A 113,412-nucleotide genomic window follows, 5' to 3' on the forward strand; every position below is an offset into this window, starting at 1 on the left:
GGGCACTGCCGATGGACCGTACGATCACACGACGGTGTTCCGGCCATTCGGTGACACAGCTCACGCCCTCCGCGCATGCACGGATTCGCGATTTCCCGCGTCTATCCGGATGCCGGGCCCCAGCCACAGTCCGGCAACCGATCGCCGCAAGGGAGCGAGCCTTGATCACCATCATCGAGCAGGCCGTGCAGGCCCGTCTGGTCGCCGCAGCGCCGAAGGTCGAGACCGTCCCCGTCACCTTCCATTACGACCGCTCGGATCCCTTCGCCGTCCGCATGGCCTTCCCCGCTCCGGCGACCCTCGAAGGCATCGAGGTGTCGTGGACCTTCGCGCGCGAACTGCTGGAGGCGGGCCTGGACCGTCCCTGTGGCCACGGCGACGTGCGGGTGCGGCCGTACGGATCGGGCCGGACCGTGGTGGAGTTCCACGCTCCGGAGGGTGTCGCCATCGTCCTGATGGCCGCCGCCGAGCTGCGCAGCTTCCTGGAGCGGGCCGCGACCGTGGTCCCGCCGGGGCTGGAACACCTGTACCTGGACGTGGACCACAGCCTGGCCGAGCTGATGCGCGACTCCTGTTGAGGTCCGCTGTCGACACGGACCGTTCGGCGCCGGCCCGGCGAAAACCAATTGCGGGCGGCTGAGGCCCCCCGTAGCTTCGTAGACGCCCCATCGCCGCCGAAACGGAGCAGGACATTGCTCGTCTGAGGTCCGAGACACCGACCCCCCAAGCCCTTCGTCAGGAGCGCTCGTCGTCGGCTGTCTCCCCGCGTTGCACTGCACCATTCACGCAACCTGGAGGCCTCCATGAGCCATGCCCCTACGTTCGTCACGTGTTCCGCCCTGTCCTTCGACTGGCCCGACGGGACCCCCGTCTTCGACGGGCTCCAGCTCGCCGTCGGCCCCGGCCGCACCGGCCTGATCGGTCTCAACGGCTCGGGCAAGTCCACCCTGCTCAAACTGATCGCGGGTGAACTGACCGCGGGCGACGGCCAGATCGCCGTCGCCGGTACGGTCGGCCACCTCCCCCAGGGGGTCACCCTCGACACCACGCTGCGCGTGGACGAGGCACTCGGAATCGCCGCGGTCCGCACCGCCCTGCACGCCATCGAGGCGGGCGAGGCCACCGCGTCCAACTTCGCCGCGGTCGGCGACGACTGGGACGTGGAGGAGCGGGCGACCGCCACCCTCGACCAGCTGGGGCTGGGCCGGATCGGCCTCGACCGCACGGTCGGCGAACTGTCCGGCGGCGAGTCCGTGCTGCTGCGGCTGGCGGCCCTGCTGATCGCGCGGCCGGACGTCCTGCTGCTCGACGAACCCACCAACAACCTCGACCTGCGGGCCCGACGCCGGCTCTACGCCGCCGTCGACTCCTGGACCGGCGTCCTGGTCCTGGTCAGCCACGACCGGGAACTGCTGGACCGGGTGGACCAGATCGCCGAACTGCGCGAGGGCGAGGTCCGCTGGTACGGCGGGAACTTCAGCGCCTACGAGGAGGTGCTGGCCGCCGAGCAGGAGACCGCCGAGCGGCTGGTCCGGGTCGCCGAGGCCGACGTACAGCGCCAGAAGCGCGAACTGTCCGACGCGCACGTCAAGTTGGCCCGACGCAAGCGGTACGGCCAGAAGATGAACGACACCAAGCGCGAGCCCAAGATCGTGATGGGCGAGCGGAAGCGACAGGCCCAGGTGTCGGCGGGCAAGCACCGCATCATGCACACCGAGAAGCTCGCGCAGGCGCGCGAACGGCTCGACCAGGCGGTGGAGGCGGTGCGCGACGACGACGAGATCCGCATCGAGCTGCCCGCCACCCTGGTTCCACCCGGGCGCGGCGTGCTGACCCTGCGCGGCCTGCACCTGGCGCACGCGGGCTCACCGGCCGTCCCCGACGCGTGGGAACTGCGCGGGCCGGAGCGGATCGCCCTGGTCGGACGCAACGGTTCGGGCAAGACCACCTTGCTGCGCACGGTGGCCGGGCTGGTCCCGCCGGTGGCCGGGGAGGCGGTGGCGCACGTACCGGTGCGCTTCCTGCCGCAGCGGCTCGACGTCCTCGACGACGGGTTGTCGGTGGTGGCGAACGTGGCCCGGTTCGCGCCGCAGGCGACGAACAACGGGATCCGGGCGCGGCTCGCGCACTTCCTCTTCCGCGGCGCCCGGGCCGACCGGCTCGCGGGAACCCTGTCGGGCGGCGAGCGCTTCCGGGCGGCGCTCGCGGCGCTGCTCCTGGCGGAACCGGCTCCGCAGCTACTGATGCTGGACGAGCCGACGAACAACCTGGACCTGGCGAGCGTACGGCAGTTGACGGAGGCGTTGGATTCGTACGAGGGGGCGCTCATCGTGGCCAGTCACGACGTGCCGTTCCTGGAATCGATCGGCATCACCCGCTGGCTGCTGCTCGACGACGAACTGCGCCCGACCACGGCGCAGGAGGTCCGCGAGTCCATGTGGCAGGACTGATCAGCACCCGGTGGGACCGGGCGGGGCCGACCCGCTCCACCCGTCGACGCGCCCGGCGCTCCCCCCTCACGGGGCGGGGCGCCGGGCGCCCGTCGTCGTAGCGCCGAGCCTTCCGAGGGAGTCCTCCGGCGCCGACAGGTCGCCGCGTGTGACACTTGCACTACTGAACGTAGCGTAGTAGGTGCACAGTGCCACTAGTCGTACGACCGCCTACCGCTTTCTCAGGGCATTCCAGGAGAGGGGAACCGCGCCATGCCACCGAGGAGCACGCCGACCGCCCGGCAGCAGCGCCTGGGCGCCGAGCTGCGCAGACTCCGCGAGCGGTCGGGCACGACCGTGCAACAGGCCGCGGCGCTGCTGGGGGTCGACCGCACCCGCATCCCCAACATCGAGTCCGGCCGGCTCGGCATCACCGCGGAGCGGGTCCGCACGCTGGCCCACCACTACGCCTGCCCCGACGTCGCGCTCGTGGACCTGCTCGCGGGGATGACCCGGGAGCGCGACAAGGGGTGGTGGGAGGAGCATCGCGCCCTGCTACCGCCGGGGTTGCTCGACATCTGCGAACTGGAGCACCACAGCGTCGAGTTGCACACGGCCGTGACCGCGCACATACCCGGCCTGTTGCAGACCGAGGCCCACGCGCGGGCGGTCTTCGAAACCGCCGACCCGCCGCTCCCGGCGGCCGAGGTGCGGGCCCGGCTGGCGCTGCGCATGGGCCGGCGGGAGATCTTCGCGCGCGAGCGGCCCCCGACCTACGAAGCGGTGGTGCACGAGGCGGCGCTGCGCATGCGGTTCGGCGGGCCGGGGGCGGCCCGGGCGCAACTGGAGCACATCCTGGCAGAGTCGGAGCGCGAGCGCACGACGGTCCGGGTGATCCCCTTCACCGCGGGCGGCCTGCCCGGCGCGGGCCAGTCGTTCACCTACGCGGCGGCGACGATGAGCCAGCTGGACACCGTGCAGCTCGACAGCGCGCACGGGTCGGCGCTCCTTGACTCGCAGGGGGAGCTGTCGCGCTACCGGGGGCTGCTGGAGCGGCTCCGGGGCCTGTCACTGACCGCGACCGCATCCCGCGATGCCATCCGCGCGATCGCGCGGGACCTGTGAGGCCCGCGCGGAAGCGGTGAACCCGCCGCGCGCGGGACCCGTGTGCGCACCGAAGGGACACCACAGGGCGCCACGCACACCACGAAGCACACGGACGAGACGATGCACCACGGACACCGGAAGAAGGACGACATGAGCGCGATGACCACCGCGGCCACCGCAGCCCCCGCCACCGCCCCCGCCCCCGCCATCGACTGGGACCGGGCCTTCTGCAGCGAGGGCGCGAACTGCTTCCGCTTCGGCCTGGACGCCGACGGCAGGGCCTACATCGGCACGACCGGCTCCGCCGCCTACGTCTCGGACTCGACGGAAGCGCTCCGCGCGCTGATCACGGCGGTCAAGGGCGGCGCCGCGGATCACCTTCTGGTGTGACTTTGCGCGTCCCCGCGCCGCCTAGAACTGCATACATAACCGGACGTAACCAGGCACCCCCAGGGGTGGGGCTTGGTTCCTCTTGATGCCGCGCTTAACCTACGGGTTCGTAGGCTACGGAACCGTAGGTATTCGCTTTGTCCCCAGGAGCACCCGTGACGATCACCTCTCCCCACCTCGGCAGCTCGGAGGCGTGGACCGACGCCAAGCTGCTGTTCGCGCTGGAAGAGGTGGTGGAGAAAGAGCTCAACCGTCACCTGAAGGTGACGAAGGACTGGATGCCGCACGAGTACGTTCCGTGGAGCGACGGGCGCAATTTCCCGGGGTTCTTCGAGGACGGCGAGGAGTGGGCGGTCGGCCAGTCCAAGGTCACCGACATCGGCCGCACGGCGCTGGTGGTCAACCTCCTCACCGAGGACAACCTCCCCAGCTACCACCACGAGATCGCTTCCCTCTTCGGCCGCAACGGCGCCTGGGGCACCTGGGTGCACCGCTGGACCGCTGAGGAGGGGCGCCACGGCATCGTGATGCGCGACTACCTGCTCGCGTCCCGCGCGGTGGACCCGGACAAGCTCGAAGAGTTCCGGATGATGCACATGGCGGAGGGCTTCGAGTCCGACAACCGGCACTCCATGCTGCACTCGGTGGCGTACGTCGCCTTCCAGGAGCTGGCCACCCGCATCTCGCACCGCAACACCGGCCACCAGTCGGGCGACCCGGTCTGCGACCGGATGCTCGCCCGCATCGCGGCCGACGAGAACCTGCACATGATCTTCTACCGCAACCTGCTCGGCGCCGCCTTCGAGCTGGCCCCGGACCTGACGATGCAGGCCGTGCGCGACGTGGTCGTCGACTTCCGGATGCCGGGACACGGCATGCCGGGCTTCGAGCGGGCCGCGGCGCAGATGGCCATCGGCGGCATCTACAACATGCGCATCCACCACGACGACGTGCTGAGCCCGGTGCTCCGCTTCCTCAAGGTCATGGACATCGACGGCCTCGGCCCCGACGGCCAGAAGGCCCAGGACGAGCTGGGCATGTACATGGCCGGCCTGGACTCCGAGGCCCGCAAGTTCGACGAGCGCCTCGCCGCCCGCGCGGCGCGCATCGCGGCCCGCAAGGCCTGATCGCGAGCGGTCGGGGCCCCGCCCCGCGCCGTGTGAAGCGTGAAGTGTGACGGCGGTCCCCCGGTAGAGCCCCGCTCTACCGGGGGACCGCCGCGTTCGTGAGCGACGCGGCCGGGCCGACGCGTCAACCGCGCGGGCGCAGGGCGTGGCGTTCGCCCTCCGAGAGACCGCCCCAGACACCGAAGCGCTCGTCGTTGGCCAGGGCGTACTCCAGGCAGGCGACCCGTCCCTCGCAGGCTCCGCACAGGCGCTTCGCGTCCCGCAGGGAGGACCCGGGCTCCGGGAAGAAGAAGCCGGGGCCCGTCTGCGCGCAGAGTGCCAGTTCGTACCAGGAGACGTCCGTCGTCGCCGTCGCCGTGCGTTCGCTCGTGTTCATCGACATGCGGCGATACTCACCGCGCCGGATGTACGTCCGATCAACGACCGATCAACAGGGCGGCACGGCGTCGTTGATCACCCCGGACGGCGACCCGGTCGGCGCCCCCGATCGAGGCACCTCAGTCCTCGGCCCTCAGCCCGCAACCCTCAGTCCTCAGCCCTCAGTCCTCGTGCCGGGCGCGGCTCGGTTGGACCCGCTTCGGTTCGCCCGGCATCTTCGGGTGGTCCGGGGGGTAGGGCATGTCGCCCATGCCGCGCTCGTGCTCGTCGCGGTCCGCCAGGGCCAGGACCGCTTCCAGGCCGAAGGCGTGGTCGTCCATGTCCGCGTGGACGTCGCCCAGCTCGGCGAAGCGCTTCGGCATCGTCACGATGTCGAAGTCCCGCGGCTCGGCCGCGTCCACCTCGTCCCAGCGCAGGGGCGCGGAGACCGGGGCGTGGGGGCGGGGCCGGACGGAGTAGGCCGAGGCGATGGTGCGGTCGCGCGCGGTCTGGTTGTAGTCGACGAAGATCCGCTCGCCCCGTTCCTCCTTCCACCAGGCCGTGGTGACCTTCCCGGGCATCCGGCGCTCCAGCTCCCGGCCCAGCGCGATCGCGCAGCGCCGGACCTCGGCGAAGGTCCAGCGGGGCTCGATCGGCACGAAGACGTGCAGGCCCCGGCCCCCCGAAGTCTTGGGCCAGCCGCGCAGGCCCAGCTCTTCCAGCAGCGCGCGCAGCTCGTGGGCCACCGCCACCGCGTGGTGGTAGTCCGTCCCCGGTTGCGGATCGAGGTCGATGCGCAGCTCGTCGGGACGGTCGGTGTCCGCGCGTCGCACCGGCCACGGGTGGAAGGTCAGGCAGCCGAGGTTCGCCGCCCAGAGCACGGCGGCCGGCTCGGTCGGGCAGATCTCGTCGGCCGTCCGCCCGCTGGGGAAGGCGATGTGGGCGGTCGGGATCCACTCGGGCAGGTTCTTCGGCGCGCGCTTCTGGAAGAAGGACTCGCCGTCCACCCCGTCCGGGAACCGCTCCAGGGTCGTCGGCCGGTCGCGCAGCGCGCGCGTGATGCCCTCCGCCACGGCCAGGTAGTACTGGGCGACGTCCAGCTTGGTCAGGCCTCGCTCGGGAAAGTAGACCTTGTCCGGGCTCGACAGCCGTACGGCCCGCCCGCCCGCTTCCAACTCGATCGCCTTGCCCGCAGCACCCATGTGCGCCACGGTAGGCGGGCCCGGCACACCTCGCATACCGGGCGCGGCGGGACGTAGCGCCGCAGAATCGTAGGGACGGGTCGTCCAGAAGGTCAGGACGACCGAGAAGACCAGGTGGAGGTGGCGTGGACCTGCCCGTGATGCCCCCGGTGAAACCGATGCTCGCGAAGTCCGTGCCCGAGATTCCCCCGGGCATGCAGTACGAGGCGAAGTGGGACGGCTTCCGCGCCATCGTCCACCGGGACGGCGACGAGATCGAGATCGGCAGCCGCACCGGCAAGTCCCTGACCCGCTACTTCCCCGAACTGGTCACGGCGTTCCGGGAGGAGCTGCCCCCGCGCTGCGTCGTGGACGGGGAGATCGTCATCGTTCACGGCGGGCGGCTGGATTTCGACCGCCTGACCGAACGCATCCATCCCGCGGCGTCCCGCGTCACCCTCCTGGCCGGTACCACCCCGGCCAGCTTCATCGCCTTCGACCTGCTCGCGCTCGGCGACGAGGCCCTCCTCGACACCCCGCTCGCCGACCGGCGCACCGCACTCGCCCGCTCCCTGTCCACGGCCCGTCCCCCCGTTCATCTGGCGCCCGCGACCACCGACCCCGCGCTCGCGCGGGAGTGGTTCGAGCGGTTCGAGGGCGCCGGGCTCGACGGGGTGATCGCGAAACCGCTCGATCTGCCCTACCGGCCCGATGCCCGCCTCATGTTCAAGATCAAGCACGAGCGTACGGCCGACACCGTCGTCGCGGGTTTCCGTTTCCACAAGAGCGGTCCGATCATCGGATCGCTCCTGCTCGGCCTCCACGACGAGCACGGCGCGCTCCAACACGTGGGCGTCTGCGCCGCCTTCCCCATGAAGCGCCGCGCCGAAATGGTGGAGGAGCTGGCCCCCCTGCGCATGCCCAGCCCCGAGGGCCACCCGTGGGCGGCCTGGGCCGAAGAATCCGCTCACGAGAGCGCCCGCCTGCCGGGCGCCCAGAGCCGCTGGACCGGCAAGAAGGACCTCTCCTGGGTACCGCTGCGCCCGGAACTCGTCCTGGAGGTCGCGTACGACACCCTCTCCTACACCGCGACCCAGGCCCCCCGATTCAGGCACACGGCCCGGTTCCGCCGGTGGCGCCCGGACCGTACCGCCGAATCGTGCACCTACGAGCAACTCGAAGAACCCGAGTACAACTTGGGCGACATCCTCCCCTCGTGACCTCCCACGCCCCGGCCGCCCGCACGTCACCACGGGGCGGGTTTATGCGAAGACGCGCATAGTCCCGCCCACGCATGGACGACGCCCCGCTCCCCTCCGTACGGTCATGACCATCAGGCTCAACCGGGGGCCTGGCACCGAGGGGGCTTCACATGGCGCGTGAGGAACTGACCCGCGTGACCGGAACCGACAACGGCGACTGTAAGGACCCGTGCGGAGATGAGGACTGCCCGAACGTCTACGTGACTGCCAGCGGCTCGATCGTGGTCCAGGGCGACGTGTCCACCGCATTCCAGCCCCCGGCCGGGGAAGGACTCGTGGAGATCCCCGAAGCAGTACTCAGGGAGGCTGTACGTGCACTTGGATGGTGAAGAGTGGAAGCAACAGTTCGCCGACATCAAGGTCGAGGCTTGGCGACTGGAGACCCTGCCCCAATACCTCGTGCCGCATGAGGAGGAAGATTTCGCAGCGTTCGTAGCGGGACGTCCTACGGCTCCCTACCTGTCATCCGCATACACGGAGCGCGTTTCGAGACAGCGGGCGGAAGGCAAGCACAACGGCCGGGTACACATCGTGCGACAGCCGTTGAGCGCTTACCTACGGTTCGAATTCAGCAGGTACTACGACGTCCACGTTCAGGCAGGGGATGACATCCGCATCTTGGATGTCACCGACCGGGAAAACCCTCTTGCGGATGCCCCCGACTTCTGGATGTTCGACCGTTCCAAAGTGGTTCTCATGAACTACGAAACGGACGGCAGGCAGATCAACCGCGAACTGTACGAAGGCGACGCTGCACCATTTATCGAGTACCAACGGATTGCGCTGGCCGAATCCGTGCCGTTCAGGGAGTACGTCACCGGTGGCCATAGAGCCTGATCAGCTCGACCAGTCGGGCCTGGAGCTGGCGGCGCTCCTCAGAAGGCTACGCAGACAAGCCGGGCTCTCAGGGGCCCGGCTTGGTGCGCGTTGCAACATGTCCCAGTCCAAGATCAGCCGCATCGAGGGCAACAAGCTCCGTCCATCCCTGGTGGATGTCGAGCAGCTCCTCCGGGGGCTCGAAGCCTCATCCGCTGTTACGGCCGAGATCATGGCCGTGGCTCGGATAGCTCAGACCGAGTGGCAGGATCGAAGGGGGCTGCACCGGAAGGGCATGGACAAGAAGCAGCTGGAGCTGGCCGGGCTGGAGTCGGTGACGACAGAGTTCCGGTACTTCCTGCTTTCCATGGCTACGGGACTTCTCGCCACTCCGGAATACATCCGGGAAAGCATCGCCCATGCTCCGCCCACCCAACAGGCCAAAGCCGTCGCGATGAAGCTGGAGCGCCAAACCGTCCTGCTCAACCGCGCCAAACGGTTCACGTTCCTCCTCACGGAACAAGCCGTACGGTATCCCCTGATCCCCCCGGACGCTCTGGCCATGCAGATCGACCGTCTTTCCTCACTCGCCCGACAGGCGAATATCCGGATTGGCCTGCTACCCACGCGGGTCAAGTACAGCAACACGCCGTTGAGTACGTTCACGGTCTACGACGACCGGCTGGCTACCATCGAGACGGACCTCGGTGCGGCAGTCTTCCGTGACCCGAAGGACGTACAGGCGCTTCTCGAAAGATTTACCAGCTACGAGGAGCACGCCGAATTCGGGGACAGCGCACAGGAACTGTTGTCGGAGTGGGCTCGGCACTGCCGCCAATGATCTTTAGTCGACGACGCGAATAATTTTGGATCGCACCCTCTCGCGCTGGAATCATTCATCACGTCCGGATGATGCGGCGAAGGGTGCGTCATGGTTCCAAGCAAAACAGGCAGCGCAAGCGAACCCGGTACGCGGATGTGGGAGTACGAGACCTTCGTACCGCCGGTTGAGACGTGCTCGGAATGCGCGTGCCTGATCGCCCCGCTCGATCGCTGCCAGCGCGGGACGTACGAAAGGCGATCCGGCCCCCCGGTGGTCATCTACCGGCACATCGATTGCTCGGACCCGGATCTCGCGAAGATGCGCGTGGCAGGCAAGCGGAGGCCAGAGTGAAGCAGCGTTTCACGTTCGCCGCTCACCGGATCATCCGTGACCCCGGTACGGCACCTGTCGTGGCGGCCGAGTGCGTCACGGACGGATGCGGTTGGGCCAGCGGCCCGGACCAGGACGTGGCCGCCGTGGACCGCCTCTGCATGAAGCACACGGGCCGCAACCCGACACACAAGTGGTTCGCGCGCGAAGTCACCGACATCGCGCGGGTGGATCGGGTGACCGAGTGAACCCCCCACCCCCTGGCCCCCGGGGCGCGCCTCGGCTCCGAGCGGTAGCGCGCGACGTAGCTTGTGGGCCATGACACGGACTCAGGGGACCGGGCGCCGGCCGGGCGTGGCTCTGGCGGTGGCGGTGGCGCTCGTGGCGCTGGCGAGCGCACCCGGGGCGCTCGCGGCGCCGGCGCCGGACGCCTCCGCACGGCCGGGCGCCTTCACCTTCGCCTTCGTCGCGAACCTCCACTCCGACACGGTCTCGGTGATCGACACGCGTACCGACACGGTCGTGGACAGCGTTCGCGTGGGTGCCGGGCCCGACAGCGTGGCCGTGACTCCCGACGGCGCGCACGTCTACGTCACGAACTCCGCGGCGGACACCGTGTCCGTGATCGAGACCCGCACCAGGACGGTCGTCGACACCATCGCCGTGGGAGGGGAGCCCAGCAGGGTCACGATCTCACCGGACGGAGGGCGCGCGTACGTGGCCAACGTGAGGTCGGACGACGTCTCGGTGATCAGCACCCGAACGCGGAAGGTCACGGACACCGTCAAGGTGGGGGACTCGCCCCTGGGCCTGGCCGTACTCCCGGACGGCTCCCGCCTCTACGTCGCCAACGCCGCTTCGGACGACGTCTCGGTGGTCCGGACCGACACCAACACGGTCGTGGGCACGGTCCCCGTGGGCAACGGTCCCACCGCACTGGCCCTCACCCCGGACGGCCGCGAGCTCTACGTCTCGGACCTGACCTCGGCCGACGTGTCGGTGATCGAGACCTGCGGCAACACGGTCACGGCCCGCGTCCCGGTCGGAGTGCAGCCCGCCGGCATCGGCGCCGGCCCCGACGGACGCCACGTCTACGTGGCCAACATCGGGTCGAGCAGCGTGTCGGTGATCAGCACCCGTACCCATCGCGTCACGGACACCATCGAGGTGGGCGTCGGCCCCAACGGACTCGCCGTCGGCCCCGACGGCTCCCACCTCTACGTCAGCGAATTCGAAGCGGACACGGTGTCGGTCATCGACACGGCGGCCGCGCGGGTCACCGCCACGGTGCCCGTCGGCGACGGGCCGACCGGCGTCGCGGTCACGCCGCGCAAGCGCGGTCCGGGAACCACGGGACGGTGATCCTCCAGCGCTGCCGGTCCTCGGTGTCGCCGTGATCAACGAGCCCTTGTGAGCTTCTCCCACTCCTCGCGGTCCGGGCCGGCCGTGCCCGGTGCGTAGTCGGGGCGCTGCGCCAACCACCGCGCGACCCGGGCCCGGATCTCCGGATCGGCGTAGGCCCGCTCCGGCGGGTCGACCAGGTGCCGCACCCGCGCCCGGGCCCGCATCACCTCCGGGTCGTCCAGGGCGCAGTCGAACAGCGCGGCCGTCTCACGGGCCGTACCGGTGCGGCCGGCCCGGGCCGCGAACCGCTCCCCCACCGCAGTGTCCGCCACCACCTGGAAGTCGAACCACGGCTTGAGCGTGCGCACCGCCCACGCGTGGTGCTCGGCGGCGAAACGTGCCGACCCCGGGTCGCGGTGCGCCGTACGGGCCACGCGCAGCGCGGCCCACAGCGCGAGCGAGGTGCCCTGCGCCAGGGTCGGGTTGGTGTGGGTGATCGCGTCCCCGATCGGCACGATCCCGCTGACCACCGGTCCCCGTTCGTCGACCAGGGCGCTCCACCGGTTGTCCAGGCCCGCCGTGGCCATGACCTCGGACAGCGGTTCGGCGCCCAGCTCCAGCCAGGCCGCACCGGGCGGGAAGGCCCGCGCCACGGCCTCGAAGACGGCCGGATCCCGCAGCGCGCCGCGGGTCTCGTCCTGCGTGTGGACGAAGAGGGTCACCGCGAACGCCCCGTTGTCGGCCGGGAAGACGGCGCATCCGGCGAAGGGGCCGCCGGTCACCGCCCACGGGCGGCGCGGGCCCTCCGGGCGCCCCTCAGGCAGGCGGTACCAGCGGCAGAAGTAGGCGATCCCCGTGCGGTGGCGCTCCACGACCGCCGGCCGGCAGCCGGCCAGCGCGAGCCAGCGTTCGACGCCGCCGCGCCGCCCGCCCGCGTCCACGACGAGGTCACCCGCGTACTCCCCCAGCGCCGTCTCCACCCCCGTCACCCGTACGCAGTCCCCAGCCACCCCAGCCGCCCCAGCGGTCGCAGCCGTACCGGCCCCGGCCCCCGCTCTCGCCGCGCGCTCCGTCAGCAGCCCGGTGACCGGCTCGCCGTACCGCGTGACCACCCCGGACTCGCCGCGCAGCGCGGTGACCAGGGCGCTCTCCAGCACGATGCGCCGGGCCTGGAGCATGACGAGGTCCTCGTCCCCGGGCCGGGCGGGCGGGCGTTCGTCGAACCAGTCCAGTTCGTGCCGCTCCCGGGCGCCGAGGCGGAGCATCTCCCGGTACACGTCCGGCAGTACGTCGCGCAGCAGCGTGCGCGCCGCCCCGAGCAGGACGTGGGGCTGCGTCGCCTGCGGTACGGAGGGGCGCCGCCAGCCGAAGAAGTCCCGGTCCAGGGCGGTTCCCGGGGCCCGGCTGTCGCGCTCGAACAGCTCGGCCGTGTGCCCGTGCCGCGCCGCGAGCAACGCGGTGGCCAACCCTCCGACACCGCCGCCGATGACCAACACATGTGCCATTGCGTCCCCCAGAGCCGAAGGTGCGGTGCGAGCGGTACGACGATCAGATCGCCTCCAGAGCCTGTGCGGGCCAGGCTCGGGCGAAACCCGCACAAATGAGCGAGCGCCTGGTGGGAGGAGGCGTACCGGGACCCACCGGACGCCGTCACCTCACCCGGTGGCCACTCCCGTCGCCGACGCCCCGGCCCCCGCCGCCCGGACCTCCGCCCCCGTCAGATCCGCGTTGATCTCCATCCCCGCGCGCACCCCCTGCGCGGCCGCGGCGATCACGGTGTCCGTCGGCGAGGTCACGTTGCCCGCCACCCATACCCCCGGGAGCGCCGTCGCCCCGCCCGGCCCCGCCTCGACCGCGGTGCCGAGGTCGTGACCGTCGCGCTCCTGCCGTACGGCCGTGATCCCCAGGCTGCTCAACACTCCCGAACGGGCCGTGAACCGCGGGGCCACGACCAGCGCCTCGCACGCGACGGCCGCCCCGCCCGCCAGGGTCACGCCCGCCAGTCGGTCCTCCCCGGTCAGCGCGAGCCCCCGGACCTCCCCCTCCACCACCGCGACGCCCCGCGCGGCCAGCGCCGCCCGGTCGTCCTCCGGCACCCGCCAGGTGTGCGCCAGCAGGGTGACCCGCGGGGTCCACTGCCGCCACAGGTGTGCCTGGTGCACCGCGAGCGGACCGGTGGCCAGGACCGCGAGCGGGCGGTCCCGCCACTCCCAGCCGTCGCAGTACGGACAGTGCAGTACGTCGCGGCCCCAGCGGGCGGCGAGGCCCGGCACCTCGGGCAGCTCGTCGCGCAGACCGGTGGCCACCAGGAGCCGCGCGGCGCGGACCGTGGAACCGTCGCCGAGGCGCACCAGGAAGCCGCCGCCGGGCAACCGGTCGGCGGCGATGGCCGTACCGGGAACGATCCGGGCGCCGTAGCCGATCGCCTCCGCCCGCCCCCGGGCCAGCAGCTCCGCCGGGGGTACGCCGTCGTGGCCGAGATATCCGTGCACGTGGGCGGCCGGGGCGTTGCGGGGGCTGCCCGAGTCGATCACCAGGACCGAGCGTCGGGCGCGGGACAGGGTCACCGCCGCGCCCAGCCCCGCGGCCCCACCCCCCACGACCACGACCTCCACGTCCGCCTCCGCCTCCACCTCGGCCCCGTCCACACCCACACCCGCACCCGCACCCGCACCCGCACCCGCACTCACACCGTTCGTCCTCATGCGGCGAGGATGCGCGCCCGGAATCCCGCTTGACAAATGGTGTTGCCGAACCGGCAAATGGGATCATGGTTGCCGCCGAGAACGACGCGTCCGCGGGGTCCGACGAAGAGGACCTCGCCCGGGTGCTCACCACCGTGGGACCGCGCCTGCGCACCCTGCGGCAGGAGCGCGGGACCACCCTCGCCCAGCTCAGCGAGGCCACCGGCATCTCCCTCTCCACGCTCTCCCGGCTGGAGTCCGGACGCCGCCGGCCCACCCTGGAACTGCTGCTCCCGCTGGCCAAGGCCCACCGCGTCGCGCTCGACGAGCTGGTCGGCGCCCCGGACACCGGGGACCCGCGGGTCCGGCCGCGCCCCTTCGTCCGGCACGGGACGACGTACATCCCGCTGACCAGGAACTTCGGCGGAGTACACGCCTTCAAGCAGATCCTCCCGCCCGCCACCGAGCCGGTCGGCAACCCGCGGCTGGGCGTGCACGAGGGCTACGAGTGGCTGTACGTCCTGTCCGGACGGCTGCGCCTGGTGCTCGGCGACCACGACCTGGTGCTCGGCCCCGGGGAGGCCGCCGAGTTCGACACCCGCACCCCGCACGCCTTCTTCAACGCGGTCGCGCAACCCACCGAGTACCTGAGCCTGTTCGGTCCGCAGGGCGAGCGCATCCACGTACGCGCCAGGCCCACCACGCGGGACAAGAACGCACCATGACCGCGGCGCGTAGGGCGCCACCCCGACGCCACCCCGACGCCTCTCCGACGCCTCTCCGACGCCACCCCGACGTCCCGCCGACGGCGGGTCAGGTCGAGCACGGCCGCGCGCCCGCCCGCTACGACCGCACCGCCACCCGCGGCGCGAAGTTGCCCTCGCTCAGGTCCTCCGCCAGCAGCCGCTTCGCGATCGCGTCGGCCGCCACCCGCAGTTCGGCGCTGCGCGGCCGGCCGCGGTCGCGCTCCAGCTGGTCGCCGAGCCAGTCGGCCCAGGCGGCGGAGATCACCCCGGCCTCGCGCGCACCGGCCGGGGTGTGCGAGAAGAAGCTGCCCTCCCGCGTCAGGTAGCCCTCCGCGACCATCCGGTCGAAGACGGGCACCAGCACCTCCGCGGGCAGCGAGCGGCGGGAGGCGATCAGGCCGAGGCTGGCGTAGCCGACCGTGCGGGTCAGCAGATCCACCTGCATGACGGCCCACGCGCCCGCCATGTCGAGCCGGGTGTCGGAGGCGCTGACGATGCCCCGCGCCTGCTCCGGGCCCATGGTCCGGACGATCCTGCCCACCGCCAGTTCCAGCAGTTTGGCCGAATCCCCGGAGGCCGTCGCCGGCGAGGCGAAGCCGTCGCCCATGTCGGTCGAGCCGGCCTTGGCGGTGTCGCGCAGCGCGACCTGCTTGAGGAAGAGCGCGACGACGAAGCCCACCGCCGCGACCGGCACCGTCCACAGGAAGACGGTCTGCAACGCGTCCGTGTACGCGGAGATCACCGGGGTGGCCGCGGCCGTCGGCAGTCCGTGCACGCCCTTCGGGTTCCCCGCCTGGGCGGCGATCTGTGCCGGGTCGCCGCCCGTGGCCTTGGCCGCCTCGGCCACGGCCGAGGTCAGGGCGGGCCCGAGGCTGTTGGCGTAGATGGTGCCGAAGACCGCGGTGCCGAAGGCGCTGCCCAGGGTCCGGAAGAAGGTGACCCCCGAGGTGGCGGTACCGAGGTCGGCGTAGTCCACGGTGTTCTGCACGGCGATGGTCAGGACCTGCATCGACAGGCCGATCCCGACGCCGAGCACGAACATGTACAGCGATTCCAGCGCGACGCCGGTCCCCGGGCCCATTCGCGAGAGCAGGTAGAGCCCGATGCCCATGACCAGGGAACCCACGATGGGGAAGATCCGGTACCGCCCGGTCTTGCTGGTGACGTTGCCGCTGAAGACGGAGGCGATCAACAGGCCGAAGACCAGCGGCAGGGTCCGCACGCCCGAGATCGTGGCCGAATCCCCGTCCACGTACTGGAGGTAGGTCGGCAGGAAGGTCATCGCGCCGAGCATCGCGAAGCCGACGACGAAGCTCAGTACGGAGCACACGGTGAAGACCGGGTTGCGGAACAGCCGCATGGGCAGCATCGGTTCGGCCGCGCGGGTCTCGGCCAGGCAGAACAGGGCGAGTGCGAGCACCCCGCCCACGAAGAGACCGATGATGGCCGGCGAACTCCAGGCGTACTCGTTGCCGCCCCAACTCGTGCCCAGGATCAGCGCGCTGGAGCCGATCGCGACGAGGGCGATGCCGAGGTAGTCGATCGCCGGCCGCGCGCCCGACCGTACCGAGGGGATCGTCCGGGCCGCGGCCAGCACCACCAGGACCGCGATCGGCACATTGACGTAGAAGGCCCAGCGCCAGCTCAGGTGGTCGGTGAACAGCCCGCCCAGCAGGGGCCCGATGACCGTCGCGACGCCGAACACGGCGCCGATCGCGCCCTGGTACTTGCCCCGCTCGCGCAGCGGCACCACATCGGCGATCAGTGCCATGGAGGTGACCATCAGGCCGCCCGCACCGATGCCCTGCACGCCCCGCCACACGATGAGCAGGAGCATGTTGCTCGCCAGCCCGCAGAGGAACGAGCCGGTGATGAAGACGACCGCGGAGATCTGGAAGATGACCTTGCGCCCGAAGAGGTCGCCGAACTTGCCCACCAGCACCGTGGCGACGGTCTCCGCGAGGAGGTACGAGGTCACCACCCAGGACATGTGGTCGCCGCCGCCGAGATCCGCCACGATCGTGGGCAGGGCGGTGCCCACGATCGTCTGGTCGAGGGCTGCCAGCAGCACGCCGAGCATGATCGTGCCGAAGATGACGTTGCGCCGGCGCCGGTCGAGCACGGGCGGCGCGGCGACTATCGCGGGAGCTGTGGTCACATCTCGCACTCTCACAGCGCCGCCGCCCGGCCGCATGCGGCGCTCGGCCGAACGGGTCACCCCGCGGACCCGGGCGCCGGCCCCCGAAAGGGACCGGCGCAGGGGACCGGCGCGGGGGATCAGCGCAGGTAGGACAGGCCCGGATGGTCCTGCACGTAGCCGTCCAGCAGGCGCCGGGCCACCGCCACCGAGTCCACCAGCGGGTGCAGCGCGAAGGCCTTGACCGCGTCCCGGCGCGAGCCGCTGGCCGAGGCCGCCAGCACCTCCCGCTCGACGCCCTTGACCGCGGTCACCAGACCGACCGCGTGATAGGGCAGCGGATCGACGGCCACCGGATGCGCACCGTTGGCGTCGACCAGGCAGGGCACCTCGATGACGGCCTGCGGGTCGAGCACCGACAGGGTGGTGCGGTTGCGGACGTTGAGGATCAGCGTGGCGCGCTCGTCCCGGGCGATGGCCCGCATCAGCGCGAGCGCGACCTTCTCGTACCCGCCGGACTCCAGGTCGCTCTCCTCGCGGTCGCCGGCGCCCGCCGCGTCGCGGTTCTCGGCCATGTAGGTGGCCTCGCGCTCGGCCCGGGTGCGGTCCCACGCGGCGAGCGCCGCGCCGGGCCGCTGACCGGGGCGCTCTGCCTCGGCGTAGAAGGCCCGCTGCTGGTCGCGCAGGAAGGCGCCGCGGGTCTGCCGGGCCTCCTGGTAGGCGCGGACCGTCTCGCGGTTGAAGTAGTAGTAGTGCAGGTACTCGTTCGGGATCGCGCCGAGCGAGCGCAGCCACTCGGCGCCGAAGAGCCGCCCCTCCTCGAAGGACTCCAGGGCGGCGGTGTCGGCCAGCAGCCGGGGCAGTTCGTCGCGGCCGCCGATGTGCAGGCCGCGGACCCAGCCCAGGTGGTTGAGGCCGACGTAGTCGATCCAGGCCTCTTCGGGGCGGGCGCCGAGGAGCCGGGCGATCCGGCGCCCGAGGCCCACCGGGGAGTCGCAGATCCCGATGACCCGGTCGCCCAGCTCCTCGGCCATCGCCTCGGTGACGAGCCCGGCCGGATTGGTGAAGTTGATGACCCAGGCCCCGGGTGCGCTACGGGCCACCCGGCGGGCGATCTCCCGCGCCACCGGCACCGTGCGCAGGCCGTACGCGATCCCGCCCGCGCCGACGGTCTCCTGGCCCAGCACTCCCTCGGCCAGCGCGACCCGCTCGTCCGTGGCGCGCCCGTCCAGGCCGCCGACGCGGATGGCGGAGAAGACGAAGTCGGCCCCGCGCAGGGCCTCGTCGAGGTCCTTGGTCGCGATCACTTCCGGCGCGTCGGACACCCCCGCGGCGGCGGCCTGGTCCGCGAGCACCCGGGCCATGGCGGCGAGGCGGCCGGGATCGGCGTCGTAGAGCGTCACGCGGGTCACCCGGCCCTCGGCGTGGTCGCCGAGCAGGGCCCCGTACACCAGCGGTACCCGGAAACCGCCCCCACCGAGGATCGTCAGCCGCACGCCCAACCGCCCTTCGCCCGCGCGGCGTCGCCCGCCGCGCTCCGGGCCCGGGCTCCGAGGAGCGCTCCGAGCCCGTACCAGCCGTCCCGTGCCACGCATCGTGACACGGCTCCCGCGCCACGCGTGCGTGCCACGTTCGGTGACACGGACGGCGGCGGGTGCGGCGCGGCCTTCCGTGCCACGTTCCGTGGCACCAGTGTCACCCGGTCGGTCAGTCGAGCGGCGACGGCACGGCGCGCAGTCGCGCCGAGGTCTGCGGCGGACGACCGGCCGCTACCGGCGCGGGTCCGATCGGTACGCCCTGCGGCGCCGACAGGATCAGCGTGACCCGGGTCAGTCCCATCGCGTCCAACATTCGGCCGGATTCCGCCACCATCCGGCAGCGTGCCACGCCCCACCGCGGGTCGGGGTGGCGCACGGAACGCACCGCTCCGTCGCGCTCGGCCGCATCGGCCCCGTAGGTGCTGAGCCAGTGCGGGACGCCGTAGCGGTAGGCGGCCTCCATGAACGGGTCGCGGGCCACCTCCTGGCGGATGCTGCGCAGCCCCTCGTCGTCGGGGTCGGCGGCCAGGCTGGTCGCGAACTGCGCGAGCAGCGGTACGCACCAGCCCGGTTCGTGGTCCTCCAGCACGGCCGCGGCGTCCGGGTGGAACAGCACGAAGCGCAGGAAGTTGTCGTCGGGCAGTGCTGTGGGATGTGGGCGAACGGCCTGGAACAGCTGGTCGAAGGCCGAGTTCGTGAGCGCCACGTCCCAGCGGTGGTCGACCAGGAAGCTCGGGTAGGGCACCGCCTCCATGAGCGCGGCGTAGTCCCGCAGGTAGTCCCGCTGTGCCGGGTCGGCGGGCAGCCGGTTCTCCTCGGCGGCGCGCCAGGTCGGCGGCGGATCGCGGTCCACCATGACGCGGAAGAGCCAGAAGCACTGGCGCTCGCTCATCTCCAGCGCTTCGGCGAGGGCGAGCAGCTTGCGGTCCGTCCACTCCTTGACCAGGCCGCGTTCCCAATTCCCGTACGCACGGACGCTGATGCGCAGACGGGCGGCCATGTCCTCCTGGCTGAGGTTCAGCTCTTCGCGCCGCTGGCGCAAAATCTCCTTGCGTCGCTCCGACCGCACCGCGCCACGGACGGGCTCTTCACCCGTCAGGCGCCCCTCACCGGCTCGGGCGAGGCCATCGGACGGGCCCACCGCTGCGAGATGTGGCACCGAGAGCTCCCCCTTCCTCACGGTCTGGATCTTCATTTCCGTGTGGCGATCCTGCTACCGACTTCATTCGAGTGTCAACTATTGTGGCAATTCCAGCCTCGTGACGGCTCATTCACGCCACAGCTGTGGCAAGTTCTAGCCCTTCGATGGGAGAAGGGTTAGCCTCCAGGAGCCGACCATGTGCCCGAACCGACCTTCGCGCGATCTAGGAGAACCACTGGTGACAGACGGCTTCCCGGCTCCCGTCGCGGTGGCCAACGTGCCCTTGGCAGCCACCGTAACGCGCGTCGCCGAACTCGCGGGCAAGCTAGGACGCGACCAGAGCGAGGTCTTCGACCTCCGGCGCCTCTCGGAGGCCTCCGGGGTTCCGGCCGACGTGGTCAAGAACCTGCTGGAGGGCCGCCCCACCGGCGAACCCGACCTGCAGACCCGCTTCCTGCAACGCCTGGACCTGCTGCGACGCACCCGCGTCAAGCCCAACGGACGCCGCTACACGCAGCAGGAGATCGCGGACGGCGCGGCCATGTCGCGCCAACAGGCCGGCGCCCTGATCAACGGCGACCGCCGGCCCACGATGGAGCACTGTGACGCGATCCAGCGCTTCTTCGGGGTGCACGCGGGCTTCCTGGCCGCCCACGACGCCGACGCCCTGACCGACGCACTGCTGCGCACCGAGCAGCAGTTGCTCCAGGACTTCGCGGCGCGGGAGCGACAGCTCGCCTCCGCGCAGGCTTCAACGGGCGATCCGCTGGCAAGACTCCTCCAGGACCACGGTGTCCGGGGCATCGCCTGGCGCGCCGCCCAACTGCCCAGTGACAAACACCGGGACAAAGTGACGGAATGGCTGGACCTGCTCCTCGAAAGCGTCAAACCGACCCAATCATGACCCAGTCGAAAAGCTGGGTCTGACCCTTGAGTCCTGATCCGGATCCGCGCCGACGGGGAGAACGGTGAGCATAGGCAGAGAGCAGCGGCGGCTGTGCGGAGAGCTGGTGGCGGCCATCCGGCTGGCCGCCCCGGTGCAACCCGTGGACCTCTACACCACCCTGTGCAAGGGCATGAGCAAACACCGCGGGCGTCCGGTGGAGTTCCGCATGGCCTCGTTCCCCCCGGGGACGGCCAGCGGCCTGTGGCTGGACATGGAGGACCGTGACCTCGTCGTCGTGGAGGAACGCACCGCCCCGGACCACCAACTGGTGATCCTCGGCCACGAGCTGTGGCACATGAAGGCGGGCCACTGCAGCCACCACGTGGACGGCGCGGCCGTGGCCGCCCGACTGCTGTCCGAGGAGGCCGACCTGAGCGAAACGGTCCGCCGGGTCGCCGCGCGCACCCGCGCCGACGTCCAGGAGGAGACGGAGGCGGAGACCTTCGGCCTGCTGCTCGGCAGCAAGTGCCGTCCATGGCTCTCGGCCTCCCTGGGGCCGGGACCGACCCAACGCGACGAGCTGGCGGGACGCATCGAGGCGTCCCTCGGCTACCGAGGACCCCGAGGCTGAGAACGTGCTGAACCCTGGGCTGCGGCCACTGACATGGCTGAGAGCGGGCTGAACGAGTGAAGGGCCTGGACTTCTACATTCCGGCCGGCGTGCTGGTGATCGCCTTCACCTGCAAGCTGCCGGGCCTGATCCGGCACTGGCGCGATCCCCTGGTACGGGCCGTCAGCGTGCTCCTGCTCGTCGCCAGTTCGGTGTTCTTCTTCGCCGCGCCGCCCACGATCGCCGAAGTCAACCGGATCACCGGCATACCCAACTTCTCCGCGCCGCTGGTCTACTGCATCCTCACCGCCTTCAGCGCGTCCTGCCTGCTGCTGCTGATCAACTGGCGGGGCGGCCCCGACGACCGTGCGCGCACCCTCTCCCGGTGGTGCGTGGGCTCGTACAGCGCCGTGATCCTGTCGCAGTTCTCCCTGTTCGCCATCGGTGGCGCCCCGGTGGAACGGCTGCGGGACTTCGACACGTACTACGCGAACACGCCCTACATCCGCGAGATGATCCTCATCTACCTCGTGGCGCACACCGTGGCCGCCGTCGTGATGACCGTGCTGTGCCGGCGCTGGTCCCTGCACGTGCGCGGTTCGCTGCGCTCGGGGCTGATCCTCATGGTCTGCGGGTTCATGCTCAACCTGGTCTTCGACGCGGCGAAGTTCGCCGCCGTGACGGCCCGCTGGGCCGGCCAGGACCTGGACGTGCTCAGCACCACCGTGGCCCCGCCCGTCGCCTCCTTCTCCGCCCTCCTGATCGGGACGGGCTTCGTGCTGCCGCTGGTCGTGCAGCGGCTGTCGGCCTTCTGGCAGACCTGGGCGACGTACCACCGGCTCGGACCGCTGTGGCGCGAACTGCACGCGGTCGTCCCGCACGGTTCGCGCGCCGTGCGGATCTCGTGGTGGTCGCCGGCCGACCTGCGCGTCACCCAGCGGGTGGCCGACATCCACGACGGGATCCTCCACCTCGATCCCTACTTCGACCACGACCTGCGCGACCGCGCCCGGACCACCGCCCTCGCGGCGGGCGCGGGGACCGCCCAAGCCGATGCCACGGCCGAGGCGGTGATGGTCGCCGCCGCCGTCCGGGCGCGCGCGGCCGATCCGGAGGAGAAGGTCATCGGTTCGGCGGACGCCTACACCTCGCCGACCGCACAGGGCCCGCGCGATCTCGAACGCATCTCGCGCGCCCTGCGTTCCCCCGCAGTAGCACGGACCCGCCGGCACGCGGCCAGCACGGAAAGCAGTCACCCATGAGCGAGACCACCAGCGGCGACCGATCCTGCGGTCCGAGACGGATACCGGCGCCGCGCACCGCGGCCGAGACCCCCGCCCGGGGTGCGGCGATCGGTGGCCCGGCGGCCGGTGGCGCGGCGACCTGTCACACGGAGGTCGGTGACGGGGCGGTCGCCGGGAGCGGTACCCCGACCACGCGGCGGGAGGCCGTCGTGATCGGTGGCGGTCTGGCCGGAATGCTCGCCGCCGCGGCGCTCGCACCGTACGCCGACCGGGTCACCGTCATCGAGCGCGACGTCCTGCCCGCCACCGCCGCGGCCCGCGCCTTCCTCCCCCAGGCCCAGCACGCGCACCTGCTCTGGTCGGGCGGCGCCGAGGCGATCGAGGGCCTGCTGCCCGGCTTCTCCGAGCGGCTGCTCGCGGCGGGCGCGCACCGGATCCCGCTCACCTCGGGCATGGTGGCCCTCTCCCCCGGCGGCTGGTACCGCCGCTGGCGGCCCACCCACTACCTGTTCGCCGCGAGCCGGGACCTGGTCGACTGGGCCGTGCGCGAGCAGGTCGCCGCGCTGGCCAACGTCCGCGTGGTCGAGGACACCCGGGTGCTGGGGCTGACCGGCGACGCCGGGCGGGTCACGGGGCTGCGGATCACCACCGCGGAGGGCGGCGAGGAGCGCCTCGCGGCCGCCCTCGTCGTGGACGCGAGCGGCCGCGGCACCCGTACCCCGCAGTGGCTGCGCGAACTGGGCGTGCCGCCGGTGCGCGAGGAGCTGGTGGACTCGGGCCTGGTGTACGCGAGCCGCCTCTACCAGGCGCCGCCCGGTACCGAGAAGAACTTCCCCGTGGTCAACATCCAGTCCGTGGCGCACGATCCGCGGCCCGGCAAGACGGCGGTCATCATCCCCGTCGAGGGCGGCCGGTGGCTGGTCACCCTCTCCGGCACCCGGGGCGGCCAACCGACCGCGGACGCCGCCGCCTTCGAGGCCTTCGCCCGCTCCGCGCGCCATCCGGTCGTCGCGGAACTGATCCAGTACGCCGAGCCGTTGTCCGAGGTGGCCACCTTCGGCCACACCGCCAACCGGCGCCGCTACTACGAGAAGTCCCGGGTCTGGCCCGAGGGGTACGTCGTCCTCGGCGACGCCGTGGCCTCCTACAACCCGGTGTACGGCCACGGGATGTCGGTGGCGGCCCAGGGTGCGCGGGCGCTGCGCCGGTCGTTGGTGGAGGGCGGCGGGCTGCGTGCGGCCGGGCTGTCCCGGCGGACCCAGCGGGCGGTGGCCGCGCCGGTCTCGGTGGCCTGGGACCTGGCGACCGGACAGGACATCTTCTATCCGGACGCCGTCGGCAAGCGCCCGGGCGCGGCCGACAAGCTGCTCTCGCGCTACGTGGGCCGCCTGGTGCGGACCGCCACCGCCGACTTCGTGGTGGCGACCGCGCTCACCGAGGTGATGACGCTGTCGGCGCCGATCACCACGCTGGTGCGGCCCCGGGTGCTGCTGCACGCGCTGCGCGGGCCGCGGATGCCCCAGCTCACCGGCCCGCCGCTGACGGAACGGGAGCTGGGCTTCACCCGGCGGACGGACCGGGCCGAGCGGCCCGGGGCGGATCGCGCCGGGCCGGTGGAGCCGATGGAGCCGGCCGGAACCTGACGGTCGGCCCGGCCCGTCCCGGCCCCGCTCGGCTCGGTCACTTGCCGAGGGCGAACGCCAGCGAGGGGAACAGGTCCTGGAACGGGGCCGCCGAATCGATTCCCTCCCGGCCGTAGGGGGCGTCGAAGCTCCACACCATGAACAGCAGGAAGACGATCAGCCCGCTGAAGAGGCCGGCCAGCAGCAGTTCCCGGCCGGAGCGGCGGATCTGCAGGGTGAAGATCAGCCCGATGGTGACGAGGCCGCCGGCGAGCAGCCCGAACCAGATCACGCCCGGCAGGGTGGCGCCCGAACTCTGGGTGCGCGAGTGGCGGGCGTCGTCCGCGCTGGCGATCTGGTCCAGCAGCGGCTGGTAGGCCTGCGCCTGGAGTTCGTTCGCCGGGCTCTGGTGGGTGACGTCGCTGCGCAGGGCGCCCAGCAGGGTGGCGCCCTGCGGGGAGGAGTTCGCGCCGGAGGTCAGCAGCGGCCAGTCCACGTTGACGGTGTGCGTGACGTACGCGTCCACCTCGCCGCGGATCCGGTCGCGCACCGGCGCCGGGTAGACGTCGGCGCGCTGGGTCACCTCGTACAAGGACTGGGCCTCGCGGCGCACGGTGTCCTCGGCGGCGCCGCGCGCCTCCCAGACGCCCGCGATGGCGAGGCCGAGCACGATCGCGTAGACCACCCCGACCATCATCGTCATGTACTCGATGACGTCGGGGGTTTCGCTGGTGTCCTCGTCGGCGGCGACGCGGCGGTGCCGCAATGCGGTGCAGGCGAGGACGAGCGCGCAGACGAGCGCCATCGCGATGGCCAGGACCAGCCATTCGGACATGCGGGATCTCCCGTGGTGTGGATCGGTCGGTGGTTCGGGCGTGCGCGGGAGCCGGGTGCCGGCTCGGCGGCGCGGTTCGGCGGTGCGGTTCGGGCGGTGCGGTTCGGGCGGTGCGGCTGAGGAGCCACCGCTCGGGCGGCGCCGCTCAGGCGGTACCGCTGCGGCCGCTGCGCCCGCGCGGGCGCAGCGCGGCGGCCGCGAGGACGGCCGGGGTCGTGACGACGACCAGGAGCATCATGGTGGACATCCCACCGGCGGCCCGTCGTTGGAGGGCCACCGGACGGTAGCGGCGCACGTGGAACCCGGCCGTCGGCAGCGCCGCGGCCCGGGCGGCGGGCGCGGGAGCGGGAGCGGGCGCCGCGGGGCCCGGTGCGACCGGCGGTGGCTCCGGCCGCGCCGCCACGGTCGCGGGCCGGGGCACGGCGGCCCGGCCCGGGGTGACGGCCGGCTCCGGCGCGGGCCGGGCCGGGTGCCGGACGGTCGGCCCGGCGGGACCCGGCAGGGCCCCTGGGACGACGGCCGCCCGGGAAGGTCGGACCGTGGGCGCCGGCGGGGCCGCGGGCTCGTGCCGGGCGGGAACGCACAGGTCCACCCGGGCGCCCCCGGGCGGCACGTCCACGTGTCCCTGGAGCGGACAGCAGGCGACCACCAACCCGGCCCCGGCGAAGTACTGCCAAGCGGTCACCGCGCTGCCTCCCTGTCATGAGTGCTCTCGGCTGAAGAAACGATTTCGGGACGGCTTCGATACGCGGTGGATCAGTCAAGATCGCCACCGCAGGGTCGACTTCCGGCCATCCGGGCCGCGAGGCCGGACACCGGGCCGGACGCGGGGCCCGGCCGGGCCCCGCCCCCTTCACCCGCCCGGCCCATTCCGCCACGGCACCCCACCCGCCCCCGGCCCATCATCGAGGGAGCAGAACCGCAGCTCAGCGGGGATCAGAGGGACGGTGCCGGGTGGAAGCGAGCAGTCGGGAAGACCTCGGAGCGCGGGTCGATGCGCTGATGGACGGCTTGGTGGCCGATCTGGAACGGCTGGCGGCGATCCCGTCGATCGCCTTCCCCGGCTACCCGCCGGAACCGGTCGAGGAGGCGCACGACCTGATCGTCTCGCTGCTGCGGGACGCGGGCGTGACGAACGTGGAGCGCATCGACCTGCCCGACACCGCCCCGGTGATCTACGCCGAGATCCCGCCCCCCGACCCGGACGCCCCCACCGTGCTGCTCTACGGGCACTACGACGTCCAACCCGCCGGCGCCCCGGGCCTGTGGCTGTCCCCGCCCTTCGAACCGACCCCGGTCCCCGGCGGCCTGCGGGCGCGCGGCATCGCCGACGACAAGTCGAACGTGATCGCGCACCTGGGCATGCTGCGGGCCTACGGGGGCCGGCCGCCCGTCGGGATCAAGATGGTGATCGAGGGCCAGGAGGAGTACGGCAGCGCCTTCGACGACTACCCGCCCACCGACCCCGGCCGGTTCGCCTGCGACGCGATGGTGATCGCGGACCTCGGCAACCTGCGGCCCGGCACGCCCACCCTGACCACCGGGCTGCGCGGCGCCTGCGAGGTCACCGTGGAGGTCCGCACCCTCGCCGAGCCCCGGCACAGCGGGGAGTTCGGCGGCGCCGCCCCCGACGCGCTGCTGGTCCTGCTGCGGGCCCTGGGCACGCTGCACGACGACGCGGGTGACGTGGCCGTGCGCGGCCTGCGGCGGGACCCGTGGGACGGGACGACCTACACCGAGGAGGAGTTCCGGGACCTCGCCTCCGTCCGGGGCGACCTGCCGCTGATCGGTACGGGCTCGCTGGGCGAGCGGCTGTGGAGCGGACCCGCGATCACCGTGATCGGTCTGGACGCCCCGAGCGTGGACCACGCGGCCTCGGCCGTGGTCCCCTACGCCCGGGCCAAGCTGAACCTCCGCTTCCACCCGCACCAGGACCCGTTGGAGGCACGGGCCGCGCTGGTGTCGCACCTGCGCGCGCAGCGCCCCTTCGGCATCCCCCTCACCGTCAGCCCCGGCGACACCGGCCCCGGTTACGAGGCGCGCACCGGCGGCCCCGCCTACCGGGCGGCGCTGACCGCGCTGAAGGAGGCCTGGGGCGCGGAGGCCTCGTACGTCGCCACCGGCGGCTCGATCCCCCTGGTCAACGGCCTGGCCAAGGCGGCCCCCGGGGCCGAGGTGCTGCTCTTCGGCGCGCAGGACAGCATGTGCAACCTGCACGCGCCCAATGAGCGCGTGCTCTTCTCGGAGCTGCGCAACACCGTGGTCGCGATGGTCGCGTTCCTGCGCGAGTACGCCGCGGACCACCGCGCGGGAGGCGCCCGGTGAGCGCCGCGAGCCCGGCCCCCACCCCCGCCGAGCCCGAGTTGGAGCCCGGGGCCGGCGGCGAACCGCCGCCCGCGCGGAAGTTCGCCTTCCCCAGCGCGCTGACCATCCTGGCCCTGGTCACGGTCGCGATCTGGCTGCTGGCCTTCCTCATCCCCTCCGGCCAGTACGACCGCAACGACAGCGGCGCCCCGGTCGCCGGCACCTACCACCGGGTCCCCGGCACGCAGAGCTTCGTCGACCGACTGAACGACCTCTTCCTCGCCCCGGTCAACGGCCTCTACGGCCTCCAGGACACCACCACCGGCCAGGTCGGCCCGAGCCTGACGGGTGCGCTCTACGGCAGTGCGGGCGTCTTCCTCTTCGTCCTGGCGATCGGCGCCTTCATCACGGTGGTCTTCGCGACCGGCGCCCTCGACCGGGGCATCTCCCGCCTGGCCCACCGGCTGCGGGACCGCGGCGCGCTGCTGATCGCCGCCGTGATGGTGGTCTTCGCCGTGCTCGGCACGGTGGAGGGCTTCGCGGAGGAGACCCTCGGCTTCTACGGCCTGCTGGTGCCGATGATGCTGGCCCTCGGCTACGACCGCCTCGTGGCCGTCGGCGCCTCGATCCTGGGCGCGGGCATCGGCGTCCTGTGCTCCACGGTCAACCCGTTCGCGACCGGCGTGGCCTCCTCGGCCGCCGACATCTCCTTGGGCGACGGGATCGTGCTGCGGTTCCTGATGTGGATCGTGCTGACGACGGTGACGGTCCTCTACGTCATCCGCTACGCGAAGCGGGTCCAGAAGGACCCGACCAAGTCCCTGTGCGGCTTCCTGCCCGGGGACCAGGAGCAGAAGGCGACCGGCGACGAGGTGGCGGAGCCGGAGCTGACCCGGCTGCACAAGACGGTGCTGGTGCTGTTGGTCCTGGTCTTCGCCTTCATGATCTTCTCGGTGGTGCCCTGGTCGAGCGCGCTCACCGGCAAGGCGGACGCGACCCAGTACGGCTGGGAGCTGGACTGGTCCTTCCCGCAGCTCTCGGCGCTGTTCCTGTGCGCGGCCGTGCTGGTGGGCCTGGTGGCGCGGATGGGCGAGGCCAAGCTCAGCTCCACGATCATCCAGGGTGCCGCCGACTTCATCTCGCCCGCCCTGGTCATCATGCTGGCGCGCGGGGTCACCGTCATCATGAACAACTCGAAGATCACCGACACCGTGCTGCACTCCATCGAGGGCGTGGTCAAGGGCACCTCGTCCGGGGTCTTCGCGGTGATCGTCTTCCTGGTGAACCTGCCGCTGGCCTTCCTGATCCCGTCCACCTCGGGCCACGCCACGCTCGCCATGCCGATCCTGGCCCCGCTCGCCGACTTCGCGGGGGTCTCCCGCGCGGTGGTGGTGACGGCCTGGCAGTCGGCCAGCGGCTGGATGAACCTGTGGGTCCCGACCACCGCGGTGACCATCGGCGGCGTGGCCCTGGCGAAGGTCGGCTACGACAAGTACCTGCGGTTCGTGTGGCCGCTGCTGGCGATCCTCTTCGTCCTGATCTGCGGCTTCGTGGCACTGGGCGCGGCCCTGTAGTACCGCGGGCGGGCCCGGGCGCCGGCGCACGCGAAGGGGCGCGGCCACCGTGCGGTGGCCGCGCCCCTTCGTGTCGTGCGGGTCGTGCGGGTCGTGCTACGGGCCTCAGGCCGCGGCGTCGCTGCCGCCGAAGCGCTCGCGGTAGGACTCCAGGTCCTCTTCCGTGATCTTCGCGAAGAGCACCGGCGGCACGGTGAACGGGGTGCCCGCGGGGACCGCGTCCAGCGACTTCGCCTGCTCCGGGGTCACCCAGGTCGCCGTGTCGTCGGCCAGCTGGAAGGCGGAGCGCATGGCGCGCGTCGAGGCGGGGATGAAGGGCTCGGAGACCACCGAGTACAGGTGGATGAGGTTCATCGCGGTGCGCAGGGTGAGCGCCGCGCCGTCCAGGTCGGTCTTGACCTCCAGCCAGGGGGCCTTCTCGTCGAGGTAGGCGTTGCCCGCCGACCACAGGGCGCGCAGCGCGGCCGCGGCCTTGCGGTACTGGAGCGCCTCCATGTGGCCCTCGTACTCGGCCAGCAGTTCGGCGATCTGCTCGCCGAGGCGGGCCTCCGCCTCGCCGGCGGCGCTGCCCGCGGGGACCTCGTCGCCGAACTTCTTGCGCGAGAAGGTCAGCACTCGGTTGACGAAGTTGCCGAGGGTGCCGCCGAGGTCCTTGTTGACGGTGGAGGCGAAGTGCTCCCACGTGAAGGACGAGTCGTCGGACTCGGGGGCGTTGGCGATGAGGAAGTAGCGCCAGTAGTCGGCGGGCAGGATCTCCAGCGCCTGGTCGGTGAAGACGCCGCGCTTCTGCGAGGTGGAGAACTTGCCGCCGTAGTAGGTCAGCCAGTTGAAGGCCTTGACGTAGTCGACCATCTTCCACGGCTCGCGGACGCCCAGCTCGGTGGCGGGGAACATCACGGTGTGGAAGGGGACGTTGTCCTTGGCCATGAACTGCGTGTAGCGCACGTCCTCGGCCTGGTACCACCACGACTTGTAGTCGCGGTTCGCCGGGTCGGCGTCCGCCCACTCCTTGGTCGCGGCGATGTACTCGATGGGGGCGTCGAACCAGACGTAGAAGACCTTGCCGTCGGCGGCCAGCTCCGGCCAGGTGTCGGCCGGGACCGGCACGCCCCAGTCGAGGTCACGGGTGATCGCGCGGTCGTGCAGGCCCTCGGTCAGCCACTTGCGGGCGATGGAGGAGGCCAGCTGCGGCCACTCCTCCTCGTGCTCGGCGACCCAGGCCTCGACTTCGCCCTGGAGCTTGGACTGGAGCAGGAAGAGGTGCTTGGTCTCGCGGACCTCCAGCTCGGTGGAACCGGAGATGGCCGAGCGCGGCTCGATCAGGTCCGTGGGGTCCAGGACGCGGGTGCAGTTCTCGCACTGGTCGCCGCGGGCCTTGTCGTAGCCGCAGTGCGGGCAGGTGCCCTCGACGTAGCGGTCCGGCAGGAAGCGGTCGTCGACCGGCGAGAAGATCTGCCGGATCGCGCGCTCCTCGATGAAGCCGTTCTCCTGGAGCCGGCGCGCGAAGTGCTGGGTGATCTCGCGGTTCTGCTCCGAGGAGCTGCGGCCGAAGTAGTCGAAGGACAGCTCGAAGCCGTCGTAGATCGCCTTCTGCGCGTCGTGCGCCTGCGCGCAGAACTCGGCGACCGAGAGTCCGGCGGCCTTGGCGGCCAGCTCGGCGGGGGTGCCGTGTTCGTCGGTGGCGCAGATGTAGAGGACCTCGTGGCCGCGCTGGCGCAGGTACCGGGAGTACACGTCCGCCGGAAGCATCGACCCGACCATGTTGCCCAGGTGCTTGATCCCGTTGATGTAGGGAAGCGCGCTGGTGATCAGGTGTCGAGACATCCTCGGATGCTCCATTTCATACGTGCGGCGTGTGAAGGATCGTGAAGGGGCTCATCGTATCGAACCGACGAAACGCCACGTGCCGCATTTTCAGGGGGTGGGCCTTACACGAAAGCGAGGGCTGTGACCTCTGCGTCACCGCCCTCGCGCTCGCGGTCATGCTACAGGAGCGCTGATCACGCCCCGGCCGGCCAGGGACCGGCCACCGGCTCACCGGGGAGGGGGTCGGGCCGCGCGACCGGAGCCGCGCGGCAGCGGAATTCCGGTCAGTCGCGGCCGCCGCCGGCGCCGTCGAGGGCCGTGATGCGGGCGCCGCTCGCGAGGCGGGCGGTCAGGGTCACCGGCGCTCCCTCCGGGCCGGCGGGGGCGGTGAGGCTGCGGCCGGCCACCTCCGCGCGGACCGCGCCGGTGGCCGTGATGGCCGCCACCTCCCGACTGCCGGCGGCCAGTTCGTACCAGTGTCCGGCGGCCGTCTTCCACCGGGTGCCGACCAGAAGGTGCTGGCCGAAGCGGCCGCAGGCGGCGGTGGAGCGGGCCCGGGCCACGTCCTGCGCCGGGCCCGCGGGCGGCCGCAGCCGGACGAGCACGTCGCCGGGCCCGGCCCAGCCGGAGGCGCGGGTGCAGGACCAGACGGCCCGGCCGCCGCCTTCGGGCAGCTCGGACGCGGCGAAGTCCCAGACGTTGACGGCCCGCACCGCGCCCCCGCGCAGCTCCCGCAGCCCGCAGGCGAGCGGCGCCCACGCGGCGCGGGCCGCGGGACCGGTCGCCTCCCTGGGCTGGCGCGCGGGCACGGCGTTCGGCCCGTCCGGCAGGGGCGTGTAGGTCAGGTGTACGGGGGCCAGCGCGCCGAGGTCGGCGAGCACGAAGGAGTGCTTCTCGACGATGCGGGTGGACGAGGTCAGTGCGAGGACGGGCCAGCTCGCGCAGGCCCCTGCGAGCCCGGGCGCCGCCGCGGCGGCGGTGACCCCGTCGGCGGCCACGGCCAGCGGCTGCCCGGGGTCCGCCGGCCGCAGCAGGTCCAAGGTGGCGGCCGTGGCGATCCAGGGGGCCAGCAGGTAGCGGACCCGGCCGCCCGCCCGGCTCACCGCGAGGGCGCCCGCGGTGGTCACCCCGGCCTCGTCGGTCCGGGCGAAGTCGAGCGCCCGCTCCCGCGGCCCGCCGGCGGCTTCGCCGTAGCGCACCACCCGGTCGGCGTCGAGCAGGAGCACCACCGCCCTGCCCTCGACGTCCCCGGCGTAGAGCAGTTGCGGCGGCCGCCCCGGCGGGTCCGTCGGGGTCCCGGGCGCGGCGCTCACCGGTACCTGCGCGGACCTGCTCGCCCAGGCCCCCAGCGCCCGCGCGAGCAGGGCCCGGTCCCCCGCCCGCGCGCCGCGGGCGGGCCAGGCGGTGAAGTCGACCCGGGCGGTGTCGGACCAGGCGGCGGCCGGGATCCGTACCAGTCGGTCCGGGTCGAGCGCCCCGGCCGCCACGGCTCCGGCGGCGGGCCGCACGTCCGGCCCGGGCGGCGCCCCGTCGGCCACCGCGACCCCGGCGACCAGGGCCAGTACGGCCGCGGCCGCCCATCCGACCCGCACCCGGCGGCGTCGGCGCAGCAGGTCGGTGGGCCGGGTGTTGACCACGCAGGCGTCGAACTCCGTGGACCGCAAAAGCGTTTCGCCGACGGGCAGGGCGAGGGCAAGGCGCACGCTCTCCGCCGGATCCGTCACTCCCGCGGCGGCCAGCACCCGGACCGTCCCCGCCTCGGCGAGCCCGTCCAGCCGGTGCAGCACGAAGGCCGCGCGGACCGCCGCGGGCACCCCGCCGAGCAGCCGGGCCGTCTCGTCGATCCCGCCCGCCGGGGGCCAGAGCCTGAGCCCCCACACGAAGGGGGGCGCGGGTGGCCATCCCCACCGGGCCAGGGCCGTTCCGGGCCGGCCGCCGGGGGCCAGCGCGGCCCGCAGCACGCGGGCCCGCACCTCTCCGAGCGGCCCGCCGGGGCCGTCGGACGCGCGCGGGCCGTCGGGGTCGCCGGGGTCGGGCGGCGGCCCCGGTCCGTCGGACGCGCCCCCCGGACGCCCCAGCTCGTCACCGGCGCGCGCCCGGGGCAACCCCCGCTGCACCGCCCGGTGCGCGCGCAGCACCCGGGCGTGCCGCCCGAGGCCGTCGGGGAGCGTCAGGTAGGCGAGCCGTACCAGGTGGGGGTACTGCTCGACGAGGACCGCCTCGGCTGCTTCGACGGCGGTGGAGCCGAATCGCTGTGATGTGCCCACGGTCAGACAAACGAGTGAATCTTGGGATGGTCACACGTCGCGCCCGCGGCCCTACGGGCCGGTTGCCGGCGCCCCGCGGGAGAGCGCCCCGGAAGGCGCCCCGGAGCCGCCGGTCGGGCGCCGACCGGCCCCGACCACGGGAAACGTTCGTCGGCATATGCGGAACCGACAGTTCGTCTCCGCGCCGATCGAAGTCGATCACGAATCGCTCCGCATCGGACGGGCCGTCAACAGCTTTCCCCCGCTTCGCACGCGGCCTTCTCCCGGCCGCGCGAACGCTGGCAGGGTGGGGGCGAGCACCTCCAGTGCCACGAGGGGGAGAGGTGGAGCGGTGAGCGATGGCGGTCCGGAGGAATCCGGTGGGGCGGTGGGTCTGCCCAGCCGACGGCAGCGGCCGGCGACGCCGATGAGCCAGTGGGACACGCGGGCGCGCCTGTCGTACTGGGCCTTCCACACCGACCGGCGGCCCTCCTACATGAGATTCGCGTACCTCCAGCTGGGCTCCGACGCGGACGCGGAGAACGTCGTCGACGCCACCTTCGACGCGATCATGAACGAGTGGCTCCGGATGCTCCACATGGACCGGCTGGAGGCGTACGCCTGGACCGTCCTCAAACACCGCATCGTCGACCAACAGGGCAAGCGCGACCGGCGGCCGCGGCCCATGGACATCAGCGCCTTCGAGGCCGCGCTCAAGGACGCCGCCGTCGATCCGTACGACGTGCTGACCGACAGCATCCAGTTCTACTCGGCGGTCTCCCGGCTGGCCGAACGACAGCGCGACGCCGTCCTGCTGCGCTACGGACTGCACTGCACCACCGGCGAGGCCGCCCACGTGATGGGCGTCGAGGAAGCCACCGTCCGCTCCCACCTCACCCAGGCGCGCCGCAGGCTCACCCGGCTCCTCGGCGGAGAGGACGGCGCGCCATGAGCCACCACGGCGAGCACGCGGACCCCGCCGAACTCCCGGGTCCCGCCGAACTCCCGGCCCGCGCCGACCGGGCGGACCGCGGGGTCGGCGACCGCGGCGGCCCCGGCCGCCCCCTGGAGCACTTCCTGGCCCGGGCCCGGGTCCCGGACCGCTATCCGCACTACGACCTCGGCGCCGCCGAGACCCGGCTGCTGCTGCGGGCCCGGGCCGCGGCCCGGGCCGCCGACGCCCGCGCCCGCCCGGGGCCGCCCGGCTGGAGCGATCCCGCGCGGGAGCGGCCCGTGGAGGCCGAACAGGCCCGGCGCGACCTCAAGGCGGTCTGCCTGGCCGTGGTCTGCGGGCCCGGAGCCGCCGCCCGGCTGGGCGAGTTCATCGCGACCCGGCACGGCGACCCGCCCGGAGCCCTGGTCTTCGGCTGCCTGCTGCACCTCGCCGGGCTGCGGGACGGCGCCCGCTTCTGGTGGCAGTTCGCGGCCGGTTCCGGCGCCGCGCACACCGGATCCGCCGCCTACTGCCTCTTCCTCGACCACTCCCGGCGCGGCGAACACCAGGACGCCCGGGTCTGGGCGGCCGAGCTCGCCCGCTCCGGCTACCTGCCCGGGGGGCCGCGCGACCTGCGGGAGATCCGACTCTGCGCGCAGGCCCGGGTGCTGCGCCACGTCGACCAGTTCGAGGACGTCGACCTGGGCCCGGTGCCGCTGCCCCGCCCCGGCCTGCCCGAGGTGCTGCCCGCCTTCCTGCCCACGGCCCCGGCCCGGGAGCCGGACCCGGCTGCCGGGTCCGAACCGCAGTCGTCCCCCCGGGCCCGGGCGGACGGCGACCCCGCTCCCCCGCCCCTTCCCCTGCCGCTTCCGGTACGCCGCCCCGCACCGCCCCCGCCGCTGCCACCGGCCGCTCGGCGCCGCGGGCCGGACCCCGCGGACCCGGACGCCACCGGTGCGCTGGCGCAGGCACGGCGCGCGCTGGCCGTCGTGGGCGTCCTCGAACGACACCCGCTCGGTGTCGACGCCGCCCGGATCGGGCGGGAGGCGGGGCTGGTCGCCGCGGAACTCGGCCCGGTGCTGGCCATGCTGTGCGAGGAGGGGTACGCGTGGCGCCCCGCGGCGGGCGTCTACGGGCGTGGCCCCGCGCTCGACCGGCTCGGCGCCCCCGGCGGGCACGGGCTCGCCGCCCAGCTCCAGCACACCCTGGCGCTGGCCCGGGACAGCGCGGGCGCCGCCTTCTACTTGAGCCGCTACGCCGAGGGCGAGGTCCGCATCACGCAGATGGCCGAGGGGCCCGGCACCCCGCCCGTCGACGAATGGGTCGACTTCCGCGCGGCGGCCCACGCCAGCGCGGTCGGCAAGTGCCTGCTCACCCAACTCGACCGGGACGGTCGGGCCGACCACGTGGCGCGCCACCGTCCCACCCGGCTCACCGCGCGGACCATCACCGACAGCCGGGTGCTCTTCCACGCCCTGGACGCGCTGGCCCCGGGAGAGCCGGTCTTCGACCTCAGCGAGTACGCCCCCGGCGTGGTCTGTTCGGCGGTCGCGCTCGCGACCGGCGGCGCGGCGAGCAGTCTGGCCCTGTCCCTGCCCGCGGGGCACGCCCACCGGCTGGGCGCCGCCACCGCCACCCTGCGCCGCAAGGCGGTACCGGTGTTGCTCGCGCTGCTCCTGTCCGGCGCGATCCCCCCGGACGGTGCGGCCGTGCGGATCGACCCGGATTCGCCCGCACGGACCCTGCGCCACCTGCGCAGCGTCTTCCGCACCCCGCACACGCGCGCCACCGCCTCGCCGGGGCCCCACCTGGTCAGCGATCCGGCCACCGCGGCGGCCTACCTCTTCGACGCGAGCCCCCGGCCGCGGGGCTGCGGCGGCCCCGCCCTCGCGCTCCCCCGCACCTTCGCGCCCCTGCCACCGCTGGGGCCGGGCGGTGACCTCGTCGTCCTGCACACCTGACCGGGTCCGCCGGCCGCCCCGGGTAGGGTGTCGGATTGTGGCTGACCGTCGAACATCGATCATGGAGGGTGCCGCGCGGGTGATCGCCCGACGCGGTGTGCGCGGGCTGCGCGTGGAGGAACTCGCCGCCGAGGCGAGCGTGTCCACCGCGTTGATCTACTACCACTTCAAGGACCGCGCCGGAATCCTGCGCGCGACGCTGGAGTTCATCAACGACCGCGCGGGCCGCTACACGACGGAGCGCTCGCCCGACCTCCCCCCGCTCGACGCCCGCGGCGAGCTGGAGCAGACGCTCCTGCTCGAACTCCAGGACGCGCCCGACGTCCGGGAGAACAGCACGGCCTGGGGCGAACTGCGGGCGTGCGCCGTCTTCGACCCCGACCTGCGGGACGATCTCGCCCGGGCGACCCGGGTGTGGGTGCGCGAGGTCGCCGAACTGGTCGGCCAGGTCCACCCGATGGCCTCCGAGGCGGCCCTGTCCGGCGCCGCCGAGCGGCTGACGGCCCTGGTGGAAGGGCTGAGTTCGCGCTGGCTCAGCGGAAGCCTCCCGCTGCCGCACGCCCGCGACCTGATGTCCTCGGCCATCACCGCCGAACTGGACCGCCTGGGCTAGGGCGTGCCGGGCCCTCTCGTGGGGCCCGTCGCGGGGCTCAGGCCGCCGCCGGGCGGGGGAGGCGGAAGAGCACGTTCGGGCGCAGCGGGCCTTCGGGCGCGTCGGGGTCGTCGAAGTCGTCGGCCGGGTCGCGGGTCATGCCGATCCTGCGCATCACCGCCTGGGAACGGAGGTTGGTGGCCGTCGTCACGGCGAGCACCTCGGGAAGCTCCAGCGCGTCGAAGGCGTGGGCCAGTACGGTCAGCGCGGCCTCGGTGGCATAGCCGTGGCCCCAGGCCGACCGGGCGAGGCGCCAGCCGATCTCCACTCCGCCGAACGGCAACCCCTCGTCCACCCCGTCCAGGCCGGCGAAGCCGATGAACTCGCCCGTTGCCCGGACCTCGACGGCCCACCAGCCGTAGCCGCGCCGCTCGAAGCCGGCCTCGAAACGCGCCACGGAGGCGTCGCTCCCCTCCCGGGTGAGGACCTCGCCCAGGTACTCGCGGACCGCGGGATCGGCGTTCATCGCCGCCCACGGTTCCAGGTCGGTGTCGCGCCAGCGGCGCAGGATGAGGCGTTCGGTGTGCAGTGCGTCCATGCCGCCCATCCCATGCGATCCCCCGCTCCGGGACAAACCCTTTCTTCGGGTGCTCCCCGCCCGGCCTGCCGCACGCCCGTGACGCCGGCACGGCCGCCCGGCCGAGCCACTGGTCGTCGATCGCCCCTGGCAGCGGCCTGCCTCGCGCACTCGGCTACTCTGCCGTAGCCGCGCGCCCGGGGGGTGCCGCCGGGGAGAGGCGATCATGGAGCACGACAGCGCGGTCAGGACATCCACGGGGCGAGCGTGCCCCGCGTGCGGGCAGCCGCTCGACGCATCCGACGAGCGGTTCACCGTGTGGTGCGCCGCCTGCGACTGGAACGTGGACCCGGCCGTCCCGGACCCCGAGCCCGGCCGGATCGCCGCGGTGCGCCGGCGGTTGGCGCGCCGGCACGGCGAGGAACTCGCCGCCACCATGTCCGGCGGCGACCCCGGTCCGGCGCGCGGCGACGCGGCGTCGCTGCTCGCCCTGGGGATCGCGCTGCTGGTGCACGGCCTGACCCTGATGCTGGCGGTCGCGGGGGTGCTGCTGATCGCCCTGGGGTGGGAGACCGTGGTCCAGCCGGTCGCGGGCGTCGTCCTGCTGGTGGTGGCCTTCGTGCTGCGGCCGCGGTTCGGCCGACTGCCCCGGCACGGGCCGGCGCTCCGCCGGGCCGACGCGCCCCGGCTGTTCGAGCTGATCGACGAGGTGGCCGGGGTCACGGGTACGACCGGGGTGCACGCCGTGGTGATCGACGGCGCCTTCAACGCCGCGGTGACCTCGTACGGGCCGCGCCAGCGCCGCGTGCTGATCCTGGGGCTCGGGCTGTGGGAAGTACTCGCACCGCAGGAGCGCGTCGCCCTGCTCGGCCACGAACTGGGGCACTTCGCGGGCGGCGACGTCCGGCACGGCCTGGCCATCGGACAGGCGCTGCGCACCCTGGTCCTCTGGCTGGACACGCTGGCCCCCAGCCGGGCGCACTCGGTGTGGGACAGCCTGTTCAACGTCGTGACGTACCTCCCGCGGTGCGCGGCGTACGGCCTGCTCCTCCTGCTGGACCGGTTGACGCTGCGCGCCGCGCAGCGCGCCGAGTACCGGGCGGACCTGGGTGCGGCGCGGGCCGGTTCGACGGCGGGCGCGGTGGGGCTGATGGAACGGCTGCTCGTCGCGGGGTCGGTCGAGGACGCGCTGCGCCGGGAGCGGGTGAACGCCCAGATGAAGGGGGGCGCCGCCGGGCGGGAGGTCCGGGAGGCGACCGAGCGGGAACTCTGGGAGCGGATCGCCGTCCACGCGTCCTCCGTACCGGCCCGTGAGTACGAGCGGCTGCTCCGGGTCGCCGCACGGCGCGGGCACGGCGTCGACGACACGCATCCGCCGACGCACCTGCGGCGCCACTGCCTGGCGCTCGGCGATCCGCTCCCGGCGCGGGTGGACTACGACGACGCGCGGGCCGCCGCGGTGGCCGCGGAGCTCGCTCCGGCGCGCGCGGTGGTGGCGCGCCTGATCGTCCGCGGCGACGCGTACTGACCCGACGGTCCGCCGGGCGCCCGGCCTCGTCCCGGGCCCACGCCTAGGCGGACAGTTCGTGTTCGATCGCGTCCGTCAGGAGCTGCCGGGCGTGGTCCAGCGGCAGCGAACCGCTGAGCCAGCGGACGCTGAGGCCCTCCAGGAGCGCGGTGAGCCGCTCCGCCGCGGCCGCGTGCGCGGGCGCCGTGCCCAGGGGGCGGGCGTGGGCCAGTAGGTCCGCGATCTCGTGGACCCAGGTGTGCGTGGCCTTGGCGACGTCCTCGCGCAGCTCGGGGTCGAAGACGGCGCTGGCCCGCAGCTCCCCCCAGGCCGTGCTGTTCTCGCGCACCTCGGGGGTGTCCTGGAGCTCCAGGAGCAGGACCTGCGTCAGCTCCGTACGGGGATCCTCCGGGTCCTGCCCGGGATCGCGCTCGGCGGTGTAGCGGTCGGCGCGGTCGCTGATGAACTCCAGGGTCCGGCGGAGGATCCCCGCGCGATCGGTGAAGTGGTAGTAGATCAGCGAGGTGGACACGCCGGCTTCGGCGGCCAACTCTCCCACGCGCAGCCCGCGCACGCCGCGTCGCGCGATCACTCGCGTGGCGGCCCTGAGTATCTCTGTTCGACGGTCTGACACGAGGGATCACTCTACCCGTGGCCGGATCCATAACTCCTTGGCCAGAAGCATTGACTGAATTTTCAGTTCGGAGGAGGATGCGGGACACATCACCGTTACGTTCTTCCCCACCCTCCCTTCCGCTTCCGGCTGACTGAATATTCAAACAGGAGAGATCATGACGCGTTTCCGGATGCCTGCCGAGTGGACCCCGCATGAGCGCTGCCTGATGGCTTGGCCCACCCGGCAGGATCTGTGGGGTGCGGTCTTCGACACCGTCAAGTACGAATACGCCCAGGTCGCGACCGCTATTGCCGCCTTCGAGCCGGTCACCATGGTGGCCCTGCCCGGCAGCGGGGCCGAGGCCCGGGAGCTCTGCGGCGCAGGAGTGGACGTGATCGAGCTCCCCCTGGACGACTCCTGGTTCCGCGATTCCGGGCCGGTCTTCGTGCTCGGGCCCGCCGGGGAGCGGGCTGGCGTCGACTTCCGCTTCAACGCCTGGGGCGGCAAGCACCACCCGTACGACACCGATGACAAGATCTCCGCGGCCCTGCTGGACCACCTCGGCGTGGAGCGCGTCGACTCGCGGATGATCCTCGAAGGCGGCTCCATCACCGTGGACGGCGAAGGAACGCTGATCACCACCGAGCAGTGCCTGCTCCACCCGAACCGCAATCCGGGGATGAGCAAGCAGGAGATCGAAGCGGAGCTGATCGCCCGCCTCGGCGTCACCAAGGTCATCTGGCTGCCGTACGGCGGGCTGCTGGACACCGAGACCGACGGCCACGTGGACGGCGTCTGCGCCTTCGTCGCCCCCGGCAAGGTGCTGGTCCAGCTCCCGGACGACCCCACCCACCCCGACTACGAGCGGATGCGCGCGAACCGCGCCGTGCTGGAGACCGCCACCGATGCCGCGGGCCGCAGGCTGGAGATCCTGGACCTGCCGCAGAGCGCCTTCGTCCAGGTGGACGGCAAGGAGACCGAGGTCGGCTACCTGAACTTCTACATCGCCAACGGCGGCGTGGTGGTCCCCGTCGCCGGCCTGCCCGGGGACGAGGACGCGCTCGCCGTCATCGCCGCCGCCCTGCCCGGCCGCAAGGTGGTCGGCGTCCGCACGCGGGTGATCGCCTACGGCGGCGGTGGTGTCCACTGCATCACTCAGCAGGTACCGTCGGCGGTCCCCCTCCCCGCCTGACCTGCTCCTCCCTCCCCCGCGTCCGGGCCCGCACGCCTGCGGCCCGCAGCGCGCCCAACCGTCGGCCCAGCCGCCACCTCCCCCGTTGAGCATGGAAGAGAGAGCACCGATGTCCCGGTCCCGACCCCTGCCCCGGTCCAGCGCCCGCAGGTTCCCGCGCAGCCGCTCCGCGCTCCCCATCGCGGCGCTCGCCGCGCTCGCCCTCGTCACCGCCTGTTCGGGTCCGCCGAAGAACGGCGGCGCCGCGGCGGCCGCCCCGTACAAGCTCTCCGCCGGCACGCCGGCCGCCGCCGGACCGCTGGACTCCTTCACCTGGGCCGTGTACGCCGAGCCGCCCACGCTGGACTACATCTCGGCCTTCGACTACCCGCAGAACACGATCCTGTCGAACGTCTGCGAGAGCCTGATGCGGTGGACCCCGCAGCTCACCACGGCCCCGGGGCTGGCCGAGAAGGCCACCAACCCCGATCCGAAGACCTGGGTGTACGACCTGCGCGCCGGGGTGCACTTCCACGACGGCGGGGTGATGAGCGCCGACGACGTCGTGTTCAGCCTCGGCCGTCAGATGAACCCGGACAACGGCGCGGCCTGGAACAGCGAGTTCGTCAACGTCGAGAGCGTGACCAAGACCGGTCCGCTCCAGGTGACGGTCAAGCTCAAGCAGCCCGACGCCATGTTCCCGCAGTACATGGCCACCGCCGCCGGCGTCGTGGCCTCCCGCGCCGGGGTGGAGAAGGCGGGCAAGGACTACGGCACCTCCGGCAGCCTGGACTGCACCGGCCCCTTCAAGCTGGGCACCTGGAACAAGGGCCAGTCGATCGAGCTCCAGCGCTTCGACGGCTACTGGGGCACCAAGGCCAAGTCGGCCAAGGCCGTCTTCACCTTCCTCACCGACCCGTCCGCCCGGACGAACGCGCTGCTGAACGGCGAGGCGGACGGCGGCTACCTGATCCCCACCGAGAGCTACGACCGACTGAGCAAGAGCGGGGCCGGGACGCTCTACTTCGGCGAGGGCCTCAGCACGGTCAACGTCAACATGACCAACATGAAGGGAGCGCTCGGCGACGTCCGCGTCCGGCGCGCGCTCTCCCTGGCCCTGGACCGCCCCGGCTTCGTCAAGGCGGGCCTCGGCGGCGCGGGCACCCCCACCTCCTCGCTCACCACCAAGGCCGTCTGGGCCGCGGCCCCCGAGAAGGTCCGCGACTCCGCCTTCGCCGGCCTCCCCTCGCCCGACCAGAACGTCGAGGCCGCGAAGCGGCTGATCGAGGAGGCGGGCGCCACCGGCAAGACGGTGGTCATGGCCACGAGCTCGATCGGGCAGGACGTCTCGCTGCTGGCGACCGCGGTCCAGGACGCGGGCACCCGGATCGGGCTGAAGGTCCAGCTCAAGACGATCGCCCCGAACGCCTTCACCGCGCTGTTCACCGACCCCGCGGCGCGCGAGGGCATCGACATGTTCCCCGAGACGTACTACGACTCCGTCACCGACCCGATGGACCTGCTGAGCAACTTCCAGACCGGGGCCTACCAGAACTACGCGGGCTACAGCGACCCGGCCTACGACGCCCTCGTCGACAAGGCCAAGTCCCTCTACGACCCGGCCGAGCGCATGACGACCGCCGCCGAGCTGCAGAAGAAGGCGGCCGACCAGCTGCTGTGGATCCCCGTCGCCGAGTGGCCCACCGCGGTCTTCCTCAACAAGCGGATCACCGGGGCGCCGACCACCATCTCCTACCTCTACTACCCGTGGGCGGCCGACGTCGGGGCGGCCGCGCGATGAGCTTCCTCAGATTCGCCGCACGACGGCTGGCCGAAATGGCGGCCACGCTGCTCTGCGCCTCCTTCGTGATCTTCGGCGCCATGTACCTGGCACCGGGCAACCCGGCCAGCTTCCTGCTGGGCGGTCGCTCGGCCTCCCCGGAGACGCTGAAGGCGATCAACGCGCAGTACCACCTGGACGACCCGTTCGCCGAGCAGTACGTCCGCTGGCTCGGCCAGGTGCTGCACGGCGACTTCGGCCGCTCGATCACCTACCGCACGGACGTGTCCCGACTGCTGGCCGACCGGCTGCCCAACACCCTGCTGCTGATCTCCATGGCACTGGTGCTCGTCGTGGTCCTCGGGCTGCTGCTCGGCTGGATCGGCGCGGTGCGCGGCGGTGGCGCCGACGCGACGATCCTGGTCACGACCACCTTCGCCATCGGCACCCCGTCGTTCGTCGCGGCGGTCCTGCTCCAGGGCCTGTTCGCGGTGAAGCTGCACTGGTTCCCCACCGGAGGCAGCGGCGACGGCCCGCTCGACATGCTCTGGCACCTGACGCTGCCCGCGATCGCGCTCGCCCTCTACCTGATCGGCATGCTCGCCCGCGTCACCCGCGCCTCGATGCTCGACGTGCTCGGGCAGGAGCACGTCACGGTCGCCCGCAGCCGCGGCGTGTCCGAGGGGCAGGTCATCCGGCGGCACGTGTTCCGCAACGCCCTGGGCACCGTGCTCACCACCGGCGGGCTCATCGTCTCCACCCTGCTCGTCTGCACCGTCCTGGTGGAGACGGCGTTCAGCGTGGGCGGCATCGGCCAGCTCCTCGAACTCTCCACCACCACCAAGGACTTCCCCACCGTGCAGGCCATCTCCCTCATCATGGTCGGGCTGTTCATGACGGTGAACCTCCTCGTCGACCTGATCCACCCGCTGGTCGATCCCCGGGTCTCCCTCGGTCCCGGGAGGTCCGCCGCATGACCACCACCTTGATCCGCCGCCCGGGCCTGGCCCGGATCCGGACCAGCCGGGCCCCGCTCTCCCTGCTCTGCCTGGGCTTCGTCGCCGTCGTCGTCTGCCTCGCGGTGCTCGCCCCCTGGATCGCCCCGTACGACCCCAACGCCGTCGACCTGGGCAACGCCCTCGCCGGCCCCTCCGCCGACCACCTCCTCGGGGTGGACGCGTCCGGTCGCGACACCTTCTCGCGGCTGGTGCTGGGGGCCCGTACCTCGCTCCTCGGACCGCTCGGGGTGGTCTTCTTCTCCACCGTCGTGGGCGTCGCCATCGGTACGGCCGCCGCCTGGCGCGGGGGCTGGCTGGACTCCGTCCTGTCCCGCAGCACCGAGCTGGTCTTCGCCTTCCCGGGCATGCTGCTGGCCATCCTGATCGTCTCGGTCTACGGCGAGGGGCTGCTCGCCCCCGTCATCGCCCTGGCCATCGCCTACCTCCCCTACGTCAGCCGGCTCACCCGTTCCCTCGTGCTCGCGGAACGCACCCGGCCGTACGTGGAGGCCTATCAGGTGCAGGGCCACTCGGGGCTCCAGATCTGTCTGCGCCACGTCGTCCCCGCCGTCGCGCCGGTGGTCCTCGCGCAGTCGACGGTCAACTTCGGCTACGCCCTCATCGACCTCGCCGGCCTCTCCTTCCTGGGACTGGGCGTGCCCGCCCTCACCCCCGACTGGGGCCGCATGGTCTTCGACGGCAACCCGGCCATCCAGTCCGGCTACCCGCTCTCCGCGATCATCCCCTGCGTGACCATCGTGCTGACGGTGGTCGCCTTCAACGTCGTCGGCGAGCGCTGGGCCGACAAGGTCGCCAGGAGGGACCGATGAACACCCTCGACATCCAGGGGCTGCGGCTGCACCTGCCGAACACCGCGAGGCCGGTGCTCGACGGCGTCGACCTGACCGTGGGCGTACGCGAGACCGTGGCCCTGGTCGGCGAGTCCGGCTCCGGCAAGACGCTCACCTCGCGCAGCGTGCTGCGGCTGCTGCCCCCGGGCGCCCGCACGGAAGGGTCCGTGCGCGTCGTCGGCGACGACGTCCTCACGATGTCCTCCGGCAGGCTGCGCGCCCTGCGCACCAGCACGGTGGCGATGATCTTCCAGGACCCGCGGGCCGCCATCAACCCGATGCGCCGCGTCGGCGACTTCCTGACCGAGAGCCTGCGGCTCACCGCCAGGATGCCCAAGCGGGCCGCCGAGGAGCGGGCGGTCACGATGCTGGACGCCGTCGGCCTCACGGCCGACCTGATGCGCAAGTACCCCGGCCAACTCTCCGGCGGCATGCTGCAACGGGTCATGATCGCGGCCGCTCTGATGGGCGACCCGGCGCTGATCCTCGCCGACGAACCGACCACCGCCCTCGACGTCACCTCCCAGGCCGAAGTCGTCTCGCTCCTGGGCGACCTGCGCGAACGCTTCGGGACGGGGCTGCTCTTCGTCACCCACGACCTCGGGCTCGCCGCCGCGATCAGCGACCGGGTCTACGTGATGTACGCGGGCCGGATCGTGGAGACCGGACCCGCGGAGGCACTGTTCGCCTCGCCCCGCCACCCGTACACGGCGGCGCTGCTCGACTCCACCCCGCGCCTGGACGCACCGCAGGGGCGGCTCGCCGCCATCGAGGGCCGGCCGCCCGGTCTGCGCGAGGAGCTGACCGGTTGCCCCTTCGCCGCGCGCTGCGCGTACGCCACCGAGGTGTGCACCGAGCGGGCGCCGGCCCTGCTGCCGGTCGCCGGTGAGCCGGACCGCGGCACGTCCTGCCACCACAGCGAGCAGCTCGCGGGAAAGGTCGGTCATGGCTGAGACGGTGGTGGAGGTGGTGACGGCGGCGCAGGGCGCCGCGGCACCCGACCCGAAAGGAGAGCCGCCGATGAGCGGGAACACCGACGGACACGTCCTGGAGGTCGTGGACCTGCGCCGGGCCTACGGGGGCGTGCAGGCCGTGGACGACGTGTCGTTCACCCTGGCCGCGGGCCGGTCGCTGGGCATCGTCGGGGAATCGGGGTCGGGCAAGACGACGACCGCCCGGATCGTCGTGGGCCTGGAGCGTGCGGACGGCGGGCGCGTGCTGATCAACGGCCGGGACCGCGGCGGCCACCGGCGCGGCGCGGCCGCCCGGCTGGCCCGGGCCCGCGAGGTGCAGATGGTCTTCCAGGACCCCTTCCTCTCCCTCGATCCGCGCACCACCGTGGGCGGTGCGCTCCGCGAGACCCTGCGGTTGCACTTCCCCGGTACGGACCACGCACGGCGGATCGCCGAACTGTTGGAGCAGGTCGGCCTCGGCGCGCGGGAGGCGGACGCGTTGCCCCGGCAGCTGTCCGGTGGACAGCGCCAACGGGTGGCCATCGCCCGGGCGCTGGCCGTCGAACCGGCCGTCCTCGTCCTCGACGAGGCGGTGGCCGCGCTGGACGTGTCGGTGCAGGCGCAGATCCTCAACCTGCTCTTCGACATCCGCGCGGAGACCGGGATCGGGTACCTGTTCATCACGCACGACCTGGGCGTGGTGCGCTGCGTGACCGACGACGTCATCGTGATGCGTCGCGGCCGGATCGTCGAGGCGGGTCCGACGGCGCAGGTGCTCGCCGACCCCCAGCACCCCTACACGCGGCTGCTGTTGGAGTCCGTCCCCCGGCCCGGCTGGGATCCGCGGCGGATCGCGGCGGCCCGGCGCGCCTTGTGAGGGGCGCGCGCTAAGGAGGGCGGCGTTCGGGGGGCTTGGTCGTGGGCTGGGTCGTGGGCTCGGTCGTGGGGCTGCCGTCAGGGGCGCAGGGCCACCGCGGTCAGGCCGTCGACCAGTGCCCGTACGGCCGCCTCGGCCTCGACCCGGGAGTCCAGTGACTGGATCGCGGCCAGGCCGTCGGCCGCGGCGGCGAGCGCCGTGCCGAGCGGAACCGGGTCGACGCCGCCGCCGTGCTCCTCGGAGAGCACCCGGAACAGTCGGACGAAGCAGTCCCGCCACCGCTGGTACTCGGCGTCCAGGGCGACCCGGACCCGCTCGTCGTTCAGCGCGAACCAGTGGAGCGCGGAGTGCAGCCGGGAGAGGTCCGGGCCCTCCGGCCGGTTCAACCGTACGACGACCCGCTCGGCGCGCTCGGCGAAGGAGCCGGGGGCGTCGACCGCGAGCTCCATCGGGGTGATCCACTCGCCCCGGATGTCTTCGACGACCGCGACGATCAGGTCGGTGCGGTCGTGGAAGTGGTAGTGGCACATCCCGTGCGAGATCCCGCAGAGCGCGGCGACGTTGCGGGTGCTGAAGCGTGCGAACCCCTCGCCCGCGAGGAGGGTCCGGGCCGCGGCGATCAGTTTCGCGCGGGTCTGCGCGCCCTTCGCCGAGGTGCGGGACCTGCTGGTCTTCGCGTCGGCCGGGCGGGGTTCGGGCGTACCGGGGTGATCGTCCTGAGCTGCTGCTGCCACGCGGTCACTGTAACGACTGCGGGTGCGCGGCACGGGTTTGGCGATCAACTGGGGCCGTGATCCTCGCCGTTTCCGGCCGGGATGCTCCTCTTCATCATGGTTCGTCATGCACGTATCCAAAATTATTGACCGAGCGCTCGGTCAGTAATACGTTCCCGCCCATCGGCGGAGCGCGATCCGCCCAGGCTGACCGGAGGTCAGAAATGAACGACCACGCTGGAACGCAGGAAGGGCCCGGGGCGACCCGGGGAACCTCCCGTCGGACGCTGGACCGCAGGGGCTTCCTGACCGCGGCCGGCCTCACGGCCGCCGGGGCCGCGCTGGCCGCGGTCGGCGGGGAGGCCTTCGCGGCCGTCCGTCCCGCACTCCGGGGCAACGCCGTCGCGGGAGCCTCCGCCGCCGGGGGCTTCGCCGTCCCGATCGACACCGTCCGGCACACCCGGACCTGGATGGCCTGGCCCGACAGCTCGGCCATCTGGGGCCGTTCGCTCTCCGGCGTCCAGGCGAACATCGCACTGATCGCCAAGACCGTCGCGAAGTACGAGCCCGTGATCATGTGCGCCAACTCCGCCTCCGCCGCGAAGGCCCGCAGCGCCTGCGGATCGGCCGTCACCGTGATCACCACGATCCCCGTCGACGACTGCTGGATGCGCGACAGCGGTCCGGTGTTCCGCACCAACGGCGCGGGCGGCCTCGACGCGGTGGGCCTGAACTTCAACGGCTGGGGCAACCAGCAGACCCACGCCAAGGACGCCCTCGTCGCCGGTCGGATCGCGGCCTACGTCGGAGCCTCCTTCAGCACGGCCGCCTTCATCGGCGAGGGCGGCGCGGTCGAGACCGACGGCGCGGGCACGCTCATGGCCACGCGCAGCAGCATCATCAACCCGGACCGCAATCCGAACCTCTCCCAGGCCCAGATCGAGGCGGCCATGTGCAGCGCCTTCGGCGCCTCGAAGGTCGTCTGGTTCAAGGGGGTGCTCGGCCGGGACATCACCGACGACCACGTCGACGCCACTTCGCGCTTCCTCGCGGAGGGGGCCGGGCTGGTCCAGATGCCGTTGGCGAGCGACACCGACGCCTGGTCGAACGACGCGCGCCAGCAGTACCAGATCCTCTCCTCCACCACCAACGCCCAGGGCCACCCGGTCGCGGTCACCAAGCTCCAGGGCCCCGACTACAACAAGATCCGGTCCACCAACCCCGACTTCGTGGGCGCCTACGCCAACTACTACGTGTGCAACGGCGCCGTCATAGCGCCCCAGTTCGGCGACAGCGGCGCGGACGCCGCGGCCAAGACCACCCTCCAGCGCGCCTTCCCCGGCCGGGTCGTCGAGCAGCTGAACATCGACAGCCTCGGCGGGGGCGGCGGCGGGATCCACTGCGTCACCCAGCAGCAGCCCGTCCCGTAACCCTCCCCCCCTCCTCCCCCTCCTGCCTTCTCCCCTCCTCCCCCTCCTCCCTTCTCTTGCGAAGGCCCCCCGGCGAACCGTCGGGGGGCCTTCGCGCGTGTCACTCCGGATCGTTCCGGAGGCTCGTCCCGCGCTCCCGCCACTACCTTGTCGACGGCGTCCGCCAGAGAGACCAGCCCGGAGCCCGGGGAGCAGCGATGCAGCCGAACGCCACCGCCACCGCCGTCGCAACCGCCGTCGCCGGAAGCCGGCCGCCCGCCTCCGACCGTGCCCCCGCCCCCGCGCTGGTGGCCCTGGAGCGCGAGGTGCTCCGGCGGGTGGGTTGCGGGCTGCGGGACGACGAGATCGCCGCCGCCCTCGCCATCCCCGAGCACGCCGTGGCCGGGCACCTGGCGCGGATCCTGGTCAAGTGCGGGCTGCGCGACCGGGCCGCCGCCATCGTCCACGCCTTCGACCGCGGCCTGGTCCTTCCCGGCCTCGGTCCCCGTACCCGGACGGTCGGCGCGGCGGCACGGGGAGCACGGCCGGGCGGCGCCCGGGCGGTCGGACCGAGGGTGCGGATCTGCGTACTCGGCCCCTTGCAGGCCTGGCACGACGGACGGCCGCTGGACCTGGGACACCTGCGCCAACAAGCCGTGCTGGCGGCGCTGGCCCTGTGCGCCGGGCGGACCCTGAGCCAGCGGGAACTGCGCGACGGCGTCTGGGGGACGGAGCCGCCGGTCACGAACGTGGTGCCGGTGTACGTCTACCGGCTGCGCAAGACCCTGCGCCTCGGGGGCGACCCCCCGGGCCGGGAGGACCTCGACGGCCCCGACGGCCCGGACCCGGTCATCGCGCACGACCGGGGCGGCTACCGGCTGGTCCCGGGCGCGGTCGACGTGGACGTCGTCCGCATGGAGGAACTGGTCGCGGAGGTCGAGGCGGCGGACCGTGCGGGCGAACCGGCCGAGGCGGTACGCCTGTGCTCCCGGGCGCTGGACCTCTTCCGCGGCGAGCCCCTGGCCGGCCTGCCCGGGCCGCTCGCTGAGCTGGAGCGGCTGCGGCTCACCGAGCGCCGGATCGCGCTCGCGCAGCGCAAGTCGCAGTGGCAGCAGCGGCTGGGCCGGCACTCCGAGGCCATCGCCGAGCTGTTCGCCCTGTCCGCGGCGCATCCGCTCGACGAACCGGTGGCCGCGATGCTGATGCGCGCGCTGTACCGCACCGGCCGACGGGCCGATGCGGTGACCGCGTTCGACCGCACCCGCCGCCGGCTGGCCGAGGACCTCGGAGTTCCGCCGAGCCGGATGCTGCGGCGGACCTACGAGTCGATCCTGCGCGGGGACGAGGTCGCCCTCGCCCCCACCAGGTCCCTGCGCTGAACGGTCGGGCGCCGAACGGTCAGGCGGCGAAGGCCCGTTCCAGCCTGGGGATCAGGTCCCGCAGGTCCTGCTCCCAACAGCCCGCGTTGTGGCCGCCGTTGCACTGGGTGCCCCACGCGGAACCGTCGCCGTAGTCGACGTAGTAGTAGGGAATGCCCCGGGCGTCCAGGGCCTCCTTGGCGTGCTTGGCCGCGCCCTCGACCCAGAACTCCAGATCGCCGGGCGAACCGCCGCCGTTGCCGACGTAGATGGAGACCCCGACTCCGGCGAGCCTGTCCATGTGCTGGCCGGGATCGACCTCGTTGAACCGCCAGTCGGCGTTGAAGATGGGGTAGGGCGAGCCGAAAGCGGCGTCACTGTCGACACCGGGCTCGTAGGCGACGAGGGAGGCGACGACGGCCAACCGCAGGTCCATGGACTTCACCGACAGGTCGATGTCACCCGACAGGGAAGCGGTCTGGGCGAACAGGTCGGGCCGGACCTGGGCGTAGTGCAGGGCCCCGAACCCGCCCATGGAGACGCCCGCGACGGCGCGCGACTTCTTGGCGGCGATGGTGCGCAGGTTCGCGTCGATGAAGGGGATCACCTGCTTGAGGTGGAAGTTCTCCCAGTTCTGAGCACCGGCCGCGGTCCGCTGGTTGAGCCAGTTGGCGTACCAACCGCGGGCACCGCCGTCCGGGATGACGGTGATCATCTCGTTCGAGGTGGTCAGCGCCGGATAGTTCTGCTGGATCGGGTCGTCGGGCGAACCGTGCAGGAAGTACAGCACCGGGTAGCGCTTGGCCGGGGCGTCGTAGTAACCGCTCGGCAGGATGATCTTGATGTGGTGCTTGCCCGAGACCTCGGGCGTGGTCACGGTGATGTAGAAGTTGGTGGCGCCGCCGACCGTGGTGTCGACCTGGGTCAGGCCGAAGCCGTCCGTCATCCTCGGCGGCTCGGCGCCGTCGGCGGCCTGCGCCGTTCCCGCCGGCACCGCCCATCCCACCACCGCGACCATCAGGGCCACCCACAGGCGCCATCGGATCGATGTCCTCGTCACAGCACGCTCCTTCGTGAGATCGTTCGTGTTCAGTTCAGGACCTTGATCTCCAGCTCCGGCGAGGCCGCGATGTCGTCCTCGGTGAAGCGTTCGGTCACCCACCGGCCCGCCGAGAAGAGCTTGGTCTGGTCCGCGTAGTGCGGTGAGTTCGGGTTGGCCGACTGTGAGTACGCCAGTACCGAGGACGCCCGCGGCGGCCCGTCGGCGGTGAAGCTCACCTGCTGGATGAAGCTGGACCCGAAGGTGATGTCGAGCTTTCCGTCGACCCGGCCGGGGGTGACCACGTTCAGCACGCCCACCTCCGATATCGAGCCGTGGATCGGGATCGACTCGCCGTTGCGGGTGATCTTCTGGACGTCCGACAGCGGCGCGTTCAGCGCAATTCCCGCATTGCGCAGCGCGAGGACCGCGCGACCGAAGGCGTCACGGACGGCGGAGCTTCCGGAATCGAGCGAATTCGGCGTGTGCACCGGGTCCTTGGGGTCGAAGGGGACCCGCCACGGCAGCTTCTCGATCGACTGGCCGTTCAGCAGAAACGCCCAGTAGTTCTCGAACAGCCACGAACCCCGGCTGCCCGCCGTGAAGTCGTGGTCCTTCCAGGCCGCCAGGATCGGACACGCCTCGCTGACGTTGACGAGGTTGCCGTCCACCAGGACGAGCCCGAAGGGGAGACCCTGGCACATCCGCACCGTGGCGTCGAGGGCCAGGTCGGCCGCCCTGCTGTTGTCGGCGAAGAGCAGCTGCCGCATGTTCTCCGGCGTGAAGCCCCTGCCGGGCAGGCCGTCGGTGCCGTTGATCCGGTTCTGCGCGGTCAGGATCAGCTCCTGGGTGCGCAGCGAACGCGGCGCCGCCGTGTCGCCCATCACCCGGGGGAAGGCCAGCGGTTGCTCCGGATTGGCCAGCCAGGCGCTGTCGTTGGCGTTGCCCACGAAGTCGGACCGGATCAGGCGCGGCTGCTTGTGCGGGTCCAGCAGCCCCGGCGCCACCGCGTTCGGGTCGTCGGGCCAGGCGCAGGCGCCGCGCTTGCCGTCGAAGATCGAGACGGGCGGTACGTTCGGCAGCCGTAGCACCTGGTTGAACAGGAGCTTCCCGGTCTCGGTGAGGCACGACTGCGCGTGCGCGTCGGTGATGTTCGGGGTGGCCTGGATGTCCGCGTAGAGCGCCTTGCCCTTGCGGTCGGCGGCGACGGTGTTGAAGAAGGGGACGCCCTCGGTGGTCTCCAGCGTGTTCACCACCTCGCCCACGTCCTTGGCCTGGTCGAGGTGGAACCAGGTGTTCAGCGCCCGCAGGTTGCCCATGTTCGCGTCGCGCACCGCGTGCGCGCTGACCACCCAGGGCAGCGGGGTGCCCAGGATGGAGGTGGTGATCGGGCCGTACCGGGTGGACCACAGGGTCCTGGTGACCTTGCCGAGGGAGCCGTCCGCCTTCAGCACGTCGACGCCGACCTGCTGCGAGGTCATCGACTGCCAGGCGCCGTCGACCAGGTACTTCGTCGGGTTGAACGGGTCGACCTGTACGTCGAACAGCCCGAAGGGCGCCACCGTGGCGACCGTGTGGCTCCAGGCGACGTCGTCGTTGTGCCCGATGTTCACCGCGGGGAAGCCGAGCAGGCTGGCCCCGGAGACGTTCAGCTGCCCCGGGATCGTCAGCTGGCTCTGCCACATCCGGTTCTTGCCCTGCCAGGGGAAGTGCGGGTTGGCCAGCAGCATGGCGGTGCCCCCGGACACCCCCTGCGAACCGACCGCCAGGGCGTTGCTCCCCATGCTCTGCTGCCGGCTGACGGCCAGCGCGTCGCGGATCTTCGTCGCGGTCTCCTCGGGCGAGGAGGCCCGCGGCGCGGCGGCCGCGGCCCCCGCTCCCGGCGGCGCCGCGTTCACCTCGCCGTCCAGCAGGGGGTCGGCGCTGCCCATGATGATCTCGGCGTGCGCGTGCCGGTAGACGTCCAACTCCGTGATCGGTCGCACCCAGGCCGCCCCGCGGCAGGCCGGGTCGGAGATGTTGTCCACCCCGGTCTCGGCCAGGTACCGGTTGTACCCCTGGACGTAACCGCGGATGGCCTCCTTGACCTCGGGCTCCGGACCGTCGGGGGCGGGCCGGTCGATCTGCCGCTCCACCACGCGGTCGTCGTTGATCCGCTGGAAGTACAGGTCGCTGTTGAGGTTGGTGGTGACGTTCTGGTTCTCGCCGGGACTCGCCCGGCCGTCCGGGCCCAGGTAGCGGGACCGCTGGGCGTTGACCATCAGGTAGGTGCCGGCCAGCGTGCAGATGTTGTCCTTGGCCGCCGCGTAGCCGTACCCCGTGCCCAGCCCCGTCCAGTTCGAGGCGACGATGTGCGGGATCCCGTACTCGGTGTACCGGATCGTCGGCTTGTCCGGCCCCGCCGCCCGCGCGTGCCCGGCAGCCGGTGAGCCCGCGGCCGCCATCGTGCTCATCACCGCTACCGCGACCGCGGCCGCCACCGGCAGCCTCGCCCTGAATCTCCGCGCCATCGAGCCGTCCTTCCCCTGCGCTGCGCACTCCCGTCCGAACGCGGCCACGCTAAGGAGGCACGATGAAATCCCGATGACACCGGCGCTCGCGGGGAGAGGGAGGGGGGCCGGAGGGGAGGAGAGCGGGGCCGGTCAGAGGGGAGTCGGGCCGGGCGTGCCCGCGGCGCCGGTCGCGAGGGTGGCGTAGAAGCGGTACCGGTCGGCGCGGTACACGGAGCGGTTGTACTCGCAGGGGCGGTCGCTCTGATCGAAGGTCAGCTGCTCGGTGTGGAGCACCGGCGCGCCCTCGGGGAGGTCGAGGAGCCCCGCCTCCTCGGGCGGCACGAGGGAGGCGTGGACGGCGTACCGTGCGCGCCGGGGGGTGACGCCGCGCCGGGTCAGTTCCGTGAAGAGCGAGGCCGTGGTGAAGTCGACCCCGGCCAGGCCCGCGGCCCGCTCCGCCGGCACCAGGCTCACCGAGTGGCACATGACGAGGTCGCTGAACATCCGCACCCGGTCGAGCTCGAAGACGTCCGCCCCGGGCAGGATCCCCATCCGCTCCGCCTCCTCGAAGCCGGCCGGCCGCATGCGGGCGGCGAGCACCCGGGCGGTCGGGGTGAAGCCCAGGGAACGACCGTAGTCCTGGAGCCCGCCCACCGAGTCGGAGGTGTGGTCGAAGGTCGGCGCGGTAGCGGCGGCGGCCGCCGTGACGTGCCATCCCGCGCGTTCCGCCGAGCCGACCAGCCCCTCGCCCTCCAGCGCGCGCAGGGCCTTGCGCAGCGTGGCGCGGCTGACGCCGAGGCGCTCGCACAGGTAGCGCTCGGCGGGCAAGCGCGAACCCGCCGGGAACGACCCGTCGGCGATGGCGGCGGCGAGGGAGTCCTTGGCCTGCGCATGGACGGCACGGGAGCCGTCGCGGACCACGGGGCTCAGGTCGATGGGCTGGTTCACGGGTTCAGTATTCAGCAACGGGGGCCCGGTACCGCTTTCCCGGAACGCCCAAAAATAGACCAGAAGGATGAGGCGGGAGCTCGCTCCGCAGTACTTTCGCCCTTCCCTTCGCAGGCCTTCGCCCCCTCGGCCAGGTGCACCAAGACACCTGAATTCCAGCGAACGTCCCTCCTGCGCTCGACGCGAGCCCCCCGCAGACCCCGTTGGTCTAGTTTTGGTACACAACTGGTGCGCATAAGAGGATGGAAGAGGTCCGTCACATGAGTACGACGACCGTCGCCGCGCAGGCTCCGGGCCGGAGGCGCGGCTCCGGCCTGATCAAGGGCATGCAGAAGATCGGCCGGAGCCTGCAACTGCCGGTGGCGGCACTACCCGCCGCCGGCATCATGGTCCGCCTCGGCCAACCGGACGTGTTCGGCGCGAACGGCCTCGGATGGGGCAAGGTCGCGCAGGTCTTCAACAACGCGGGTGGCGCGCTGATGGGCGCCCTGCCGTTGTTGTTCTGCGTCGGCGTGGCCATCGGATACGCGAAGAAGGCCGACGGCTCCACCGCGTTCGCGGCGCTGGCCGGCTACCTCGTGTTCGCGAAGGTGCTGGAAGCCTTCCCCAGCACGATCACCGGCAAGCCGCAGGACCCGGGCGTCCTCGGCGGCATCGTGATCGGACTCGCTGCCGCCGTCCTGTGGCAGCGGTACCACCGCACCCGGCTCCCCGATTGGCTCGGCTTCTTCAGCGGCCGCCGCCTCATCCCGATCCTCATGTCCTTCGCCGGCCTGCTGATGGCCGTCGCCTTCGGTGCGCTCTGGGGGCCCGTCGGCCAGGGCCTCAACGCGTTCGCGGGCTGGCTCTCCGACAACGGCGCCATCGGGTCGGGCGTCTTCGGCTTCATCAACCGCATGCTCATCCCCATCGGCATGCACATGCTGCTGAACACCTACGGCTGGTTCCAGTTCGGCACCTACACCGACCCGTCGACCGGCGCCGCCGTCCACGGCGACATCGCCCGCTTCCTGGCCGGCGACCCCTCGGCCGGCATGTGGATGACCGGCTTCTACCCGATCATGATGTTCGCGCTGCCCGCGGCCGGCCTGGCCATCGCGCACTGCGCCCGCCCCGAGAACCGCAAGGTCGTCACCGGCATGATGGTCTCCATCGGCCTCACCGCGATGATCACCGGCGTGACGGAGCCGCTCGAATTCTCCTTCATGTTCATCGCCCCGGCGCTCTACGCCATCCACGCCGTCCTCACCGGCCTGTCGATGTTCCTCACGATGGCGCTCGGGGTGAAGGCGGGGTTCACCTTCTCGGCCGGCCTGTTCGACTTCGCACTGAACTGGACGCACGCCACGAAGCCCTGGCTGATCATCCCCTTGGGCCTCTGCTTCGCGGCCGTCTACTACGTGGTCTTCCGCCTCGTCATCACCAAGTTCGACCTCCCCACACCCGGACGCGAACCCCAGGAGGACCCCACCGACGACCAGGCCCGGGAAACGGCCCGGTCATGACGGCGACGACCACCGACCCCGTGTCCCGGCGCCCCGGAGACATCAGCCTGGCGACGGGCAAGCTCCGTCGGGACGCACGACGCCGGCTCGTCGTCGGCGAGGTGGTCCGTCGCGGCCACGTCGACACCGCCGACCTGGTCCGGCGCCTCGCCGTCAGCCGCATGACGGTCCACCGCGACCTGCGCGACCTCGCCGCACAGGGCAGCCTCCACCGCGTCCGCGGCGGAGCCGTGGCACCCCGCACCACCATGTGAGCGCGCTCCCCACGTACAACAACAGAGCCGGTCAAAGCGACATCGTGTCGCTTTGACCGGCTCCATTCGGTCACTTGACCGTGGTGTCCGAGGGGGGACTTGAACCCCCACGCCCGATAAAGGGCACTAGCACCTCAAGCTAGCGCGTCTGCCATTCCGCCACCCGGACAAGGTGGTCGGCCGCGGTTTCCCGTGGCGACATGGGCAACTCTATCAAGGGCTCACAGCTCCACTGACCAGGGATTTCGGCGACGAATCCACCTCCCGTCCGTACTCCTCACGCCCGCCGCTCCTCCCGCGGCTCGGCCGCTTGCCGCTCGGCATCGGGGTTGGAGTTGGGCTTGGGGCTCGGCCCATCGCCAGGGTCGCCGCCGCGGGAGCCGGGTACGACCGCTTCCTCGGCCTTCCGGCGGGCTTCGCGGTCACCGCTCTCGCCCGGTGCTTCGGACGGCGGGGTGGGCTTGCGGTGCTTCTTCTCGTTCATCCTCTGCTCCTGATCGTTGTCGCGGCCTTGTGCGTGTCAGGCGGGGAAGCGGTCCCAGACCCGGTGTTCGGCGAGCAGCTCGGCCAGGCCCTTCACGGTGGTCGCTGCGTTCGAGCCGACGATGATGCCCGGGGCACCGGTCGGAACACCGGCCTCGGTGAGCACGCCCTCCGCTCCGGCCACGGCGCCGATGGCCTTCGCGTGGCGGAACGTCTCGGACAGCAGCAGGAGGACCCGAGGGTCGCTGCTGTCCGCGGGACTCCCGGCGACGAGCAGGGCGTCGAAGGCGGTGGACCGTGCGGTGGCGTACGTCTTCTGGACGGTCACGGCGGTCTTGCCCCTGCCCGGGAGGGTGCCCGTGGGGGCGATCACCAGGGGCGCCATGCCTGCGGCGAGAACGGCTTCGCGCGCCGCGGCGATCTGCGCCGCCTTGCTGTCCGGACCGGCGACGATGCCGATGACCCGGCCGTCCACCGGCCAGGTGGAGCCGAGCTGGGACAGTGCGGGGCTGGGTTCGACCGCCCGGAGCGGCTCGGTGGCCGCCGGGGCGGGCAGGCCCAGTCCCGAGGCCACCCGGGCGCAGAGTTCGGTGTCGATGTTGGCCAGGACGGTGAGGACGCGTTCCTTGACGGTCCGCTCCTGGCAGTTGGCGAGCTCGAAGGTGTAGGCGGCGACGGTGTGCGCGCGTTCGACGGGCGTCATGCTGAGCCAGAACAGCCTGGGTTGACCGAAGTGGTCGTCGAAGGACTCCGGGGCCGCGCGCACCTTGCGGGACGGCGCCAGCTCCGTGGGCACCTCGATGAACGCGGCCTCGTCGACGCCGGCCAGGAACGGGCAGCCACCGCCGAGGCTGTTGAGCCGGTACGGGGCGACACCGGTGTGCACGGCGTCCTGGTGGAGGCCGTCGCGGTGCGTGTCGTTGACGGGCGCGTGGGGTCGGTTGACGGGTATCTGGGCGAAGTTCGGGCCTCCGAGGCGGCTGATCTGCGTGTCCAGGTAGGAGAAGAGCCGGCCGGCCAGCAGTGGGTCGTCGGTGACGTCGATGCCGGGGACCAGGTGCCCGGGGTGGAAGGCGACCTGTTCGGTTTCGGCGAAGTAGTTCAGCGGGTTGGCGTTCAGGGTCATCAGACCGATCGGCCGGACCTCGGCCAGCTCCTCGGGGACCAGTTTCGTCGGGTCCAGCAGGTCGATGCCCTCGAAGGTCTGCGCGGAGGTGTCGGGGAAGGTCTGGATCCCCAGCTCCCACTGGGGGAAGGCGCCGGCCTCGATGGCGTCGGCGAGATCGCGGCGGTGGAGGTCCGGGTCCGTGCCGGCGGCGATCTGGGCCTCCTCCCACACCAGGGAGTGCACGCCCAGCTTCGGCTTCCAGTGGAACTTGACGAGGGTCGTCGTGCCCTCGGCGTCGACGAGGCGGAAGGTGTGGACGCCGAAGCCCTCCATCATCCGGTAGGACCGCGGGATGCCCCGGTCCGACATGTTCCACAGGGTGTGGTGGGTGGCCTCGGTGTGCAGCGACACGAAGTCCCAGAAGGTGTCGTGGGCGCTCTGGGCCTGTGGGATCTCCCGGTCCGGCTGCGGCTTGCCCGCGTGGATGACGTCAGGGAACTTGACGGCGTCCTGGATGAAGAAGACGGGCATGTTGTTGCCGACGAGGTCGAAGGTGCCCCCACCGGTGAAGAACTTCGTCGCGAAGCCCCGGGTGTCGCGCACCGAGTCGGCCGAGCCCCGGGAGCCGAGGACCGTGGAGAAGCGCACGAAGACGGGGGTCTCGACGCCCTTCGCCAGGAAGGCCGCCTTCGTGACCTTCGCCGCGGTCCCGTAACCGGTGAAGACCCCGTGGGCGGCCGCCCCACGCGCGTGCACCACCCGCTCGGGTATCCGTTCGTGGTCGAAGTGCGTGATCCTCTCCCTGAGCTGGTGGTCCTGGATCAGTACGGGCCCCCGCGGGCCGGCCTTGAGGGAGTGGTCGCTGTCGGACAGCCGGGCGCCCTGGGCCGTCGTCAGGTACGCACCCGCTTGCGCGACCGAGGCTGCGGGCGTTCCGGTGGGCCGCCCCGTGGGGCTCTGCGCGTCGGGACCCCGCTGGTCGGGCTCGGGGGCCAGGGGCTCGCGAGGAGCGCTGTCCGCACTCCGTTTCGCGGGCGTGGTCCTCGGGGTGGGCTTGGTCACCGTCGTGGGCTTCGCCTTCGCCGCCTTCTTCGCAGCCTTCTTCGCCACCTTCTTCGCCGCCATGATGTCCCTTCCGATGGTCGAGGACGCGGAAGTCCGCCGCCGAGCGGCCGGACCCGCACCCTTCGCGTGCCGCGTTACGCAGCCACGGCCACGCGGGAGAACGGGCTGGTGTGGAGGTGCGCCAGCAGGTCGGCCGGGTCGCGGTGGACGGCCAGGGCTCCCGCTTCCTCTCCTCACAGCCTGCGCGGTACGGGCAGCGGAAGGAACGGTCGGCGACCACGGAGGAGTCGAAGCCGACCTGCTCGGCTCCCACCCGGTGGGACACCGGCTCGCGGGGGCCCGCGCGCTCGGTCATCACCGCGTACTCGATGCGCACCATGCCTGGCGCCTTGCCGCAGCCGAGGGTTCGAAACCCCTGCGGCCGTGCCCTTTCGGGACGTCCCGTACGACTCCACCGCTCGGCCGCGGCGCCGGCCCCCGGGCCCGGCCCTCGTACCCGCCCGCCCGTCTCAAGCGGGCTCTGCGACCCCCTCGCCGGCGGGTGCGGGCCCGGGCGGTGTCCCGGTGTCCCCGAAGGGTCTGCCGCCCAGGCCCTCGCGGTGGTGCGGGGTCTGCCAGCCCGACGGGTCGGGCCCCGCCGGCACGATGCCGGTCGGGTTGATGCCGCTGTGCACCCGGTAGTAGTGGCGCTTGATGTGGTCGAAGTCGACCGTGTCGCCGAAACCGGGCGTCTGGTACAGGTCCCGGGCGTACGCCCACAGCACCGGATCCTCGGACAGTTTCGACCGGTTGCACTTGAAGTGGCCGTGGTAGACGGCGTCGAAGCGCACCAGGGTCGTGAACAGCCTGACGTCCGCTTCGGTGATGTGGTCCCCCACGAGGTAGCGGCGGTCCGCCAGCCGCCGGGACACCTGGCCCAGGCGCCTGAACAGCGCCGCGTACGCCTCCTCGTACGCGCTCTGCTCGTGAGCGAAACCGGCCCGGTACACCCCGTTGTTGACGTCCCGGTAGATGCCCTCCATCACGTCGTCGATCTCCTCGCGCAGCGGCTCCGGATAGAGCTCGGGGGCGCCGGCGCGGTGCAAGGAGCGCCACTCGGTCGCGAGATCGAGGGTGATGCGCTGGAAGTCGTTGGTCACCAGCCGGCCGCTCGGGACGTCCACGATCGCGGGGACGCTGACACCGCCGGGATGGTCCGGCGCGCGGGCGTCGTAGGCCTCGCTGAGGTAGCGGATGCCGAGTACGGGGTCCCGTCCACCCGGGTCCAAGGTGAACCGCCAGCTGCGGTCGTCCTGGATCGGGTCGGCCACGGCCAGCGACAGGGCGTCCTCCAGGCCCAGCAGTCTGCGGACGACGAGCGCGCGGCTCGCCCACGGACAGGCGCGGCTCACCACCAACCGGTAGCGGCCGGCCTCGACGGGCCAGCCGTCCCTTCCGTCCGCCGTGATCCGGTCCGCGAAGAAGGCGTCGGAACGGACGAACGTCCGCGTTCCGTAGTGCGCGTTGCCCATGGTCACTCCTTCGAGGTCGCCGTGCGTCTACCCGAGGGTGGGCCGGACAAGCGCCTGGCCGCCCGGCCGCCCACGTGCCGACCGTTCCCGCACGGTGATTCCGGTCTAGCGAAACCGGAAGGGCAAGTCGTACCATTTCAGACATGGAGCCGGCCAAGCCTCGGACCAACTGGACGTTCATCACCAACCACGCCCGGATCCTCGCGATGATCCTGCGCGATCCGGAGATCCGCGTACGGGACATGGCCTCCGCCTGCGAAGTGACCGAACGGGCCGCCCAGGCCATCGTCACCGACCTGGAGAGCGCCGGCTACCTCACCCGGGTGCGCAAGGGCCGGCGCAACCACTACGTGGTCGCGTCGGGCACGTTCTTCCGGCACCCGGCCGAGCACCATCACGAGATCCGGAGCCTGCTGAAGCTGCTGGTCGACCTCGAACCGCCGGACGAGACGGCCACCGAACCCGTATCCGCATCGGACTCCGACTCCGACTCCGACTCCGGCGATGGTCCCCACGAGCCGGATCCACCTACCTGATCACGGGCGCCTCCGGGTCGGACCGCACCACCCGCACCATCCGCACGACATGGCTTCCGAAAGGGAGAAAGGCCATGACCGACCCCTTCGACCGCCGGCCCGCCGCTCCCGCGGACACCACCAGCGGGACCACGCACCCCTCCACCATCGCCTTGGTCTTCGAACCCGGCCCCCAGCGGGTCGTCGCCCGGGTGCGCGGCGAGATCGACATGGACGACGCGCGCGGCCTGCGCGAGGACCTCGTCACCGCCCTGACGTCCAGCCGCGCCGGCCTCGACCTGGACCTCTCCGCCGTCACCTTCTGCGACAGCTCGGGGCTTCACGTCCTGCTGGATCTGCACAAGCTCGCCGCCGAGAGCGGCAAGAGCTTCGTCCTGACCGCCGTCAGCCGCCCCGTCGCCCACCTGCTCCAGCTCACGGGCATCCAGCAGATACTGACGGACCCCACCCCCGGAAAAGCAAAAAACCCCACATGAAGTGGGGTCTTAGCTGGTTCTGGTGTCCGAGGGGGGACTTGAACCCCCACGCCCGATAAAGGGCACTAGCACCTCAAGCTAGCGCGTCTGCCATTCCGCCACCCGGACAAGGTGATCGGCCGCGGTTTCCCGTGGCGACAAGGACAACCATAGCAAAGCTTCGGAGTGCTCCCCGCCCATATAAATGGTGGTCAGCAGCCTGCCGGGGCGTCGCACCGGGCGTCGGGCTCCCGTGCGGCCGTCGGGTGCACAGCCTGTTGCGCTGCTGGTACGCGCAGTGCAACACGCCGTGCGCCCGACGGGCCCGACGGAGTCACGGGCAGTGGGTCACGGGCGGAATCACGGGCAGTGGATGACCTGGCCCGCGTAGGAGAGGTTGCCGCCGAAGCCGAAGAGCAGGACGGGGGCGCCCGAGGGGATCTCGCCGCGCTCGACCAGCTTGGACAGGGCCATCGGAATGCTGCCGGCCGAGGTGTTGCCCGAGTCGACGACGTCGCGGGCGACGACGGCGTTGACGGCTCCGATCTTGGCGGCGAGCGGCTCGATGATGCGCAGGTTCGCCTGGTGCAGGACGACTCCGGCGAGGTCCTCCGGGGTGATCCCGGCGCGCTCGCAGGCCTTGCGCGCGAGCGGCGGCAGCTGGGTCGTGGCCCAGCGGTAGACGGACTGACCCTCCTGGGCGAAGACCGGCGGGCTGCCCTCGATCCGGACGGCGTGACCCATCTCCGGCACCGAGCCCCACAGGACGGGGCCGATGCCCGGCTCCTCGCAGGCCTCGACGACCGCGGCGCCCGCGCCGTCACCGGTGAGCACGCAGGTGGTGCGGTCGCTCCAGTCGGTGATCTCGGTCATCTTGTCGGCGCCGATGACCAGCGCGCGGGTGGCGGACCCGGCGCGGATGGCGTGGTCGGCGGTGGCCAGGGCGTGCGTGAAGCCCGAGCAGACGACGTTGATGTCCATCACGGCCGGGTTGCCGCCCATGCCGAGCTTGGCGGCGACGCGGGCCGCCATGTTGGGCGAGCGGTCGATCGCGGTCGAGGTCGCGACGAGGACGAGGTCGATGTCGTCGGGGGTCAGTCCCGCGCTCGCCAGGGCCTTGCCCGCGGCGTGGAAGGCCAGCTCGTCCACGGGCTCGTCGGGACCGGCCATGCGGCGGGTCTTGATCCCCACCCGGGAGAGGATCCACTCGTCGTTCGTGTCGACCATGGCCGCGAGGTCCTCGTTGGTGATCACTTTCGCGGGCTGGTAGTGCCCCAGAGCCACCACGCGTGAACCGGTCATGGGCAGGATCCCCCTCGTACGGCAGTCAGGATCACCCAGCTTCGCCTGCTACTGACCGGTACGGGGGCGCGTGACCCGACAGGTTCGTGCGGTGGAATTTGGAGATTCCGGAGGATCCTCCTGCCGGGCACGTGTATGGAGCGATACGGGAGAATGGGCCTGACAGGCCGATGCCGGCCTCCGGACCGGCGAGAACGAGAGAACGGGTGGACTGATCACCATGGGACGGGTCACCGAGCGTCGCCGCGTCGTCCGGATCCGGGACGGGGTGGTCGGGACGCGCCCGGACACCCTGGTCGCCGAGGAGCCGCTGGAGATCCGGCTGAACGGGAAGCCGCTGGCGATCACCATGCGCACCCCCGGCGACGACTTCGCCTTGGCGGTGGGCTTCCTGGTGAGCGAGGGCGTACTGGCGCACACCACGGACGTCCGTGCGGTGACCTACTGCGAGGGCCAGGCCGAGGACGGCAGCAACACCTACAACATCGTCAACGTCCAGCTGGCCGCCGGGGTTCCGGTACCGGACATCACGCTGGAGCGGAACGTCTACACGACGTCCTCGTGCGGGCTGTGCGGCAAGGCCAGCCTGGACGCGGTGCGCACGGCGAGCCGCTTCCCGGGCATCGGTGCGGATCCGGTGCGCATAGCGGCCGACCTCCTCACGGAACTGCCGGACCGGCTGCGCGCCGCGCAGAAGGTGTTCGACAGCACCGGCGGGCTGCACGCGGCCGGGCTGTTCACGGCGACGGGCGAACTGGTCGACGTGCGCGAGGACGTGGGCCGCCACAACGCGGTGGACAAGATCGTCGGTCGGGCGCTGCGCGAGGGTCGGCTGCCGCTGACCGGGTCGGTGCTGCTGGTGTCGGGCCGGGCCTCCTTCGAACTGGCGCAGAAGGCGGTGATGGCCGGTATCCCGATACTGGCCGCCGTCTCCGCACCTTCCTCGCTGGCCGTGGACCTCGCGGTCGAGTCGGGACTCACCCTGGTCGGCTTCCTGCGCGGCCGGAACATGAACGTCTACGCGGGCGAGGAACGGATCCTGCTGCCCGAGCCCCGGTAGCGGCGCGGACCATCAGCGCGGACCGCCACTGCGGACCGCCACTGCGGATCACCGCCTCGGACCACCACTTCGAACCGCCATTCGGGAAAGTTAGAAGGTATCACGCAAACTATTGCCCTTCGCTGCGATGGAGTTATATCCTCTAACCATCGATTGAGCCACTAAGCGAGGGGAACTCCATGTCCGACATCCGCCGCCTGGGCGGCATCCGCGCCACCCTGTTAGCCGCGCCGCTCGCCATCGGCCTGCTCGGGACCGCCGTGGCCCCCGCCGGGGCGGCTTCCACGTCCGACCTGCACCTCCGGCCCGCCGGGTCGCTGACCTGCCGCGGGGTCGGTGTCGATCCCGATGCCCGCGTGCGACACCGGGCCGAGATCCTCATCGACGCACCACTGAGCACGGTCTGGAAGCTCCAGACCGACGTCGAGGGCTGGCCCGCCTGGCAGGCTCCCGTGACCACTGCCGAACGCCTCGACCACGGCCCCCTCCGCAGGGGCTCGGCTTTCCGGTGGACCACACCGGTACCTCCCAACCCGACTCCGGCCAGGAGCCTGGAGATCACCTCGACGATCGAACAGCTCAGCCCTCGTTCCTGCATACGCTGGACGGGACCCGCGGTCGGCGAGGGGCTGCACATCGACGGCGTGCACGTATGGAACTTCACCGCGACCCGTGGCGGGGTCCGGGTCACCACCGAGGAGACCCATACCGGCCCCCAGGTCGACGCGGACGTCCCCACGGCGACCGCCCTCCTCCGCCAGGGCCTCGAAGCATGGCTGAAGGACCTCAAGGCCACCGCCGAAGCCGGGGCCACCGCCGAAGCCGGAGGCCGAGCCGGCCTCGGCGTGTGACGCGGCCTGTCAGGGCCGATCCGAGTCAGGCCGTGGCGGGAGCGTCGGCCGGGCGGCGTATGCGTCGGTGAGGATGCTGCACGTGCACCAGTCACCCGTGCACGGAGCGCCCGCTTCGGCTCCATAAGGACCGAGACCGGCCATGACCGCGAGCACCTGCGCACGTTCCGGGGCGCTCAGCTCCGGGAGCGCCGACCGGGGCGAGAGCCGCCAACCGGTCGGAGCATCGTCCACGTCAGCGATGACCTGCGCGTCGATGAAGAGGGTGTACAGGGGATGCTCGGGAAAGTCGTTGAGTCGCAGGACCAGCCAACGCCCCTCGACCCGCGCCGCGTAGAGGAAGACGTCGGTGCCCGTGTTGTGCCACGCGACCTGCGTGGGCACCGCTGGGAGACCTCTCATCACCAGAGCTCCGGGGTCGTCAGCGACTGGCCGAGCACCTCGGAGCACGGTCAGCCAGTCGGTCGGTCGGTCAGCCAGTCGGTGGGTCGGTCAGCCGGTCGGTCAGCCGGTTCCACGGCTAGAGTCTGCGGCCGCGGGCGGTCTTCTTCGGGGCGGGGGGCTCGATGCGGTGCAGGTCGAGGGCGTCCGGCGGGAGGGCGATGCCGGGGCCGCCGGCCAGGGCCCAGTCGACGATGTCGTCGGTCGCGGTGTCGTCCATGACCCAGCCGAACCAGGTCGCGCGGGCGCCCCTGCGGCGGGCCTCGGTCGCGGGCTGCACGACGATCACGTTGGCCTGGGCGCAGGGGCCGAGGCAGTCGACGGTACGGACGGCGAGGCGGCCTTCGGAGTCCTCGGCGGCCGCGCGGAGCCGGGCCAGTTGACCGGCGTGGTCGGTCCCGGGGTTCTTGCGCGGGTCGCCGCAGCAGCAGCCGCGGCACACCACCAGGGTGCAGGGGCGTTCGGCGCGGGCGGAGTGGGGGCGTATCCAGGTCACCGACGCACGTTACCGGGCTCCGGCGGCCGGGTGTTGGGCCGTACGGGAGACCTCCACCACACGGTCGGAGGGGAGTTCGGGGTCCGGGTCGGCCGCCCGGCGGCGGGCGAGCACGGCGCAGACCATCAACTGCATCTGGTGGAAGAGCATCAGCGGGAGCACCGCGAGGCTCGCCTGCGCCCCGAACAGCACGCTGGCCATCGGGAGTCCGGCCGCCAGGCTCTTCTTGGACCCGGCGAACTGGATGGCGATCCGGTCCGCCCGGTCGAAGCCGAGGCGGCCGGCGCCGTACCAGGTGACCAGCAGCACGACGGTGAGCAGCGCCGCCTCGACCGCCATCAGGGCGCCGAGCCGCGCCACGCTCACCTGGTGCCAGATCCCGGCGACCATGCCCGCGCTGAAGGCGGCGTAGACGACGAGCAGGATCGAGCCGCGGTCGACGTAGCCGAGGACCGCCCGGTGGCGGGTGAGGAAGCCACCGACCCAGCGGCGGAGGGACTGACCGAGGAGGAACGGCAACAGCAACTGCAGGACGATCTTCAACAGGGAGTCGAGGGAGAAGCCTCCCGCGTCGTGGCCGAGCAGCCCGGCCGCGAGGAGCGGGGTCAGGAAGATGCCGGCGAGGCTGGAGAAGGATCCGGCGCAGATGGCGGCGGGCACGTTGCCGCGGGCTATGGAGGTGAAGGCGATCGAGGACTGGATCGTCGAGGGGACCAGACAGAGGAAGAGCAGGCCGCTGTAGAGCGGGGGCGTCAGGAGGGTGGGGACCAGGGCCCGGGCGGCCAGGCCGAGCACGGGGAAGAGGACGAAGGTGCAGGCCAGGACGGCGAGGTGGAGCCGCCAGTGGCGCATGCCGTCGAGGGCCTCGCGGGTGGACAGCCGAGCCCCGTAGAGGAAGAAGAGGAGGGCGACGGCGGCCGTGGAGGCACCGTCCGCGACGGGCGCGGCCGCGCCGCGGGCGGGCAGGAGCGCGGCGAGGGCGACGGTGGCGAGCAGGGCCAGGACGTAGGGGTCCAGCGGGAGCCAGGAAGGCAGCGTGGGCATCTGCGGGCGGCGGCGCATGGCGGTACTCACTCACTTGCTCTCGGGCACTTGTTGTCGGGCACTTGCTGTGGGGCGCTCACTGTCGGGCACTCGCAGTGGGGCACTCGCAGTGGGGCACTTGCTGTGGGGCACTTGTTGTGGGGCACTTGCTGTGGGGCGGGGTCGCGTCCGGGTGGTCGCGTCGCTCCTTCATCGTCGGGGGCGCGGTGGCCATCGGGAAACACGCACACCGCTCTGACTGTCATCACGATTTGCGATAGCGTGGAGGGCCATGACCGGTATGACGGGCATGTACGACCCGGTGCAGTTGCGGACGTTCCTCACGGTGGCCCAGACGCTGAGCTTCACGCAGGCCGCGGGGCGCCTCGGGGTGCGCCAGTCCACGGTGAGCCAGCACGTGCGGCGGCTGGAGGAGGCCACGGGGCGGCCGCTGTTCCTGAGGGACACGCACCGCGTGGAGCTGACCGAGGACGGCGAGGCACTGCTCGGCTTCGCCCGGACCATCCTGGCCGCGCACGAGCGGGCGGCCGCCTTCTTCAGCGGGACCCGGCTGCGCGGGCGCCTGCGGTTCGGGGCGTCGGAGGACTTCGTGCAGACCCGGCTGCCGGAGATCCTGGAGGGGTTCCGGCACGAGCACCCCGAGGTGGACCTGGAGCTGTCGGTGGAGCTGTCCGGGACCCTGCACGAGCGGTTGGACGCGGGGCGCCTCGATCTGGTGCTGGCCAAGCGGCGCGGGCCGGGGGACGAGCGGGGGCGGCTCGTCTGGCGGGACCGGATGGTGTGGATCGGAGCGGCCGGGCTACGGGTGGATCCGGACCGGCCGGTCCCGCTGATCGTCTACCCGCCGCCCGGGATCACCCGGGCCCGGGCGTTGGAGGTCCTGGAGCGGGACGGGCGCGCGTGGCGGATCGCGTGTACGAGCGGCAGCCTGAGCGGTCTGATCGCGGCGGCCCGGGCCGGGCTCGGGGTGATGGCCCACACCCGTGGCCTGATTCCGCCCGGCCTGGTCCCGGTCGCGGACCGTGCGGGGCTGCCGGAGCTGGGGCAGGTGGAGTTCGCGCTGCTCCAGGGGCGCCGCCCGACCCCCGCCGCGGACGCCCTGGCCAGCGCCGTCCTCACCGGCCCGGCCCGCCTGACCCGCCCGGACTGACGCCCCCACCGGGAGGTTCCCTCGGGATCCCCCGCCTCCGGCAGCCGAGGGTCGGATGTGAGGATGGGGCCATGCGCGATTCGTACGGGCCTGCCGTTCTCACGGCTGCCTCGCTCGCCGCGTGGCGCGAGGAGGTCTCGGCCGCCCTGTATGCCGTGACCCGCGATTTCGAGCGGAAGCACGGCTATGGCCCTGGGGAGAAGGCGCTTCACCCGCCGGGGGCGGACGATCGGGCCGCCGCGGAGCGCCTGGCTGCGGAATCACCGGGCTTCGCCGACCTCGCCGTGTACTACGGAGAGATCGGCTCCGTGAACATGAGCGACGTCGGGAACGCCTACTTCCTGTACTCCGGCGCCCGGGCACTTGACGAACGTGTCGATCTGTCCGGGGCGGACGCGGCCGTCACCGCCGTACTGATCGGTTCCGACGGTGGCGGTGTCCAGTACGCGGTCGGCGCGGACGGCTCCGTCTGGCGATCACGGAGTGCTTCCGTGGAAGCCGGGTTCGACCGGATCACGGACGGCCTCGCCGAGTTCCTCGACCTCCTGCGGCGCTCGGTCCACCGTTTCAACGAGTCCGGACAGCCTGGTTTCGTGTAGGCCGGGTCGCCCGTCGTGGCGTGCGAACCGGCCGCGCCACTGTTCCGCGCCGCGGATTCCCGAGAACCGGGCACGGCCGCCCCCCGTACGAACGGCCGTGCCCGCTCGGCCCCGTTACCGGGCCCCGAGGATGCCCGCGTCGGAGACCTGGCGAGCCTGCTTCTCGCCCGGCAGGGGCAGGATCAGCGAGGCCTTGTGATCGAGGTCGATCTTGTTCACGCCCACCTGCTCACCGCCGGTCGCCCGCAGCGCGGCGTCGATCCGGCGCTGGAGCTCATCGGCCCGGCTGTCGTTCAGACCCGTCGCACGGGCCTGTGCCGCGAACGGGCCCGTGCCTGCTCGGCCGTGTTGCCGGCCGCCGCCTGTGCCGGGCCCGCCATGGCCACTGCTCCGAGAAGTACGGCGCCGAGCGCGGTCAGCCGCGTACGCATGCGCATCGATGACATGGGTCTCCTGTCGTCGTCCGATGGACCGGTCCCGGTGGGCGTGACGCACGCACGGGGTCCGGGCCGGGCTCGGGGCAGGGAGCTCGTTCGGCGCCCCGTCCCGCCGAGAACCCTTCGCGGGAGCGGAATTGGCCGGGAGCCACCGGACACGAGTGCGCTGGTCAGGACGATCGAAGTCGCGGACAACGGCATTGTCCGCGGACAAGCCGCCCACGAAGGACCGATCGGCGATCCCGGCCGATCCTTAGCCAGTGGCGCCGTTCCTGACTCCTGATGCCAGTGGAGGCCCCCATCCTGGCCAGCTCCCACCCCCACGACGGGGCCGTTGGATGGAGGCATCCGGAGTCGGCTCGGCGCGCCTTCTCGACGATGGGTGCGAGGCGCGGTACGAGTCGGGCCATGACCGTCGGTCGCGATGATGTGAGAGCCCTCAGGAACGCGTACAGCGCAGTCCTCGATGAAGGTGATGGGCTGTTCCCCCGCGGTTCGTTGTCCTGGAGGATCCTGTTGGCGATGGTCGTCTCATCCGCAGGTGATGCCGACGAATGGATCAACAGCCGTGTGAAGGACGGAAACCTGCTTCGGCAGGAGCTGGGCGGCTTGGTGGAGGTGCTGCAAAAGCGGGACGTGATCGGCAACAGCCTTCAAGCGACCAAGAAGTGGGCCTCCGACCAGGTCGTGCCGCTCGCCTCGTCGGCCGTCCTCGGTACGACCTGGCCCCTGTGGGTCGGTGCGGCCGGTAGCGGGCTGACCGCTTGGTTGACGGCAACGGCCACTGCGGGAAGTGCGACGGGGGGCATCCTCATCCCGCTCGTGCTCGGTGTGCTGACCATGGGTGGGGCGTTCGCCTCCCATGCGGTCAGGGCCTCCGCGCGCGCTATCGACCAGGCTGCCACCACCTCGTCGCGGGCCGCGGACTACCTCTTCCACAGAGCCGACACCGTCGGATCAGAGCCGGAGCGCTTGTTCGAGAAGCACGTTCGGCCCCAGTTGAACGTGCTCTTCACCCATCACGGCAGGGAGGATGCGCACCTTGCTCGACCCCCCGCCGTCTTGCGCACCATCCGCCGTGCGGCCCGGGCCAGCGTGGCAATCGCCCTGGTGGTCGTGGTGTGCACCCTACTCGTGTTTGTCGTGGGCATCGCCGATGCCTGGGACGACGCCACGTGTGTGCCCAACAATCCGAGACTGTCGCAGTTCTGCACCCGCTGAGTCGAGGGCCAGGGCGTCGAGCCGACCGCTGTCGCCGAGCGGCAACTCCGACAGGAACGCGCCCGAGCGAGGGCACGCGCTGGTATCGGAGTTCGGTGGGCGTGATTCCGTGGCCGTCGCCCGCACGGGCACCCATACGCCGCCAAGGTGGCACGGGTACCGCAGGGCGAACTGCTCCGTCCGCCCGCCGCCCGCCACCCGCCACCCGTGCGCGCAGCGCGCAGGTCTCGTGGAGATTCGCCGCAGGTCTTCCCCGTGGGGGCGTTCGCGCCTTGGCACTCCCCGCTGACCAGTGATGATGGCGGCGAAAGCGGTCTCCCGGACCCCCTCCCCCCGGGACCCGACCTGGAGTACCGTCACCGGCGCTGTACGGAGCGGAGTCGTGCGGAGAGGAGTCGGCTGTGCGCGAGATGACCGTCCCACCCGTCGTGACGGCCGCGCCCGTCGGGGGCCTGGCCGATGCCGTCTTCCACTACGCCCGCGAGGACCCGGACCGGGTGGTGCTCGGCCGCAAGACCGACGGGGTCTGGCAGGACGTCACCTCGGCGCAGCTGTGCGCGCAAGTGCTGGAGCTGGCGAAGGGCCTGCTGGCGCAGGGGATCCGCTTCGGTGACCGGGTCGGCATCATGGCGCGCACCCGGTACGAGTGGACCCTCTTCGACTTCGCGCTCTGGGCGGTCGGCGCGCAGCCGGTGCCCGTCTACCCCACGGCCGCCGCCGACCAGGCGTACTGGATCCTCTTCGATTCCGGATGCACGGCCGTGGTGGTCGAGGACGAGAACCAGGCGATGACGGTGGGCTCGGTGATCGAGGGCCTGCCGCAGCTGCGACGGCTGTGGCAGCTGGACGCGGGCGCCCTGGACCAGCTGGTCGCGGACGGGCGGGGCGTGTCGGACGACGTCGTGCACCGCCACCGCGGCGCGGTCACCCCGGACGCCGTGGCCACGGTCATCTACACCTCGGGCACCACCGGCCGCCCCAAGGGCTGCGTGCTGACCCATGCCAATTTCATGTACGAGGCGGACACCCTGGTGACCCGCTGGGAGTCGGTGTTCCGGGCGAAGTCGGGCGAGGAGCCCTCCACGCTCCTCTTCCTCCCGCTCGCCCACGTCTTCGGGCGGATGGTGGAGGTCGCGGCGATCCGGTCCCGGGTCAAGCTCGGGCACCAGCCGGTGCTGGCGGCGGCCGAGCTGATGCCCGACCTGGCGGCGTTCCGGCCGACGTTCGTGCTGGGGGTTCCGTACGTCTTCGAGAAGGTGTTCGCGGCGGCCCGGCGCAAGGCGGAGGCGGAGGGGCGCACCGGTCCCTTCGACCGGGCCGTGGAGACGGCCGTGCGCTACGCCGAGGCCCGCGAGCAGAAGGCCTTCGGCAGCGGACCCGGCCCGTCGGCGGCGTTGCGGATGGAGCACCAGCTCTTCGACAAGCTGGTGTACGGGAAGGTCCGCGAGGCGCTGGGCGGCCGCATCCGCTACGCGATGTCGGGCGGCTCCGCGATGTCGCGGCGGCTCGGGCTGTTCTTCGACGGCGCGGGGGTCACCGTCTTCGAGGGCTACGGGCTGACCGAGTCCTGCGCGGCGGCGACCGCCAATCCGCCGGGGGCGACGAAGTACGGGACGGTGGGCCACCCGATCCCGGGCACCTCGGTGCACATCGCGGACGACGGAGAGGTCTGGTTGAGCGGGGCGCACGTCTTCTCGGGCTACCTCAACGACCCGCCGTCGAGCGGAGCCGTGCTGCGCGGGGGGTGGCTGGCGACCGGGGACCTGGGGCGGCTCGACGCGGACGGCTACCTCACGATCACCGGGCGGAAGAAGGAGATCCTGGTGACCTCCAACGGGAAGTCGGTTTCGCCGACGGTGTTGGAGGAGCGGGTGCGGGCGCACCCGCTGGTGTCGCAGTGCGTACTGGTGGGCAACGACCGCCCGTACATCGCCGCGTTGCTGACCCTGGACATGGAGGGGGTCGCGCACTGGTTGGCGATGCGCGGCCGCCCGCAGCTGCCCCCGATCGAGCTGGTGCGGGACGAGGACCTGATGGCGGAGGTGCGGCGGGCGGTGGTGACCGCCAACACCCGGGTGTCGCAGGCGGAGTCGATCCGTACCTTCCGGCTGCTGCCCGAGCAGTTCAGCGAGGAGCGGGGGTTGCTGACCCCTTCGCTCAAGCTCAAGCGGCGGGCGATCGAGGCGGCGTACGAGCAGGAGGTGGCGGCGCTCTACCAGCGCTGACGGGCACCCCTTCGCCTACCTGACGGTTCGTCACTTTACCTGTCATTGATATTGACGACTCGTCAGGTGCCGCACAGAATGCGGGGATTCCGACCGGAGGGGACTCCATCCATGCTGCGTCCGATCCGCACCGTCGCCGCCGCCGCGGCGGCCCTCGCGCTCGTCTCCGCCTGCAACTCCGCCGCCAAGAGCACCTCCTCGCCCTCCGGTACGGGCTCGGCCGCGAGCGCCGGGGCCGCCCGCGGGGTGAGCGGCACCTCGATCAAGGTCGGCGGCATCGTGTCGATGACCTCCGCCAGCGGCTACAGCAAGAAGGACACCGATCTCGGGGCGAAGGCGCGCTATCTGCGGGCCAACGCGGAGGGCGGGGTGAACGGGCGGAAGATCGACTACATCGGTGCGGAGGACGACGGCCAGGACCCCGCCAAGAACCTGGCGGCCGCCCGCAAGCTGGTGCAGCAGGACAAGGTGTTCGCCGTCTCCCCGATGAGTTCGGTGACCTTCTCCGGCGCCGATTTCCTGGAGCAGCAGAAGGTCCCCACCTTCGGTTGGGGCACCACGCCCGCCTTCTGCGGACCGAAGCACATCTACGGCTTCAACGGCTGCCTGGTCCCCACCCCCGGCGGCACCCTCAACCAGACCTGGCCCGAGGGCATCGGCCAGGTCCTGGGCGGGGCGAAGGGCAAGTCCGTCGCCGTCATCGCCAATGACAGCGACGCGGGCAAGTTCGGCGTGCGGACCTTCTCGCAGGGCTTCGCGAGCGCCGGCTTCGCCGTCTCCTACGCCAAGGCGAGCGTGCCGGGCACGGCCGTGCCGAGCGACTGGTCGGCGTACGTCAAGGACATCCTCTCCTCCAACGGCGGCAAGGCGCCCGACGCCGTCGTCTCCGTGATGCAGACCCCGAACAACATCGGCCTGTTCACGGCCCTCAAGCGCGCCGGCTACCAGGGGCTGCTGTCCGACCCGACCGACTACGACCCGGGGCTGCTCGCCAAGGACGCGACCAAGCAGGCCCTCGACGGGGTGTACGTCCTGCTCCAGTTCGAGCCCTTCGAGTCCACGGACGCGAAGATGGCGCAGTTCAAGGCCGACATCAAGGCCGCTTCGGGCGGCAAGGAAGTCCCCCTGAACATGCACATGTTGACCGGATACATGTCGGCCGACCTCTTCGTGTCGATCGCGCGGAAGGCGGGCCGGGAGCTGACCGTGGACTCCTTCCAGGCCGCCGCCCAGGGCTTCTCCGACACCGGGACCCTGGTCGGCGACCGGGCCGAGCCGCTGGGGCAGAAGAACAGCTTCGGCTGCGGGGCGCTCGTACAGCTCAAGAACGGGGCGTACGAGGTCTCCGTACCGTTCAAGTGCTACGAACCCATCCCCTTCAAGTAGGGGCAGTCCCATGGTCGATCTGCTCGTCTTCGTACTGAGCGGTCTGGTCTCCGGCGCCCTCTACGCGCTGCTGGCCACCGGGCTGGTGCTGTCCTACTCGGCCTCCGGCCTCTTCAACTTCGCGCACGGCGCCACCGCCTACCTGTGCGCGCTCACCTTCTACGAGCTGCACTCGGGGCTCGGTTGGCCGGCCGTCCCGGCGGCCCTGCTCGTCGTCCTCGTCCTGGCCCCCGGTCTCGGCTGGGGGCTGGACCGGCTGATGTTCCGGCGCCTCGCCCGGGTCGGGGAGAGCGCGCAGATCGTCGCGACCATCGGGCTGCTGGTCGCGCTGCCCGCCGCCGGGCTGTGGGCGGTGGGCCTGCTGGCGGACGCGGGCGCCGACGTGGTGCCCGCGGAGAACCAGTTCGGGCTGCCCGGAGTGGGTCCCAGCCCGGCGCGGTCCTGGGAACCGCTGCCCGGGGTCGGCATCGACTCCGACCAGCTGATCACCTGGGTGGTGACGGCCGTGGTGGCGGTGGCCCTGTGGGTGCTGATGCGCCACACCCGGCTCGGGCTGCGGCTGCGCGCCTGCGTCGACGACCGCTCGCTGACCGAGCTGCGCGGGATCGGCGCCGACCGCCTCTCCTCGATCGCGTGGATGATCGCCTCGGGCCTGGCCGGGCTCGCCGGGGTGCTCGCCACTCCCCTGCTCGGCCTGTCCGCGCACGACTTCACCCTGTTCCTCTTCGTCTCCGCGACGGCCGCGGTCATCGGGCGGTTCGTCTCCGTACCGCTCGCCTTCGCGGGCGGGCTGGGCCTGGGCGTCCTGCAGAACCTGGTCGCCGGCTACGCGACCTTCACCGACCGGATCACGGGCTTTCGGACCGCCGTCCCCTTCCTGATCCTCTTCGTCGGGCTGCTGGTGCTGACCCGGCGGGCCCGGACGGCCGGCACCGCCGCGGCCGACGCGCCCCCGCCGGACCACCTGGCGGGAGCCCCGTGGCGGCGGCGCTGGGGGCCGTGGGCGGCGGGCGCGGTGCTCGTCTGCGTGGCGCTGTACACCGTGACCACGCCGTTCTGGAGCGGTCTGATCGCCCAAGGGCTGGCGATCTCGCTGGTGTTCATGTCCTTCACCGTGCTCACCGGGCTCGGCTCGATGGTCTCGCTCGCCCAGGCCACCTTCGTCACCGGCGCGGCGCTGGTGGCCGGGTTGTTGATGAGCCACGGCTGGCCCTTCTTCCTGGCCCTGGCGGCCGGCACCGTCGCGGCCGCCGCCCTCGGCGCGCTCGTCGCGCTCCCCGCGCTGCGGCTCGGTGGCCGGTCGTTGGCGCTGGCGACCCTCGCGCTGGCCTTCCTGGCCGACCAGGTCCTCTTCCAGCTGCCGTGGCTGCGCAACGGGGACAGCGGCTGGGCCGTGCCGCGGCCCGTGTTCGGGCCGGTGGACCTCTCCGACGACCGGGCGATGGGCGTGGCGCTGATGGTGCTGGTGGCGCTGGTGGCCGCCGCCCTGAGCGCGCTGCGCGGCTCCCCGTCGGGGCGGGCGATGCTCGCCGTACGGTCCGCCCCCGCGGCTGCCGTGGCCTCGGGGGTGTCCGTGCTGCGCACCAAGCTGCTGCTGTGCACGGTGTCGGCGGGGCTGGCCGGCTTCGGGGGCGTGCTCTACGCCTCCTACAACACCCGGATCACGGCGACCGACTTCACCGCGCTGACCGGACTGGTGTGGCTGGCCGTGGTGGTGGCGGCGGGGGTGCGCAGGCCGCAGTACGCGGTGGTCGCCGGGCTCGTCTTCGCGGTGGCGCCACGGGTCCTGGCGGACTACGTGACCACCTCGACCTACCTGCCGGTGATCCTCTTCGGGCTGGCCGGGGTCGCCCTCGCCAACGATCCGGACGGGTACTGCGCGGCGCTCCCGGGCCGCCTCGCCCGCCGGCGCGCGGCCGCCCGTACGACGGCCGCGGCGACGCCGGCGGCAGCGGCGGCACCGGCACCGGCACCGACAACCGCGTCGACCGCGGCGGTGGAGCCCGCACCCCGCGCGCCCGACCCGGACGCCGCACTCCAGCTGCGCGGGGTGCACGCCGGCTACGACGGCGCGGCCGTGCTGCACGGGGTGGACCTCATCGTGCGGCGCGGGGAGATCCTGGCCGTGCTCGGTCCCAACGGCGCCGGGAAGAGCACCGCGTGCAAGGTCGCCGCCGGGCTGCTCGGGGCCTCGGGCGGGGCCGTGTACGTCGGCGGGCGCGACGCGACCCGCGACGGACCCGTGCGCCGGGCCCGGGCCGGGGTGCTGCTGGCACCGGAGGGGCGCGGGATCTTCCCCTCGCTCACCATCGAGGAGAACCTCGCCCTGTACCTCCCCGACGCCCGCGCCCGGCAGGCCGTGTACGCACGCTTCCCCCGGCTGCGCGAGCGCCGCGCGCTGGCCGCCGGGTCCCTCTCCGGCGGGGAGCAGCAGATGCTCGCGCTCGCTCCGCTGCTCCAGCGACCGCCCGAGGTGCTGATCGCGGACGAGCCCTCGCTCGGGCTCGCGCCCCGGCTGGTGGAGGAGGTGTACGGGCTGCTCGCCGAACTGCGCGACGCGGGCACGGCGCTGCTGCTGGTGGAGGAGAAGGCGGCCGAGATCCTCGGCATCGCCGACACCGTCGCCTACCTGTCCCAGGGCCGGGTCTCCTGGTGCGGACCGCGCACCGAGGTGGAGGCGGACCGGCTCACCGAGGCCTACCTGGGGATCGGCACATGACACGGATCACGACGGTGGGAGCGAGGCGGGCCGCCGCGCCGGACGGGGGCCCGTACGTCCTGGAGGCCCGCGGGGTCGGCGTGCGCTTCGGCGGGGTCCGGGCGCTGACCGGGGTGTCGCTCGGCGTCCGGGCGGGCGAGGTGTGCGGGCTGATCGGGCCGAACGGGGCGGGCAAGACCACCCTGTTCGACGTCCTGTCGGGCATCCGGCGACCGGACGAGGGCCGGTTGCTGCTCGACGGGGCGGACGTCACCCGCCGCTCCCCCGTCTGGCGCGCCCGGCACGGGATGCGCCGCACCTTCCAGCGCCAGCAGCTCTTCGGACAGCTCAGCGTCGCCGACAACCTGCTGGTGGCCCAGGAGTGGCGGGGCGGGGGCGGCGGGCTCGTCGCGGACCTGGTCGGCTCGCCGACCAGGCGCCGCCGCGAGCGCGAGCGGCGGGCGCGGGCGGAGCGGGTGCTGGCCGACTGCGGGCTCGGGGCGCTCGGGGCGCGGTACGCGGGCGGCCTGCCGGTGGGCCGGGCCCGGATGGTGGAGCTGGCCCGGGCCGTCGCGGACCCGCCCCGCGTGCTGCTGCTGGACGAGCCGGCCTCGGGGATGTCGGCGCCGGAGCGGGAGCAGCTGGCCGCGGTGGTGCGCCGGCTGGCCGCGGAGGAGGGGTGCGCGGTGCTGCTGGTCGAGCACAACGTGGCGTTCGTGATGGAGCTGTGCGCCCGGGTGGTGGTGCTGGACCTGGGAACGGTGCTGGCCGAGGGCACGGCGGCGCGGGTGCGGGCGGACCCGCGGGTCCGGGAGGCGTACCTGGGCGGCGCGTGAGGCGGCGGGGTGCGTGTGGCGGGAATAGAGTGCCCGGGCGTCCGGTTGTGGCCGGTCGTACGGCACCTCGGGCCCGTACGACCGAGGGGCCCGCGCGGGTTCCGTACGACCGCAGCACCGCACCAACCGCACCGAGTCGAGGGAACGACCAGACGTGAACCAGGTCCCCACCATCAAGCTCAACAACGGCACGCTCATGCCCCAGCTCGGCTACGGCGTCTGGCAGATCCCGGACGCCGAGGCCGAGCGGGCCGTCGGGAGCGCCCTGGAAGCCGGGTACCGCAGCATCGACACGGCCTCGATCTACGGCAACGAGGCCGGCACCGGCAAGGCGCTCGCCGCCTCGGGCCTGCCCCGCGAGGAGCTGTTCGTCACCACGAAGCTGTGGAACGGGCCGTCCGAGACCTGGGGCCGCGACAACGTCCTGCGCGAGTTCGACTCCTCGCTGGCCAAGCTCGGCCTGGACCACGTCGACCTGTACCTGATCCACTGGCCGCGCCCGATGCGCGAGGACTACCTCGCCATCTGGAAGACCTTCGAGGAGATCGCCGCGAGCGGCCGCGCCAAGGCCGTCGGCGTCTCCAACTTCGGGCAGCCGCAGCTGGCGCGCCTCGCCGCCGAGAGCTCCCTGGTCCCGGCCGTCAACCAGGTCGAGCTGCACCCGCTCTTCAACCAGGCCGAGCTGCGCGCCGTGCACGCCGACCTCGGGATCGCCACCGAGGCCTGGTCGCCGCTGGGCCAGGGCAAGGAACTGCTGACCCTGCCGGCCGTCGCCGCGGTCGCCGCCAAGCACGGGCGCACCGGCGCCCAGGTGGTGCTGCGCTGGCACCTCCAGCTCGGGAACATCGTGATCCCGAAGTCGGTCACCCCGGCCCGCATCCGCGAGAACCTGGACGTCTTCGGCTTCGAGCTGGACGCCGAGGACCTCGCCGCGCTCGACGCGCTGTCCACGGCGGGCGGGCGGATCGGACCCGACCCGGTCGGCTTCGACGCCTGAGCCGCGTGTACCTCATCCGGAACGTCGCCAGCGGTCTGCTGCTGGAGGTCGAGGGCACGTGGCGGGTGCGCGTCGGGCCCCAGGGGCCGCCGCCCCTGCCGGACGCCCAGCGGTGGGAGGTCGCGCCGGTGCACAGCGGCGGCGCGGTCTTCCATGTGGTGAGCGCGCTGAACGGCAAGCGGCTCGACGTGGCGAACGCCTCGACGGAGAGCGGGGCCCGGGTCCAGCTGTGGCGGGCGAACGCCTTCGGCGCGCAGGAGTGGCTGGTCGAGGAACACCTGGACGCGCCGGGCGTGGTCTCGCTGGTCGCCTGCATCAGCGGGCTGCCGCTGGAGGCCGCCGAGGACGGTCGGGCCCGCCAGGCCGAGGACACCGACTCGCCGGCGCAGTGGTGGCGGTTGGAGCCCGTGTGACGCCCGCGGGGCGGGACGGGGCCACCGGCTCCGCCCCGCCCCGCGGTCCTCACCCGCGGGCGAAGGCCAGGACCCGGTAGGCGGGGTCCGCGCGCGGCCGGTCAGGATCGGGCAGCGCCTCCAGCTCCGCCGCGAGCCGCGCCGCCGTGACCCCGTGCGGGCTGACCCGCGAGGCGAAGCGGCCGGCGAGCAGGTCGGCCGCGGCCTGGCGCGGGGTGCGCCCCTGGCCGTGGCCGGTGAAGGAGGCTCCCGCGTACGGGCGCAGGCCCGCCGCGGCGGCGTACGCCGTCACGTCCGCGCTCGCGTCGGCCGGAGCCGGGGTCAGGTGCGGGGCGAGCACGGCGTCGATGTCGCTGCCCACGTCGTGCGCGGCGTCCTTGTCCACGGTCGTCAGGAACGCCCCGCCGGGGCGCAGCACCCGCGCCGCCTCGGCGACCAGCGCCTCCACCAGACCCGGTGCGCGCAGCAGGTGCAGCAGCCACACGGCGCCGACCGCGTCCAGCGCGGCCGTGCGCACGGGCAGCCGGGTGCCGGAGGCGAGGACCACGGGGACCCCGCGCCGCGCCGCCCGCGCGGCCATCCCGTACGAGCTGTCCGCACCGATGACCCGCAGGCCCGGCCGGGCGAGGCGGGCGGTGACGATGCCCGTGCCGCAGCCGAGGTCGAGCAGGGTGCGGGTGCCGGGCGGCAGCAGGCCGAGGAGCGCTTCGGCGGCGGCCCGGGCGCGCGGGGCTCCGCCGCGGGTGGCGTCGTAGTCCCGGGCCTGCGCGTCGTAGTCCAGCAGGGGTCTCGCGGGGTGGTGGGCGGGGTGCGGCGGCATCAGCTCGCGCCGTGGGCGGGGGCGAGGGCCTGTACGCGCTCGGCGAGCGCGAAGTCGGTCTCGGTCACGGCGTCGCCGGCGCTGTGGGTGTTCACCGCCAGGCGGACCGTGTTGTAGCCCAGGCTCAGGTCGGAGTGGTGGTTCAACTCGTCCTGGACGGCGGCGATGTGGGCGACCAGGGCGCTGGCCGCGATGTGCGTGCCGAGCCGGTAGGTGCGGACGATCCGGTCATCCTCGAAGGCCCAGCCGGGGAGTTCCCGCAACCGGTCCTCGATCTCCTTCTGCGACAGCGGCTGACTCGACATGCGCCGGCTCCTTTGTCCCCGTGACGTGGAGTCAAGGTTCGCACAGCGCACGCCGGAGCGAACCGTTCGTGCGGTGGCGCGCCCGGGTTAACGTCGCACGTATGACGACGTCCGTGGGACCCCTGCTCCGCTCCTGGCGGGAGCGGCGAGGCATAAGCCAGCTGGAGCTGGCGGGCCGCGCCGATTCTTCCGCCCGGCACATCAGTTTCGTCGAGACCGGCCGGTCCCGGCCGAGCGAGGAGATGGTGGTCCGGCTCGCCGAGCGGCTCGACGTGCCGGTGCGCGACCGCAACGCCCTGCTGCTCGCCGCCGGTTACGCGCCGCGCTACCCGCACACCCCCCTGGACGCACCGCAGATGGCGGCGCTGCGGGAGGGGCTGGAGCGGTTGCTGGCGGCCTACGAGCCCTATCCGGCGCTGGTGGTGGACGGTACGTACACGGTCGTCGCGGCCAACCGGGGCATCGCCGTCCTGCTGGACGGGCTGCCGGAGCACCTGCTCGCGCCGCCGCTGAACGCGATGCGGATCACCTTGCACCCGGAGGGACTGGCGCCGCGGATCCAGAACTTGACGGAGTGGCGGGGACACCTGCTGGCCCAGATGGAGCGGCAGGTCGCGCTGGCCCGTTCGGAGCAGCTGCGCGCGCTGTACGAGGAGGTGGCGGCGTACCCCGTCGAGGGTCACTCCGATCCCATGGGCCCGACGTATGCCGCCGATCCGGCGGCGTCGCCCCTCGCGCTCCCGCTGCGGATCGTGCACGAGGGGCAGCTGCTGTCGTTCGTCTCGACCATCGCCACCTTCAACACGCCGATGGACGTGACCGTCGCCGAACTGGCCATCGAGACCCTGCTGCCGGCCGATCCGGCGACGGCGAAGTACCTGCGCTCACTGGGTGCTTGAGTCCCTCGTCAGCCACTGGAGGACGGCGAGGGCCGCGACGACCGCGGCCTGCGCCGGGATCCACACCAGCCCGGCGGTCGTCGGGTCGAACCACAGGGCGAGCGAGAGCAGACTCAGCACCACCCAGGCGCAGTTGATCTCGATGACGGCCATCACCAGGGCCGGTGCCGGTCGGCCGCGGGCGGCGAGCAGGCCGACGGCCGCGCCGTACCCGGCCAGCAGGACGCCGAGCACCAGCAGCGGGGTGCGCTCCACCCCGAGCAGTTGTCCCAGCGGTCCGGCGAGGAGGGCGTAGGCGAGCCCGTTGGTGCCGGTGACGACGGCGTCCAGGGCCAGGATCCGGCGCAGCGGGGTGAGCGGCGCGCGGGTGGTGAGCGGGGTCGCGGACATGACGGATCAGCCTCCGTGGGGTCGGGGGTGCGGCGGGTACGGGTCCCGGAAGCCGGCTCCCGAGCCGCAGTGCGGCGGCCCGGGATCCGGTGCCCCCACTCTCCCGTCCGCCGCCCGCCGGGTCGATTACCCCGCGGGTCATGCCCGCCGGACACCCCCCTACGCCGCGGCGCCGACCGTTTCCCGGGCGGTCGCGGCCTCGCCCGTAAGGACCTTGAGGCGGCCCGCGAAGAAGACCATGACCGCGCCGGCGGCGATCACCGCGGCGCCCTGCCAGAGGAAGTTCAGGCTCTGGCCGATCACCGCGTCGAGCCGGGGCAGCTGGGCGCCGATCGCGTCGCCGGTGGCGGCGGCGAGGAACCAGACGCCCATCATCTGGTTGGTGAAGGCGCGGGGCGCCAGCTTGGTGGTGACCGAGAGGCCGACGGGGCTCAGACACATCTCGCCCATGACCTGGATCACGTAGACCCCGACCAGCCACATCAGGGAGACCTTCACCCCGGTGGAGGCGATGGCGGCGGCGCCCGACATGACCACGAAGGAGGCGCCGGTCAGCAGCAGGGCCAGGCCGAACTTGAGCGGCGTGCCCATGTGACGGCCGCGGCGCACCCAGAACGCGGCGAAGACGGGGGCCAAGGCGATCACGAACAGGCTGGGCAGGGACTGGGTCCAGCTCGCCGGCACGTGCCAGCCCAGCAGGCTCAGGTCGGTCTTCTGGGCGGCGAACAGGTTCAGCTCGTTGCCCATCTGGTCGTAGACGAGCCAGAAGAGGGTGGCGGCCAGGAAGAGCCAGACGTAGGCGCGCAGCCGGATCCGCTCGACCGGGGTGATCTTGGGGCTGCGGTACATCGAGAGGAGCACGCCGGCCGGGACGACGACGGCGACGAGGGTGAGCACGAAGGTGATGTTGTCGATGCTCAGCGCGTGTCCGGCGGCCAGCAGGGCGATCAGGACGGCGGTGAAGACGACGCCGTAGGTGCCGGTGCGGCGCACCCGGCGGCGCTCGGCCGGGGTCAGCCGGACCACCGGCTCGGCGCGCAGCTGCGCGGTGAGGCGGCGGCCGCCGAGGACGTACTGGAGCAGGCCGAGGGCCATGCCGACGGCGGCGGCGCCGAAGCCCAGGTGCCAGTTGACCTCCTCGCCGAGGTAGCCGACGACGAGCGGGGCGATGACCGCGCCGAGGTTGATGCCCATGTAGAAGATCGAGTAGCCCGCGTCGCGCCGCTGGTCGTCGTCGGCGGCGTAGAGCCGGCCGACGAGGGCGGAGATGTTGGGCTTGAGCAGGCCGGTGCCGATGACGATCAGGACCAGGCCCGGCCAGACGAAGGCCGGGTCGGGGACGGCCATCAGGACGTGCCCGGCCATGATGACGACGCCGCCCCACAGGACGGCGCGGCGGGCGCCGAGGAAGCGGTCGGCGATCCAGCCGCCCGGGAGCGCCAGCAGCGAGATCATCGCCATGTAGACGCCTTCGACGGCCTCGGCGGTGCCCTCGTGGAGGCCCATGCCGCCGTGGCCGCGCGAGGCGGCGAGGAAGTGGACCAGGATGGCGACCATGCCGTAGAGGCTGAAGCGCTCCCACAGCTCGGCGAGCACGAGGGTGGCCAGGCCGCGGGGGTGGCGGCCCCGGCCCGCACCGGTGGCGGGCGCGTCCGCCCGCCGGTCCGGCTCGGGCGCGCGATCCTGCTTCTGCATATCCATCGATCCGTTCACATATTTCAGTGCACCGCCCCGGCGGGGCGTCCCGGATCGTCCTTTCGGCCAGCGCGGGGGCATGCGGAACGCCCCGGACCGTTGGGCCCGGGGCGTTCGTCGTGCGTGCGGCTCCGGCGTGGGCAGGAGGTCCCGGTGGGCTCAGCCGAGGTCGGCCAGGCTCAGCCCGGCCTGGGCCGCGGCGGCCTGCACGGTCTGCTCCAGCAGGACGGCGATGGTCATCGGGCCGACGCCGCCGGGGACCGGGGTGATCAGCGAGGCGCGCGCGGCGGCCGACTCGAAGTGCACGTCGCCGCGGTTGCCGTCGTAGCCGGCGTCCAGGACCACCGCGCCGGGCTTGATGTCCTCGCCGCGGATGAACTCGGCCTTGCCGACGGCGGCGACCAGCACGTCCGCCTGGCGGATGATCGAGGGGAGGTCCTCGGTGCGGGAGTGGCAGTAGGTGACCGTGGCGTTCTGCCCGAGCAGCAGCATCCCGGCGGGCTTGCCCAGGATCGCGCTGCGGCCGACGACCACGGCGTGCTTGCCGGCCAGGTCGACCTCGTACGCGGCGAGCAGCCGCATGATCCCGCCCGGGGTGCAGGACACGAAGCCCGGCAGCCCGAAGCCCATGGCGGCGAAGGAGTGCATGGTGACGCCGTCGACGTCCTTGCCCGGGGCGATGGCCTCGAAGGCGGCGCGCTCGTCGATGTGGTGCGGCACCGGGTGCTGCAACAGGATGCCGCTGACCTCGGGGTCCACCGAGAGCGCGGTGAGGGTGGTCACCAGCTCCTCGGTCGTGGTGGAGGCCGGGAGCTCGACGTGGCGGGAGGTGATGCCCGCCTTGGCGCAACGGTTCTGCTTCATCCGTACGTACGTCACGGACGCGGGGTCCTCGCCGACCAGGACGGTCGCGAGGCAGGGGGCGGTGCCGGTGCGGCGGGTCAGCTCGGCGGCGAGGGCGCCGGTGCGCTCCGAGATGCGGCGGGCGAGGGCGGTGCCGTCCATCAGCTCGGCGGTACGGTCCTGTGCCGGAACGGTCTGGGCAGTCGTCACGGGGTCTCCTGAACGTCGCTGCGGGATCGCGGATCGCCCAGGCGCGCGGCAGTCGACGGAGCGGGACACCTCGGTGCCGCACTGCGTCGGGCCGCTCCCCGGTGGTGATCCACCCAAGCGCCAGTCACGGCCCGCCGACCACTGTAGTCGAAGCCCGTGGTCGGCCACGAGGCGGAGAATCAAGTGGATCACAAGGGGTGCGACTGGGACGATCTCGGCATGACACCTCATTTCGATCGGCTCGTCGCCGAGGCCGAGTCCGTGTCCGTGGACGGCTGGGAATTCTCCTGGCTCGACGGCCGGGCGACCGAGCAGCGCCCCTCCTGGGGCTACCAGAGACTGCTGGGCGAGCGTCTGGCGGGCGTACGGGCCGCCCTGGACATCCAGACCGGCGGGGGCGAGGTGCTCGCCGGAGCGGGCCCCCTGCCGCCGCTGATGGTGGCCACCGAGTCGTGGCCGCCGAACGTCGACAAGGCGACCCGGCTGCTGCACCCGAAGGGCGCGGTCGTGGTCTCGGACTCCGACGAGCCGCCGCTGCCCTTCGGCGACGAGGCCTTCGACCTGGTGAGCAGCCGGCACCCGGTGACCGTCTGGTGGGACGAGATCGCCCGCGTGCTGCGGCCCGGCGGCCGCTACTTCTCCCAGCAGGTCGGACCGGCGAGCGTCTTCGAGCTCGTCGAATACTTCCTCGGGCCGCAGCCGCAGGAGGTCCGGCGCGGCCGACACCCCGACGACGCGGTGGCCGCCGCGGCCGCCGCGGGGCTGGAGGTGGTCGACCTGCGGTCGGAAAAGCTGCGTACCGAGTTCCACGACATCGGGGCCGTGATCTACTTCCTGCGGAAGGTCATCTGGATGGTGCCCGGCTTCACGGTCCACCAGTACCGGGACCGGCTCCGTGAGCTCCACGAACGGATCGAGCGCGAGGGCCCGTTCGTGGCGAACACCGCCCGATTCCTCATCGAGGCCCGCAAACCGGGACGATGAAGGGGGCCGACGGATTCGCGGCCGAAAGGTTGCACGGACACAGCGTGGCGCAGGTCACTCAATTCATGGCGTAACGAATCGACTCGGGCATGCGATGAACCGACAGGTGTCCTCGCGCGGCGCCGGAATAACGACCCCCCTCGGGCTCGTTCCACGAGTTCGCGCGATGATGTCCCGTCCCGCCCTTATATCTGCCGCAACGAGAGGCTCCTTGTGTCGCTCAGCCCGTCCCGTACGTTCCCTCCGGAGATCGCCGAATCCGAGGCCCTGGTCGCGCTCGTAGAGCGTGGCCGCGAGCAGGGTCACATCAACGGTGACGACGTGCGCCAGGCCTTCGAGGCCGGCCGCATCCCGGTGGACCAGTGGAAGCGGGTCCTGCGCAGCCTGAACCAGGTCCTGGACGAGGAGGGCGTCGCGCTGCACGTCAGCGCCGCCCCGGCCGCGAAGGCCCCCGCCAAGAAGGCCCGCAAGGCGGCGGCCGCGCCGGCCCGCACCGTGACCAAGAAGGCCGCCGCGCCGCGGCCCATCGGCGCGCGCAAGACCGCGGCCACCGCCACCGCGGCGGCGATATCCGCTCCGTCGGCCTCCGTGACCGAGGAGGAGGCCGCGGCCGAGGCCGCGGCCGAGCCGAAGAAGCGGACGGTCAAGAAGACCGCCGCGAAGAAGGCGACGGCCACCAAGAAGACCGCCGCCACGAAGAAGGGCGCCAAGGACGGCGACGAGGGCGAGACCCCCGCGGCCGAGGGCGAGGAGTGGACCGAGGAGGACCTCGCCGACGAGGCGGAGGAGACCACCCCCGCGAAGGCGGGCACCCAGGGCTTCGTGCTGTCGGACGACGACGAGGACGACGCCCCGGCCCAGACGGTCATGGTGGCCGGCGCCACCGCCGACCCGGTCAAGGACTACCTCAAGCTGATCGGCAAGGTGCCGCTGCTCAACGCCGAGCAGGAGGTCGAGCTCGCCAAGCGCATCGAGGCGGGCCTCTTCTCCGAGTACAAGCTCGAAGAGGAGGAGGACCACAAGCCCGCGTTCAAGCGCGAGCTGGAGATCCTCGTCGAGGACGGGCGCCGGGCCAAGAACCACCTGCTGGAGGCCAACCTCCGTCTCGTGGTCTCGCTGGCCAAGCGCTACACCGGCCGCGGCATGCTCTTCCTGGACCTGATCCAGGAGGGCAACGTCGGTCTGATCCGCGCGGTGGAGAAGTTCGACTACACCAAGGGCTTCAAGTTCTCCACGTACGCCACGTGGTGGATCCGCCAGGCGATCACCCGCGCCATGGCCGACCAGTCGCGCACCATCCGCATCCCGGTGCACATGGTCGAGATCATCAACAAGCTCGCCCGCGTGCAGCGCCAGATGCTCCAGGACCTGGGCCGCGAGCCCACCCCGGAGGAGCTGGGCAAGGAACTCGACATGACCCCCGAGAAGGTCATCGAGGTCCAGAAGTACGGCCGCGAGCCGATCTCGCTCCACACCCCGCTGGGTGAGGAGGGCGACAGCGAGTTCGGTGACCTCATCGAGGACTCCGAGGCGGTCGTCCCGGCCGACGCGGTCTCCTTCACCTTCCTCCAGGAGCAGCTCCAGTCCATCCTGGGCACGCTCTCGGAGCGCGAGGCGGGCGTGGTCTCCATGCGCTACGGCCTCAACGACGGCCAGCCGAAGACGCTGGACGAGATCGGTCGCGTGTACGGGGTCACCCGTGAGCGCATCCGCCAGATCGAGTCCAAGACCATGTCGAAGCTGCGCCACCCGTCGCGCTCGCAGGTGCTGCGCGACTACCTGGACTAAGAATCCGGACGGAAGCCCGCGCCGTACCGGCCGCCCGCGTCGCAGTTCGCGACACGGGCCGGCGGTACGGCGCGGGCTTCTGCGTACCCGCGGGCCTAGTCGGACGCGCGCTGCTTGCGGGCCGACATGACGGCGTAGACGAGCACGCCCGCGAAGAGGAAGAGCACGCCCTGGTAGACGGCCTCGTACCCGGAGCCCGCGACCAGCCACATCGAGAAGCCGAAGGCCACGGCGGCCAGGATCCCGTCCCGGACGAGCCTGCCGGGGGCCACGCGCTCGCCCTGGCCCGACACCAGGAAGTAGATCTGCGCGGCGGTGGACAGCAGGTAGGGCACGGTCGCCGTGAAGGTGGTGACCAGGACCAGGACCTCGAAGACCCCCTGGGTGCCCGAGGTGTAGTTGTAGACGGTCAGCGCCGAGGCCAGCACGACGGTGACGACCACGCCGACCACCGGCACCCCGCGGCTCTTGCGCGCGAACGCCTTCGGGAAGAGGCCGTCCTGCGCCGCCGCGTACGGGGTCTGCGCGCTGAGCAGCGTCCAGCCGTTGAGCGCGCCGACCATCGAGACCACGGCGGCGCAAGCGACGAGGGTGCCGCCCCAGGTGCCGCCGAACATGGCGTTCACGGCGTCGGTGAAGGGCGCGGCGGAGGAGACGAGAGTGTCGTGGGCCACCAGGCCGAAGACGGCCACCGTCCCCAGCAGGTAGACGGTGGCGGCGCCGAGCGTGCCCAGGATGGTCGCGCGCCCGACGTTGCGGGCCGGGTCGCGGACCTCGCCCGCGCTGACCGCGGCCGATTCCACGCCGAGGTAGGAGAAGAGCAGGATCGCGGCGGCGGCCGAGACGGCGCCGATCGCGCTCTGGTCGGTGCCCCGGAAGGGCCCGAGGTTGGCGGGGTCGAAGAAGAAGAGTCCGCCCACCGCCACCAGCAGGAGCGGAGCGAACTTCAGCACGGTGGCCACGAGCTGGACCGCTCCGACGTAGCGGGTACCCGCCAGATTGGCGAGGGCGGGCAGCCACTGCACGGCGAGGGCACCCAGGCACATCGACCACGCGTGCGAGCCGACGGCGGGGAAGAGCACCGTGAGGTAGCCGACCGCGGCCACGGCCAGCGCCGCGTTGGAGACCCAGGTGGTGATCCAGTAGCTCCACGCCGCGAGGAACCCGGCGAAGTCGCCGAAGGCGGCGCGGGCGTAGACGTACGGGCCCCCGGTCCGCGGGAGCCGCCCGGCCAGGCGGCCGAAGACCAGTGCGAGGGCGATCGCGCCGAGGCTGAGGATCCCGAAGGCGACCAGGCTGATCGTGCCGAAGGGGGCGACCGAGGCGGGGAGGAGGAAGATCCCTCCGCCGACGATGTTCCCCATCACCAGGCAGGTGGCGACGGGGAGGCCGAAGCGGCGCGCGTGCGGGCTCGCATCGGATCCGGGCTGGTCAGAGGTGTTCACGGCAGGGGTGGTGGTGCTCACGGGTGGTACGCCTCGGTCGTTTCATATGGTGGACAGGGGGCAGGTCGACACATGCTCCGGTACGGCAAAGGCCGCACCAAATCAGTGCTTTTCGTCCTGCCCAGCCACCTGCGCGGAAGGAAGTGTTCCGCTCCGGACGCCCTCGGACCGGCGATCTTCCACCGGCAGCCGATCCGCCAGCTGAGCCCGGTCCGCCACCGGGACCTGCGGACCGTCCTCGGCCTCCCGCAGCCAGCGCCGCAGCAGCGCGTGCACCGACTCCGCCCCGACCAGGTCCTCCTCCGGTTCGGTCAGCACCGTGGGCCACATCAGGAACGGGTGTCCCTGCTCCCCGCCCAGCCCGCCGTGCGAGCCGATCTGCTCCTCGAAGGCGTGCACCGCGCCGGTCGCCGGGTCGTACGCCGAATTCACCATGATGTCGGCGACGTGCGGGAAGGAGTCCGTGCGCCGGACGGCCTCGGCCGCGCCCGGGCCGAAGGCGGCCAGCAGCTCCTCCGCCTCCCCCGGTACCGAGAGCCGCGCCACCGCCCCGCCCGGCCCCAGCACCTGGCCGTCCACCAGGAGGAAGCCCACCCCCGGGTGCTCGGCCAGGGTGCGCAGCAGTGCCGGGTGGTCGCGCTCGATCCGCTCCCGGGTCGCCCGGCCCGGCACCGCCGGGAAGGAGACCAGGCCCAGGTTGCCCGAGGCCAGCACCACCGGTTCCGGACCGCGCGCCGGACGGGCCAGCTCGCCCTCCTCCACCGGGCGGTGCAGGGCGGTCAGCACCGCGGCCCGGGCCTCGGCCCCGCTGTGGGTGCGGCCCGCCCGGCGGGGCACCGGGAGCCCGCAGCCGGCCCGGACCAGGTCCTTCAGCGTGAGCCCGTACGCCCCCAGGAAGGTCTCGCCCGGGCTCTGGCCATGGTCGGAGAGGAGCACGACCCGGTAGTCGCGGGGCGCGTGCTCGGCGACCCGGGCGATCAGCGCGAGGCTGCGGTCGAGGCGGGCGAGCACCTGGTCGGTGTCATGGCCGTGCGGCCCCGAGTGGTGGGCCACCTCGTCGTAGGCCACCAGGTCGGCGTAGACCGCGGCGCGCCCCGCCAGCACGTCGCCGATCACCGCGGCCACCACCACGTCCCGCTCCACCACCGTCGCGAAGGCCCGGATCACCGGGTACAGCCCGCCGCGCGAGACCCTGGGGACCGCCCCGCGCAGCCGCGCCCGCACCGACTGGCCGATCTCCCGCGCCACCTCGGCGCCGAAGGACAGGAAGGTGCGCACCGCATTGGCCGGGTCGGAGAAGTAGGCGAAGTACCCGGCCCGGGACCGGTTGCCGGGCCCGCGCCGGGCCGACACCGACAGGACCAGCGCGAGCTGGTCCGCGCCGCCGCTGAAGAGGTTCCCGCGGCTGGCGCCGTCGAGGGCGAGCAGTCCGCGCTCGCCCGTGCGGGCGCTCGCCCGGCGCTCCAGCGCGGCGGCGCTGCTGGGCCGGTTGCAGACCACGACCTCGCCGGTGTCCTTCTCGTACCAGCGGAAGGCGGGCACGTCGAAGGTGGAGCCGTGCAGGATGCCGAGCTGGCTGGCGCCGGTCTGGCTCGACCAGTCGGTGCGCCAGGACGTGACCCGGTGGCTGCGGTCCAGCCACCCGGCCACCGTCGGCATCAGCCCGGCGCCGGCCGCGCGCCGCAGCACCTCGTACCCGACGCCGTCGAGCTGGAGGAAGACCAGTCCGGGCGCGGATTCACCGGCGCCGGGCGCGCCCCCGCGACCCTGGCGGCGGCGCTTGCGGTCGGCCAGCCGGTAGAGCCGTCGGCGGTAGGCCCCGTCGTCGCGGACGGCCAGCGCGGTGGAGGTGGCGGAGGCGACCGCGGACATCACGGCGGCCACGACGACCGCGGTCTCGGGGGCGGCCTCGCCGCGGCCGTTCGGGATCAGGTAGAGGGCGAGCAGCAGCAGCGAGCCGTTGAGGAAGAACACCAGCAGGCCGAGGACCAGAGCCGGCACCAGGAGCAGGGCCCGGACCACGACGGGCCAGACCAATGCGCTGAGCAGGCCGAAGGCTCCGGCGCCCCAGGCGGCGGTGAGCCCGATCCGGGTGATGCTGTCGCCGCCCGCGCCCCCGGGGGCCGGTTGGAGGTGGAAGTCCGGCAGGACCGCGGCCAACAGCAGCATGGTCAGGGTGGACACCGCCCAGACGAGGATCACCCGCGCCAGGGCGCTGCCCGCGGTCCGCCATCGGCCTCGCAGCACGTCGTACCCACCTCGTGTCCCGGCCCGCGCCGAGCCAGTGCTGTGACCGGAAGGGTTCACCGTGTCACGGCGCCCGGCACGGCACCTCTCCGCGTTGTCGGACCACGACAGTACGTCCAGTACGAGCCGCGGCCCTCCGCCTTGCGATGCACCGCACCGGACACCGCGACCCGGCAAACCCTTCCGGCCCCAGCACTCGCGGGCCCCGCCCCAGCGTCGCACAGCGAAGGTGGCCGGGTCGGGTGACGTGGAAGGCGTACGGACGTACGAACGGCGGCCCGGGCGCGTCGGGGCGACGCGCGCGCCGGGCGTCGGGCGCCCGGCGTCAGGTGCCGTCGTAGCCCGCGGTCGGCATCGACATCCTGCGGTGCACCTCGGCCTTCATCCCCGAGGTGTACGCGGGCTCCTCGTGTCCGGCGGTCTCCAGCCGGACGCCGCGCCGCTCGCACTCGGCCGTGAACTCCTCGACCGAGCGCAGCGCCCGGCGCAGGACCCGGTCGTTGGGGACGACGAACAGGTCGACCTGCCCGGAGTCGACGTCGGACCACAGCCCGCAGTGATCGGCGCGCAGCCCGTAGACCAGCAGTTTCCGGGTCACGACGTAGCCGTGGTCGGCGGCCCAGCGGGCGCACATGGCGTGCTGGGTGCGGGTGTCCACGACGAAGGGGTCGGCGTCCAGTTCTTCGAGCGGGGTCAGGCTGGCGATTGCGGCGACGCGCAGCTCATCCATGCCGCCCGACCCTACTCCGATCCGGCCGCCACGAGGAGGGGGACTTCGGCCACTGCGGGCGCGGGAGTACGGGCGGTTCGGCCGGTGACCGCCTAGGCTCGCAGGGGACGTCCGGGGTAGGAGCCCGCCGGGACGGGGCCGAGGCAGGGAGGGTCCGGGGTGCCGGTGGAGATCACGTGGTGGGGGCATGCCACCTGCACGGTCGAGGATTCCGGGGTGCGGCTGCTGACCGATCCGCTGTTCGCGCGGCGCCTCGCCCACCTGCGGCGTCGGCGCGGCGCGGTGCCGCCCGCGGAGGCGGCCGTCGCGGACGCGGTGCTCGTGTCGCACCTGCACGCCGACCACCTGCACCTGCCCTCCCTGGCCCGGCTGGCGCCGGGTACCCGGCTGGTGGTGCCGCGCGGGGCGCGACGGGCCGTGCCGGGGCTGGTGCGGGTCGCGGGTGCGCGCCGGCTGCGGGTGACCGAGGTGGCGCCGGGCGAGGAGACCTCCGTGGGGCGGGTCCGGGTCCGGGCGGTCGCCGCGCGGCACGACGGACGGCGGCTGCCGTTCGGTCCGCAGCTCGCGCCGGCGCTCGGGTACGTGGTGACGGGCGCGGCGACGACGTACTTCGCCGGGGACACCGGACTCTTCGACACGATCGCCGAGGAGGTCGGACCGGTGGACGTGGCGCTGCTCCCGGTCGGCGGCTGGGGCCCGTACCTGGGCCCGGGGCACCTGGACCCGGGGCGGGCGGCGCGGGCGCTGGCCCTGCTGGCGCCCGCGGCGGCGGTGCCGGTGCACTACGGGACGTACTGGCCGATCGGCATGGACGCGGTGCGCCCGCACGAGTTCCACGCTCCGGGCGAGGAGTTCGCGCGGGCGGCGGGGCTGCGGGCGCCGGGGGTGGCCGTGCGGGTGCCGGGGCACGGGGAGCGGGTGCGGCTGCCGTGATCCTGCACGAGGCTGTGCATCAGATGCAGTACGTGCAGCAGGTGCCGACGGAGAGCACCCAGCAGGTGGTGGGCTATCCGGCGTTGTTCGTGCTGGTGGCGCTCGGGGCGCTGGTGCCGGTGATCCCGACCGGGGCGCTGGTGAGTTCGGCGGCCGTGGTGGCCTTCCACCAGCGGTCGCTGCCCTTCGGGGTGGTGCTGGTGTGCGGCGTGGCGGCGCTGGGGGCGTTCCTCGGGGACGTCGCGCTGTACTGGCTCGGGCAGCGCGGGGTCCGCTCGCGCAGCGGTTCGCGGTGGTTGGAGGCCCTGCGCGGGCGGGCCACCCCGGAGCGGCTGGAGCGGGCGACGCGGAAGCTGGACGAGCACGGGGTGCTGGTGCTGGTGGTGTCGCGGCTGGTTCCGGCCGGGCGGATCCCGGTGATGCTGGCGTGCCTGCTGGCCCGCTTGCCGCTGGCCCGGTTCGCGCGCGGGGACGCCCCCGCGTGTCTGGCGTGGGCGGCGACCTACGGCCTGATCGGGATCGTGGGCGGGTCGCTCTTCGCCGAACCGTGGAAGGGCGTGGCCCTCGCGGTCGGCCTCACCCTGCTGATCAGCGCTGCCCCGGCGGTGTGGCGCCGGGTCCGGGGCGGGGCGGAGCACGGGACGGCCTGACCGGTCCGCCACGGCCTGCTAGAAGGCGCGGGAGGAGCCGATGGGCAGGTCCCAGAGGTCTTCCCGGGGCAGGACCGCGCGGTTCCAGGCGGTGCGGGCGCGCAGCAGCGGCTCCAGGACCGGTTCGGCGGACAGCACGAAGGTGGCCCAGTGCATCGGGGCCATCCGGCGGGCGCCGAGGTCGAGGCAGGCCTGTACGGCCTCCTCCGGGTCCGCGTGCACGTCGCGCAGCCACCAGCGCGGGGCGTAGGCGCCGATCGGCAGCAGGGCCAGGTCGATGCCGGGGTGGCGGCGGCCGATCTCGCCGAACCAGTGCCCGTAGCCGGTGTCGCCCGCGAAGTAGACCTTCTTGCCCGCGGCGAGATCGGTGAGGACCCAGCCGCCCCACAGGGTCCGGCAGGTGTCCAGCAGCGAGCGCTTGGACCAGTGGTGGGCGGGGACGAAGTCGAAGCGCACGCCGCCCAGTTCGACGGATTCCCACCAGTCCAGCTCGGTGACCCGGGTGAACCCGCGACGGCGGCACCAGCGGGCGAGTCCGGCCGGGACGAACAGGAGGGTGTGCCGGGGCAGCCGCTTGAGGGTGGCCGCGTCGAGGTGGTCGTAGTGGTTGTGGCTGATCACGACGGCGTCGACGGGCGGCAGGTCCTCCCAGCGGACCCCGACGGGGGTCAACCGGGCAGGGGTGCCGAGGATCCGGCGGGACCAGACCGGGTCGGTGAGCACGGTCAGCCCGCCCAGGCGCAGCACCCAACTGGCGTGTCCGGCCCAGGTGACGGCGACGGTGCCGGGGGCCGCGGCGGGCAGCGGCCCGGGCTCGTAGGGCAGGTCCGGGATCCCCCGCAGGCCCTCGGGCCGGGGTCGCAGCGCGCCCTCGCGCGCGAGCCGCGCGAACGCGCGCAGCCCGGGCAGCGGGGTGGTCAGCCGGTCGGCGAAGGACCGCGGCCACCGCCGCACCTCCCCCAGGGCCCGTACGTCCCCGGGTACCCGTGCTTCCCCGGGCGTCCGCGCTTCCCCCGGCGGTCGCGCCCCCCGCGACGGCCCCGGCCCGCCCGGTCGCGCCGGTCCCCGGCCACCGGGGCCGTGCGCCGAGGGGGCGCCCGCGCGGTGTTCCGTCCGATCCCTCATCAAGGATTCTCCGTTCACCGGCACGTCGGGTGCGGGGTGGGTCGGTGGCGCGGCGGCGACCGGTCGGGCCGGTCGGATCAGGTCAGCTCGGCGAGCACCGAGGCGAACCGGTCCAGGGACCGCCGTACGTGCGGGAGCGCGAGGGGGTCGGGGGCCTGGAGGGCGGCCAGCCGCTCCTCGGGAGTGGCGCCCAGCAGCGGGCCGGTCGACAGGCGGAAGCGCAGCGCGCCCAGTTCGTCGTCGAAGCGCTGTCCGCCGGGCGCGGGGGTGCCGAGCCGGGCCCCCAGGTGGTCCTCCAGCTCCATGGCGTCGCCGACGCCGTGCCGGGCGAGTCCGGCGCGCAGCGGGGTCAGGTCGGCGTAGAGGTGGCGCCCCGCGCGCGGGGGTCGGGCCAGGGCCCCGACGGCGAGCAGCTCGCGGTGCGCGGCCGCGGCCACCGCCGCGTGCAGGGCGGCGGCGGAGCGGGCGCGGGCGACGACGGCGGCCGGTTCGTCCAGGGCGTGCGCGGCGGCCACGGCGACGGGGCCCGCGACGAGCCCGCCGGTGGCGGTGAGCACGTCGAGCGTACGGGCGCGCAGCCAGGTGCCGCGCGCGGTGCCGGGGAAGCGCACGACGGCCGCGGGCCATCCCCCGGGCAGCAGTGCGCCGGACAGGTCGAGCAGCACGGCGGCCTGGTCGGGCAGCATCTCGGCGGGGCTGAGGACCGCGTCCTCATGGGGTCGGTGCAGGGTGTCGCGCCAGGTCTCGTCGCTGATCACGAACAGCCCGGCGGACTCGGCCGCCTCGCACGCCTCGCGCAGCACCTCCGGCGGCGGCACGGTCGCGGTGGGGTCGTCGGCCACCGACAGGAGCAACACCCGGGGGTCGCCGCCCTCGGCGCGCACCCGCCGTACGGTCTCCAGCAGGGCGTAGGGGTCGGGCACGCCGCCGCATTCCGCAGGGGTGGGCACGTGGTAGGCGCGCCGTCCCAGCAGCCGGACCTGTGGGGTCCACCAGGCGGGACACGGGCGGGGCAGCAGCACGTCCCCGCCGTACGCGCCGAGCAGGGCGAGCAGCAGTGCGGGCCCGCCCGGTCCGGCGGCCACGGCGTCCGGCTCGACCGGTAGGCCGCGCCGCGCCCAATGGCGGCAGGCGCCTCGCGCACGGCCGCGCCGCCGCCCGGCGGCTCGGGGGCCGAGCGGCCCGCGGCGGCCGCGAGGACGGCGGTGAGTTCCGGCAGCACGGGCAGGCCCGGTTCCGGGGCCGGGGGCCCGTACCGGACCGGACCACGTCCTTCTGCCGCCGTGCGCCGCATCCCCGCCACCGCCTGCACCACCGCTTCCGTCCGACCTCCGGCGGCCGGCCGCCACGGCCGACCCGACCTTTATACGGTCCTTTGACCCGATCTGCCGCTCATCTGGATGTCCTACCTGTCGCGCGCCTCGCGCACCCGCACGGTCGGCGCGGCCCCGGGCCGGCTCAGCCCGCGCGCCCGATGAGCGCCAGCAGCCGCGTCTGGGCGTCCGCGCCGGCCGGCACCTCCAGCGCGGCGGCGTACGCCCCGCCGGCCGCCAGCCCGTCGGCGTACGGCATGACCTCCTTGATGGAGAACTCGACGAGGCCGTCCGGGAGCCGGTCGTCGGCCCCGATGCCCCGCGCGAGGTCCCAGGCGTGCACGACGCAGTCGGCGGTCAGCTCCGAGCAGTACGCCGCCGCGCCCGTCGGCCCGTAGGAGACCTGCACGGTCCGCTCCAGCGCGCCGGGGGCGGTGAAGGCGGCGTGTGCGGCGGCCGCGGCCAGCTCCCAGGCGGCGACCGGGTCCGCACCGAGCACGTCACCGGAGAGGGTGTCGCCGACCTCCTCGACGGTCCGCCCCTCGGTCACCAGCGGCGGGATCCAGAGCTGCTCGCCGGTGACGTGGTTGACCAGCTCCCGCACGGTCCAGTCGGTGCAGGGGGTCGGCCCGTCCCATTGCCCGTCGTCGATCCTGCGCACGTACGCGCCGAAGAGCTCCAGCGCCTTCGCGTGCTGGTCCAGCAGCGCGTCCGGCCGATGTCCTCCCACGGGTCCCACCGTCCTCTCACAAGGCGCTCCGCCTCCTGTGGCCCACTGTCCTCGCACCTCGTTTCCCCGGCTACCGGACCACCCAATCCCCTTTCCCCGCAGGGATCGCGTCCACATCGCGATACGCATATCTCACACTCCGACATGATCCTCTACGGTGGTGACACACCTTCGCCACCGCTGCGAGACCACTTCGACGACGAGGAGTCACCGCCATGGAGAGCGCGCCCGAGACCGCCCGCGACACCGCCCACACCATCCGCGAGAGCGCCGTCTACACCCACGGGCACCACGAATCGGTCCTGCGCTCGCACCGCTGGCGCACCGCCGCGAACTCGGCCGCCTACCTGACCGGATCGCTGCGTCCGGGCATGAGCGTCCTGGACGTCGGCTGCGGGCCGGGCACCATCACCGCCGACCTGGCGGAGCTGGTCGCGCCGGGCCGGGTCACCGCCGTGGACGCCGCCGAGGGCGTCGTCGCCCAGGCCCGGGAGTACGCGCGGGAACGCGGGCTGCACGGCATCGAGTTCGCCACGGCCGACGTGCACGCGCTGGACTTCCCCGACGACTCCTTCGACGTGGTCCACGCCCACCAGGTGCTGCAGCACGTGGGCGATCCGGTCCGGGCACTGCGCGAGATGCGGCGCGTCTGCCGCCCCGGCGGGATCGTCGCCGTGCGCGACGCCGACTACGCGGCGATGACGTGGTTCCCCGAGGTCGCGGGCCTGCACGACTGGCAGGACCTGTACCAGCGGGTGGCCCGCGGCAACGGCGGCGAGCCGGACGCCGGGCGGCGCCTGTTGTCCTGGGCGAGGGCGGCCGGCTTCACCGACATCACGGCGACGGCCACCTCGTGGTGCTACGCGACGCCGGAGGAGGTGGCGTGGTGGAGCGGGCTGTGGGCCGACCGCACGACGGCGTCCTCCTACGCCCGCGTCGCCACGGAGGGCGGCCACGCCACGGCCGCCGGCCTGGCCGGGATCGCCGCGGCGTGGCGCGCCTGGGGCGAGGAGCCCGACGCCTGGTTCTCGGTCCTGAACGGCGAGCTCCTGTGCCGCGTCTGACGGACCCCACGGCCGACCCCGTGGCCGACCCCGCCGGCCGGTCGCGGCCCGGCCCCGCCCGTCAGGTCCGGGCCGGGCGCATGCGGAAGTCGTAGCGGCGGGGTAGCGGGCGGTCGGTCAGGGTCGTCCACACCTCGCCCAGTTCCTCGTCCCCCTCGCGCAGGTCCGCCACCTCGAAGCCCTCCTCGAAGACCCGCAGCGCCGCGCCCACATGGCCCTCCGCCGCCAGCATCCGGGCGGCGAGCAGCAGGAAGCGGCCCTGTTCGCGCAGGGCGGGGCGCAGCCGCTCCCAGACCGCGCGGGCCCGGGCCGGACGGCCCGCCGACAGCAGCGCGGTCATCGCCTCCCGGCCCAGGGCGGCCTCGGCCGCCGTCCAGGCCGCACCGCCCCGGCTCTCCTGAGCCAGGTCATCGAAGGCCTCCGCGTACCGGTCGGCCGCCCGCTCCTTGTCGCCCGCGAGCCGGTCCGCGACCGCCATGCAGCGCAGCAGCGGCCAGCGCGAGGGGGCCAGCGCCAGGCCGCGTTCCCAACTGCGCACCGCCTGGGCCACGTCGCCCGCGTGCCACTGCGCGACGCCGAGGTGGTACTCGGTCAGCGGGTCCGCCGGGGCCGTCTCCAGCATGTCCCGCCAGTGCGCGGCGACCAGGCTCGGCCCGGGCGGGGCCACCCGGCGCGGGCTCGGGAACACCCCCGTGCGCCACAGCTCCGACCAGGGTTCCTGGGCCTCCCCCAGGTCCGCTTCTTCGAAGGGGGTGCCGGGCAGTTCGTGCCCGCCGCACAGCACCTCCAGCGCGCCCCAGCCCGACCCGACGGCGAGGCGCTCCTGCGGTGCGTGGTCGGCGTACGGCCGCCACTGCGCGTACGCCGCGTCCACCCGCTCCCGGGGCAGCGCCGCCTCCAGCGCCCGCCCGGCCTCGCCCCGGGCCGCCGCCCAGTCGTCGCCGTGCACCGCCCCGGCCTCCGCGGCCAGCGGCCCGTACGCCTCCAGCCAGCTGAACTCGCCCCCGCCCTCCAGCCGTACGTGCTCCAGCTGGGTCCGCGCGAGCCCGGCCTGGATCTCCGCGTACCCCGAGGTCCCGGGCTCGGTCAGCCACTCCTGCCAGCGCCGGCCGCCCCGCCCCGCGCCCCACACGAAGAGCTTGCGCCCGCGCAGCCGCGCGGTGGAGGTCTGCGCCAGCCCGTACCCCCCGTCGTCGAGCGAGGCGATCCAGGGCCGGTCCCCCTCGGCCACCTCGTAGAAGTAGTCGGCGGGGTACTCGCCGCGCAGCGGGTAGGTGCGGTCCGCGCCCTCCCACCGCGGTACGGGGATCCGGCGCAGCGCGCGCTCGTAGCCGAAGTGCCAGGCCTCGTCGGCCGGAGCGAGCACCCGGGTGCCGGAGTCCTCCGGGACGGCGATGTTGGACCACCAGTACACGGGCGCGGGCCGCTCGTGCGGGTTGCGCACCCGGACGCCGACGAAGAGGAACTCCGAGTCCTCGGGCAGCCACAGGTCCACCTGGAACGGCAGGTCGCGCAGCCGCTCCCACTCCCACATGCGGAGCATCGTGGTGCCGTCGGGCGCGGGGAGGAGCGCCGCGTGCAGCGGGGCGCAGGACAAGGTGGTGTGCCCGGTGGCGCCGATGTTCCACTCGATGCCGCCGGAGAACCAGGCCCCGTTGAGGGCGAAGGCGGCGGGCTGGAACACCGGGTTGCGGTAGAGCAGTTCGCGTCCGGTCGCCAGGTGGACGATCGAGTGGACGCGGCCGCCGAGGGAGGGCAGCACGGTGACCCGCAGGTGGGCGTTCTCCAGCACGACGGACTCGAACTCGCCCTGCGCGCGCTCGCGCCGGTAGCCGTCGAGCATCCTGACCGGCAGCAGCGATCTGAGCGGCTCGTAGCCGATCTGGCGGACCATCTCGCGGGGCAGACCGCCCTGGGAGCGCTCGTCGAGCGCGTGGACCTCGGCGGGCCCGCCCAGGGTGGGCAGCGGGTTCTCGGGCCCCAACGGGGCTGCGGGCAGCGTCACTACGGAGCGTCGGACGATCGTGGCCATGAGGGAAATGGAACACGCCACGGCGACCGAAGCACAGCCATACGGCGGATCACACCCGGTCAGGATTACGCAAAGGCCCCGGCCACCAGGTCGGCGAGGAGCGCGCCCGCACTGGCGTCCGGGTCGAGGTCGGGGTCGTAGACGGTGACGTTGAGCCCGACGCAGCGCGGGGACTTCACGAGGACGGCCAGCAGCTCGCCCAGCTCGTCCGGGAGCAGCCCGCCCGGCTCGGGGCTGTCCACGGCGGGCATCACCCCCGGGTCCAGCGCGTCGGCGTCCAGGTGCACCCAGAAGCCGTCGGTGACCGGCGGCCGCAGTCCCTCCAGCGCGACCCGCGCCACCGGCCCGGCCCCGGCCTCCCGGATCTGCCCGACGGTGACGGCCATGATCCCGGCGGCGGCCAGTTCGGGGAGGTCCGCGTCCCCGTCCCGGAGTCCGAAGAGCCGTACGTCCTCGTCCCGCAGGTACGGGGAGCGGCCCTCGATGTCGCTCAGGTCGGCCTGCCCGCGCCCGGTGGCCAGGGCCAGCTCCTCCCCCGCGGCCGCCCCGACCGGGCCGTTCAGCTCCTCGTTGCCGGGATGGCGGAAGTCGGCGGAGCCGTCGATGGCGGCCAGCCCGAACCGGCCGAGCCGGCGCATCGCGAGGCAGGCACCGAGCTGGATCGAGCAGTCCCCGCCGAGGACGACCGGGAACTCCCCGGCCCGCAGGTGCTTCTCGATCCGATCGGCGAGGACGACGGTGTAGGCGGCGAGGGAGCGGGCGTGGAAGACGCCGTCGCCCTCCCGCCAGTCACCGAGGTCGTAGCGCGGCGGTACGACGACCCCGCCTTCGCGCGCGCCGAGCCGGGCCAGCAGGCCCTGTTCGCGCAGCGCCCCGGCGAGTTTGTGGACCCCGGGCACGGCGCCGGGGGCGGGAGGGCGTAGACCGAGGTTGGACGGGGCGTCGAGGAGCACGATCGTTCGCATCTCCTCATCCTGCGTGATGCGGGACCGTCGGGTCGAGCATCTCCCGCGTGATCGCCCAGCGTTCGTGGTCGCGCCAGGCTCCGTCGACGTGCAGGAAGGCGGGCGAGAGGCCCTCCAGGCGCAGGCCGAGGCGGCGTACGAGCGCGAGCGAGGCGGTGTTGCCGGGCTGGACGTTCGCCTCCAGCCGGTGCAGGCCGAGCCCGTCTCCGGCGGGCGCGCCGGGAGCACTCAGCGCGTGCCGGAGCAGCAACCCGAGCCCTTCGCTCAGCAGGCCCCGGCCCGCGGCGTGCGCGAAGGCGCCGTAGCCCAGGGCCCCGCACTGGAACGCCCCGCGCACGATGTTGTTCACGTTGACGAAGCCGGCGATCGCCCCGCCGTCGCGCTCGCACACCAGGAATCCCGCGCCGACGGCGTCCGCGCCGCTCAGCCGGGCCGCGTAGGCCGCGTACTCCTCGGGCGTCGCCGGCGGGAACAGCCACGGTCGGTGCAGCGTCCGGCTCTCGCGCACGCGCCGGGTGAACTCGGGCCCGTCGCCGGGGCGCAGCGGGCGCAGGCCCACCCGGGGGCCCTCGGCGAGGTAGCGCGGAGCGGGAACGGGAACGGGAGCGGGAACGGTGACATCGGCGGCGACGCGCTCGGCTTCGGACATCCGCCCAGGCTAGGGCGTGTTTCGAAAGTGGCGCCGGGCGCCCGAAGGGCGCGGCTCGCGGCGTCTGGTGCCGTGCATCGCAAGGCGGAGGAAGGCCCGCCTACTGGACGTAATCGGGCGTTCCGACAACGCCGCGAGGTGCGGTACCAGGCGTCGCGAGCCAGGCGGGACTTTCGAAACACGCCCTAGGGGCTCCGCTCAGGCGCGCAGCTCCAGCCGCGGCACGTCCCCGCGCGCGAAGCCGAAGGTCTGGGCGTACAGGGACAGTTCGGCCTCCAGCGCGCGGACCAAGGTGTCGGCCCGGCGGAAACCGTGCCCCTCGCCCTCGAAGGCGAGGTAGGCGTGGGGCACCGAACGCCCGCGCATGGCGGCGAGGAAGCGTTCGGCCTGTGCGGGCGGGCACACCGCGTCGTCCAGGCCCTGGAGCAGCAGGAAGGGTGCGGTGATCCGGTCGGCGCGGGCCAGCGGCGAGCGGTCGCGGCAGCGGACGGCCAGGGTCTCGGGCGGCCCGGCGAGGCCGTCGGCGTAGCGCGATTCCAGGTCGTGGGTCTCGGCGGCGAAGCCGGTGAGGTCGAGGACCGGGTAGATGACCGTGCCGCAGGCGTAGAGGTCGGTGGCGGCCAGCGAGGCCGCCGCGGTCCAACCGCCCGCGCTGCCGCCCCGGATGGCGAGCCGCCGCGGGTCGGCGGTGCCCTCGGCGGCCAGCGCGCGGGCCACCGCGGCGCAGTCGTCCACGTCGACCACGCCCCACTGTTCGCGCAGCCGCTCGCGGTAGGCCCGCCCGTAGCCGGTGGAACCGCCGTAGTTGACCTCGGCCACCCCGATGCCGCGGGAGGTGAAGTAGGCGATGTGCAGGTCGAGCACGGGCGGCACGTGGTCGGTGGGGCCGCCGTGCGCCCACACCACGTACGGCGGGAGCTCGTCGGCGGGGGCCCGCAGGGTGGGGTGGTGGGGCGGGTAGACGTGCGCGTGGATCTCGTGGTCGTCGGGGCCGAGGAAGGTCCGGCTCTGCGGCTCCGGGTAGTACGCCGGGTCCACCGGGCCGGGCCGGCGGCCGCCGCCCTCGGTGGCCACGGGCCGGGCGTGGCCGCTCGCCGTGTCCAGCTCGACCACCTCGTACGGGCTGCGCGGGCTGGCCGCGACGCCGTAGACGCGGGTGCCGTGCGCGGCGAGGGCGGGCTGCCAGGCGGTCCAGGGTCCGGCCGCGTCCACCAGGTCGCCGGTCTCCGGGTCGAGGAGGCCGAGCACCGAGGAGCCCTGTCCGTGCAGGACGGCGACGGTCCCTTCCGCCAGGGGTGCGAGCCATGCGAGGCCCGGCTTCCAGAGCGGGCCGCCGAACTCCTCCTCGCGCGGGCACAGGTTGACGGGGGCGCCGCCGGTGGGGCTCACCCGGTACGGGTTCCACCAACCGCCCCGGTCGCTGACCGCCAACAGGCTGCCGTCGGCGGCCCATTCGACCTGGGCGACGGCCTCGTCGGGGCCGCCGAGCACGGTGCGGACGCCGGTGAGGCCGCCCTCGGCGGTGACCTCGGCCAGCAGCAGTTCGGTCCCGTCCCAGGGCATCCGCGGATGGTCCCAGACCAGCCAGGCGGCCTGCCGCCCGTCCGGCGAGAGCCGCGCGCCGGTGCTGAACCGGTGGCGGTCGTCGGTGAGTTCGCGCACCGCCGAGCGGTCCTCGGCGGCGGATCCGTCCAGCGGTACGGCCGCCAGGACCCGGCGCACGTCGGTCGGCGCGGGCCCGGTGAACTCCTCCATGACGCACCACACGGCGCCCTCGCGCAGCACCGGGTCCACCCAGCGCAGCCCGGCGCCGATCGCGGCGAGGGGGGTCAGCGGGCGGGGGCGGGCGCCGGGCGCGTCCGGCTCGTACGCGTACATCCGCTGGTCGGCGAAGTGCGTGAAGACGATCAACGGGCCTTCGTCGGCGCCGCGTTCGCGTCCGGCCCAGGGCCGGCCGCCGTATTCGGTGAAGCCGCTGCGCACGTTCCACGGCGCGGGCAGCGCGGGGGCTGCGGGGCCGCCGTCGGCCGGTCGGCGGACCAGGGTGCGGCGGCCGCCCTCGTCCGGGCGCGGCTCGGTCCACCACACCTCGGCGCCGACCGTGCCCAGGTACTCGGGCCGGCCGTCGTGCGCGGCGGCGAGCGCGGCGGCGATGGGTGAGGGCCACGTGCCGTAGGGCGCGGTCGGCACGGCCGGCTGCGCGGGTACGGAGGGCGCCATCACAAGGTCCGCAGCGCGCGGTCGAGGACCTTGACCCCGAAGTGCAGGGCCTCGACGGGGACCCGTTCGTCCACCCCGTGGAAGAGCGACCAGTAGTCGAAGCCGGGGGGCAGCTTGAGCGGGGAGTAGCCGTAGCCGGTGATGCCGAGGCGGGAGAACTGCTTGGCGTCGGTGCCGCCCGCCATGCAGAAGGGGACCACCCGGCCTTCGGGGTCGAAGTGCTCGACGGCCTCCCGCAGGACGGCGAACGTCCTTCCGTGGACCGGCGCTTGGAGGGCCACCTCGCGGTGGTGGAACTCCCACGCGACGTCGGGACCGGTGAGCGCGTCCAAGGTCGCGTGGAACTCCGCCTCGCCGCCGGGCAGCATCCGGCCGTCGATGTAGGCGGTGGCCCGCCCCGGGATGACGTTCACCTTGTAACCGGCTTCGAGCATGCTGGGGTTGGCGCTGTTGCGCAGCGTCCCCTCGACCAGCATCCGGACGGGTCCGAGCTGGTCCAGTAGGGCGTCGAGGTCGAATCCGGGGGCCTTCGGGTCGACGGACATCCCCTGGTGCGCGGCGAGTTCGGTGAGGCAGGCGGCGACGGTGTCGGTGATCCGCACGGGCCATTCGTGCGCGCCGATCCGGGCGACGGCGGCGGCGAGCCGGGTGACGGCATTGGCCCGGTTCGGCTTGGATCCGTGTCCCGCGGTGCCGTGGGCGGTCAACTTGAGCCAGGCGGTGCCGCGTTCGCCGGCCGCGACGGGGTAGAGGGGGCCGCCGGGTCCGGCGTGGACGGTGAAGGCCCCCGATTCGCTGAGGCCCTCCGTACAGCCCTCGAAGAGGTCCGCGTGCCGGCGGACGAGGAAGTCGGAGCCGTCGACGGCGCTGTCCTCCTCGTCGGCGGTGAAGGCGATCACGAGGTCGCGGCGCGGCCTGACCCCGGCCCGGGCCCAGGCCCGGACGACGGCGAGGATCATCGCGTCCATGTTCTTCATGTCGACGGCCCCGCGGCCCCACACCACCCCGTCGCGGACCTCGCCGGAGAACGGATCCACGCTCCAGTCGGCCGGCTCGGCGGGCACGACGTCCAGGTGACCGTGGACGAGCAGCGCGTCGGCCACGGGATCGGTGCCCGCGATCCGGGCGACCACGTTGGTGCGGCCCGCGGTGCGCTCCAGGAGTACGGGCTCCAGCCCGGCGGCGGCGAGGCGTTCGGCGGCGTACTCGGCGGCCGGGCGTTCCCGGCAGTCGCCGCCGCCGCGGTTGGTGGTGTCGATGCGGATGAGGCCGGAGGTGAACTCGACGACCTCGTCGAGCGCCAGCCGGTCGACGGCCGTCCCGTCCCTCACGCCCATCGGGTCCATAGGATCCAGAACCTGTTCCATGTCACCCATACTGCTCCTCCACCGCTGCGGAGACGATCGTCGTGACCGTCTTGAAGGTCCGGATCCCCTCGTACATCGCCCCGCTGGTGTAGGCGATCCTGCGCTCCCCGGACCGCTCGACCCCCGGCACGACGGTCGCGGCCATCGCCAGGTGTTCGGCGTCGAACTCGACCTCGACGGTGAAGGGGCCGCCGGCCACCGGTTCGTGGCGCACGGCGAGGGCGGTGGCCGCCTTGGCGGCGGAGCGGATGTCGGCGGCGGTCCGGGTGGGGGTCCGGCACACCGCGGCGTAGCGCGAGACGTGGTCCTTCACGGCGACGGTCCGGGCGCGGGGGGCGTAGCCGGCCGCGTCCGTGCAGGTCAGGTCGTCGCCGGTGACCAGGACGACGGGGACGCCGTACTCGGCGACCACGAGGGAGTTGAGCCGCCCCTCGCTCGCCCGGACGCCGTTCACCCACACCCCGGTGATCGAGTTGGCGAGGTAGGTGTGGGCGAGGACGCCCTCCTCGCCCGCGCCGGTGTGGTAGCCGACGAAGGCGATCCCGTCGACGTCCCCGTGCTGGACCCCCTCGACCATGGAGAGGGCCTTGTGTCGGCCGGTGAGCATCTGGACGCGCTCGTCGAGCCGCTCCAGCAGCAGGTTGCGCATGGTCCAGTGGGCTTCGTTGACGAGCACTTCGTCGGCGCCGCCGTCGAAGAAACCGAGGGCGGCCGCGTTCACGTCGGAGGTGAACAGGGCGCGGCAGCGCTCCCACTGGGGGGTGCCGGGCAGGACGTCCGCGGGCCAGGTGACGCCGGTGGCGCCTTCCATGTCGGCGGAGACGAGGATCTTCATCAGGGCCCCCGGGCGGTCGGTCGCGACGCAGGGGTCCCAGCCTATCCACGGCCCCCGCCCGCGCCCAGGGTGCGGCGCGCCGGTCGGCGCCGGTCCGGGAAGTCCACTCGAACCGGTGAGCCGCCCAGGGCGTGCCCACCGGTCCGCGGGGGGCGGTACTAGCCCTTCTCGACCTCGGCGGCCAGGTTCGCCAGCACGCTGTCGTAGATGCGGCCCAGGCCCTTGGGCGCGAAGGTCCGCTCGAAGAAGCCGCCGATGCCGCCGGCGCCGTTCCACACGGTGCTGACCACGGCCCTGGACTTGCCCTCGCCCGAGGGGGTGACGGTCCAGGTGGTGACCATGGAGGAGTTGCGGTCCTTCTCCACGAGCTGCCCGTCGGTGGGCTCGGTGACCTCCAGCAGGCAGTCGCGCACGCGCTTGCTGGTGGCCTGGAGCTTCCAGTGGACCAGGGTGCCCTCGCCGTCGCCGCCCTCGCGCACCTCGTACTCGCTGAAGTGCTCGGGGAGCAGCTTGCCCCGGGTGCCGCTGTAGTCCGCCAGCGCGTCGAACACGGATTCCGCGTCAGCCGCGATGATCCGCTCCGTGGTGGCCTCGACCTGCGCCATAGCTGTTCCTCCAGCAGTTGTGTTCACTCGTCCCGCGCAAGCCAATCACCTCCGCCCCGGCCGCCCAAATCCGCCGCCGGGACGGCGCCGGGACGGCGCGGGCGCCGCGGCCGTACTCCATCTGCGGCCGGGCCCGCCGCTGAAGCGTCATCAGATCGGGCCAATACGTCGCACAATCCCGTCTTCCACTCCCCTGTTCCGGGACGATTCCGCCCAGAACCCTCGGCTGGGAGGCCCCATGATCCGCCCCTTGACGAAGCGCGCCGCGGTGCTGCTGTCCGTCGCCACCGTCGCCACCGCCCTCGCGAGCCCGGTCACCGCCGCGGCCCCCACCGCTGCGGCACTGCGCTGGACCGACTGCAAGACGGCGCGCTACCCGACCCTGCAGTGCGCTTCCCTCGCGGTCCCGCTGGACCACGACCGGCCCGCCGGTCGGCAGATCTCGCTGGCCCTCACCCGGGTTCCGCACACCGCCAGGACCTCCCAGGGCCCCCTGTTGGTCAATCCCGGCGGCCCCGGCGGCAGCGGGCGCTCCCTCGCCGGGTACGTCGCCTCCGCGCTCCCCAAGGCGGTGGCCGCGCAGTTCGACGTCATCGGCTTCGACCCGCGCGGAGTCGGCAGGAGCGAACCGACCCTGGACTGCGGCGCGGGCCACTTCAAGCCCGTGCGCCCGGACTCCGTCCCCCTCGACCCGGCCGTCGAGCAGGCCAACCTGGAGCGGGTGAAGTCCTTCGCCGAGTCCTGCCGGACCAAGCACGCGGACGTCCTGCCCTACATCGACACCGTGTCCGCCGCGCGCGACATCGAGCTGCTGCGGGTCGCCCTGGGCGCGCCGCGGATCAGCTACTTCGGCTACTCCTACGGCACCTACCTGGGCGCCGTGTACGCGAAGCAGCACCCGGAGCGCGTGCACCGGCTGGTGCTGGACTCCATCGTCGACCCCGGCGGGGTCTGGTACGGCGACAACCTCGCGCAGGACCGGGCCTTCGACGCCCGCCACAAGGCCTTCCTGGCCTGGGTGGCCCGGCACGACGCCACCTACCGCCTGGGCACCGATCCGGCGCGGGTCGAGCGGCGCTGGTACGCCATGCGCGAGGACCTGCGCACCACGCCGGCCGGCGGGAAGGTGGGACCGGCCGAGCTGGAGGACACCTTCATGCCGGGCGGCTACTACAACGGCTACTGGCCCAACCTCGCGGAGGCCTTCGCCGCCTACGCGGAGCGCGGCGAGACCAAGCCCCTGGTGTCCGCCTACGAGAAGTTCGGCGCGGTGGAGCCCTCGGCGGGCAACAGCTACAGCGTCTACACGGCGGTCCAGTGCCGGGACTCGGCCTGGCCGAAGGACTGGAACCAATGGCGCGCCGACATGTGGCGCACGCACGCCGAGGCGCCCTTCATGACCTGGAACAACGCCTGGTACAACGCTCCGTGCGCCTTCTGGCCGACCGAGCAGCTGGCCGCGCCGGACGTCACCAACGCCGAACTGCCGCCCGCGCTGCTCTTCCAGGCCACCCTGGACGCGGCGACCCCCTTCGAGGGCGGGAAGAGCATGCACGAGAAGCTCAAGAACTCGGCCCTGGTCGTCGAGGACGGCGGCGGCAACCACGGCATCGCGCTGAGCGGCAACACCTGCCTGGACGAGAAGCTGGCCACCTACCTGACGACGGGCAGGGCGGCCGACGCCACCTGCGCCGCCCGCCCCGACCCCCAGCCGGCCGCGGCCACCCGCGCCGTCGCGCCCACGGCCGGCGGCGCGGCCCTGCACGGGATGCTGGGCTTCCGCGGCTAGGGCGTGTTTCGAAAGTCCCGCCTGGCTCGCGACGCCTGGCACCGCACCTCGCGGCGTTGTCGGAACGCCCGATTACGTCCAGTAGGCGGGCATTCCTCCGCCTTGCGATGCACGGCACCAGACGCCGCGAGCCGCGCCCTTCGGGCGCCCGGCGCCACTTTCGAAACACGCCCTAGGCCGTCCTAGCCCCCGTCACGCCGGGGCGTCCAGCCCCCGCAGGGCCCGCGTCGCGGCCACCGCGAGGCGCGGATGGGACTGGGCCCGGGTCAGCACGTCCCGGGCCCGCGGGTCGGCGAGGGCGCCCAGCCCCTCCACGCAGGCGAGCGCCACCCGCCAGTACGGATCGTGCGGCCCCAGCAGCCGGGCCAGCGTGGCGATCAGGGCGGGGGCGGATTCGGGGGCCCGCAGCGCCACCAGGAGCCGGACCGGGTGCAGCGCGTAGGCCGTGCGCAGTTCGTTGGTGGCCAGGGCCGCCGCGGCGCGGGCGGTCCGGGGGTCGTTCAGCACCGCCAGGGCCTGCGCGGCGGCCTCGCAGCGCGGCGGGTCCCGGTGGTTGAGCAGCAGCACCAGGGACTCGAAGGCCCGCCGGTCACCGGCCAGCCCCAGCCGGTACGCCGCCAGCTCGCGGGCCCACAGCGGGCGGCCCGCCGCCGTCAGGGACGCGGCCAGGGCGTCCGGCCGCGCCGTCAACAGCGCCTCGTACTCCGGCGCTTGGTCCGCCTCTGCCCGCAGCCGCTCCAGCACGTTCACCCGACCCACCCTAGGGGGGTCGGGGTGGGCAGGAGCGGCGTACGTCACATCTCCCGCGCTCTGGTCAACGGGTTACCGACGAGTTACTGTCCTTCTCAACACGTACGAGGGCGGCCTGGTGACGCAGCCGCCCCCGTGTCAGTCGGTCCGGTGCTCCGATCTCTTCGGGTACCGATGTTCTTACGGCGCGGCCCCGGGACAGGGTCCGCCGCTCTCCGCCCCGCACGGCACAGCCCTGCACGGCACCCGCCCGCCCGGGCCCAGGCCCGTACCGGCGCCCCGCCCCGCACGGCATCCGGCGCGCCCCAGCCGCGCGCCCTCCCTCAGTCGTCACTCTTCACTGGAGTCCCGCGATGGACCGTCAGTCCAGTCAGCCCACCCCGTCCCCCTCCGGCCCCGCCGCCCTGCAGACGATCGCCGTCGTCGGTCTCGGCACCATGGGCGCCGGCATCGCCGAGGTCCTCGCCCGGGCCGGCCGCGAGGTCATCGGCATCGACACCGACGAGAGCGCCGCCCGGCGGGCCACCGCCGCCCTGGCCGCCGCCACCGCCCGCTCGGTCGCCCGCGAGCAGCTCACCGAGCAGGAGCGGGAGGCCGTCCTCTCCCGCTTCCGCACCTTCGGCGAGCTGTCGGCCGCCGCCGACGCCGATCTCGTCATCGAGGTCGTCCCGGAGTCCTACGAGCTGAAGCAGCAGGTCTTCGCCGCGCTGGACACGATCGTGCGCCCCGACACCATCCTCGCCACCGGCACGAACGCGCTGTCCGTGACCCGGCTCGCGGCCGAGTCGCTGCGCCCCGAGCGGGTGCTGGGCCTGCACTTCTTCAACCCGGCCCCGGCCATGAAGCTCGTCGAGATCGTGTCCTGCGTGCTCACCGCGCCGACCGCCGTCGAAGCGGTCACGGCGCTCGCCCGCGAGCTCGGCAAGGAGCCCGTGGCGGTCGGCGACCGGCCCGGCTTCGTCGCGGACGGGCTGCTCTTCGGCTACCTGAACCAGGCCGCCGCCATGTACGAGGCCAAGTACGCCTCCCGTGAGGACATCGACGCGGCCATGAAGCTGGGCTGCGGCCTGCCGATGGGCCCGCTGGCCCTGCTCGACCTGATCGGCGTCGACACCGCCCGTACCGTCCTGGAGGCCATGTACGCCTCCTCCGGCGACCGCCTGCACGCCCCGGCCCCCATACTCGGCCACCTCGCGGAGGCCGGTCTGACCGGCCGCAAGTCCGGGCGCGGCTTCTACACCTACGAGGCCCAGGGCAGCCCGGTCATCGTGCGGGACCTGCAGACCCCGCTGGACGGGTCCGTCATCGCCTCCAGCCGTCCCGTGTCCACGGTCGGCGTGGCCGGTTCCGGCACGATGGCCAGCGGCATCGCCCAGGTCTTCGCGCAGGCGGGCTACTCGGTGGTGCTGGCGGCCCGCAGCCAGGACAAGGCGGACGCGGCGAAGGCCGCGATCGGCAAGTCCCTGGCCCGCGCGGTGGACAAGGGCCGGCTGACGGCCGAGGCCGCCGAGCGGACCCTGGAGCGGATCTCCCCGGCCGGTTCGCTGGACGCCTTCGCCGAGGTGGACATGGCCGTCGAGGCGGTCGCCGAGGACCTGGCGGTCAAGCAGGAGCTCTTCGCGACCCTGGACAAGGTCTGCCGGCCGGGGGCGGTGCTCGCGACGACCACCTCGTCCCTGCCCGTGATCGCGATCGCCCGCGCGACCTCGCGCCCGCAGGACGTGATCGGCATGCACTTCTTCAACCCGGCGCCGGCCATGAAGCTGGTCGAGGTGGTCCGTACGGTCCTGACGGCCGACGACGTGCACGCCACGGTCCGCGGGATCTGCCTGAAGGTGCGCAAGCACCCGGTGGACTGCGGGGACCGCGCCGGCTTCATCGTGAACGCGCTCCTGTTCCCGTACCTGAACAACGCGATCAAGATGGTCGAGCAGCACTACGCGAGCCTGGACGAGATCGACGCCGCGATGAAGCTGGGCGGCGGGTACCCGATGGGTCCCTTCGAACTGCTCGACGTGGTCGGTCTGGACGTCTCCCTCGCCATCGAGAAGGTCCTCCACAAGGAGTTCCGGGACCCGGGCCTGGCCCCCTCCCCGCTCCTGGAGCACCTCGTCGCCGCGGGCTGCCTCGGCCGGAAGACCGGCCGCGGTTTCCGTGAGTACGCCCGCCGGTAGGCCACGGCCCGACCGGCGGGCATCCGAGCCGGATGCGTGGGGAGGGCTGCTCGGGACTGCCGGACCCTCACGGCGGGACATACCCACCGAGCCTTGTGCGGGCCCTCCCCCGCATCCATCCCCCTCGCCGGCCCCACAGGCGCGCCCCGCCGCGCGAATGAAGTACTTTCGGTCTATGTCCCAGCCCGCCAAGACCTCGCCCCGCGCCGCCTCGGCCTCCGACGCCCCGGAGAGCCCCGCGGGTACCAAGGCGGCCGCCCAGCGCCTCAAGATGCGCCGCGAGCTGGCCGCCGCGGCCATGGAGCTGTTCGCGACGAAGGGGTACGAGGCCACCACGGTCGACGAGATCGCCGCGACCGCGGGGGTCGCGCGACGGACCTTCTTCCGCCACTTCCGGTCCAAGGAAGAGGCGATCTTCCCGGACCACGACGACACCCTGACCCGGGCCGAGGCGGTCCTGGACGTGGCCCCGGCGCACGAGCACCCGCTCGACACGGTGTGCCGCGGGATCAAGGAAGTCATGAAGATGTACGCCGCCTCCCCGGCGGTGTCGGTGGAGCGCTACCGGCTGACCCGCGAGGTCCCGGCGCTGCGGGAGCGCGAGATCGCTTCGGTGGCCCGCTACGAGCGGCTGTTCACGCGCTACCTGCTGGCCCATTTCGACGAGCAGGACCACCACGCCGGCAACGACGATCCGCTGCTCGCCGAGGTGGCCGCCTCCGCGGTGGTCACCGCCCACAACCACGTGCTGCGGCGCTGGCTGCGGGCGGGCGGCCAGGGGGACGTGGAGGGCCAGCTGGACCACGCCTTCTCGATCGTGCGCAAGACCTTCGGTTCCGGGATCGGCGCGGGGCGCTCCCAGGCCGGGGCGCCGGCGCGGGCCGCCGCCGTCCGCACCGAGGGCGAGGTACTGGTCGCGGTGGCCCGTACGGACGCGCCGCTCGACGAGGTCATGCGCACGATCGAAGAGGCGTTGCGCAACAGATAGCCGACAGACGGTCGCTCGACCGTCACTCCTGTCACAAGGGCCGCTCCCACGGTGGGGGCGGCCCTTTCGTTGTGTCCACCTTGCCCCTACTCGTGGGTAACTCTGATCGATCATCGCTCATTCGTGCAGGTCAATCGGCAAATGAGAGAAGTTTTTGGCACGCAGTGCCTTGCCGAGTGACACGGGGTGCCATACGTTGAATCTCGTCCGGATGTCCCCGCGATCCACGCCCACCACGGCACGGAACGCGCCCCGGACGCCTGCGTCACAGGCACCCTCCGCGCCACCCGCGCGTCGCCACGCACCACCCCCGCCGGACCGACGGCACACGCTCAGCACCCTCACCCGCAACACCCGCAGCACCACCACCCTCGCTCTTGCTCCACCTTCGTTGACCCCTCAGCGTTCCCTCAGCGCTCAGCCGGAGGCACCACCGTGAAGGACATCCTGGACGCGATCCAGTCGCAGGCCGCGACGGCCGCCGACTTCGCGGCCCTGCCGCTCCCCGAGTCCTACCGCGCGATCACCGTGCACAAGGACGAGACCGAGATGTTCGCGGGACTCACCACCCGCGAGAAGGACCCGCGCAAGTCGCTGCACCTGGACCAGGTCCCGGTGCCCGAACTCGGCCCGGGCGAAGCCCTGGTGGCCGTCATGGCCTCCTCGGTCAACTACAACTCCGTGTGGACCTCGATCTTCGAGCCCGTGTCCACCTTCAGCTTCCTGGAGCGCTACGGGCGCCTCTCCGAGCTGACCAAGCGGCACGACCTGCCGTACCACGTGATCGGTTCCGACCTCGCGGGCGTCGTCCTGCGCACCGGCCCCGGCGTCAACGCCTGGCGGCCCGGCGACGAGGTCGTCGCGCACTGCCTCTCGGTCGAGCTGGAGTCCTCGGACGGCCACAACGACACGATGCTCGACCCCGAGCAGCGGATCTGGGGCTTCGAGACCAACTTCGGCGGCCTCGCCGAGATCGCGCTCGTCAAGTCCAACCAGCTGATGCCCAAGCCGGACCACCTCAGCTGGGAGGAGGCCGCCTCCCCGGGCCTGGTCAACTCCACCGCCTACCGCCAGCTGGTCTCCCGCAACGGCGCCGGCATGAAGCAGGGCGACAACGTCCTGATCTGGGGCGCCAGCGGTGGACTCGGCTCCTACGCCACACAGTTCGCCCTGGCCGGCGGCGCGAACCCGATCTGCGTCGTCTCCAGCGAGCAGAAGGCGGACATCTGCCGCGCCATGGGCGCGACGTCGATCATCGACCGCAACGCCGAGGGCTACAAGTTCTGGAGCGACGAGCACACCCAGGACCCGCGCGAGTGGAAGCGCTTCGGCAAGCGCATCCGCGAACTGACCGGCGGCGAGGACATCGACATCGTCTTCGAGCACCCGGGCCGCGAGACCTTCGGCGCCAGCGTCTACGTCACCCGCAAGGGCGGCACCATCACCACCTGCGCCTCCACCTCGGGCTACATGCACGAGTACGACAACCGCTACCTGTGGATGTCGCTCAAGCGCATCATCGGCTCGCACTTCGCGAACTACCGCGAGGCGTGGGAGGCCAACCGCCTGGTCGCCAAGGGCAAGATCCACCCCACCCTGTCGAAGGTGTACTCCCTGGAGGACACCGGCCAGGCCGCCTACGACGTCCACCGCAACCTGCACCAGGGCAAGGTCGGCGTCCTCGCGCTGGCCCCCACCGAGGGGCTCGGCGTGCGCGACCACGAGATGCGCGAGACGCACCTCGACGCCATCAACCGTTTCCGCAACGTCTGAGACGCCAAAGGGCTTAAGGATCGCTTGAGATGACAGAGCGCCAGAAGGACCGGCCGTGGCTCATGCGGACGTACGCCGGTCACTCCACGGCCGAGGCGTCCAACGAGTTGTACCGCCGCAACCTCGCCAAGGGCCAGACGGGTCTGTCGGTCGCCTTCGACCTGCCGACGCAGACCGGATACGACCCCGACCACATCCTCGCCCGCGGCGAGGTCGGCCGGGTCGGCGTTCCCGTCTCCCATCTCGGCGACATGCGGCGGCTGTTCCAGGACATCCCCCTGGAGCAGATGAACACCTCGATGACGATCAACGCCACCGCCATGTGGCTGCTGGCGCTCTACCAGGTGGCCGCCGAGGAGCAGGGCGCGGACATCGCCCAGCTCCAGGGCACCACGCAGAACGACATCGTCAAGGAGTACCTCTCGCGCGGGACGCACGTCTTCCCGCCCGGGCCCTCGCTCCGACTGACGACGGACATGATCGCGTACACGGTCAACCACATCCCGAAGTGGAACCCGATCAACATCTGCAGCTACCACCTGCAGGAGGCCGGGGCCACTCCGGTCCAGGAGATCTCGTACGCGATGTCCACGGCCATCGCCGTCCTGGACTCGGTCCGCGATTCGGGCCAGGTCCCGGCGGAGCGCTTCGGCGAGGTGGTCGCCCGCATCTCCTTCTTCGTGAACGCGGGCGTCCGCTTCATCGAGGAGATGTGCAAGATGCGCGCCTTCGGCCGGATCTGGGACCGGGTCACCCGCGAGCGCTACGGCATCGAGAACGACAAGCAGCGCCGCTTCCGGTACGGCGTCCAGGTCAACTCCCTCGGACTGACCGAGGCGCAGCCGGAGAACAACGTCCAGCGGATCGTGCTGGAGATGCTGGCGGTGACCCTCTCCAAGGACGCCCGCGCCCGCGCCGTGCAGCTGCCCGCCTGGAACGAGGCGCTGGGCCTGCCCCGGCCCTGGGACCAGCAGTGGTCGCTGCGCATCCAGCAGGTGCTCGCGCTGGAGAGCGACCTGCTGGAGTACGAGGACATCTTCGCGGGCTCGCACGTCATCGAGTCCAAGGTGGACTCCCTGGTCGACGAGTGCATGGCGGAGATCGAGCGGATCCAGGAGATGGGCGGGGCCATGGCCGCCGTCGAGTCCGGCTACCTGAAGTCCCAGCTGGTCTCCTCGCACGCCGAGCGGCGGGCCCGGATCGAGGACGGCGAGGACAAGATCGTCGGCGTCAACTGCTTCCAGCAGACCGAGCCGAACCCGCTGACCGCCGACCTGGACGGCGCGATCATGACGGTGGACGGCGCGGTGGAAGCGCTGACCGTCGAGCGCATCGGGCGCTGGCGCGCGGAGCGCGAGGAGTCCTCGGACCGGCAGGGCGAGGGCGATCCCTTCGTCTTCCCCACCACCCGGCAGGCCCTGGAACGGCTCAAGGAAGCGGCGGCCGGCACCGAGAACCTGATGGAGGCCACCTTGGAGTGCGCCCGCGCCGGCGTCACCACCGGCGAGTGGTCCACCGCGCTGCGCGAGGTCTTCGGCGAGTTCCGGGCGCCGACCGGGGTCTCCTCGGCGCCGGTCGCGGTCACGGCCGAGCCGGGCACGCCGATGGCGGAGGTCCGCGCCAAGGTGACCCGTACCGCCGAGGACCTGGGCGCCGGGCGGCTGCGACTGCTGGTCGGCAAGCCGGGCCTGGACGGGCACTCCAAC

At 72.7% G+C, this 113,412-nt stretch carries 98 protein-coding genes, 2 tRNA genes, 2 pseudogenes and 1 riboswitch (1 of these 103 running past the window's edge); of the genes and pseudogenes, 56 read left to right on the plus strand and 46 right to left on the minus strand.

Going from position 1 to position 113,412, the window contains the following annotated elements:
• Positions 1–161 precede the first annotated feature (161 nt).
• From ACIQWR_RS15115 to ACIQWR_RS15135, 5 genes are all read left to right on the plus strand, one after another.
• Positions 162–578 carry an SsgA family sporulation/cell division regulator gene (locus ACIQWR_RS15115; protein WP_404008768.1) on the plus strand — a complete coding sequence of 139 codons (417 nt, stop codon included), beginning with the start codon at positions 162–164 and terminating at the stop codon, positions 576–578.
• A gap of 225 nt (positions 579–803) precedes the next feature.
• Positions 804–2,450 (plus strand): ABC-F family ATP-binding cassette domain-containing protein, encoded by a 1,647-nt coding sequence (locus ACIQWR_RS15120; protein WP_404008771.1) that lies wholly within the window; start codon positions 804–806, stop codon positions 2,448–2,450.
• 252 nt (positions 2,451–2,702) lie between these two features.
• The gene (locus tag ACIQWR_RS15125) at positions 2,703–3,554 is read left to right on the plus strand and encodes a helix-turn-helix domain-containing protein (protein ID WP_404008773.1); all 852 of its coding nucleotides are present in this window, start codon (positions 2,703–2,705) and stop codon (positions 3,552–3,554) included.
• A 132-nt stretch (positions 3,555–3,686) separates the two neighbouring features.
• The gene (locus ACIQWR_RS15130; RefSeq protein ID WP_404008776.1) at positions 3,687–3,926 is read left to right on the plus strand and encodes a hypothetical protein; all 240 of its coding nucleotides are present in this window, start codon (positions 3,687–3,689) and stop codon (positions 3,924–3,926) included.
• A 155-nt stretch (positions 3,927–4,081) separates the two neighbouring features.
• Positions 4,082–5,053, plus strand: a complete 972-nt coding sequence (locus ACIQWR_RS15135) for an acyl-ACP desaturase (RefSeq protein ID WP_404008779.1) — start codon at positions 4,082–4,084, stop codon at positions 5,051–5,053.
• A 124-nt stretch (positions 5,054–5,177) separates the two neighbouring features.
• Here ACIQWR_RS15135 and ACIQWR_RS15140 read toward each other — a convergent pair whose 3' ends face one another.
• Together ACIQWR_RS15140 and ligD are read right to left on the minus strand one after the other, a co-directional pair.
• Positions 5,178–5,435, minus strand: coding sequence for a WhiB family transcriptional regulator (locus ACIQWR_RS15140; protein WP_385772264.1), 258 nt, complete (start codon positions 5,433–5,435; stop codon positions 5,178–5,180).
• Between the two features lie 157 nt (positions 5,436–5,592).
• Positions 5,593–6,612 (minus strand): non-homologous end-joining DNA ligase, encoded by a 1,020-nt coding sequence (ligD, locus tag ACIQWR_RS15145; RefSeq protein WP_404008782.1) that lies wholly within the window; start codon positions 6,610–6,612, stop codon positions 5,593–5,595.
• Positions 6,613–6,737: 125 nt separating this feature from the next.
• Here ligD and ACIQWR_RS15150 point away from each other — a divergent pair, with 125 nt between their 5' ends.
• The 6 genes from ACIQWR_RS15150 (at position 6,738) to ACIQWR_RS15175 (ending at position 11,184) form a co-directional block, all read left to right on the plus strand.
• The gene (locus ACIQWR_RS15150; protein WP_404008785.1) at positions 6,738–7,811 is read left to right on the plus strand and encodes an ATP-dependent DNA ligase; all 1,074 of its coding nucleotides are present in this window, start codon (positions 6,738–6,740) and stop codon (positions 7,809–7,811) included.
• A 152-nt stretch (positions 7,812–7,963) separates the two neighbouring features.
• The gene (locus ACIQWR_RS15155; RefSeq protein ID WP_404008788.1) at positions 7,964–8,182 is read left to right on the plus strand and encodes a hypothetical protein; all 219 of its coding nucleotides are present in this window, start codon (positions 7,964–7,966) and stop codon (positions 8,180–8,182) included.
• Complete coding sequence (locus ACIQWR_RS15160) at positions 8,166–8,690, plus strand: DUF6879 family protein (protein WP_404008791.1); 525 nt, start codon at positions 8,166–8,168, stop codon at positions 8,688–8,690. The genes ACIQWR_RS15155 and ACIQWR_RS15160 overlap by 17 nt, the downstream gene beginning before the upstream one ends.
• The gene (locus ACIQWR_RS15165) at positions 8,674–9,510 is read left to right on the plus strand and encodes a Scr1 family TA system antitoxin-like transcriptional regulator (RefSeq protein ID WP_404008794.1); all 837 of its coding nucleotides are present in this window, start codon (positions 8,674–8,676) and stop codon (positions 9,508–9,510) included. Before ACIQWR_RS15160 ends, ACIQWR_RS15165 begins: the two co-directional genes overlap by 17 nt.
• Positions 9,511–9,839: 329 nt before the next feature.
• A complete protein-coding gene (locus ACIQWR_RS15170; protein WP_404008797.1) occupies positions 9,840–10,070 on the plus strand; it encodes a hypothetical protein in 231 nt (76 codons plus the stop codon).
• Positions 10,071–10,140: 70 nt separating this feature from the next.
• Positions 10,141–11,184 carry a beta-propeller fold lactonase family protein gene (locus ACIQWR_RS15175; protein WP_404008800.1) on the plus strand — a complete coding sequence of 348 codons (1,044 nt, stop codon included), beginning with the start codon at positions 10,141–10,143 and terminating at the stop codon, positions 11,182–11,184.
• 35 nt (positions 11,185–11,219) lie between these two features.
• Here ACIQWR_RS15175 and ACIQWR_RS15180 read toward each other — a convergent pair whose 3' ends face one another.
• Both ACIQWR_RS15180 and ACIQWR_RS15185 read right to left on the minus strand, forming a co-directional pair.
• Positions 11,220–12,671 carry an NAD(P)/FAD-dependent oxidoreductase gene (locus ACIQWR_RS15180; RefSeq protein WP_404008803.1) on the minus strand — a complete coding sequence of 484 codons (1,452 nt, stop codon included), beginning with the start codon at positions 12,669–12,671 and terminating at the stop codon, positions 11,220–11,222.
• Positions 12,672–12,821: 150 nt separating this feature from the next.
• Positions 12,822–13,871, minus strand: a complete 1,050-nt coding sequence (locus ACIQWR_RS15185; RefSeq protein WP_404008805.1) for an NAD(P)/FAD-dependent oxidoreductase — start codon at positions 13,869–13,871, stop codon at positions 12,822–12,824.
• A 65-nt stretch (positions 13,872–13,936) separates the two neighbouring features.
• Between ACIQWR_RS15185 and ACIQWR_RS15190 the strand changes: the two genes are divergently transcribed.
• Complete coding sequence (locus ACIQWR_RS15190) at positions 13,937–14,575, plus strand: helix-turn-helix domain-containing protein (RefSeq protein ID WP_404008808.1); 639 nt, start codon at positions 13,937–13,939, stop codon at positions 14,573–14,575.
• Between the two features lie 118 nt (positions 14,576–14,693).
• Here ACIQWR_RS15190 and ACIQWR_RS15195 read toward each other — a convergent pair whose 3' ends face one another.
• The 3 genes from ACIQWR_RS15195 to ACIQWR_RS15205 all read right to left on the minus strand — a co-directional run bounded on the left by ACIQWR_RS15195 (position 14,694) and on the right by ACIQWR_RS15205 (position 19,313).
• Positions 14,694–16,790 carry an MDR family MFS transporter gene (locus tag ACIQWR_RS15195; RefSeq protein ID WP_404009352.1) on the minus strand — a complete coding sequence of 699 codons (2,097 nt, stop codon included), beginning with the start codon at positions 16,788–16,790 and terminating at the stop codon, positions 14,694–14,696.
• A gap of 83 nt (positions 16,791–16,873) precedes the next feature.
• On the minus strand, positions 16,874–18,229 hold the full coding sequence (locus tag ACIQWR_RS15200; RefSeq protein ID WP_404008810.1) for a 6-phospho-beta-glucosidase: 1,356 nt from the start codon (positions 18,227–18,229) through the stop codon (positions 16,874–16,876).
• Between the two features lie 211 nt (positions 18,230–18,440).
• Positions 18,441–19,313, minus strand: coding sequence for a helix-turn-helix domain-containing protein (locus ACIQWR_RS15205; protein WP_404008813.1), 873 nt, complete (start codon positions 19,311–19,313; stop codon positions 18,441–18,443).
• 337 nt (positions 19,314–19,650) lie between these two features.
• Here ACIQWR_RS15205 and ACIQWR_RS15210 point away from each other — a divergent pair, with 337 nt between their 5' ends.
• From ACIQWR_RS15210 to ACIQWR_RS15225, 4 genes are all read left to right on the plus strand, one after another.
• Positions 19,651–20,316 carry a helix-turn-helix domain-containing protein gene (locus ACIQWR_RS15210; protein ID WP_404008816.1) on the plus strand — a complete coding sequence of 222 codons (666 nt, stop codon included), beginning with the start codon at positions 19,651–19,653 and terminating at the stop codon, positions 20,314–20,316.
• 64 nt (positions 20,317–20,380) lie between these two features.
• On the plus strand, positions 20,381–20,929 hold the full coding sequence (locus ACIQWR_RS15215; RefSeq protein ID WP_404008819.1) for a toxin-antitoxin system, toxin component: 549 nt from the start codon (positions 20,381–20,383) through the stop codon (positions 20,927–20,929).
• Positions 20,930–20,985: 56 nt separating this feature from the next.
• Positions 20,986–22,170 carry an MAB_1171c family putative transporter gene (locus tag ACIQWR_RS15220; protein ID WP_404008822.1) on the plus strand — a complete coding sequence of 395 codons (1,185 nt, stop codon included), beginning with the start codon at positions 20,986–20,988 and terminating at the stop codon, positions 22,168–22,170.
• Between the two features lie 215 nt (positions 22,171–22,385).
• Entirely contained in the window at positions 22,386–23,795 is a 1,410-nt protein-coding gene (locus ACIQWR_RS15225; RefSeq protein WP_404009355.1) for an NAD(P)/FAD-dependent oxidoreductase, read from the plus strand.
• 37 nt (positions 23,796–23,832) lie between these two features.
• On the opposite strand, the gene ACIQWR_RS15230 is transcribed toward ACIQWR_RS15225, so the two are convergent.
• Positions 23,833–24,609, minus strand: coding sequence for a hypothetical protein (locus tag ACIQWR_RS15230; RefSeq protein WP_404008825.1), 777 nt, complete (start codon positions 24,607–24,609; stop codon positions 23,833–23,835).
• 145 nt (positions 24,610–24,754) lie between these two features.
• Positions 24,755–25,294, minus strand: coding sequence for a hypothetical protein (locus ACIQWR_RS15235; protein ID WP_404008828.1), 540 nt, complete (start codon positions 25,292–25,294; stop codon positions 24,755–24,757).
• Between the two features lie 317 nt (positions 25,295–25,611).
• Here ACIQWR_RS15235 and ACIQWR_RS15240 point away from each other — a divergent pair, with 317 nt between their 5' ends.
• Positions 25,612–26,934, plus strand: coding sequence for a M20/M25/M40 family metallo-hydrolase (locus ACIQWR_RS15240; protein WP_404009358.1), 1,323 nt, complete (start codon positions 25,612–25,614; stop codon positions 26,932–26,934).
• Positions 26,935–26,972: 38 nt separating this feature from the next.
• Positions 26,973–28,487: a YfcC family protein gene (locus ACIQWR_RS15245; protein WP_404009361.1), complete on the plus strand. Its 1,515-nt coding sequence runs from the start codon at positions 26,973–26,975 to the stop codon at positions 28,485–28,487.
• A gap of 105 nt (positions 28,488–28,592) precedes the next feature.
• On the opposite strand, the gene metG is transcribed toward ACIQWR_RS15245, so the two are convergent.
• The gene (gene metG, locus ACIQWR_RS15250) at positions 28,593–30,311 is read right to left on the minus strand and encodes a methionine--tRNA ligase (RefSeq protein WP_404008830.1); all 1,719 of its coding nucleotides are present in this window, start codon (positions 30,309–30,311) and stop codon (positions 28,593–28,595) included.
• Between the two features lie 266 nt (positions 30,312–30,577).
• Positions 30,578–32,560 carry a hypothetical protein gene (locus ACIQWR_RS15255; RefSeq protein ID WP_404008832.1) on the minus strand — a complete coding sequence of 661 codons (1,983 nt, stop codon included), beginning with the start codon at positions 32,558–32,560 and terminating at the stop codon, positions 30,578–30,580.
• Between the two features lie 331 nt (positions 32,561–32,891).
• On the opposite strand from ACIQWR_RS15255, the gene ACIQWR_RS15260 reads away from it, so the two are divergent.
• The 3 genes and pseudogenes from ACIQWR_RS15260 (at position 32,892) to ACIQWR_RS15270 (ending at position 36,047) form a co-directional block, all read left to right on the plus strand.
• The gene (locus ACIQWR_RS15260) at positions 32,892–33,491 is read left to right on the plus strand and encodes an RNA polymerase sigma factor (protein WP_404008834.1); all 600 of its coding nucleotides are present in this window, start codon (positions 32,892–32,894) and stop codon (positions 33,489–33,491) included.
• An 881-nt stretch (positions 33,492–34,372) separates the two neighbouring features.
• Positions 34,373–35,152 (plus strand): annotated as a pseudogene (locus tag ACIQWR_RS15265) (IclR family transcriptional regulator C-terminal domain-containing protein); the annotation flags it as partial.
• 343 nt (positions 35,153–35,495) lie between these two features.
• Positions 35,496–36,047: a TetR/AcrR family transcriptional regulator gene (locus ACIQWR_RS15270; protein WP_404009364.1), complete on the plus strand. Its 552-nt coding sequence runs from the start codon at positions 35,496–35,498 to the stop codon at positions 36,045–36,047.
• A gap of 37 nt (positions 36,048–36,084) precedes the next feature.
• Here the strand turns inward: ACIQWR_RS15270 and ACIQWR_RS15275 are convergent, their stop codons facing one another.
• Positions 36,085–36,624, minus strand: a complete 540-nt coding sequence (locus ACIQWR_RS15275; protein WP_404008836.1) for a GNAT family N-acetyltransferase — start codon at positions 36,622–36,624, stop codon at positions 36,085–36,087.
• Positions 36,625–36,829: 205 nt separating this feature from the next.
• On the opposite strand from ACIQWR_RS15275, the gene ACIQWR_RS15280 reads away from it, so the two are divergent.
• Positions 36,830–38,131 carry a M48 family metalloprotease gene (locus ACIQWR_RS15280; protein ID WP_404008839.1) on the plus strand — a complete coding sequence of 434 codons (1,302 nt, stop codon included), beginning with the start codon at positions 36,830–36,832 and terminating at the stop codon, positions 38,129–38,131.
• Between the two features lie 43 nt (positions 38,132–38,174).
• Here the strand turns inward: ACIQWR_RS15280 and ACIQWR_RS15285 are convergent, their stop codons facing one another.
• A complete protein-coding gene (locus tag ACIQWR_RS15285; protein WP_354380808.1) occupies positions 38,175–38,744 on the minus strand; it encodes a TetR/AcrR family transcriptional regulator in 570 nt (189 codons plus the stop codon).
• A 157-nt stretch (positions 38,745–38,901) separates the two neighbouring features.
• Here ACIQWR_RS15285 and ACIQWR_RS15290 point away from each other — a divergent pair, with 157 nt between their 5' ends.
• From ACIQWR_RS15290 to ACIQWR_RS15315, 6 genes are all read left to right on the plus strand, one after another.
• Entirely contained in the window at positions 38,902–39,918 is a 1,017-nt protein-coding gene (locus ACIQWR_RS15290) for an agmatine/peptidylarginine deiminase (RefSeq protein ID WP_404008842.1), read from the plus strand.
• Positions 39,919–40,027: 109 nt separating this feature from the next.
• Positions 40,028–41,698: an ABC transporter substrate-binding protein gene (locus tag ACIQWR_RS15295; RefSeq protein ID WP_404008845.1), complete on the plus strand. Its 1,671-nt coding sequence runs from the start codon at positions 40,028–40,030 to the stop codon at positions 41,696–41,698.
• Positions 41,695–42,654, plus strand: a complete 960-nt coding sequence (locus ACIQWR_RS15300; protein ID WP_404008847.1) for an ABC transporter permease — start codon at positions 41,695–41,697, stop codon at positions 42,652–42,654. The genes ACIQWR_RS15295 and ACIQWR_RS15300 overlap by 4 nt, the downstream gene beginning before the upstream one ends.
• Positions 42,651–43,505 (plus strand): ABC transporter permease, encoded by an 855-nt coding sequence (locus ACIQWR_RS15305; protein ID WP_404008850.1) that lies wholly within the window; start codon positions 42,651–42,653, stop codon positions 43,503–43,505. Before ACIQWR_RS15300 ends, ACIQWR_RS15305 begins: the two co-directional genes overlap by 4 nt.
• Positions 43,502–44,479 (plus strand): ABC transporter ATP-binding protein, encoded by a 978-nt coding sequence (locus ACIQWR_RS15310; protein WP_404008856.1) that lies wholly within the window; start codon positions 43,502–43,504, stop codon positions 44,477–44,479. The genes ACIQWR_RS15305 and ACIQWR_RS15310 overlap by 4 nt, the downstream gene beginning before the upstream one ends.
• 67 nt (positions 44,480–44,546) lie before the next feature.
• Positions 44,547–45,356 (plus strand): ABC transporter ATP-binding protein, encoded by an 810-nt coding sequence (locus ACIQWR_RS15315; RefSeq protein WP_404009367.1) that lies wholly within the window; start codon positions 44,547–44,549, stop codon positions 45,354–45,356.
• A 77-nt stretch (positions 45,357–45,433) separates the two neighbouring features.
• Here ACIQWR_RS15315 and ACIQWR_RS15320 read toward each other — a convergent pair whose 3' ends face one another.
• A complete protein-coding gene (locus ACIQWR_RS15320) occupies positions 45,434–46,090 on the minus strand; it encodes a TetR/AcrR family transcriptional regulator (RefSeq protein WP_404008859.1) in 657 nt (218 codons plus the stop codon).
• A 203-nt stretch (positions 46,091–46,293) separates the two neighbouring features.
• On the opposite strand from ACIQWR_RS15320, the gene ACIQWR_RS15325 reads away from it, so the two are divergent.
• Together ACIQWR_RS15325 and ACIQWR_RS15330 are read left to right on the plus strand one after the other, a co-directional pair.
• Positions 46,294–47,499, plus strand: a complete 1,206-nt coding sequence (locus tag ACIQWR_RS15325; protein WP_404008862.1) for an agmatine/peptidylarginine deiminase — start codon at positions 46,294–46,296, stop codon at positions 47,497–47,499.
• Between the two features lie 197 nt (positions 47,500–47,696).
• Positions 47,697–48,857, plus strand: coding sequence for a BTAD domain-containing putative transcriptional regulator (locus ACIQWR_RS15330; protein ID WP_404008865.1), 1,161 nt, complete (start codon positions 47,697–47,699; stop codon positions 48,855–48,857).
• A 19-nt stretch (positions 48,858–48,876) separates the two neighbouring features.
• On the opposite strand, the gene ACIQWR_RS15335 is transcribed toward ACIQWR_RS15330, so the two are convergent.
• From ACIQWR_RS15335 to ACIQWR_RS15345, 3 genes are all read right to left on the minus strand, one after another.
• Positions 48,877–49,896: an alpha/beta hydrolase gene (locus ACIQWR_RS15335; RefSeq protein WP_404008868.1), complete on the minus strand. Its 1,020-nt coding sequence runs from the start codon at positions 49,894–49,896 to the stop codon at positions 48,877–48,879.
• Between the two features lie 29 nt (positions 49,897–49,925).
• Positions 49,926–52,385 carry a penicillin acylase family protein gene (locus ACIQWR_RS15340; protein ID WP_404008871.1) on the minus strand — a complete coding sequence of 820 codons (2,460 nt, stop codon included), beginning with the start codon at positions 52,383–52,385 and terminating at the stop codon, positions 49,926–49,928.
• Between the two features lie 132 nt (positions 52,386–52,517).
• Complete coding sequence (locus ACIQWR_RS15345) at positions 52,518–53,315, minus strand: GntR family transcriptional regulator (RefSeq protein WP_404008873.1); 798 nt, start codon at positions 53,313–53,315, stop codon at positions 52,518–52,520.
• A 260-nt stretch (positions 53,316–53,575) separates the two neighbouring features.
• Here ACIQWR_RS15345 and ACIQWR_RS15350 point away from each other — a divergent pair, with 260 nt between their 5' ends.
• On the plus strand, positions 53,576–54,820 hold the full coding sequence (locus ACIQWR_RS15350; RefSeq protein WP_404008876.1) for a PTS transporter subunit EIIC: 1,245 nt from the start codon (positions 53,576–53,578) through the stop codon (positions 54,818–54,820).
• A complete protein-coding gene (locus tag ACIQWR_RS15355) occupies positions 54,817–55,074 on the plus strand; it encodes a DeoR family transcriptional regulator (protein WP_404008879.1) in 258 nt (85 codons plus the stop codon). The genes ACIQWR_RS15350 and ACIQWR_RS15355 overlap by 4 nt, the downstream gene beginning before the upstream one ends.
• 81 nt (positions 55,075–55,155) lie before the next feature.
• Here the strand turns inward: ACIQWR_RS15355 and ACIQWR_RS15360 are convergent.
• From ACIQWR_RS15360 to ACIQWR_RS15375, 4 genes are all read right to left on the minus strand, one after another.
• Positions 55,156–55,243, minus strand: a tRNA-Leu gene (locus tag ACIQWR_RS15360).
• A 108-nt stretch (positions 55,244–55,351) separates the two neighbouring features.
• A complete protein-coding gene (locus ACIQWR_RS15365) occupies positions 55,352–55,558 on the minus strand; it encodes a hypothetical protein (RefSeq protein ID WP_404008881.1) in 207 nt (68 codons plus the stop codon).
• A gap of 36 nt (positions 55,559–55,594) precedes the next feature.
• Entirely contained in the window at positions 55,595–57,790 is a 2,196-nt protein-coding gene (locus ACIQWR_RS15370; protein WP_404008884.1) for a catalase, read from the minus strand.
• A gap of 449 nt (positions 57,791–58,239) precedes the next feature.
• On the minus strand, positions 58,240–59,241 hold the full coding sequence (locus ACIQWR_RS15375; protein WP_404008887.1) for a glutathione S-transferase family protein: 1,002 nt from the start codon (positions 59,239–59,241) through the stop codon (positions 58,240–58,242).
• A gap of 143 nt (positions 59,242–59,384) precedes the next feature.
• Between ACIQWR_RS15375 and ACIQWR_RS15380 the strand changes: the two genes are divergently transcribed.
• Together ACIQWR_RS15380 and ACIQWR_RS15385 are read left to right on the plus strand one after the other, a co-directional pair.
• Positions 59,385–59,777, plus strand: a complete 393-nt coding sequence (locus tag ACIQWR_RS15380) for a helix-turn-helix transcriptional regulator (RefSeq protein WP_404008890.1) — start codon at positions 59,385–59,387, stop codon at positions 59,775–59,777.
• A 74-nt stretch (positions 59,778–59,851) separates the two neighbouring features.
• Positions 59,852–60,253: an STAS domain-containing protein gene (locus tag ACIQWR_RS15385; protein WP_404008893.1), complete on the plus strand. Its 402-nt coding sequence runs from the start codon at positions 59,852–59,854 to the stop codon at positions 60,251–60,253.
• A gap of 20 nt (positions 60,254–60,273) precedes the next feature.
• On the opposite strand, the gene ACIQWR_RS15390 is transcribed toward ACIQWR_RS15385, so the two are convergent.
• Positions 60,274–60,361, minus strand: a tRNA-Leu gene (locus tag ACIQWR_RS15390).
• A 231-nt stretch (positions 60,362–60,592) separates the two neighbouring features.
• Entirely contained in the window at positions 60,593–61,534 is a 942-nt protein-coding gene (locus tag ACIQWR_RS15395) for a beta-ketoacyl-ACP synthase III (protein WP_404008896.1), read from the minus strand.
• Positions 61,535–61,754: 220 nt separating this feature from the next.
• Here ACIQWR_RS15395 and fdhD point away from each other — a divergent pair, with 220 nt between their 5' ends.
• Positions 61,755–62,594 carry a formate dehydrogenase accessory sulfurtransferase FdhD gene (gene fdhD, locus ACIQWR_RS15400; RefSeq protein WP_404008899.1) on the plus strand — a complete coding sequence of 280 codons (840 nt, stop codon included), beginning with the start codon at positions 61,755–61,757 and terminating at the stop codon, positions 62,592–62,594.
• A 179-nt stretch (positions 62,595–62,773) separates the two neighbouring features.
• Positions 62,774–63,445, plus strand: a complete 672-nt coding sequence (locus tag ACIQWR_RS15405) for an SRPBCC family protein (RefSeq protein WP_404008902.1) — start codon at positions 62,774–62,776, stop codon at positions 63,443–63,445.
• A 9-nt stretch (positions 63,446–63,454) separates the two neighbouring features.
• On the opposite strand, the gene ACIQWR_RS15410 is transcribed toward ACIQWR_RS15405, so the two are convergent.
• The 3 genes from ACIQWR_RS15410 to ACIQWR_RS15420 form a co-directional block, all read right to left on the minus strand.
• Positions 63,455–63,829 carry a hypothetical protein gene (locus ACIQWR_RS15410; RefSeq protein ID WP_404008905.1) on the minus strand — a complete coding sequence of 125 codons (375 nt, stop codon included), beginning with the start codon at positions 63,827–63,829 and terminating at the stop codon, positions 63,455–63,457.
• 136 nt (positions 63,830–63,965) lie between these two features.
• Positions 63,966–64,382 (minus strand): (2Fe-2S) ferredoxin domain-containing protein, encoded by a 417-nt coding sequence (locus ACIQWR_RS15415; RefSeq protein ID WP_399260171.1) that lies wholly within the window; start codon positions 64,380–64,382, stop codon positions 63,966–63,968.
• Between the two features lie 9 nt (positions 64,383–64,391).
• Positions 64,392–65,444: a bile acid:sodium symporter family protein gene (locus tag ACIQWR_RS15420; RefSeq protein ID WP_404009370.1), complete on the minus strand. Its 1,053-nt coding sequence runs from the start codon at positions 65,442–65,444 to the stop codon at positions 64,392–64,394.
• A 271-nt stretch (positions 65,445–65,715) separates the two neighbouring features.
• On the opposite strand from ACIQWR_RS15420, the gene ACIQWR_RS15425 reads away from it, so the two are divergent.
• Both ACIQWR_RS15425 and ACIQWR_RS15430 read left to right on the plus strand, forming a co-directional pair.
• Positions 65,716–66,576 (plus strand): LysR substrate-binding domain-containing protein, encoded by an 861-nt coding sequence (locus ACIQWR_RS15425; protein WP_404009373.1) that lies wholly within the window; start codon positions 65,716–65,718, stop codon positions 66,574–66,576.
• A gap of 71 nt (positions 66,577–66,647) precedes the next feature.
• Positions 66,648–67,175, plus strand: coding sequence for an SMI1/KNR4 family protein (locus tag ACIQWR_RS15430; RefSeq protein WP_404008908.1), 528 nt, complete (start codon positions 66,648–66,650; stop codon positions 67,173–67,175).
• Positions 67,176–67,468: 293 nt separating this feature from the next.
• Here ACIQWR_RS15430 and ACIQWR_RS15435 read toward each other — a convergent pair whose 3' ends face one another.
• The gene (locus ACIQWR_RS15435; RefSeq protein WP_404008911.1) at positions 67,469–67,621 is read right to left on the minus strand and encodes a hypothetical protein; all 153 of its coding nucleotides are present in this window, start codon (positions 67,619–67,621) and stop codon (positions 67,469–67,471) included.
• A 399-nt stretch (positions 67,622–68,020) separates the two neighbouring features.
• Between ACIQWR_RS15435 and ACIQWR_RS15440 the strand changes: the two genes are divergently transcribed.
• The 7 genes from ACIQWR_RS15440 (at position 68,021) to ACIQWR_RS15470 (ending at position 77,388) form a co-directional block, all read left to right on the plus strand.
• Positions 68,021–68,833, plus strand: coding sequence for a hypothetical protein (locus tag ACIQWR_RS15440; RefSeq protein WP_404008914.1), 813 nt, complete (start codon positions 68,021–68,023; stop codon positions 68,831–68,833).
• Positions 68,834–69,234: 401 nt separating this feature from the next.
• The gene (locus tag ACIQWR_RS15445; RefSeq protein ID WP_404008917.1) at positions 69,235–71,058 is read left to right on the plus strand and encodes an AMP-dependent synthetase/ligase; all 1,824 of its coding nucleotides are present in this window, start codon (positions 69,235–69,237) and stop codon (positions 71,056–71,058) included.
• Between the two features lie 111 nt (positions 71,059–71,169).
• The gene (locus ACIQWR_RS15450) at positions 71,170–72,444 is read left to right on the plus strand and encodes an ABC transporter substrate-binding protein (protein WP_404008920.1); all 1,275 of its coding nucleotides are present in this window, start codon (positions 71,170–71,172) and stop codon (positions 72,442–72,444) included.
• A gap of 10 nt (positions 72,445–72,454) precedes the next feature.
• Complete coding sequence (locus tag ACIQWR_RS15455; RefSeq protein WP_404008923.1) at positions 72,455–75,163, plus strand: ATP-binding cassette domain-containing protein; 2,709 nt, start codon at positions 72,455–72,457, stop codon at positions 75,161–75,163.
• The gene (locus ACIQWR_RS15460; RefSeq protein WP_404008926.1) at positions 75,160–75,978 is read left to right on the plus strand and encodes an ABC transporter ATP-binding protein; all 819 of its coding nucleotides are present in this window, start codon (positions 75,160–75,162) and stop codon (positions 75,976–75,978) included. Before ACIQWR_RS15455 ends, ACIQWR_RS15460 begins: the two co-directional genes overlap by 4 nt.
• Before the next feature lie 154 nt (positions 75,979–76,132).
• On the plus strand, positions 76,133–76,975 hold the full coding sequence (locus ACIQWR_RS15465) for an aldo/keto reductase (RefSeq protein ID WP_404008928.1): 843 nt from the start codon (positions 76,133–76,135) through the stop codon (positions 76,973–76,975).
• 5 nt (positions 76,976–76,980) lie between these two features.
• Complete coding sequence (locus ACIQWR_RS15470) at positions 76,981–77,388, plus strand: RICIN domain-containing protein (protein ID WP_354383167.1); 408 nt, start codon at positions 76,981–76,983, stop codon at positions 77,386–77,388.
• 49 nt (positions 77,389–77,437) lie between these two features.
• Here the strand turns inward: ACIQWR_RS15470 and ACIQWR_RS15475 are convergent, their stop codons facing one another.
• Both ACIQWR_RS15475 and ACIQWR_RS15480 read right to left on the minus strand, forming a co-directional pair.
• The gene (locus tag ACIQWR_RS15475) at positions 77,438–78,172 is read right to left on the minus strand and encodes a class I SAM-dependent methyltransferase (RefSeq protein ID WP_404009376.1); all 735 of its coding nucleotides are present in this window, start codon (positions 78,170–78,172) and stop codon (positions 77,438–77,440) included.
• A gap of 35 nt (positions 78,173–78,207) precedes the next feature.
• Positions 78,208–78,513: a 4a-hydroxytetrahydrobiopterin dehydratase gene (locus ACIQWR_RS15480; RefSeq protein ID WP_399260187.1), complete on the minus strand. Its 306-nt coding sequence runs from the start codon at positions 78,511–78,513 to the stop codon at positions 78,208–78,210.
• A 101-nt stretch (positions 78,514–78,614) separates the two neighbouring features.
• Here ACIQWR_RS15480 and ACIQWR_RS15485 point away from each other — a divergent pair, with 101 nt between their 5' ends.
• Entirely contained in the window at positions 78,615–79,412 is a 798-nt protein-coding gene (locus tag ACIQWR_RS15485; RefSeq protein WP_404008933.1) for a helix-turn-helix domain-containing protein, read from the plus strand.
• On the opposite strand, the gene ACIQWR_RS15490 is transcribed toward ACIQWR_RS15485, so the two are convergent.
• The 3 genes from ACIQWR_RS15490 to ACIQWR_RS15500 all read right to left on the minus strand — a co-directional run bounded on the left by ACIQWR_RS15490 (position 79,398) and on the right by ACIQWR_RS15500 (position 82,502).
• The gene (locus tag ACIQWR_RS15490) at positions 79,398–79,802 is read right to left on the minus strand and encodes a hypothetical protein (RefSeq protein ID WP_404008936.1); all 405 of its coding nucleotides are present in this window, start codon (positions 79,800–79,802) and stop codon (positions 79,398–79,400) included. The genes ACIQWR_RS15485 and ACIQWR_RS15490 overlap by 15 nt on opposite strands.
• A 159-nt stretch (positions 79,803–79,961) precedes the next feature.
• On the minus strand, positions 79,962–81,497 hold the full coding sequence (locus ACIQWR_RS15495) for a peptide MFS transporter (RefSeq protein WP_404008939.1): 1,536 nt from the start codon (positions 81,495–81,497) through the stop codon (positions 79,962–79,964).
• Positions 81,498–81,656: 159 nt separating this feature from the next.
• Positions 81,657–82,502 carry a bifunctional 5,10-methylenetetrahydrofolate dehydrogenase/5,10-methenyltetrahydrofolate cyclohydrolase gene (locus ACIQWR_RS15500; protein ID WP_399260809.1) on the minus strand — a complete coding sequence of 282 codons (846 nt, stop codon included), beginning with the start codon at positions 82,500–82,502 and terminating at the stop codon, positions 81,657–81,659.
• A gap of 76 nt (positions 82,503–82,578) precedes the next feature.
• Positions 82,579–82,688, minus strand: a riboswitch (ZMP/ZTP riboswitch).
• Between the two features lie 81 nt (positions 82,689–82,769).
• Between ACIQWR_RS15500 and ACIQWR_RS15505 the strand changes: the two genes are divergently transcribed.
• Positions 82,770–83,534, plus strand: coding sequence for a class I SAM-dependent methyltransferase (locus ACIQWR_RS15505; RefSeq protein WP_404008942.1), 765 nt, complete (start codon positions 82,770–82,772; stop codon positions 83,532–83,534).
• A gap of 213 nt (positions 83,535–83,747) precedes the next feature.
• On the plus strand, positions 83,748–85,322 hold the full coding sequence (locus ACIQWR_RS15510) for an RNA polymerase sigma factor (RefSeq protein WP_404008944.1): 1,575 nt from the start codon (positions 83,748–83,750) through the stop codon (positions 85,320–85,322).
• Between the two features lie 95 nt (positions 85,323–85,417).
• Here the strand turns inward: ACIQWR_RS15510 and ACIQWR_RS15515 are convergent, their stop codons facing one another.
• From ACIQWR_RS15515 to ACIQWR_RS15525, 3 genes are all read right to left on the minus strand, one after another.
• Positions 85,418–86,788 (minus strand): amino acid permease, encoded by a 1,371-nt coding sequence (locus tag ACIQWR_RS15515; RefSeq protein ID WP_404008947.1) that lies wholly within the window; start codon positions 86,786–86,788, stop codon positions 85,418–85,420.
• 81 nt (positions 86,789–86,869) lie between these two features.
• Positions 86,870–89,014, minus strand: a complete 2,145-nt coding sequence (locus ACIQWR_RS15520) for a phage holin family protein (RefSeq protein WP_404008950.1) — start codon at positions 89,012–89,014, stop codon at positions 86,870–86,872.
• Between the two features lie 325 nt (positions 89,015–89,339).
• On the minus strand, positions 89,340–89,744 hold the full coding sequence (locus tag ACIQWR_RS15525; RefSeq protein ID WP_404008953.1) for a hypothetical protein: 405 nt from the start codon (positions 89,742–89,744) through the stop codon (positions 89,340–89,342).
• Between the two features lie 159 nt (positions 89,745–89,903).
• Between ACIQWR_RS15525 and ACIQWR_RS15530 the strand changes: the two genes are divergently transcribed.
• Together ACIQWR_RS15530 and ACIQWR_RS15535 are read left to right on the plus strand one after the other, a co-directional pair.
• Positions 89,904–90,677 carry an MBL fold metallo-hydrolase gene (locus tag ACIQWR_RS15530; RefSeq protein WP_404008956.1) on the plus strand — a complete coding sequence of 258 codons (774 nt, stop codon included), beginning with the start codon at positions 89,904–89,906 and terminating at the stop codon, positions 90,675–90,677.
• Between the two features lie 23 nt (positions 90,678–90,700).
• Positions 90,701–91,327 carry a DedA family protein gene (locus tag ACIQWR_RS15535; protein WP_404009379.1) on the plus strand — a complete coding sequence of 209 codons (627 nt, stop codon included), beginning with the start codon at positions 90,701–90,703 and terminating at the stop codon, positions 91,325–91,327.
• A gap of 18 nt (positions 91,328–91,345) precedes the next feature.
• On the opposite strand, the gene ACIQWR_RS15540 is transcribed toward ACIQWR_RS15535, so the two are convergent.
• From ACIQWR_RS15540 to ACIQWR_RS15550, 3 genes and pseudogenes are all read right to left on the minus strand, one after another.
• Positions 91,346–92,452 carry an MBL fold metallo-hydrolase gene (locus ACIQWR_RS15540; protein ID WP_404008958.1) on the minus strand — a complete coding sequence of 369 codons (1,107 nt, stop codon included), beginning with the start codon at positions 92,450–92,452 and terminating at the stop codon, positions 91,346–91,348.
• A 77-nt stretch (positions 92,453–92,529) separates the two neighbouring features.
• Positions 92,530–93,746 (minus strand): annotated as a pseudogene (locus ACIQWR_RS15545) (aminotransferase class I/II-fold pyridoxal phosphate-dependent enzyme).
• A gap of 164 nt (positions 93,747–93,910) precedes the next feature.
• Positions 93,911–94,495 carry a TIGR03086 family metal-binding protein gene (locus ACIQWR_RS15550; protein ID WP_404008961.1) on the minus strand — a complete coding sequence of 195 codons (585 nt, stop codon included), beginning with the start codon at positions 94,493–94,495 and terminating at the stop codon, positions 93,911–93,913.
• Between the two features lie 215 nt (positions 94,496–94,710).
• Here ACIQWR_RS15550 and ACIQWR_RS15555 point away from each other — a divergent pair, with 215 nt between their 5' ends.
• Positions 94,711–95,559: a class I SAM-dependent methyltransferase gene (locus tag ACIQWR_RS15555; RefSeq protein ID WP_404008963.1), complete on the plus strand. Its 849-nt coding sequence runs from the start codon at positions 94,711–94,713 to the stop codon at positions 95,557–95,559.
• Between the two features lie 61 nt (positions 95,560–95,620).
• Here ACIQWR_RS15555 and ACIQWR_RS15560 read toward each other — a convergent pair whose 3' ends face one another.
• The 7 genes from ACIQWR_RS15560 to ACIQWR_RS15590 form a co-directional block, all read right to left on the minus strand.
• A complete protein-coding gene (locus ACIQWR_RS15560) occupies positions 95,621–97,591 on the minus strand; it encodes a DUF5107 domain-containing protein (RefSeq protein ID WP_404008966.1) in 1,971 nt (656 codons plus the stop codon).
• A 65-nt stretch (positions 97,592–97,656) separates the two neighbouring features.
• On the minus strand, positions 97,657–98,556 hold the full coding sequence (locus ACIQWR_RS15565) for an arginase family protein (protein ID WP_404008968.1): 900 nt from the start codon (positions 98,554–98,556) through the stop codon (positions 97,657–97,659).
• A gap of 4 nt (positions 98,557–98,560) precedes the next feature.
• On the minus strand, positions 98,561–99,205 hold the full coding sequence (locus ACIQWR_RS15570) for a GNAT family N-acetyltransferase (protein ID WP_404008971.1): 645 nt from the start codon (positions 99,203–99,205) through the stop codon (positions 98,561–98,563).
• A gap of 198 nt (positions 99,206–99,403) precedes the next feature.
• Positions 99,404–101,425, minus strand: a complete 2,022-nt coding sequence (locus ACIQWR_RS15575; RefSeq protein ID WP_404008974.1) for a prolyl oligopeptidase family serine peptidase — start codon at positions 101,423–101,425, stop codon at positions 99,404–99,406.
• Positions 101,425–102,792, minus strand: coding sequence for a M20/M25/M40 family metallo-hydrolase (locus ACIQWR_RS15580; protein WP_404008977.1), 1,368 nt, complete (start codon positions 102,790–102,792; stop codon positions 101,425–101,427). The genes ACIQWR_RS15575 and ACIQWR_RS15580 overlap by 1 nt, the downstream gene beginning before the upstream one ends.
• A gap of 1 nt (position 102,793) precedes the next feature.
• Positions 102,794–103,627, minus strand: coding sequence for a M55 family metallopeptidase (locus tag ACIQWR_RS15585; RefSeq protein ID WP_404008979.1), 834 nt, complete (start codon positions 103,625–103,627; stop codon positions 102,794–102,796).
• A 158-nt stretch (positions 103,628–103,785) separates the two neighbouring features.
• A complete protein-coding gene (locus tag ACIQWR_RS15590; protein ID WP_399260221.1) occupies positions 103,786–104,232 on the minus strand; it encodes an SRPBCC family protein in 447 nt (148 codons plus the stop codon).
• Positions 104,233–104,482: 250 nt separating this feature from the next.
• On the opposite strand from ACIQWR_RS15590, the gene ACIQWR_RS15595 reads away from it, so the two are divergent.
• The gene (locus ACIQWR_RS15595; protein ID WP_404008982.1) at positions 104,483–106,021 is read left to right on the plus strand and encodes an alpha/beta hydrolase; all 1,539 of its coding nucleotides are present in this window, start codon (positions 104,483–104,485) and stop codon (positions 106,019–106,021) included.
• Positions 106,022–106,213: 192 nt separating this feature from the next.
• Here the strand turns inward: ACIQWR_RS15595 and ACIQWR_RS15600 are convergent, their stop codons facing one another.
• Entirely contained in the window at positions 106,214–106,771 is a 558-nt protein-coding gene (locus ACIQWR_RS15600; protein WP_404008985.1) for a HEAT repeat domain-containing protein, read from the minus strand.
• A gap of 353 nt (positions 106,772–107,124) precedes the next feature.
• Between ACIQWR_RS15600 and ACIQWR_RS15605 the strand changes: the two genes are divergently transcribed.
• From ACIQWR_RS15605 to ACIQWR_RS15620, 4 genes are all read left to right on the plus strand, one after another.
• Positions 107,125–108,945 carry a 3-hydroxyacyl-CoA dehydrogenase family protein gene (locus tag ACIQWR_RS15605; RefSeq protein ID WP_404008988.1) on the plus strand — a complete coding sequence of 607 codons (1,821 nt, stop codon included), beginning with the start codon at positions 107,125–107,127 and terminating at the stop codon, positions 108,943–108,945.
• A 175-nt stretch (positions 108,946–109,120) separates the two neighbouring features.
• Positions 109,121–109,933 (plus strand): TetR family transcriptional regulator, encoded by an 813-nt coding sequence (locus ACIQWR_RS15610; RefSeq protein WP_404008991.1) that lies wholly within the window; start codon positions 109,121–109,123, stop codon positions 109,931–109,933.
• Between the two features lie 435 nt (positions 109,934–110,368).
• On the plus strand, positions 110,369–111,706 hold the full coding sequence (gene ccrA, locus ACIQWR_RS15615; protein ID WP_399260231.1) for a crotonyl-CoA carboxylase/reductase: 1,338 nt from the start codon (positions 110,369–110,371) through the stop codon (positions 111,704–111,706).
• Positions 111,707–111,735: 29 nt separating this feature from the next.
• Positions 111,736–113,412: the 5' portion of a protein meaA gene (locus ACIQWR_RS15620; RefSeq protein WP_404008995.1), read on the plus strand. The gene runs 393 nt beyond the window's last position; only the first 1,677 of its 2,070 coding nucleotides appear in the window; its start codon is at positions 111,736–111,738; the stop codon falls past the right edge of the window.

This window comes from Streptomyces sp. NPDC098789 (assembly GCF_044759975.1).
Lineage (GTDB): Bacteria > Actinomycetota > Actinomycetes > Streptomycetales > Streptomycetaceae > Streptomyces.

Bases quoted from the DNA above. Each gene is read 5' to 3' on its own strand.
- ACIQWR_RS15120 (WP_404008771.1), top strand. From the start codon at position 804: ATGAGCCATGCCCCTACGTTCGTCACGTGTTCCGCCCTGTCCTTCGAC.
- ACIQWR_RS15125 (WP_404008773.1), top strand. From the start codon at position 2,703: ATGCCACCGAGGAGCACGCCGACCGCCCGGCAGCAGCGCCTGGGCGCC.
- ACIQWR_RS15130 (WP_404008776.1), top strand. From the start codon at position 3,687: ATGAGCGCGATGACCACCGCGGCCACCGCAGCCCCCGCCACCGCCCCC.
- ACIQWR_RS15140 (WP_385772264.1), bottom strand. From the start codon at position 5,435: ATGTCGATGAACACGAGCGAACGCACGGCGACGGCGACGACGGACGTC.
- ligD (WP_404008782.1), bottom strand. From the start codon at position 6,612: ATGGGTGCTGCGGGCAAGGCGATCGAGTTGGAAGCGGGCGGGCGGGCC.
- ACIQWR_RS15155 (WP_404008788.1), top strand. From the start codon at position 7,964: ATGGCGCGTGAGGAACTGACCCGCGTGACCGGAACCGACAACGGCGAC.
- ACIQWR_RS15175 (WP_404008800.1), top strand. From the start codon at position 10,141: ATGACACGGACTCAGGGGACCGGGCGCCGGCCGGGCGTGGCTCTGGCG.
- ACIQWR_RS15180 (WP_404008803.1), bottom strand. From the start codon at position 12,671: ATGGCACATGTGTTGGTCATCGGCGGCGGTGTCGGAGGGTTGGCCACC.
- ACIQWR_RS15185 (WP_404008805.1), bottom strand. From the start codon at position 13,871: ATGAGGACGAACGGTGTGAGTGCGGGTGCGGGTGCGGGTGCGGGTGCG.
- ACIQWR_RS15190 (WP_404008808.1), top strand. From the start codon at position 13,937: ATGGTTGCCGCCGAGAACGACGCGTCCGCGGGGTCCGACGAAGAGGAC.
- ACIQWR_RS15195 (WP_404009352.1), bottom strand. From the start codon at position 16,790: ATGCGGCCGGGCGGCGGCGCTGTGAGAGTGCGAGATGTGACCACAGCT.
- ACIQWR_RS15225 (WP_404009355.1), top strand. From the start codon at position 22,386: ATGCTCGCCGCCGCGGCGCTCGCACCGTACGCCGACCGGGTCACCGTC.
- ACIQWR_RS15230 (WP_404008825.1), bottom strand. From the start codon at position 24,609: ATGTCCGAATGGCTGGTCCTGGCCATCGCGATGGCGCTCGTCTGCGCG.
- ACIQWR_RS15240 (WP_404009358.1), top strand. From the start codon at position 25,612: ATGGACGGCTTGGTGGCCGATCTGGAACGGCTGGCGGCGATCCCGTCG.
- metG (WP_404008830.1), bottom strand. From the start codon at position 30,311: ATGTCTCGACACCTGATCACCAGCGCGCTTCCCTACATCAACGGGATC.
- ACIQWR_RS15270 (WP_404009364.1), top strand. From the start codon at position 35,496: ATGGAGGGTGCCGCGCGGGTGATCGCCCGACGCGGTGTGCGCGGGCTG.
- ACIQWR_RS15275 (WP_404008836.1), bottom strand. From the start codon at position 36,624: ATGGACGCACTGCACACCGAACGCCTCATCCTGCGCCGCTGGCGCGAC.
- ACIQWR_RS15280 (WP_404008839.1), top strand. From the start codon at position 36,830: ATGGAGCACGACAGCGCGGTCAGGACATCCACGGGGCGAGCGTGCCCC.
- ACIQWR_RS15290 (WP_404008842.1), top strand. From the start codon at position 38,902: ATGACGCGTTTCCGGATGCCTGCCGAGTGGACCCCGCATGAGCGCTGC.
- ACIQWR_RS15295 (WP_404008845.1), top strand. From the start codon at position 40,028: ATGTCCCGGTCCCGACCCCTGCCCCGGTCCAGCGCCCGCAGGTTCCCG.
- ACIQWR_RS15300 (WP_404008847.1), top strand. From the start codon at position 41,695: ATGAGCTTCCTCAGATTCGCCGCACGACGGCTGGCCGAAATGGCGGCC.
- ACIQWR_RS15305 (WP_404008850.1), top strand. From the start codon at position 42,651: ATGACCACCACCTTGATCCGCCGCCCGGGCCTGGCCCGGATCCGGACC.
- ACIQWR_RS15310 (WP_404008856.1), top strand. From the start codon at position 43,502: ATGAACACCCTCGACATCCAGGGGCTGCGGCTGCACCTGCCGAACACC.
- ACIQWR_RS15315 (WP_404009367.1), top strand. From the start codon at position 44,547: ATGAGCGGGAACACCGACGGACACGTCCTGGAGGTCGTGGACCTGCGC.
- ACIQWR_RS15325 (WP_404008862.1), top strand. From the start codon at position 46,294: ATGAACGACCACGCTGGAACGCAGGAAGGGCCCGGGGCGACCCGGGGA.
- ACIQWR_RS15330 (WP_404008865.1), top strand. From the start codon at position 47,697: ATGCAGCCGAACGCCACCGCCACCGCCGTCGCAACCGCCGTCGCCGGA.
- ACIQWR_RS15340 (WP_404008871.1), bottom strand. From the start codon at position 52,385: ATGGCGCGGAGATTCAGGGCGAGGCTGCCGGTGGCGGCCGCGGTCGCG.
- ACIQWR_RS15350 (WP_404008876.1), top strand. From the start codon at position 53,576: ATGAGTACGACGACCGTCGCCGCGCAGGCTCCGGGCCGGAGGCGCGGC.
- ACIQWR_RS15355 (WP_404008879.1), top strand. From the start codon at position 54,817: ATGACGGCGACGACCACCGACCCCGTGTCCCGGCGCCCCGGAGACATC.
- ACIQWR_RS15365 (WP_404008881.1), bottom strand. From the start codon at position 55,558: ATGAACGAGAAGAAGCACCGCAAGCCCACCCCGCCGTCCGAAGCACCG.
- ACIQWR_RS15370 (WP_404008884.1), bottom strand. From the start codon at position 57,790: ATGGCGGCGAAGAAGGTGGCGAAGAAGGCTGCGAAGAAGGCGGCGAAG.
- ACIQWR_RS15375 (WP_404008887.1), bottom strand. From the start codon at position 59,241: ATGGGCAACGCGCACTACGGAACGCGGACGTTCGTCCGTTCCGACGCC.
- ACIQWR_RS15380 (WP_404008890.1), top strand. From the start codon at position 59,385: ATGGAGCCGGCCAAGCCTCGGACCAACTGGACGTTCATCACCAACCAC.
- ACIQWR_RS15385 (WP_404008893.1), top strand. From the start codon at position 59,852: ATGACCGACCCCTTCGACCGCCGGCCCGCCGCTCCCGCGGACACCACC.
- ACIQWR_RS15395 (WP_404008896.1), bottom strand. From the start codon at position 61,534: ATGACCGGTTCACGCGTGGTGGCTCTGGGGCACTACCAGCCCGCGAAA.
- fdhD (WP_404008899.1), top strand. From the start codon at position 61,755: ATGGGACGGGTCACCGAGCGTCGCCGCGTCGTCCGGATCCGGGACGGG.
- ACIQWR_RS15405 (WP_404008902.1), top strand. From the start codon at position 62,774: ATGTCCGACATCCGCCGCCTGGGCGGCATCCGCGCCACCCTGTTAGCC.
- ACIQWR_RS15420 (WP_404009370.1), bottom strand. From the start codon at position 65,444: ATGCGCCGCCGCCCGCAGATGCCCACGCTGCCTTCCTGGCTCCCGCTG.
- ACIQWR_RS15425 (WP_404009373.1), top strand. From the start codon at position 65,716: ATGTACGACCCGGTGCAGTTGCGGACGTTCCTCACGGTGGCCCAGACG.
- ACIQWR_RS15430 (WP_404008908.1), top strand. From the start codon at position 66,648: ATGCGCGATTCGTACGGGCCTGCCGTTCTCACGGCTGCCTCGCTCGCC.
- ACIQWR_RS15435 (WP_404008911.1), bottom strand. From the start codon at position 67,621: ATGTCATCGATGCGCATGCGTACGCGGCTGACCGCGCTCGGCGCCGTA.
- ACIQWR_RS15440 (WP_404008914.1), top strand. From the start codon at position 68,021: ATGACCGTCGGTCGCGATGATGTGAGAGCCCTCAGGAACGCGTACAGC.
- ACIQWR_RS15450 (WP_404008920.1), top strand. From the start codon at position 71,170: ATGCTGCGTCCGATCCGCACCGTCGCCGCCGCCGCGGCGGCCCTCGCG.
- ACIQWR_RS15455 (WP_404008923.1), top strand. From the start codon at position 72,455: ATGGTCGATCTGCTCGTCTTCGTACTGAGCGGTCTGGTCTCCGGCGCC.
- ACIQWR_RS15460 (WP_404008926.1), top strand. From the start codon at position 75,160: ATGACACGGATCACGACGGTGGGAGCGAGGCGGGCCGCCGCGCCGGAC.
- ACIQWR_RS15480 (WP_399260187.1), bottom strand. From the start codon at position 78,513: ATGTCGAGTCAGCCGCTGTCGCAGAAGGAGATCGAGGACCGGTTGCGG.
- ACIQWR_RS15485 (WP_404008933.1), top strand. From the start codon at position 78,615: ATGACGACGTCCGTGGGACCCCTGCTCCGCTCCTGGCGGGAGCGGCGA.
- ACIQWR_RS15490 (WP_404008936.1), bottom strand. From the start codon at position 79,802: ATGTCCGCGACCCCGCTCACCACCCGCGCGCCGCTCACCCCGCTGCGC.
- ACIQWR_RS15495 (WP_404008939.1), bottom strand. From the start codon at position 81,497: ATGCAGAAGCAGGATCGCGCGCCCGAGCCGGACCGGCGGGCGGACGCG.
- ACIQWR_RS15500 (WP_399260809.1), bottom strand. From the start codon at position 82,502: ATGGACGGCACCGCCCTCGCCCGCCGCATCTCGGAGCGCACCGGCGCC.
- ACIQWR_RS15505 (WP_404008942.1), top strand. From the start codon at position 82,770: ATGACACCTCATTTCGATCGGCTCGTCGCCGAGGCCGAGTCCGTGTCC.
- ACIQWR_RS15525 (WP_404008953.1), bottom strand. From the start codon at position 89,744: ATGGATGAGCTGCGCGTCGCCGCAATCGCCAGCCTGACCCCGCTCGAA.
- ACIQWR_RS15535 (WP_404009379.1), top strand. From the start codon at position 90,701: ATGCAGTACGTGCAGCAGGTGCCGACGGAGAGCACCCAGCAGGTGGTG.
- ACIQWR_RS15540 (WP_404008958.1), bottom strand. From the start codon at position 92,452: ATGAGGGATCGGACGGAACACCGCGCGGGCGCCCCCTCGGCGCACGGC.
- ACIQWR_RS15555 (WP_404008963.1), top strand. From the start codon at position 94,711: ATGGAGAGCGCGCCCGAGACCGCCCGCGACACCGCCCACACCATCCGC.
- ACIQWR_RS15560 (WP_404008966.1), bottom strand. From the start codon at position 97,591: ATGGCCACGATCGTCCGACGCTCCGTAGTGACGCTGCCCGCAGCCCCG.
- ACIQWR_RS15565 (WP_404008968.1), bottom strand. From the start codon at position 98,556: ATGCGAACGATCGTGCTCCTCGACGCCCCGTCCAACCTCGGTCTACGC.
- ACIQWR_RS15570 (WP_404008971.1), bottom strand. From the start codon at position 99,205: ATGTCCGAAGCCGAGCGCGTCGCCGCCGATGTCACCGTTCCCGCTCCC.
- ACIQWR_RS15575 (WP_404008974.1), bottom strand. From the start codon at position 101,425: ATGGCGCCCTCCGTACCCGCGCAGCCGGCCGTGCCGACCGCGCCCTAC.
- ACIQWR_RS15580 (WP_404008977.1), bottom strand. From the start codon at position 102,792: ATGGAACAGGTTCTGGATCCTATGGACCCGATGGGCGTGAGGGACGGG.
- ACIQWR_RS15585 (WP_404008979.1), bottom strand. From the start codon at position 103,627: ATGAAGATCCTCGTCTCCGCCGACATGGAAGGCGCCACCGGCGTCACC.
- ACIQWR_RS15590 (WP_399260221.1), bottom strand. From the start codon at position 104,232: ATGGCGCAGGTCGAGGCCACCACGGAGCGGATCATCGCGGCTGACGCG.
- ACIQWR_RS15605 (WP_404008988.1), top strand. From the start codon at position 107,125: ATGGACCGTCAGTCCAGTCAGCCCACCCCGTCCCCCTCCGGCCCCGCC.
- ACIQWR_RS15610 (WP_404008991.1), top strand. From the start codon at position 109,121: ATGTCCCAGCCCGCCAAGACCTCGCCCCGCGCCGCCTCGGCCTCCGAC.